This window comes from Deltaproteobacteria bacterium, assembly GCA_029858205.1.
Lineage (GTDB): Bacteria > Desulfobacterota > GWC2-55-46 > GWC2-55-46 > DRQE01 > JAOUFM01.
On the sequence record JAOUFM010000003.1, the window covers coordinates 173,014 to 277,523 of the forward strand.

The 104,510-nt window shown below is 50.5% G+C and carries 97 protein-coding genes, 1 tRNA gene, 1 pseudogene and 1 riboswitch (1 of these 100 running past the window's edge); of the genes and pseudogenes, 34 read left to right on the forward strand and 65 right to left on the reverse strand.

Annotated features, from left to right (window positions below; translation table 11 throughout):
* From OEV59_03590 to OEV59_03630, 9 genes are all read right to left on the reverse strand, one after another.
* Nucleotides 1-1,908: the 5' portion of a heavy metal translocating P-type ATPase gene (locus OEV59_03590; GenBank protein ID MDH4226823.1), read on the reverse strand. The gene continues 723 nt to the left of window position 1, outside the view; only the first 1,908 of its 2,631 coding nucleotides appear in the window; its start codon is at nt 1,906-1,908; its stop codon lies beyond the left edge, outside the window.
* Nucleotides 1,909-1,989: 81 nt separating this feature from the next.
* A complete protein-coding gene (locus OEV59_03595; protein ID MDH4226824.1) occupies nt 1,990-5,106 on the reverse strand; it encodes a CusA/CzcA family heavy metal efflux RND transporter in 3,117 nt (1,038 codons plus the stop codon).
* A 9-nt stretch (nt 5,107-5,115) separates the two neighbouring features.
* Nucleotides 5,116-6,450, reverse strand: coding sequence for an efflux RND transporter periplasmic adaptor subunit (locus OEV59_03600; protein ID MDH4226825.1), 1,335 nt, complete (start codon nt 6,448-6,450; stop codon nt 5,116-5,118).
* On the reverse strand, nt 6,437-7,687 hold the full coding sequence (locus OEV59_03605) for a TolC family protein (protein ID MDH4226826.1): 1,251 nt from the start codon (nt 7,685-7,687) through the stop codon (nt 6,437-6,439). The genes OEV59_03600 and OEV59_03605 overlap by 14 nt, the downstream gene beginning before the upstream one ends.
* 170 nt (nt 7,688-7,857) lie before the next feature.
* Nucleotides 7,858-8,775, reverse strand: coding sequence for a M56 family metallopeptidase (locus tag OEV59_03610; protein MDH4226827.1), 918 nt, complete (start codon nt 8,773-8,775; stop codon nt 7,858-7,860).
* On the reverse strand, nt 8,775-9,215 hold the full coding sequence (locus OEV59_03615) for a BlaI/MecI/CopY family transcriptional regulator (protein ID MDH4226828.1): 441 nt from the start codon (nt 9,213-9,215) through the stop codon (nt 8,775-8,777). The genes OEV59_03610 and OEV59_03615 overlap by 1 nt, the downstream gene beginning before the upstream one ends.
* Nucleotides 9,216-9,295: 80 nt before the next feature.
* Nucleotides 9,296-10,078 (reverse strand): SCO family protein, encoded by a 783-nt coding sequence (locus tag OEV59_03620; protein MDH4226829.1) that lies wholly within the window; start codon nt 10,076-10,078, stop codon nt 9,296-9,298.
* A 10-nt stretch (nt 10,079-10,088) separates the two neighbouring features.
* A complete protein-coding gene (locus OEV59_03625; GenBank protein ID MDH4226830.1) occupies nt 10,089-11,504 on the reverse strand; it encodes a cbb3-type cytochrome c oxidase subunit I in 1,416 nt (471 codons plus the stop codon).
* Between the two features lie 115 nt (nt 11,505-11,619).
* Nucleotides 11,620-12,468, reverse strand: coding sequence for a serine protease (locus tag OEV59_03630; GenBank protein ID MDH4226831.1), 849 nt, complete (start codon nt 12,466-12,468; stop codon nt 11,620-11,622).
* A gap of 121 nt (nt 12,469-12,589) precedes the next feature.
* Here OEV59_03630 and tadA point away from each other — a divergent pair, with 121 nt between their 5' ends.
* Nucleotides 12,590-13,123, forward strand: coding sequence for a tRNA adenosine(34) deaminase TadA (gene tadA, locus OEV59_03635; GenBank protein MDH4226832.1), 534 nt, complete (start codon nt 12,590-12,592; stop codon nt 13,121-13,123).
* A gap of 4 nt (nt 13,124-13,127) precedes the next feature.
* Nucleotides 13,128-14,579, forward strand: coding sequence for a phosphomannomutase/phosphoglucomutase (locus OEV59_03640; GenBank protein ID MDH4226833.1), 1,452 nt, complete (start codon nt 13,128-13,130; stop codon nt 14,577-14,579).
* Here OEV59_03640 and OEV59_03645 read toward each other — a convergent pair.
* From OEV59_03645 to OEV59_03655, 3 genes are all read right to left on the reverse strand, one after another.
* Nucleotides 14,569-15,198, reverse strand: coding sequence for a hypothetical protein (locus tag OEV59_03645; GenBank protein MDH4226834.1), 630 nt, complete (start codon nt 15,196-15,198; stop codon nt 14,569-14,571). The two genes, OEV59_03640 and OEV59_03645, sit on opposite strands and share 11 nt — an antisense overlap.
* 4 nt (nt 15,199-15,202) lie before the next feature.
* Entirely contained in the window at nt 15,203-16,924 is a 1,722-nt protein-coding gene (locus OEV59_03650) for a tetratricopeptide repeat protein (GenBank protein ID MDH4226835.1), read from the reverse strand.
* Nucleotides 16,925-17,098: 174 nt separating this feature from the next.
* Nucleotides 17,099-17,419 carry a hypothetical protein gene (locus tag OEV59_03655; protein MDH4226836.1) on the reverse strand — a complete coding sequence of 107 codons (321 nt, stop codon included), beginning with the start codon at nt 17,417-17,419 and terminating at the stop codon, nt 17,099-17,101.
* 136 nt (nt 17,420-17,555) lie between these two features.
* Between OEV59_03655 and trxA the strand changes: the two genes are divergently transcribed.
* From trxA to sixA, 7 genes are all read left to right on the forward strand, one after another.
* Nucleotides 17,556-17,882, forward strand: coding sequence for a thioredoxin (gene trxA, locus OEV59_03660; GenBank protein ID MDH4226837.1), 327 nt, complete (start codon nt 17,556-17,558; stop codon nt 17,880-17,882).
* Nucleotides 17,883-18,239: 357 nt separating this feature from the next.
* On the forward strand, nt 18,240-18,629 hold the full coding sequence (locus OEV59_03665) for a hypothetical protein (GenBank protein MDH4226838.1): 390 nt from the start codon (nt 18,240-18,242) through the stop codon (nt 18,627-18,629).
* Nucleotides 18,630-18,798: 169 nt separating this feature from the next.
* Complete coding sequence (locus OEV59_03670) at nt 18,799-20,505, forward strand: adenosylcobalamin-dependent ribonucleoside-diphosphate reductase (protein ID MDH4226839.1); 1,707 nt, start codon at nt 18,799-18,801, stop codon at nt 20,503-20,505.
* Nucleotides 20,506-20,577: 72 nt separating this feature from the next.
* Entirely contained in the window at nt 20,578-21,624 is a 1,047-nt protein-coding gene (locus OEV59_03675; protein MDH4226840.1) for a sodium:calcium antiporter, read from the forward strand.
* A 67-nt stretch (nt 21,625-21,691) separates the two neighbouring features.
* Nucleotides 21,692-22,351: a ribulose-phosphate 3-epimerase gene (gene rpe, locus OEV59_03680; GenBank protein ID MDH4226841.1), complete on the forward strand. Its 660-nt coding sequence runs from the start codon at nt 21,692-21,694 to the stop codon at nt 22,349-22,351.
* Nucleotides 22,352-22,388: 37 nt separating this feature from the next.
* Nucleotides 22,389-23,159 (forward strand): uridine phosphorylase, encoded by a 771-nt coding sequence (gene udp / locus OEV59_03685; GenBank protein MDH4226842.1) that lies wholly within the window; start codon nt 22,389-22,391, stop codon nt 23,157-23,159.
* A gap of 3 nt (nt 23,160-23,162) precedes the next feature.
* The gene (gene sixA, locus OEV59_03690) at nt 23,163-23,618 is read left to right on the forward strand and encodes a phosphohistidine phosphatase SixA (GenBank protein ID MDH4226843.1); all 456 of its coding nucleotides are present in this window, start codon (nt 23,163-23,165) and stop codon (nt 23,616-23,618) included.
* A 6-nt stretch (nt 23,619-23,624) separates the two neighbouring features.
* Here the strand turns inward: sixA and OEV59_03695 are convergent, their stop codons facing one another.
* The 30 genes from OEV59_03695 to OEV59_03840 form a co-directional block, all read right to left on the reverse strand.
* Complete coding sequence (locus OEV59_03695) at nt 23,625-25,049, reverse strand: mannose-1-phosphate guanylyltransferase/mannose-6-phosphate isomerase (protein ID MDH4226844.1); 1,425 nt, start codon at nt 25,047-25,049, stop codon at nt 23,625-23,627.
* A complete protein-coding gene (locus OEV59_03700; protein ID MDH4226845.1) occupies nt 25,046-26,500 on the reverse strand; it encodes a B12-binding domain-containing radical SAM protein in 1,455 nt (484 codons plus the stop codon). Before OEV59_03700 ends, OEV59_03695 begins: the two co-directional genes overlap by 4 nt.
* Nucleotides 26,501-26,549: 49 nt before the next feature.
* Complete coding sequence (locus OEV59_03705) at nt 26,550-27,569, reverse strand: glycosyltransferase (protein ID MDH4226846.1); 1,020 nt, start codon at nt 27,567-27,569, stop codon at nt 26,550-26,552.
* 26 nt (nt 27,570-27,595) lie between these two features.
* On the reverse strand, nt 27,596-28,546 hold the full coding sequence (locus OEV59_03710) for an NAD-dependent epimerase/dehydratase family protein (protein MDH4226847.1): 951 nt from the start codon (nt 28,544-28,546) through the stop codon (nt 27,596-27,598).
* Between the two features lie 22 nt (nt 28,547-28,568).
* Nucleotides 28,569-29,936, reverse strand: a complete 1,368-nt coding sequence (locus tag OEV59_03715) for a B12-binding domain-containing radical SAM protein (protein ID MDH4226848.1) — start codon at nt 29,934-29,936, stop codon at nt 28,569-28,571.
* Entirely contained in the window at nt 29,933-31,120 is a 1,188-nt protein-coding gene (locus OEV59_03720) for a glycosyltransferase family 4 protein (protein ID MDH4226849.1), read from the reverse strand. The genes OEV59_03715 and OEV59_03720 overlap by 4 nt, the downstream gene beginning before the upstream one ends.
* Nucleotides 31,117-32,883 (reverse strand): B12-binding domain-containing radical SAM protein, encoded by a 1,767-nt coding sequence (locus tag OEV59_03725; GenBank protein MDH4226850.1) that lies wholly within the window; start codon nt 32,881-32,883, stop codon nt 31,117-31,119. Before OEV59_03725 ends, OEV59_03720 begins: the two co-directional genes overlap by 4 nt.
* 67 nt (nt 32,884-32,950) lie before the next feature.
* Nucleotides 32,951-33,769, reverse strand: coding sequence for a glycosyltransferase (locus tag OEV59_03730; protein MDH4226851.1), 819 nt, complete (start codon nt 33,767-33,769; stop codon nt 32,951-32,953).
* A 102-nt stretch (nt 33,770-33,871) separates the two neighbouring features.
* Nucleotides 33,872-35,152, reverse strand: a complete 1,281-nt coding sequence (locus OEV59_03735) for a glycosyltransferase (GenBank protein MDH4226852.1) — start codon at nt 35,150-35,152, stop codon at nt 33,872-33,874.
* A 40-nt stretch (nt 35,153-35,192) separates the two neighbouring features.
* Nucleotides 35,193-35,942 (reverse strand): class I SAM-dependent methyltransferase, encoded by a 750-nt coding sequence (locus OEV59_03740; GenBank protein MDH4226853.1) that lies wholly within the window; start codon nt 35,940-35,942, stop codon nt 35,193-35,195.
* Nucleotides 35,939-37,063: a DegT/DnrJ/EryC1/StrS family aminotransferase gene (locus tag OEV59_03745; GenBank protein MDH4226854.1), complete on the reverse strand. Its 1,125-nt coding sequence runs from the start codon at nt 37,061-37,063 to the stop codon at nt 35,939-35,941. Before OEV59_03745 ends, OEV59_03740 begins: the two co-directional genes overlap by 4 nt.
* Nucleotides 37,060-37,467 (reverse strand): hypothetical protein, encoded by a 408-nt coding sequence (locus tag OEV59_03750; protein MDH4226855.1) that lies wholly within the window; start codon nt 37,465-37,467, stop codon nt 37,060-37,062. Before OEV59_03750 ends, OEV59_03745 begins: the two co-directional genes overlap by 4 nt.
* Nucleotides 37,457-38,278, reverse strand: coding sequence for a class I SAM-dependent methyltransferase (locus tag OEV59_03755; protein MDH4226856.1), 822 nt, complete (start codon nt 38,276-38,278; stop codon nt 37,457-37,459). Before OEV59_03755 ends, OEV59_03750 begins: the two co-directional genes overlap by 11 nt.
* 213 nt (nt 38,279-38,491) lie before the next feature.
* Entirely contained in the window at nt 38,492-39,739 is a 1,248-nt protein-coding gene (locus OEV59_03760; protein MDH4226857.1) for a glycosyltransferase family 4 protein, read from the reverse strand.
* A gap of 47 nt (nt 39,740-39,786) precedes the next feature.
* Entirely contained in the window at nt 39,787-40,686 is a 900-nt protein-coding gene (locus OEV59_03765; protein ID MDH4226858.1) for an FkbM family methyltransferase, read from the reverse strand.
* The gene (locus tag OEV59_03770) at nt 40,676-42,334 is read right to left on the reverse strand and encodes a hypothetical protein (GenBank protein ID MDH4226859.1); all 1,659 of its coding nucleotides are present in this window, start codon (nt 42,332-42,334) and stop codon (nt 40,676-40,678) included. The genes OEV59_03765 and OEV59_03770 overlap by 11 nt, the downstream gene beginning before the upstream one ends.
* A 57-nt stretch (nt 42,335-42,391) precedes the next feature.
* Nucleotides 42,392-43,111 (reverse strand): acylneuraminate cytidylyltransferase family protein, encoded by a 720-nt coding sequence (locus OEV59_03775; protein ID MDH4226860.1) that lies wholly within the window; start codon nt 43,109-43,111, stop codon nt 42,392-42,394.
* Complete coding sequence (locus OEV59_03780; GenBank protein ID MDH4226861.1) at nt 43,098-44,171, reverse strand: class I SAM-dependent methyltransferase; 1,074 nt, start codon at nt 44,169-44,171, stop codon at nt 43,098-43,100. Before OEV59_03780 ends, OEV59_03775 begins: the two co-directional genes overlap by 14 nt.
* Before the next feature lie 15 nt (nt 44,172-44,186).
* Entirely contained in the window at nt 44,187-44,987 is an 801-nt protein-coding gene (locus OEV59_03785) for an FkbM family methyltransferase (GenBank protein MDH4226862.1), read from the reverse strand.
* Nucleotides 44,988-45,002: 15 nt separating this feature from the next.
* Entirely contained in the window at nt 45,003-45,722 is a 720-nt protein-coding gene (locus OEV59_03790; GenBank protein ID MDH4226863.1) for a methyltransferase domain-containing protein, read from the reverse strand.
* A 106-nt stretch (nt 45,723-45,828) separates the two neighbouring features.
* Nucleotides 45,829-46,611, reverse strand: a complete 783-nt coding sequence (locus OEV59_03795; protein MDH4226864.1) for a hypothetical protein — start codon at nt 46,609-46,611, stop codon at nt 45,829-45,831.
* A 55-nt stretch (nt 46,612-46,666) separates the two neighbouring features.
* Complete coding sequence (gene neuC / locus OEV59_03800; protein ID MDH4226865.1) at nt 46,667-47,815, reverse strand: UDP-N-acetylglucosamine 2-epimerase; 1,149 nt, start codon at nt 47,813-47,815, stop codon at nt 46,667-46,669.
* Between the two features lie 27 nt (nt 47,816-47,842).
* Nucleotides 47,843-48,880, reverse strand: a complete 1,038-nt coding sequence (locus OEV59_03805; protein ID MDH4226866.1) for an N-acetylneuraminate synthase family protein — start codon at nt 48,878-48,880, stop codon at nt 47,843-47,845.
* Between the two features lie 12 nt (nt 48,881-48,892).
* The gene (locus tag OEV59_03810) at nt 48,893-50,179 is read right to left on the reverse strand and encodes an ABC transporter ATP-binding protein (GenBank protein ID MDH4226867.1); all 1,287 of its coding nucleotides are present in this window, start codon (nt 50,177-50,179) and stop codon (nt 48,893-48,895) included.
* A gap of 7 nt (nt 50,180-50,186) precedes the next feature.
* The gene (locus OEV59_03815; protein MDH4226868.1) at nt 50,187-51,011 is read right to left on the reverse strand and encodes an ABC transporter permease; all 825 of its coding nucleotides are present in this window, start codon (nt 51,009-51,011) and stop codon (nt 50,187-50,189) included.
* Between the two features lie 3 nt (nt 51,012-51,014).
* Complete coding sequence (locus OEV59_03820) at nt 51,015-51,953, reverse strand: GDP-L-fucose synthase (GenBank protein MDH4226869.1); 939 nt, start codon at nt 51,951-51,953, stop codon at nt 51,015-51,017.
* 3 nt (nt 51,954-51,956) lie between these two features.
* Complete coding sequence (gene gmd, locus OEV59_03825; protein ID MDH4226870.1) at nt 51,957-53,093, reverse strand: GDP-mannose 4,6-dehydratase; 1,137 nt, start codon at nt 53,091-53,093, stop codon at nt 51,957-51,959.
* A 1-nt stretch (nt 53,094) separates the two neighbouring features.
* Complete coding sequence (locus tag OEV59_03830; protein MDH4226871.1) at nt 53,095-53,796, reverse strand: FkbM family methyltransferase; 702 nt, start codon at nt 53,794-53,796, stop codon at nt 53,095-53,097.
* Nucleotides 53,797-53,813: 17 nt separating this feature from the next.
* Nucleotides 53,814-55,139 carry a nucleotide sugar dehydrogenase gene (locus OEV59_03835; GenBank protein ID MDH4226872.1) on the reverse strand — a complete coding sequence of 442 codons (1,326 nt, stop codon included), beginning with the start codon at nt 55,137-55,139 and terminating at the stop codon, nt 53,814-53,816.
* 36 nt (nt 55,140-55,175) lie between these two features.
* A complete protein-coding gene (locus OEV59_03840) occupies nt 55,176-55,763 on the reverse strand; it encodes a winged helix-turn-helix transcriptional regulator (protein ID MDH4226873.1) in 588 nt (195 codons plus the stop codon).
* A 261-nt stretch (nt 55,764-56,024) separates the two neighbouring features.
* Here OEV59_03840 and OEV59_03845 point away from each other — a divergent pair, with 261 nt between their 5' ends.
* From OEV59_03845 to OEV59_03865, 5 genes are read left to right on the forward strand one after another with little or no spacing between them, the layout of a single operon-like run.
* Complete coding sequence (locus tag OEV59_03845; protein MDH4226874.1) at nt 56,025-58,160, forward strand: AAA family ATPase; 2,136 nt, start codon at nt 56,025-56,027, stop codon at nt 58,158-58,160.
* 10 nt (nt 58,161-58,170) lie between these two features.
* Nucleotides 58,171-58,509, forward strand: a complete 339-nt coding sequence (locus tag OEV59_03850; protein MDH4226875.1) for a hypothetical protein — start codon at nt 58,171-58,173, stop codon at nt 58,507-58,509.
* Between the two features lie 2 nt (nt 58,510-58,511).
* On the forward strand, nt 58,512-58,697 hold the full coding sequence (locus tag OEV59_03855) for a hypothetical protein (GenBank protein MDH4226876.1): 186 nt from the start codon (nt 58,512-58,514) through the stop codon (nt 58,695-58,697).
* A gap of 4 nt (nt 58,698-58,701) precedes the next feature.
* On the forward strand, nt 58,702-59,286 hold the full coding sequence (locus OEV59_03860) for a radical SAM protein (protein MDH4226877.1): 585 nt from the start codon (nt 58,702-58,704) through the stop codon (nt 59,284-59,286).
* A gap of 13 nt (nt 59,287-59,299) precedes the next feature.
* Nucleotides 59,300-62,083 (forward strand): Hsp70 family protein, encoded by a 2,784-nt coding sequence (locus tag OEV59_03865; protein MDH4226878.1) that lies wholly within the window; start codon nt 59,300-59,302, stop codon nt 62,081-62,083.
* A 7-nt stretch (nt 62,084-62,090) separates the two neighbouring features.
* On the opposite strand, the gene rfaE2 is transcribed toward OEV59_03865, so the two are convergent.
* The 4 genes from rfaE2 to OEV59_03885 are packed head-to-tail and all read right to left on the reverse strand — an operon-like array spanning nt 62,091 to nt 66,073.
* Nucleotides 62,091-62,567, reverse strand: a complete 477-nt coding sequence (gene rfaE2, locus OEV59_03870) for a D-glycero-beta-D-manno-heptose 1-phosphate adenylyltransferase (GenBank protein ID MDH4226879.1) — start codon at nt 62,565-62,567, stop codon at nt 62,091-62,093.
* A 39-nt stretch (nt 62,568-62,606) separates the two neighbouring features.
* The gene (locus OEV59_03875) at nt 62,607-63,353 is read right to left on the reverse strand and encodes a ComF family protein (protein MDH4226880.1); all 747 of its coding nucleotides are present in this window, start codon (nt 63,351-63,353) and stop codon (nt 62,607-62,609) included.
* Nucleotides 63,350-64,948, reverse strand: a complete 1,599-nt coding sequence (locus OEV59_03880; GenBank protein MDH4226881.1) for a HAMP domain-containing histidine kinase — start codon at nt 64,946-64,948, stop codon at nt 63,350-63,352. The genes OEV59_03875 and OEV59_03880 overlap by 4 nt, the downstream gene beginning before the upstream one ends.
* 6 nt (nt 64,949-64,954) lie before the next feature.
* Nucleotides 64,955-66,073 (reverse strand): PAS domain-containing protein, encoded by a 1,119-nt coding sequence (locus tag OEV59_03885; GenBank protein MDH4226882.1) that lies wholly within the window; start codon nt 66,071-66,073, stop codon nt 64,955-64,957.
* 387 nt (nt 66,074-66,460) lie between these two features.
* Here OEV59_03885 and ftsY point away from each other — a divergent pair, with 387 nt between their 5' ends.
* The 3 genes from ftsY to OEV59_03900 are packed head-to-tail and all read left to right on the forward strand — an operon-like array spanning nt 66,461 to nt 68,289.
* On the forward strand, nt 66,461-67,348 hold the full coding sequence (gene ftsY, locus OEV59_03890) for a signal recognition particle-docking protein FtsY (protein MDH4226883.1): 888 nt from the start codon (nt 66,461-66,463) through the stop codon (nt 67,346-67,348).
* Between the two features lie 40 nt (nt 67,349-67,388).
* Complete coding sequence (locus tag OEV59_03895; protein ID MDH4226884.1) at nt 67,389-67,925, forward strand: nitroreductase family protein; 537 nt, start codon at nt 67,389-67,391, stop codon at nt 67,923-67,925.
* Nucleotides 67,906-68,289 (forward strand): PilZ domain-containing protein, encoded by a 384-nt coding sequence (locus OEV59_03900; GenBank protein MDH4226885.1) that lies wholly within the window; start codon nt 67,906-67,908, stop codon nt 68,287-68,289. Before OEV59_03895 ends, OEV59_03900 begins: the two co-directional genes overlap by 20 nt.
* A gap of 3 nt (nt 68,290-68,292) precedes the next feature.
* On the opposite strand, the gene cysS is transcribed toward OEV59_03900, so the two are convergent.
* The 6 genes from cysS to OEV59_03930 all read right to left on the reverse strand — a co-directional run bounded on the left by cysS (nt 68,293) and on the right by OEV59_03930 (nt 73,655).
* Complete coding sequence (cysS, locus tag OEV59_03905; GenBank protein MDH4226886.1) at nt 68,293-69,696, reverse strand: cysteine--tRNA ligase; 1,404 nt, start codon at nt 69,694-69,696, stop codon at nt 68,293-68,295.
* A gap of 20 nt (nt 69,697-69,716) precedes the next feature.
* Nucleotides 69,717-70,193, reverse strand: coding sequence for a 2-C-methyl-D-erythritol 2,4-cyclodiphosphate synthase (ispF, locus tag OEV59_03910; protein ID MDH4226887.1), 477 nt, complete (start codon nt 70,191-70,193; stop codon nt 69,717-69,719).
* Nucleotides 70,194-70,236: 43 nt separating this feature from the next.
* Nucleotides 70,237-71,031 carry a 2-C-methyl-D-erythritol 4-phosphate cytidylyltransferase gene (gene ispD / locus OEV59_03915; protein ID MDH4226888.1) on the reverse strand — a complete coding sequence of 265 codons (795 nt, stop codon included), beginning with the start codon at nt 71,029-71,031 and terminating at the stop codon, nt 70,237-70,239.
* A gap of 115 nt (nt 71,032-71,146) precedes the next feature.
* Nucleotides 71,147-71,662: a CarD family transcriptional regulator gene (locus OEV59_03920; protein ID MDH4226889.1), complete on the reverse strand. Its 516-nt coding sequence runs from the start codon at nt 71,660-71,662 to the stop codon at nt 71,147-71,149.
* A 187-nt stretch (nt 71,663-71,849) separates the two neighbouring features.
* Complete coding sequence (gene glnA, locus OEV59_03925; protein MDH4226890.1) at nt 71,850-73,262, reverse strand: type I glutamate--ammonia ligase; 1,413 nt, start codon at nt 73,260-73,262, stop codon at nt 71,850-71,852.
* A 54-nt stretch (nt 73,263-73,316) separates the two neighbouring features.
* Entirely contained in the window at nt 73,317-73,655 is a 339-nt protein-coding gene (locus tag OEV59_03930; GenBank protein MDH4226891.1) for a P-II family nitrogen regulator, read from the reverse strand.
* Between the two features lie 200 nt (nt 73,656-73,855).
* Between OEV59_03930 and OEV59_03935 the strand changes: the two genes are divergently transcribed.
* Nucleotides 73,856-74,362, forward strand: a complete 507-nt coding sequence (locus tag OEV59_03935) for an NYN domain-containing protein (GenBank protein ID MDH4226892.1) — start codon at nt 73,856-73,858, stop codon at nt 74,360-74,362.
* A gap of 12 nt (nt 74,363-74,374) precedes the next feature.
* Here OEV59_03935 and OEV59_03940 read toward each other — a convergent pair whose 3' ends face one another.
* The 3 genes from OEV59_03940 to OEV59_03950 all read right to left on the reverse strand — a co-directional run bounded on the left by OEV59_03940 (nt 74,375) and on the right by OEV59_03950 (nt 79,965).
* Nucleotides 74,375-76,096, reverse strand: coding sequence for a hypothetical protein (locus OEV59_03940; GenBank protein ID MDH4226893.1), 1,722 nt, complete (start codon nt 76,094-76,096; stop codon nt 74,375-74,377).
* 43 nt (nt 76,097-76,139) lie between these two features.
* Complete coding sequence (locus OEV59_03945) at nt 76,140-77,831, reverse strand: tetratricopeptide repeat protein (GenBank protein ID MDH4226894.1); 1,692 nt, start codon at nt 77,829-77,831, stop codon at nt 76,140-76,142.
* 367 nt (nt 77,832-78,198) lie between these two features.
* On the reverse strand, nt 78,199-79,965 hold the full coding sequence (locus OEV59_03950) for a tetratricopeptide repeat protein (GenBank protein MDH4226895.1): 1,767 nt from the start codon (nt 79,963-79,965) through the stop codon (nt 78,199-78,201).
* Between the two features lie 61 nt (nt 79,966-80,026).
* On the opposite strand from OEV59_03950, the gene OEV59_03955 reads away from it, so the two are divergent.
* A complete protein-coding gene (locus OEV59_03955) occupies nt 80,027-80,791 on the forward strand; it encodes a glycosyltransferase family 2 protein (GenBank protein ID MDH4226896.1) in 765 nt (254 codons plus the stop codon).
* Between the two features lie 51 nt (nt 80,792-80,842).
* Nucleotides 80,843-82,276 (forward strand): NFACT family protein, encoded by a 1,434-nt coding sequence (locus tag OEV59_03960; protein MDH4226897.1) that lies wholly within the window; start codon nt 80,843-80,845, stop codon nt 82,274-82,276.
* Here the strand turns inward: OEV59_03960 and OEV59_03965 are convergent.
* Both OEV59_03965 and OEV59_03970 read right to left on the reverse strand, forming a co-directional pair.
* Nucleotides 82,255-84,111 carry a DUF4105 domain-containing protein gene (locus OEV59_03965; GenBank protein MDH4226898.1) on the reverse strand — a complete coding sequence of 619 codons (1,857 nt, stop codon included), beginning with the start codon at nt 84,109-84,111 and terminating at the stop codon, nt 82,255-82,257. The genes OEV59_03960 and OEV59_03965 overlap by 22 nt on opposite strands.
* A gap of 97 nt (nt 84,112-84,208) precedes the next feature.
* Nucleotides 84,209-84,685: a DUF3015 domain-containing protein gene (locus OEV59_03970; protein ID MDH4226899.1), complete on the reverse strand. Its 477-nt coding sequence runs from the start codon at nt 84,683-84,685 to the stop codon at nt 84,209-84,211.
* A gap of 195 nt (nt 84,686-84,880) precedes the next feature.
* Between OEV59_03970 and OEV59_03975 the strand changes: the two genes are divergently transcribed.
* The 13 genes and pseudogenes from OEV59_03975 (at nt 84,881) to OEV59_04035 (ending at nt 96,800) form a co-directional block, all read left to right on the forward strand.
* Nucleotides 84,881-85,744, forward strand: coding sequence for a phosphatidylglycerol lysyltransferase domain-containing protein (locus OEV59_03975; GenBank protein ID MDH4226900.1), 864 nt, complete (start codon nt 84,881-84,883; stop codon nt 85,742-85,744).
* Nucleotides 85,741-86,652 (forward strand): TIGR01212 family radical SAM protein, encoded by a 912-nt coding sequence (locus tag OEV59_03980; protein MDH4226901.1) that lies wholly within the window; start codon nt 85,741-85,743, stop codon nt 86,650-86,652. The genes OEV59_03975 and OEV59_03980 overlap by 4 nt, the downstream gene beginning before the upstream one ends.
* A 37-nt stretch (nt 86,653-86,689) precedes the next feature.
* On the forward strand, nt 86,690-87,760 hold the full coding sequence (locus OEV59_03985; protein MDH4226902.1) for an aminopeptidase: 1,071 nt from the start codon (nt 86,690-86,692) through the stop codon (nt 87,758-87,760).
* 81 nt (nt 87,761-87,841) lie between these two features.
* Complete coding sequence (mtgA, locus tag OEV59_03990) at nt 87,842-88,852, forward strand: monofunctional biosynthetic peptidoglycan transglycosylase (GenBank protein ID MDH4226903.1); 1,011 nt, start codon at nt 87,842-87,844, stop codon at nt 88,850-88,852.
* 93 nt (nt 88,853-88,945) lie between these two features.
* Nucleotides 88,946-89,526, forward strand: a pseudogene (locus OEV59_03995) (D-sedoheptulose 7-phosphate isomerase).
* A gap of 3 nt (nt 89,527-89,529) precedes the next feature.
* The gene (locus tag OEV59_04000) at nt 89,530-90,480 is read left to right on the forward strand and encodes a deoxyhypusine synthase family protein (protein MDH4226904.1); all 951 of its coding nucleotides are present in this window, start codon (nt 89,530-89,532) and stop codon (nt 90,478-90,480) included.
* 19 nt (nt 90,481-90,499) lie between these two features.
* On the forward strand, nt 90,500-91,891 hold the full coding sequence (gene argH / locus OEV59_04005) for an argininosuccinate lyase (protein MDH4226905.1): 1,392 nt from the start codon (nt 90,500-90,502) through the stop codon (nt 91,889-91,891).
* Nucleotides 91,892-91,902: 11 nt separating this feature from the next.
* Entirely contained in the window at nt 91,903-92,073 is a 171-nt protein-coding gene (locus tag OEV59_04010; GenBank protein MDH4226906.1) for a hypothetical protein, read from the forward strand.
* Nucleotides 92,074-92,076: 3 nt separating this feature from the next.
* A complete protein-coding gene (gene lysA / locus OEV59_04015) occupies nt 92,077-93,366 on the forward strand; it encodes a diaminopimelate decarboxylase (protein MDH4226907.1) in 1,290 nt (429 codons plus the stop codon).
* 6 nt (nt 93,367-93,372) lie between these two features.
* Entirely contained in the window at nt 93,373-94,194 is an 822-nt protein-coding gene (gene dapF / locus OEV59_04020; GenBank protein MDH4226908.1) for a diaminopimelate epimerase, read from the forward strand.
* A 45-nt stretch (nt 94,195-94,239) separates the two neighbouring features.
* Nucleotides 94,240-95,127 carry a 4-hydroxy-tetrahydrodipicolinate synthase gene (gene dapA / locus OEV59_04025; GenBank protein MDH4226909.1) on the forward strand — a complete coding sequence of 296 codons (888 nt, stop codon included), beginning with the start codon at nt 94,240-94,242 and terminating at the stop codon, nt 95,125-95,127.
* A gap of 7 nt (nt 95,128-95,134) precedes the next feature.
* On the forward strand, nt 95,135-95,938 hold the full coding sequence (gene dapB, locus OEV59_04030) for a 4-hydroxy-tetrahydrodipicolinate reductase (protein MDH4226910.1): 804 nt from the start codon (nt 95,135-95,137) through the stop codon (nt 95,936-95,938).
* Between the two features lie 46 nt (nt 95,939-95,984).
* Entirely contained in the window at nt 95,985-96,800 is an 816-nt protein-coding gene (locus OEV59_04035; GenBank protein MDH4226911.1) for a DsbC family protein, read from the forward strand.
* Nucleotides 96,801-96,824: 24 nt separating this feature from the next.
* On the opposite strand, the gene OEV59_04040 is transcribed toward OEV59_04035, so the two are convergent.
* A tRNA-Thr gene (locus tag OEV59_04040) sits at nt 96,825-96,899 on the reverse strand.
* 69 nt (nt 96,900-96,968) lie between these two features.
* Between OEV59_04040 and OEV59_04045 the strand changes: the two genes are divergently transcribed.
* Nucleotides 96,969-98,399, forward strand: a complete 1,431-nt coding sequence (locus OEV59_04045; GenBank protein ID MDH4226912.1) for a diguanylate cyclase — start codon at nt 96,969-96,971, stop codon at nt 98,397-98,399.
* Here the strand turns inward: OEV59_04045 and thiC are convergent.
* The 7 genes from thiC to OEV59_04080 all read right to left on the reverse strand — a co-directional run bounded on the left by thiC (nt 98,396) and on the right by OEV59_04080 (nt 104,232).
* On the reverse strand, nt 98,396-99,679 hold the full coding sequence (gene thiC, locus OEV59_04050; GenBank protein ID MDH4226913.1) for a phosphomethylpyrimidine synthase ThiC: 1,284 nt from the start codon (nt 99,677-99,679) through the stop codon (nt 98,396-98,398). The two genes, OEV59_04045 and thiC, sit on opposite strands and share 4 nt — an antisense overlap.
* Nucleotides 99,680-99,693: 14 nt before the next feature.
* On the reverse strand, nt 99,694-100,317 hold the full coding sequence (gene thiE, locus OEV59_04055) for a thiamine phosphate synthase (GenBank protein MDH4226914.1): 624 nt from the start codon (nt 100,315-100,317) through the stop codon (nt 99,694-99,696).
* On the reverse strand, nt 100,307-101,089 hold the full coding sequence (lgt, locus tag OEV59_04060) for a prolipoprotein diacylglyceryl transferase (protein MDH4226915.1): 783 nt from the start codon (nt 101,087-101,089) through the stop codon (nt 100,307-100,309). Before lgt ends, thiE begins: the two co-directional genes overlap by 11 nt.
* A gap of 10 nt (nt 101,090-101,099) precedes the next feature.
* A complete protein-coding gene (locus tag OEV59_04065; protein ID MDH4226916.1) occupies nt 101,100-101,870 on the reverse strand; it encodes a thiazole synthase in 771 nt (256 codons plus the stop codon).
* A gap of 20 nt (nt 101,871-101,890) precedes the next feature.
* The gene (gene thiS, locus OEV59_04070) at nt 101,891-102,091 is read right to left on the reverse strand and encodes a sulfur carrier protein ThiS (protein MDH4226917.1); all 201 of its coding nucleotides are present in this window, start codon (nt 102,089-102,091) and stop codon (nt 101,891-101,893) included.
* A gap of 2 nt (nt 102,092-102,093) precedes the next feature.
* The gene (hydG, locus tag OEV59_04075; GenBank protein ID MDH4226918.1) at nt 102,094-103,455 is read right to left on the reverse strand and encodes a [FeFe] hydrogenase H-cluster radical SAM maturase HydG; all 1,362 of its coding nucleotides are present in this window, start codon (nt 103,453-103,455) and stop codon (nt 102,094-102,096) included.
* 78 nt (nt 103,456-103,533) lie between these two features.
* Nucleotides 103,534-103,640: riboswitch (TPP riboswitch) on the reverse strand.
* 49 nt (nt 103,641-103,689) lie between these two features.
* Nucleotides 103,690-104,232 carry a hypothetical protein gene (locus OEV59_04080; protein ID MDH4226919.1) on the reverse strand — a complete coding sequence of 181 codons (543 nt, stop codon included), beginning with the start codon at nt 104,230-104,232 and terminating at the stop codon, nt 103,690-103,692.
* Nucleotides 104,233-104,510 lie beyond the last annotated feature (278 nt).

The following is a 104,510-nucleotide window of genomic DNA, read 5'->3' on the forward strand; positions in this document are numbered from 1 at the left end:
TGCCTTTATACCAAGACCCGAGACAGCGGAGAAGTTCGTGGCCTCGGCAAGCTCTATGCCTCTCTCCCTGGCCATGGCCACTATCGCCTCTCCAAGCGGATGCTCGCTCACGCGCTCGGCAGAGGCCGCATAAAAGAGCGCGTCCTTTTCTTCAAACGGCGCAAAGGCGATTACCTCCTTCAGCTCCGGCCTGCCCTTTGTAAGGGTCCCTGTCTTGTCAAATACAACGGTCGTCACCTTGTGAGCATTCTCTAGCGCCTCGGCATCGCGGATGAGTATGCCAAGCTCCGCGCCTTTTCCGGTGCCGACCATTATGGACGTAGGGGTTGCGAGCCCGAGCGCGCACGGACAAGCGACTATCAAAACACTTACGAAATTAAGAAGCGCGAAGTTAAAGGCAGGCTCAGGGCCAAACACGAGCCATATGACGAATGTAACGGAAGCAACGGCAATAACCGCGGGCACGAAGTACGAGGCTATTTTATCGGCAAGCCGCGCTATAGGGGGCTTGCTCCCCTGCGCGTCCTCTACCATTCGCACTATTTGCATGAGCGCTGTGTCGCGGCCTACCTTCGTTGCCCTGAACCTGAAGGAACCTGTCTTGTTGACGGTTGAGCCTATGACAGCGTCCCCCGGGTTTTTCTCAATTGGCATGCTCTCGCCGCTTATCATGGATTCATCTACTGCGGAATAGCCGTCGACTACAACGCCGTCCGTGGGAATTTTTTCACCTGGCCTTACGATTATAATATCGCCAACGATAACGTCCTCTACTGCTATATCGGCCTCAACGCCGCCGCGCACAACGCGCGCTGTCTTTGCCCTCATGGCCATGAGCTTCTTTATGGCCTCGGAGGCAGAGCCCTTTGCCCTGGCTTCGAGAAGGCGGCCAAAGAGGATTAACACGATTATCGCGGCAGAGGTATCGAAGTACACGGCAGGCATGGCGCCGCCGACCGTAAAAAACGAAGGCACAAGCATTATTGCGATGCTGTAGAAGTACGCAGCCGAGGTGCCAACAGCCACGAGCGTATTCATATCGGTCGAATACCGGCGCGCAGAGGCTATGGCCCCTTTATAGAACTGCAGGCCGCACCAGAACTGCACAGGAGTCGCCAAAACAAACTGTATAAAGGCAGATAGCGACGACTGATGCCCCTTGCCAATAAACATCTCTATATTTGCGATCAAGAAAACAGGCACGGCAAGCGCTGCGCCGACAATAAGCTTTTTCCTTAAAACAGCATAAGCCTCTTTCCTTACGCGCTCCTCTCTCTCGAGCGCGTCCTCGCCTCTACTTTCCTTTTCAAAGGCAGCCTCATACCCTGCCGCCTTTACTGCAGCGGCCATATCGCCAAAAGCAACAAGCGAGGCAACATAATCAACAGAGGCCCTTTCAGTTGAGAAGTTCACCGAAGCCTCTATAACGCCGTCAAGGGACTTTAACGCCCGCTCTATCTTATCCACACACGAGGCGCAGCTTATGCCGGATACCGGGAATGTTATGTGCGATGCAGCGGCCCTGTACCCAAGCCCCTCTATTGCAGCAGCAATGCCCGAGACCTTTACCCGCGCCGGGTCGTACTCAACGCTTGCCTTTTCAGAGGCAAAATTTACAGAAGCCTTTAGAATGCCGTCTATTGAAAGAAGTTTTTTCTCTATCTTTGCCGCGCATCCGGCACAGCTCATGTTGCCAACAGGTATATCAACTGAAGATGCCACGGCCCTGCCGGGCACGGCCTTTTCATGAGACACCTCTTTTTCAGGGCTTATATAAGACTCCGGCGCGGCATCGAACTTCTTTTTGCAATTAGGATTGCAAAAATAGTACGTAACGCCAAGGTAAACGCTTTTACCTGCCGCGCTCTCTTCCTTAACTGTCATCTTGCAAACAGGATCAACGGGCATCTTTAAACCCCTCTTAAAAGGCTAATAAATCTTCTTCCTTATTATATTATAGCACCGATACGGGGAAGGCAATACCGGGCGCTATTTCCCCTTTGAGAGGCCGCGCTCTTTCCACGCGTGATAGACAACAGGTATGACGATAAGCGTAAGCGCGGCTGCGGTGAGCATGCCGCCGACCATGGGCGCGGCTATGCGCTTCATCACCTCGGAGCCTGTGCCGCCGCCAATCATTATGGGCAGCAGCGCGCCGATTATCGCGGCAACGGTCATTATCTTCGGCCTTACGCGCTTTGCCGCCCCTTCGATAACAGCCTCGGTAATATTCTCGGCTGCGGCTACGCCGCCACCTTCCATACGCCGCCTGTAGGCAATGTCAAGGTACACGAGCATAACAACCCCTGTCTCTGCCGCAACGCCTGCGAGCGCGATAAACCCGGCAGCGGAAGCAACACTCATATTATAACCGAGTATGTACATGAACCACACTCCTCCGACAAGGGCAAACGGCAATGTGAGCATGACTATCAACGGCTCGGCCAGATTACGAAAGTTCATGTACAGGAGAAACGCTATCACCGCTATCACAAACGGCATCACTAACATCAGCCTTGCCCGCGCTCTTTTCAAGTACTCATAGCGACCGCTCCACTCAAGCGAGTACCCGGCCGGAAGCTTAAGCTCGTTCTTAAGCTTCTCGCTTGCGGCAGCAACATAGCTTCCAAGCGCTGCCTTCGGGTACACGTATATCCACGCGTTAAGCCGCGCATCCTCGCTCTTTATCTCTGCAGCTCCCTTACGAAGCTTTATCACGGCAAGCTGCCCTATCGGGATATGCTCGCCGCCGGGGGTCGGCACGAGCACGGCAGAGAGCTTATCGATACTGTCTCTGTGCTCTCTACCGTAGCGCACGTTCACGGGATAGCGCTCCCTGCCCTCGACGGTCTCTGTGACATTCACTCCCCCGATTGCGGCCTCTATGGCATCCTCCACATCCCCGACGTTCAACCCGTACCTTGCCGCCGCCTTCCTGTCTATCTCGAAGTCGAGATAATTGCCGCCCGCGGCCCTCTCGGCAAACACCGCATCGGTCTCGTCCATTGACGACAGTATGCGCTCGGCCTCTAGAGAGAGCCGCTCAAGTTCTTTTATATCGGGCCCCGCTATCTTAACTCCGGCAGGAGAACGGATGCCGGTAGAGAGCATATCTATACGCGTCTGTATGGGCATGGTCATATCAACCTTGGAAATGCCCGGAAGCTTCAATGCCTCGCTAAGCTCGCGCCGTAGCTTTTCAGGCGTCATGTGGCTTCGCCATTCTTTTCTAGGCTTCACCTTTATAACGCTCTCTATCATCGAGAGCGGCGCAGGGTCGGTCGCTGTCTCGGCCCTGCCGGTCTTACCGAGCACGCTCTCTACCTCCGGAAACGCCATGATGATTTTATCGGTCGCATGGACTATTTCTTTTGCCTGCGCAATGGAGACGCCAGGCAGTAATGTCGGCATGTAGACAAGGTCTCCCTCGTCTATAACCGGCATGAACTCGCTATCCATCCTTACAAGGGGGATCACTGTAAGAAGCACTGCTATGGCAGCAGCGCCGAGCACGAGCTTCTTTTTTTGCAACGCAGCCCTTACAAGCGGCAGATAAAGCTCGATTAAACGCCTGTTCACCGGGTTCTTATCCTCGGGCGTTATCCTGCCTTTTATGAGATACCCCATGAGCACGGGCACGAGCGTTACGGCGATTATCGCGGATGCTGCCATGGCAAAGGTCTTTGTGTAGGCAAGGGGCTTAAAGAGGCGGCCCTCCTCTGCCTCGAGCGCGAAGATTGGAAGGAACGAGAATGTTATTATAAGAAGCGAAAAGAATAGCGCCGGGGCTACCTCCTTTGACGCAGCAGCCACTACGCGCCACCTGTCGCTGTCATCGTTTTTCTCAAGATGCTTATGCGCGTTCTCTATCATCACGATTGCAGCGTCTATCATCGCGCCTATGGCGATTGCGATGCCGCCAAGGCTCATTATGTTGGCATTTATGCCAAGCATGCTCATAACGAGTATGGAGGCGAGCATGCCAACGGGTATCGTAGCCACAGCAACAAGGGCGCTCCTTGCGTGAAAAAGGAACAGGGCGCAAAGAAGCGCGACAACTATGGATTCCTCGACAAGCCTTGTCTTTAACGTGGCAACCGCCCTGTCTATCAGGCCCGAGCGGTCGTATGCCTCGCGTATCTCAACGCCCTCTGGCAAGGACGCCTTTATCGACTCGAGCTTCTCCTTGACCTTTGCTATCACCTTACGCGCGTTCTCGCCGTGGCGCATGACGACAATTGCCGCAACCGTTTCTCCCTCGCCGTTATAGTCCACGACACCGCGCCTTTGTTCGGGGCCAAGCCTCACCTCGGCAATATCGCCAAGGGTTAGCGGCACTCCCTTGGACGCGCTTTTTACAACGACGTTTTTCAAATCCTCGATGCCCTTTATGTACCCGAGCCCCCTTACCATGAACTCGGTCCCTGCCATTTCAACGACGCGCGCGCCGACGTCGTTATTCGACCTCTTTATGGCCTCGTTTATCCCGTTTATGGTCACGCCGTAGGCACGAAGTTTCGCCGGGTCGAGCACCACCTGGTACTGCTTTACAAAACCTCCGACACTCGCCACCTCGGCTACTCCGTCAACGCTTTGCAGTTCGTAGCGTATGAACCAGTCCTGAAGGCTTCTTAGCTCGGATAAATCCCGCTTGCCGCTCTTGTCAACGAGCGCGTACTCGTATATCCAGCCGACCCCGGTCGCGTCCGGCCCAAGCGCTGCGCTAACGCCCTTCGGAAGCCGCCCGGCAATGGAATTCAAGTACTCGAGGACGCGGCTACGCGCCCAGTATATGTCAGTGCCGTCCTCGAATAGAACGTAGACGAACGAACCGCCGAAAAACGAATACCCTCTTACTGTCCTCGCTCCTGGAACGTTCAAGAGCGCGGTGGTAAGCGGGTACGTCACCTGGTCCTCGACAACCGCAGGGGCCTGGTTCGGATAATCGGCATACACGATGACCTGCGCATCCGACAGATCCGGTATTGCGTCTATGGGCATGCGAAAGGCAGCGACAATACCTGCCGCCACGATAAACAGGGCAATCAGCACTACACCTGCCCTGTTCCTTATGGAAAAATCTATGACGCGCTCTATGGGTGCCATAATAGCCTTTTAGTGGTGGTGCTCGTGCCCTGTTGCCGCTTTGCCCTTCTTATCTTCCCGCGCGGCATCGCCGCCGCCTGCGCCCGCCTTGCTCTCTTTTGCATTGCCAAGGTTCTTTATGGCCTCTCTCATGCTGCTCTCAGAATCTATAAGGAACTGCGCCGAGGTAACCACATCCTCGCCTTCCTTTACGCCGTCTGTTATCTCGTATATGCCCTCGCCCTCGACGCCAAGCGTGACGTTTCGCGGCTCGAACTTTCCACCACCGAGACTTACGATTACAACGCTTCTTTCCCCGGAGCGTATGACAGCCTCCGAGGGAACGGCAACGGCAGCGTGCTTTACCGTGGATTTAAAGGACACGGTCGCGTACATGTCCGGCTTCAAGAGGCCATCCTTATTATCGAGAACGAGACGGACCTTGTTGGTCCGCGTCTGGTCCTCGACAAACGGGTACACAAACGACACTGTGCCGTCAAACGTCTTACCGGGGTACGAGGCAACTGTTATGTCCGCCTTTTGCCCGGCCTTTATCCACGCGATGTCCTTTTCATATACATCGGCAATCACCCATACGACCGAAAGGTCGGCCAGTGTGTAGAGCTTTGTCCCGGGCTCTACATACATGCCCTCTGTAACGGGCTTATCAACGACTATGCCCGAGACCGGAGAATGTATGTGCAGGCTCTTGATTATCTCTCCTGTTTTTTCGAGCTCCTTTATCTGGTGAGCGGGAACATCATAGAGCTCGAGCCTTTTTCTGCTAAGAGCGACAAACGATTCCCTTCCGGCCTTTTCCATCTTCTTTCTGTTTTTTAGCGCCAGAAGATACTCCTCTTCGGCGCTGACAAGCGCCGGGCTGTAGATGGAAAGAAGCATGTCGTCCTTCTTTACATCGGCTCCGGTGGAGCTTACATAGAGCTTCTCTATCCAGCCGTCAACCTTCGCGTGCACCTGGTACACGCGCTTTTCGTCGAACTCGACCCTGCCAACGGTCTTTATATGCCTCGTTACTTCCGCGTGCCCGGCCTTTTCCGTCCTTACGCCAATTGTCTGCGTTGCCAGAGCGCCAATCGAAATGGCGCCGCCGGCCCCTACCGCTCCACCTGCCTCATCCTCGTAAACAGGAGTAAGGTCCATACCCATCGGCGATTTACCCGGCTTATCGGACTTAAAACTCGGGTCCATGGGATCGTGCCAGTAGAGTATCTTTCTCTTGGAAACGGCTTTTTCATCTGCCCCGATGCCTGAGTCGCTAAAGTACCTCGAGCCGTAGAACGCGAGAATGCCGCCGATAGCGAGCCCTGCAATTGCCGCGGCTATTATGGCCTTATTTTTTCCCATTGCTGCCTCCGTTTCCGTTTGAAGCCGTGCGCGGCAGATAATCCTTGCCAGTAATCCTCTCGAGCTCGGCAACGGCCTTAAGATAATCCGTAAGCGCTCTGTAATACGCGAGCCGAAACTCCAGAAGCAGCCCCTCGGCCTCAAGAAGCATGGAGAGCTTTTCCTTGCCGTTTTTGTACCTTGCCTCGGCAAGCTTGTGCGCGCGCTCTGCCTCGGGTATGAGCCTTGAATCGTATAATGCAACCACACGGGCCCGGCTCGTTATCTCGGCATAGAGAGTAAGCGCCTCGTTTACAGAGCCGCTTAGCGCGTCTCGCTCCATAATAAGCGCCTTGTCGACGCCAAGCCTTGCATCCTTTAGCGCTGCGCCTTTCTTGCCGAGCCAGAGCGGGATGCGAAGCCCCACCATATAGCCGAAGTTATTTTCGTCCTTCATTGCCGGATTGTCCGGCCGCATCATGGAATAAGTGGCGCCGAAAACGAAATCAGGCAGATAGGAATACTTTGCAAGGCTTACTTCGTACTCGCCCTTTGTCTTCTCAACAGAAGCCCTTTTTATATCGAGCGAGCCCGAGCGCGCATCGCTTAGGACCTCCTCGCGCGTCCTTTCGAATAGAGCGAACCCTATCTCTTCTGGCTCTGCCAAAGGCTCTGTTTCGTTCATGTTAAGGAGTTTTCTTATCCTGGCGATAGCCCCCTCGCGCATGCTCTCATACATTGCCGCGTCCGTGGACGCATCCGAATAAAGCCTCGATGCCCTAACGAGATCGTCCAATCCGGCGGTATTCAAGCCGTAATTGCTTTTTGTGACCGCGCCAAGATACTCAAGCACCGCCTCGTTCTCCCTCGTAACCTTAAGCGCTCTGTCGAAGAAATAATAATCGTAAAACGCCTTTTTGATGTCAGCTAACGCGTCCCGCTTTGCTGCCTCTGCCTGGAGCGAAGCTACAAGCGCGTCCTGGCCTGCTATCTTGCGCTTTGTTCCGAGCTTTCCCGGGAACGGCACGTCCTGGGTAAGCGATATCATGAATTCGTCTTCATCGCGTCTCGGCCTGTACTCGAAGGAAAGCATGGGGTCGTCGAGCGCGGACTCGACCTTTTGCCTTTTTTGCGCACGCTGTTCCTCTATGAGCGCGGCCTTGAGCTTTAAATTCCTTTTTCCTGCGGCCTCGATAAGCCCAGATAGCGTAAGCGCGTCTTCTGCTGCCGCAGGCCTTTGTTTGCCTTTATCGGCCAATGCAGGTAAAGAGAGCAGCAAAATACACGCCACCGCCGCTATGAGGTGTCTCATAGCTTCCATTAAAGCCCTTATATCAGATTTTGCAATACCCATGCCCTGTTTCATAACAAGCGCCTCGCATTACCTTGCCGATTCTACACCTTGTAGAATGCCCCGTCAAAAAAATATCAGCGTTTCTTCTCGCAGTGCTTTACGCAATCCTCGTCAACATCGTGATGGTGCCCGCCTTCGTGATTAGAATGTTTAAGGCAGTGCTCCGTTGTGCAGCTCTTTGTATCGGCTGTCGTAACCGTTGCGGAGAAGGTAAGCCCGGATGCCAGGAAGAACAACAATACAGCGCTAACTACAACGGCACGAAGCGGCGCTCTTTTACGTGCCTCATCGAGGCCAAGAAGCCTCTTTACCCTTGTCTCTACAGACGAGGCGCCGTCAAACCCTGCTCCCATTAAAACGAGGCCGTGATTAAGGGTAGCTGTTTTTACGAGCACCGAGGCAAGCGAGACAGGGTCCTCGGTCTTGTCTACAACGTACTTATCCGCTGCTTTCTCTGATGAATCCAGAAACATCCGCTCGATAAACGCGGCAAGCGGTAGATAATAGAACGCGTCTTTAAAAAAGGAGGCTGCAAGATACTTTAGCGGGTCTTTACTCCTTACGTGGTGTATCTCGTGAAGCACGACTTGCCTTAGCTCTTTTGATGTCAACGCCTCGACAAGTGAGCGGGTAACGTACACGCGCGGCTTGAAGAGCCCGGCAGTAAACGCTGCCTTCAGGTCCCCGGCGTCCAGAAGTGCCAGCGGGCCCTTTGAGCCCGAAACTCTCATGCCCCGAAGCGCGAGATGCGCGGACAAAACGCGGCGGATAAGATTAAATGCGGCATAAATAAGCCCGCTTGCGGCTGTTATGAGCGCTGTCCAGATAACAGCAAGGCCGATCACATCACCCCTCTCGGCGCAAAAGGAGGCAACACTCCTACACCAGTTAAGAAGCGCCTCGGTTGCCGCGGCAGCGGCCGGTATGCCCGAGAGCACGCCAAGCGTAACGATGACGGAAACAAGTATGGATATGTAGAACAAAGGGGCCATTACTTCCTGCCTTCCTTTATGCCGGCCTTCTTTTCCTCTATAAGCGCGGCAAGCTTATCAAGCTCGTTTGGATTTCTCGATGCGAGTATATCGACAAACGACGCAGCCGCAGAACTGCTCCAGAGCTCCATAACGCCCTTTATGACCTCTCTTGAGGCCCTGCCCTCGAACTCGTCCTTACCAAGCGCTGGGGTGAACACGTAAACGCTCTCGCCCTTGCTTTTTACGACAAGGCCTTTTTTCACAAGACGCTCGAGCACCGTGAGCACGGTCGTAAGGGCGGCATCCCTTGTGCGCCCTACCTCGTCCCTGACCTCTTTGCCGCTTAGCCCGGCCTTCGAGGCCCAAAGCGCGTTCATAACCGCCTCTTCGAGGCTTCCGAGCACGCCTCCGGGGCCGTTATCCGATGTTCTAAAGTTCCTGGCTATCTTTTTGACCATAACACCACCTATACCTATAATTTTATTCTACAAACAGTAGAATGTCAAGCAGCCGCGAAATTACCGCTATTATGCCCAAGTTATGATTTATCTGAAAAACGGCGGCGAATGAGGAACCAAGCAGCTGCCACAGGCAGGAGCAAAACGAAGCCAAGGGTAAAAACCCTTAAATAATCGATAGTTAGCCTTTTGTTGCCAATATCGTACTTGAAGATGATTAGCTTTATGCGGTCCACTACGCCCAATTCGCCGCCTGCCCTGGATATACCGAGTATCGAGTCGTTCACAGCGCCAATAATTTCCTCGGGCTTGAAGTTCACGCCATATAACTGGCGGATAATGACCCCGTTGCCATCTACCACGGTTATCATGTTTGTATGGACAAAGCCGTCGCCGGTCTTCTCGAAGTAAAATCCGCGGCTATCGCAAAACTTCTTTATCGTTTCCGCATTGGCCGTTGCAAAGCGCCAGTTCTCGCTGCCGCCGAAACTATCGGAATGTTCCTTCAACACCTTCGGCGTATCGTTTTCTGGGTCAAAGGACACTGTCAAAGCGGCAAACCTATCTCCAGGGGGCTCCATCTCCTCGAACGCGCGCTTAAGGGATTTAAGAATCGGCGGACATGTGTGCGGGCAGCTCGTGTACACATAACTAATGACAAGCGGCCTGCCTGCGCCGTAGTCCTTTACGGAAAAAGGCTTTGAATCCGAGTTCGTGAGAGTGGCGTCCGGCGGCTTGCTGCCGATTGCATTGTCGCCGGCAAGAGAGTCGGCGCCGTTATCAACCGCACGAAGCGGCAAGGCGTAAGCAAACAAAACAACCGCCGCGCATACCGAAAGGGATATATTTTTAAATGACGGCATAAGAAGGTTTTTATTTTGCAACAAAACCGTTTTCAGGCTGCCTTTTCTTAAGCAGCGCCCTTAGCGCTATCACTATGAACAGCACGCCGCCGACTATGGCCACAAAAGCACCGACACCGAAGAGCGCCATGCTTATGACCTTCGCGGCCTTATCGAGCCCCTGCGCCTCGCCAAATGTCTTTCTCGCAACCCCGTGCGCTCCGGCAATGAACATCGCCAGAACAAAAAGCCCCTGGCCTGCAAGATAGACATAGGGCTGCACCGAGGCAACCCTTCTTGCAACAGAGCCGGGCTTCAACTTATCGAAGAAATAGTAGGCAAGCCCCATGAAGGCAAGCGTAATGCCGCCTATCTCGCCGTGATAGTGCGCCGGTATCTTGGTGTTGTAGCCGTAGATGGTAAAGGCTATCAGGCCGCCCATGAGAAATAGCACCATCGAGAATACCGTTGCCGAGAACTCGGGCCTTGCCCACGGCATGTTTCTTATATTCGCCCAAAGGCCGCGGCCCGTGTCATTATAAAACGCCCTCAGCACGAGGATCGCGGCAACGAATGTCGAAGGCCCGAGCCCGAACTCCATAAGTGCGGTAAAAAAGCGTCTGTGTCCGTAGGAATCTATATCCGTAAATATGTATGCAAACGGCGTTGCCATGACAAATACGGTAAATAAGCCGAATATGAAACGACCCTTGTTAAAGACAACGGGCATCTTTCCGGTAAGCTTGTACGTTATATAGAACCAGACCGTTACCATTGCCGCTGTGTTCGTGAACTGAAGAATATGGCCGCCTCCCCAGAAGACCGTTTCAAGGTCGCGGCTGCCGCCCTCGCCCAGAACAAAATACGCGGAAACAAGGAAGCTTAAAAAAGCAAAGAACACGGCAAATATCGAGCTCGCGCTCCCGATACGCAAAAGCTTTAAATCGTCCTTTCTCGCAATGTCGTGGCGCGTCCTTATTATGGTAATATAGCTTTCTATGCCTGCCACGAGTATGCCGAGGCAGAGAATAACGAACCCTGCATAAAAAAGCTTATGGTCGAGTATCGGCACGTAGTTTACAAAACTCGGCTCGCCGAGCCCGAAAAACGCGCACACGGATATAAGCGCCGTCCCGATAGCCGCAAACGCAAAAGCTCCCCACGCAAGAAGCGGGGCCGCGACCGGGCGCTTCAAAAACCACGTGGCTATATAGACCCAGAAAGCGCCCTCAAAGGCAAAGAACCAGATTATGAAGGCAAGTATCACGTGCGCAACGAGCGAGACCTTCATATAATCGACGTTCGGAAAGAACTCATGCACCGTTGGCGTCCTTGCCGCTGCAACGAGGAATGCAAACCCTCCGGCAAGCACAAGCGCCAGTACGGCAAACACCAGCCATGCGGTAAAAAGCCTCGCCGAACCTTTATCCATATTCTCTTTGTCCATAGAAACCTCTCTCAAACAAATAGGCCGGATGGCGGCCAAAACATACACGCCGCACTCCGGCCAGCAATAAAAATTATATCAAGACAGGCTTAAAAGGCAACCTGTTTTCAAAAGGCTACTTTGTCCGAAACTCTACACCCCTGTCCTTCATAAAGGCGGTGATGATCTCCGGGTGCACGGCCCAGCCGACATCGAGAAAACGCTCGGCCTCGCCCGGCCTCTCTGCAGCGCCGAAACCAAGCGGCAGATGCGCGGTCCTGCTCTGTATGCCCCATACGCGGCCTTCGGTATCGAAGACCGGGCAGCCGCTATGGCCCCGAAGCCCGGGGCTCGATGTTTCGATGAACTTCGGCGTCATCTTCTCCTCTTTCTCGGTCTTGAAGACGATGTTACGCGTAAATATGCCGTCGAGCGGGAACGGCACAAGGTTCTGAAAATCGAGCGAGAACTTTCCTGTCTTATCGTCGAACTTCGCATCAAGCTCGGTAAAGGCGTACCCAAGGCGGCAAAGGCTCGTGCCGATTTTCATCTCCACCTTCGGGTCGGCAAAGACCGGGTACTCGGCGACGGTCGAGGCATCGAACGGGTCAAGTCTGCCAAGTATTATATCGGCCTGCGGGATGACGCCGATATCGGCTATCTGCTGGCCGTCGGTGCCGGGCCAGATGGAGGAGGATGTGACCCATTTAAGATTCGGCCTCATCTTCTTAAGCTCTTTTTGCGCAGCAGATGAAACGTCGGCCTTCAACTTCGCGGCCTTTGCGTGGTAGTCGTCCATGGCCTTCATATCCATCTTCTGGAGCGGTATAACCTCGAAAATATGCGCGGCGCTAAGAAACCAGCCGTCCTTGTTTATGACCATAAGAGTTCCGCCATCTGCCCTGACAGTGCCGTCGTAGAGCCTTCTACTTGCTATGACCGGGCGTATATACTTCAATGCCTTTTCAACAGCGCTACCGAACATTTTAAATACCTCCGCATGATTACTTCGCCAAATAAGCTAACATAATCCGCTTGAAATAACAAACCTTTATGCGCGGCGCTGCGGCCTTGACATGCGCCCCGAATTACTGTTAACTATAAAAATGCCAAAGAATAGGGCTTCGGCAAAATTCAGCGAAGAAGACCTCTTCTTCATGCAAGAGGCCGTGAAGGAGGCCTTGAAGGCCGAGAAAAAAGGCGACGTGCCAATCGGCGCCGTAATCGTAAAAGACGGCAGGATAATAGGCCGCGGTCATAATAGAAAGGAAGCTGCCGCTGACCCTACGGGCCACGCCGAAATAGCGGCAATCCAAAAAGCGGCGAAGAAACTCAAGGCATGGCGCCTTACCGGCTCCTCTATATATGTTACGCTCGAGCCGTGCTTGATGTGCATGGGCGCTCTTGTGCAGGCAAGGATAGAAAATCTCATATTCGCGTGCAGGGACCCGAAGGCCGGGGCCGCAGGGTCGTTATACGACGTGGCTGCAGATAAGCGCCTAAACCATAGGATAAACGTAAAAGAGAGCCTGCTTACGGAAGAAGCAAGCGTGATGTTAAAAAAATTCTTCTTAAAACTCAGGAAAAGAAACGAACGGAACCTGCTTGCCGCAAAAATAAAAAAACACGGCGGAGAATAGACCAATGACAATCGAGATAAAGGACAACATATTCCGCGAATACGACATCAGGGGCAAATACCCGGGAGAGCTCTCAAAGGACGTTGCCCGGTGCCTTGCCTCTGCATACGCAAAGCTTCTAAAGGAAAAATCGAAAAAAGACCCGCTTACCGTAACGATAGGCAGAGACGTCCGCACAAGCTCAACCGAGATAAAGGACGTGCTCGCAACAACACTCTCTAACGCCGGCATAAACGTCATAGACATCGGCGAGTGCCCGACCCCGCTCCAGTATTTTTCGCTATTCACGCTCGACGCCGATGGCGGCATAATGATAACCGGAAGCCACAACCCGCCGGAATATAACGGCTTCAAGATAAGTGTGGGCAAGGAGACCATCCACGGCAAGGAAATCCAGGCATTCAAGGAGATGGTAAAGGCAGCTGCAAAGGAGACGCCTGCCGCGGCTGCAACAAAGGGCAAGGTCTCGACCATAAACATCATAGAGAAATATACCGCGTTTCACGTGGAAAAATTCGGCCCTATACTTAAAAGTCTTGGACTTAAAAAACCTTTGAAGATAGTCGTTGATGCGGGGAACGGCACAGGCGGGCTCGTTGCGCCCAAATTACTCGAAAAGCTCGGCATAGAGGTAACATCCCTATTTTGCGAGCCTGACGGCACCTTCCCGAACCACCACCCTGATCCCACAGTGCCCGAAAACCTCGAGCACCTCATAACAGAGGTGAAAAAACAGGGCGCTGACTTCGGCATAGGCTACGACGGGGATTCCGACAGAATAGGCGTCGTGGATGAAAAAGGCGCGATAGTCTGGGGCGACCAGTTGATGATTATCTACGCAAAGGACATTCTAAAGACAACAAAGAACGCAACGATAGTCGGCGAGGTAAAGTGCTCGCAGGTCATGTACGACGAAATAAGGAAAAGCGGCGGCAATGCCGTAATGTGGAAGACAGGGCATTCTCTCATCAAGTCCAAGATGAAAGAACTCAAGGCCTCCATGGCAGGGGAGATGAGCGGCCACATATTCTTTGCGGACAGGTACTTCGGCTTCGATGACGCGGTTTACGCATCGTGCCGCATAGCCGAGATATTTGCCAAGCTCAAGGCCGAAAACCCTTCTGCCGTGTTCTCGGACCTCCTAAAGGGGCTTCCAAAGACATTCGTAACGCCAGAGTACAGGGTCGACTGCCCTGACTCGGAAAAGTTCGGCGTGATAGAGAAGATAAAAGCCGGACTGAAAAACGACCCGCCCAAAGACCTCTCCATACGCGAGATCATAGACATAGACGGCCTTAGAATTATCTTTGACAACGGATGGGCGCTAATGCGGGCAAGCAACACACAGCCCGTGCTCGTCTTGAGATACGAGGCAACGGACGAGGCGTCGATAGAAAAATTCAAGGGGTTCGTAAGGGCAAGGATAAAACAGGCCTGGAGCGGGTTTAAGGGTTAGAAGGGTCTGCAACAAGCTCGAAAGCGCCGTCATCGAGGTCGACATTTGGCTTCGCGCCTTTTACTACTATTTCAAAGGACTCTCCTCTGCTCTCAACGCGCATAGACCGCGGCAGCATAACGCAGCCCGTCTCTTCATAACCGCCAAGCGTCACGACAACCGAAAGCGGCCCTACCGCCTTTACGGCCTTTGCTATGCGCCCGTCTGCCGAACGTTCGAGCTGCCACGAATCCGAAAGAATGCCGCCAAAAGCTCCTCTATCATCAAAAAGAAACTCTACAACCTCGCGTGCGGTAAGAAGGGTTAATGGGTTTGAGCCGTTAGACTCATCGCAATCCCTGACGCTTCCTTCCGAATAATAGGCGCACCCCTTGTCGCTTGCCGCTATAATGGCAATACGCCTGTTCATTGCGCCGTAGACCTCGAAGCGCATGGCATCCGGGCGCCTGACATACATAACGGCCCTTGCCGCGTTTTCGGAATTTTCGTGTTTGATAAGAGCGGTTATTCTAAGCGTAGAGATAACGCCTGCAGCGGCGCAATCAGGCTTTATGGCAGGGGCCGATACGCACCCGGCAAGCAGGACAAAGAGCGCGGCAAGGCAAATCGCGCGAAGCACAGCCTTATTCCTTCTCTTTTTCTAATTCGCGTCTGACGTTACGAAGCTTTTCCTTTAATGCCTCGTTACCCGGCGACAGGCTTGCTGCGCGGCCGTAGGCCTCCTCGGCCTTTCTCTTGTTGGAACTTTTCAGATATACGTCGCCAAGATGCTCGGCAACGGTAGGGTCTTCCGGCAGATACTTCGTCGCCCTCTCGAGCTCCGCTACCGCCTTCTTCAATTCGCCCTTCTTGAAATACACCCAGCCGAGGCTGTCGAGTATGTCGCCGCTCTCGGGCTTTTCCGCCAGGGCGCGCTTTATGTAACTCTCGGCTTTATCGAGGTCCATGCCGCGCTCCGCAAGCGCGTAGCCGAGATAGTTCAACGCATTAACATGCCTCGGGTTTATGGCTATGACCGCGTTCATGTGCTTTAAAAAATTATCCCAGTTGCCGCTTTCGTCGTAGAGTTCTCCGAGAAGATAGTGCCTGTCGGCATCACCCGGGGCTTTCTTTACTTCCTCCTCGAGCACCTTTATGGCCGCATCCCTTTCGGCCCCGGCCTCGGTTTTCTTGTCAAGCGAGGCAAAGAGCTTGGCGGCGCGGCGCTTGGCCTCGACAAACCACTCATCATTCTTCTTTATCTTCGAAAACTCGACAGCGGCCTTTTCCGGCTTACCTGCCTTTTCACATACAGTTGCCAGATAAAACCTCAACCTCGAGTTATCGGCGTCTATCTTAAGGGCCCCCTCGAACTCGACGGCGGCCTCATCGTTCATGCCGAGCTTATCCATATAGATAAGCCCTTTCTTCGTATACGCATCAAGGGCCGAATGCGAAACCTTTTTAAGCTCTTCGTACTGCTCAAGGGCTTCCTCGTAACGTTTTTCTGCGACAAGCACCCTTGCAAGGAGCTTTCTAACCGAATACTCGTGCGGCGAAATCCCTATTGCCTTCGTATATATCTCTATGGCCTTTGCGTTATCGCCTTTATTCTCGTATAACCTCCCAAGCTCCACATGCGCCGACGGAAACTCGGGACCAAGCTCCACGGCCTTGTTTAGATGTTCGAGCGCATCGTTTAGGCGCCCCATCTCCGACTCCGCAAGCCCGAGATAATACAACCCCACGACCGAATCCGGCACTTCGCTTATCAGTTTTTTGTAAATCTCTATCGCCCTGTCGTGATCGTTGTTATTGACATATATATTGCCGAGTATCAGATACGGCCTCTGGTTCTTGGGGTCGAGTTTTATAACGGCCCCGAACTCGGCTATGCTTTCGTCGTATTTTTTATCCACCAGGTAAAGATCGCCAAGCATCAACCGTCCGCGCACATCCGACGGCGCAAGCTCCACGGCCTTCTTCGCCATAAGAAGGGCCCTGTCTATATCGCCATGTTTGTAATAAAGATACGCGAGTTCGGAGTGCACAAGGGCCGATGACTCGTCTATGGCAAGCACCTTTTTGTAATATTCTATGGCTCCCTTTATATCTCCGGAATCCTTTAGTTCCTGTGCTACGAGGAAATAATAATAGGTATCGCTCTCGTTTTTCTTCTCTACGACGACATCCTCTACGCGAGGCTTTCCGTCGACCTCTATGACCCCGCCCTGCTGTTTCCCGGGATGCTTGGCATTCATTGAAGGCCCGTGCGCGCACGCAGCAAGGGCGCCCGTGATAATCGCAACGAGCGGCAACAAGACAATGCGGCCGGCCTGATTACGCGCTATCTCAAAACTTGACATATTCATGGTTATTCACCTTATCCCGCGACACTCGGGACATTACTTTGGGTTGATATCCGCAAAAATACCGACAAAACGCCACAGATACGGCTTATCTTTTTATTTTAACATTTCGGAGAAACCTGAGTCAATGAACGGTTGCTTACGATGAAAACGGCGTAACGATGCGGGAAATCAAGACGCGTGCGGCTCATGCGCGGTCTTTTCTGCAGCCTTTGGCACGGCAGAGCCAAGAACTGCCTCTGCGCGGCTTATCACATCCTCGGAGATTACCATGCCCTCGCCCCTGCCCATATCAAGAAGTATCTCGGCAAGGGTCTCTGCCTTTTCCCTGGGGCTAAGGTGCTTATGAATAAGAATGCGCTTCAAACCCTTAAGCACAAAAGCGCCGCCATGGGTATTGACCTCCCCTTTTTTCAGGTCGTCGTACCCGACCTGTATGGAGAGCCCCTCGGCAGCCTGCTCAAGGAATATAAGCGTTTCTTCGTGCTTCACACATATATAATCTCAATAATCGCTTGGGCTTGTCAAGACAAAACAGGCAAAAGAACAAACCCTGCATATTGACAACCGGGCCGGCTTATTCTATATTAGATATAGCCGCATAACGTCTAAAAACCGGAGCCTTAAAATGTCGGAAAACGTGATTGAAGTAGCAGATTCCTCCTTTGACGCAATGATTCTCAAATCCGAACTGCCAGCTCTCCTTGATTTCTGGGCGCCGTGGTGCGGCCCCTGCAAGGCTATATCTCCAACGGTTGAGCAACTGGCCGCGGAATACAAAGGCAAGTTGCGGGTCGCCAAGATAAACGTCGACGACAACCCCGCCACACCAAGCAACTTCGGTGTACGCGGCATCCCTACACTAATACTCTTCAAGGGCGGCAAAGAAGTCGACCGCATCGTGGGCGCGGTATCGAAAAGCAACATGATAAGCCTGATTGGCAAAGCACTCTAATCTGCCTCCTTATCACACAGACCATCCATGGCAGCCGGATTGTCCTGCAAAGGACAATCCGGCGCATATAGCAATAACCGCAAAACATTCAAAACATTGGCCGCTAGATTCCAAAGACCTTGCAAATCATATCCATTACGCATTTTTTACAAGGCTTACAATTATTGTCAGGTTACTTTTGTCATTACCCTGCGGTTACAGTTTTAAAACTCCTTTAATAACAATAGGTTAGCTGCCGCCCCGATCTGGCATCCTTCTTGCTCTTATACTATGGCATAAGGCAATTGCCTTGGATAATTAACTAAACTTAATACAGAACAAAACACAAAATAGCACTTACACAGGAGGGTATATAAAATGAATACATTTAGAGCAAAGTTTTTGGCATCCGTAGCAGTACTGGCAGTGGCAGCGCTATTAACACTTGCGTATACAACCGCGACAAGCGCAGCACCGGCACCGCCGAAAGTTCCTAAAGTCGTTTATACGATAGACGGCGCAATAAACCTTACAAAGAACCTTGCGGCAAGGAACGAGATAACGAACCCCGGCGTGCTTAACGCAATACTTAAGCAACTCGACGGCGCAAAGGACAAGATAAAGGCAGGCGACAAGGCCGTTGCGGTAAACAAGCTCGAGGCAACCAAGAACTTCATTGGGGCCCAAGCGGATAAGCACATTACTCAAAACGGAGCAACAACACTCCTTAACTACCTTACGAACCTGATAAAGGTACTAAACGCATAAAAATAACCGACCCCTCCTGAAGGCCCGCGCCGATGCAGTTTTATTTGCGGCGCGGGCCTTTTCCTTTTCAAGTTCCGCCCCGTATCCATTGAAAAAATGCGCATATCCTGATAGAATCGATATAGTAGCCTCCTGACAAAATCCTTCCCATCAAAACAAGGGGACTTCGATGAAAGAAATTCTGACCCCGAACGCTCTAACGGTTCTCGGAAAAAGATACCTCAAAAAAGACAGCAGCGGCAACGCTGCCGAGGGCCCCGAAGACATGTTCAGACGTGTTGCCGCGAATATCGCAAGCGCAGAGTCCGCATACGGACATCCGTCGAAAAAAGCCGAGGAAGAATTCTACGAAATGATGACCTCTCTTGAATTCCTCCCCAACTCCCCAACCCTTATGAACGCCGGCAGAAAGCTCCAGCAACTCGCGGCATGCTTTGTGCTGCCAATCGAGGACTCGATAGAATCCATATTCAAGGCCGTAAGAGACACTGCCGTGATACACCAATCAGGAGGCGGCACCGGGTTTTCGTTCTCGAGACTAAGGCCCGCAAACGACACTGTTGAGTCCACCGGAGGCATGGCAAGCGGCCCCATATCCTTCATGCGCGTATTTAACACCGCAACCGAGGCAATAAAGCAGGGTGGCACAAGGCGCGGGGCCAACATGGGCGTACTTTCCGTGCACCACCCGGATATCCGCGCATTCATAACAGCGAAAGACGACCCAAAGGAGTTCGCCAACTTCAACCTCTCTGTTTCCATTACGGAAGAATTCATGCGCGCGCTGCGCTCCGGCGAACCTTACCCGCTTACCAACCCACACACAGGTAAAATTTCGGCAATGGCGGATGCAGCCGAGATGTTCTCGCTCATAGCAACTTCTGCATGGAAGGGCGGAGAGCCCGGCATCCTCTTTATCGACGCGATAAACACCGTAAACCCGACCCCGAGGCAGGGTGCCATGGAGGCGACAAACCCGTGCGGCGAGCAACCGCTCCTGCCATACGAGGCCTGCAACTTGGGCTCCATAAATCTTTCCCGCATGCTTAAAAAAAGCCCCGGCAGGGAATGGAGCATGGACTTCGACAAGCTTGCCAGAACAGTGCACACGGCTGTCCGCTTTCTGGACAATACTATAGACATGTGCAAATACCCGCTCCAGGAGATAGACAAAACGGTCAGGGGCAACCGTAAGATAGGGCTTGGAGTAATGGGCTTTGCCGACATGCTTATACGCCTTGGCATTCCCTACGGCAGCGAGGCCTCGCTATCTACAGCCGAGGAGGTCATGGGTTTTATCAATAAGACCGCAAAGAAGGCGAGCGCCTCTCTTGCAAAGGAGCGCGGCGCATACCCAAGCTGCGAGGCCGGGCACGGGGCAAGGAACGCGACTGTAACAACGATTGCGCCAACCGGCACGCTTTCCATAATAGCCGGGTGCTCCTCGGGCATAGAACCGCTTTATGCATTAAGCTACGATCGAAGGGCCCTTGGCAACATAACACTCCACGAAATGACGCCTCTTCTCGAGGAAGCGCTCTTTGACGAAGGATTTCTAAAGGAAGAAATACTAAAACACGTGCGCGAAGGCAAAGGCCTCGGCGAAAGACCCGATGTGCCGGAAAAAATAAAAAGGCTTTTTGTCACGGCAGAAGGGATATCCCCGGACGACCATGTACGCGTGCAGGCGGCATTCCAAAGACACACGGACAATGCCGTAAGCAAGACCGTAAACCTTTCTTCGGCATCAACCCCCGAGGACGTAATGCGCGTCTACCTTCTCGCATACGAACTCGGGTGCAAGGGCATTACCGTGTACCGGTCCAGATCAAGAACAGAGCAGGTGCTTAGCTGCAAGGATACTCCCTACTGCTAAAAGATACGTGTTGATTTTTTCGTAAAAACATCTATCATATAGCGAACAGAAAAACGGAGCCGGTAAAAACACATGTCCTTATCCCACGAAATACTGCTACTACTGTTTTACCTCGTCATCATAGTCGTGGCCTGCGAACTCTTCGCAAACGCAATCGAATCGCTCGGGGCAAAACTTAACTTCTCCGAGGGCGTCACGGGAAGCATATTCGCGGCAGTAGGCACGGCACTTCCGGAATCAATGGTGCCGGTAGTCGCAATCGTCGGCGCATGGACTTCGGGCAACTCGGAACTAAGCCAGCACGTTGCAGAAGAGGTCGGCGTCGGCGCCATACTTGGAGCGCCGTTCATGCTCTCGACCCTCGCCTTCTGCCTTGCCGGCGGGGCGACGTATTACTTCAGAAAGAAACGCAACACAAACTCCCTTAAACCCGAACCAACCGGATTCAGAAGGGATATCGAGTTTTTCCTCGTGGCCTTCACCCTTGCTTTTATCGTGGCCTTTTTGCCGCAAAGCCTGAAACTCGTAAGGCTCTTTGTGGCGATAATGCTCATCATCCTTTACTTCTACTATGTGCTCGAAACCGTAAAGGCCAGCGAAAAACTCGTTGCCTCGGGGCACGGGGTGGAAGAAAGTAACCCACTCTACATATCGCGCGTATTTAGCGACCATATGACGTTCGTGGTTATACAGCTTCTCGTAGCCGTGGGCTTCATTATTTTCGGCGCAAAAGGGTTCGTGCACGGTGTAGAGGGGCTCTCTAATATACTCGGCATACCCGTAATCGCCCTGTCGCTCATAATCGTGCCTATTGCCACCGAACTTCCCGAAAAGGTAAACAGCGTCATCTGGATACGCTCATCAAAGGACACGATGGCCGTCGGGAACCTTAGCGGCGCAATGGTCTTTCAGGGAAGCATGCTCCCGGCCCTTGGCATATTCCTTACGCCTTGGACAATGAACCTTACGGTCATGGCAAGCGGCTTACTTACCATTATCGCCGCTCTCTGGCTCTATTACTGCATACGCCGCGGCATAGAGATAAGAGCGCGCCACCTCGTGTTAAACGGCATCCTCTACATCATATTCGTCGGCATCGTGATATACGGCTACGCGTAGCGACAAAGACCGATTTATATTGAACGCTGCGCTAAATCCTGTTAAAAATATGTAGGGGGTTAATACCATGGCAAAGATTTCTCCGTCCATACTTTCGGCGGACTTTGGCGACCTTAAAAAGGAAGTCGCAGCGGTCGAGGCCGCTGGCGCAGACTATCTGCATGTAGACGTGATGGACGGCCACTTCGTCCCTAATATCACAATCGGCCCGTTTGTGGTCGAGGCGCTAAAGAAGATCACAAAGCTTCCCCTCGACGTGCACCTCATGATAGAAGACCCCGATAAATACATCCCCGCGTTTGCAAAGGCCGGCAGCTCCATACTTACAGTGCATGTGGAGGCGAGCACGCACCTTCACAGGACGATACAGCTCATAAAGGAGCTTGGCGTAAAGGCCGGCGTCACGCTAAACCCGTCCACTCCGGCAGAGTCAATCGGCGAAGTGATTGGCGACGTCGACCTTGTGCTCGTTATGAGCGTAAACCCTGGGTTTAGCGGCCAGGGGTTTATCGAAGCGAGCATTCCAAAGCTGCAAAAAATCAGAAAAATGCTCGATGCGGTTTCTTCCAGGGCAGAGCTTGAGATAGACGGCGGCATCAAGCCTTCAAACATAGCCAGGGTTGCGAAGGCCGGGGCGGATGTATTCGTTGCCGGAAGCGCGATATTCGGAAGTAGCGACTATAAAAAAACCATCGCCGAGATGCGAAGCGCAATAGCCGGCAAATAACGCGCCCGTACCGCGACCGGCAAAGCGCCTGCTTTCTATGCCAAAGGCCTACCACCTAAATATCGACAAAAAAGACATCAAAGGCTCTGTCACGGCCCTGTTGCCGGGAGACCCTGCACGCTGCCGTCTTATAGCCTCCGAAATAACAAAGCGTTACGGCGGCTCGGCGCGCCTGCTTGCCGAAAAGCGCGAGTTCACATCGTACCTCGTATGCGGCGGCAAAAAGACCGTACTCGTCACGTCCACGGGAATAGGCGGGCCGTCGGCATCCATCGCAATAGAGGAACTTGCAAGGCTCGGAATAAAAAACTTTCTTCGCGTGGGAACAACCGGCTCCATCCAAAAAAACATAAAGGCCGGCGACGCCGTAATCACTACCGCCTCGGTAAGGCTCGACGGCGCCTCGCTCCACTACGCACCGATAGAGTACCCTGCTGTTGCCGATTTCTCGATAGTCAACGCGCTTATCATGGGCGCGAAGGCCGCGAAGATAAAGTTTCACGCCGGCATAAGCGCGTCCTCGGACACCTTCTATCAGGGCGAAGAACGCCACGACCGTTTCAGAAAATACATTATACGCGCAATCAAGGGCTCGACCACCGAATGGAAGGCGCTTCACGTGCTGAACTTCGAAATGGAATCCGCCACGATACTTACCGTGGCCGCGTCCATGGGGCTCAAGGCAGGATGCGTCACAGGTGTGGTAAATAAAGGCGGGGAAGGCAACATCACGCCCGAAAAATTACGGCTCGGCGAGAGCGCGGCCGTAAAAACGGCCATTGCCGCGCTCGCTTATATGGAGGAATAACTCATGTTATTTTATTTCGTAAGACACGGGGAAGCCAACCTTATAGAAGAAGACTCGGAGCGCGGACTTTCGGCAAAAGGCATAAAAGAGGCAGAACTCATAGGAGCACGCCTAAAGGCAATGAAGGCGCGACCGCTGCGTATACTGCACAGCTCCAAAAAGCGCGCCATACAGACCGCGCAAATCATCTATAAGCACCTCACACCACCCGGAGGAATATATGAAACGCCAGGGCTAAACCCAAACGACGACATTGAAAAATGGGTTGCCAGACTGGCCGAGGAGACAACCAGCCTGATGCTCGTCGGGCACCTTCCGTTCCTTGCCGTTCTTGCCGCAGAGCTTACCGGTGAAAATCCCGATGACATGGCCTTCGAAACAGCAACTGCATTGTGCATTGACAGAACCGATCAGGAAGGGTTCAAGAAGAAATGGAAAATCACGCCTCGCGAGGGCTAATAACGGTTACCTGCGCTCAAAATCGTCATCGTAGCGCGTGATATCGTCCTCTCCGACGTAAGTACCGTTTTGAACCTCTATAATCTCTAACGATACATTTAAAGACGTATTTTCGAGCCTGTGCTTAACGCCAAGCGGAATAAACGTGCTCTCATTGGTTTTAACAGTTAAAACTTCCTTGCCCCTTGTGACCCTGGCCTCTCCTGCCACAACCACCCAGTGCTCGCTTCTTTTTGCGTGCGATTGGAGGCTAAGGCGCATCCCCGGCATTACGACTATCTTCTTTATCTTATAAAGGTCTCCCTCTTCGAGCACGGTATACGCGCCCCAAGGCCTCTCGACGGTAACATGGGTCTCGTGCTCGGCATGGCCCTTTTTCTTTAATATATCGACAACGTCCTTTACCTCCTGCGCCCTGTCCTTACGGCACACAAGGGTTGCGTCGGGGGTATCGACGAGTATAATATCGTCTAACCCTATGGTCGCAACAAGACGGTCCGAACCGATTATGAAAGAATTCTTACTGCCTATATCAACGACCGTGCCTTTTATGATGTTGCCGTCCTTGTCGGTATCGTATACATCCTCAAGCGACGACCACGAGCCTATATCAGACCACTCGAACGCAGCCTCGACCATCGAGACATTGGCGCTTTTCTCAAGCACGCCGTAATCTATGGAAATGGACTCCATGGAAGCGTACGCCTTTTCGATATCTTCGCCGTTCTTTATTGCCATGAGATTTTTATAGACCAAAGGCAGGTGCCTTCGCATTTCATCTAGAATAGCCGAGGCCTTCCACACGAATATGCCGCTATTCCAGAAGTAGCCGCCGTCCTTAAGATACTTTTTCGCCTTCTTCAAATCCGGTTTTTCAACGAATTTTTCAACACCTCTTACTTTTATCTTATCTATTTTGGACGCCTTTTTGCCGGACGTCTTTATATACCCGTACCCCGTCTCCGGGCTACCTGGCTTTATGCCAATAGTAACAAGCCTTCCGTCAAGCGCGACCTCGTATGCCGCTCTAAGTGTAGAGCAAAACCCGTCGTTATTACCTATAAGATGATCTGCCGGAAGAACGGCCATGACAGCCTCGGGATCTTTCTTTACGACCTCCACTGCCGCAAGCCCTATTGCAGGGGCCGTATTCCTGCCAAAAGGCTCAAGCACGAAGCCGGTAAGAAGCGGCTCCTTGTCGAACTTAAGATGCAGCCGCATAAGCTCTGCTTGCGCTGGGTTCGTTACAACAGCTATATGCTCAAGCGGCATGAGGTGCTTAAGCCTCTTTACCGTTGACATAAGGAGGCTCTCCTCGCCAGCAACCTTAAGAAGCTGCTTTGGAGTGGAAACACGGCTAAGGGGCCAGAACCTCGTGCCCACGCCGCCGGCAAGTATCATACCGTAAAAACCCTTGATAGATGTCTTCACTTTATAACCTTAAGCGCAGTCGATATCATATCCTTTAAATCCTTGAACGAGCGCACCCTGCCAATATAGTGCAACAAACGCCTGAAACTCAAGAGGTAAAAACTGCGATTGGCTTTTTTTACGAGCCTCTCGAGATCGTCTTTCGTAAGCCCCGGATACGAGACAAGGGCCTTTTCCGTTGGAGAAAGATTTTTCTCGAGGTCATGAATTTCAGGCTCCACCGCAAAACCCTCTTTAAGGGCTTTTTCCGAGAACTCAGTGCCGGGAAAAGGAGTAGCGATACTGAACATGCAGTAATTTACCGGAAGCTTGCTTACCTCTCTTATGGTCCGCTCAGCACTTTCGACAGTCTCAAATGCCGAGGCGCCAAACATTATATTGGGCTTGGGCTCGATACCATGCCTGTTTAAAAGCCGCACGGCCTTTTCAACACTCTCGACCTTCATGTCTTTCTTTATGTCATCGAGCACCTTCTGGTCAAGGGACTCAACGCCAAGGTCCACGTAACTGCACCCGGCCTCTTTAAGCGCTGCAACTGTCTCGTCATCGAGAATAAGGTCGCATCTTGCAAGCACGCCAAACGGAAGTCCGACCGTCTTTAATCCGGCGCATATTTCGAGAATACGCTTTTTGCCGCCGTATATAAAGAGATCGTCGATAACGGATACGGCCTTATAACCCTCGGCCTTGATAGCCGCAAACTCGCGCGCGATATTCTCAGGGGACCTCAAGCGCACCGGAGGCTTCTTGCCGTTATTGAATCTCTTCCACTCGAGCTCTCTGGCCCAGCTTATCGCGTTCGGCACGCAGTAATAACAGCGGAAACCGCACCCCCTGGAGGTAAGTATCAGTGTCACAGGCCTTGCCGGAAGCTTGGGATTAAAAAGGTCTATATCCTCTTTCGGAAGATACTTCCTTGCTGGAAAAGGAAGTGAGTCGAGGTCCTCTATTATGCCATACGTTTCGTTCTCTATAAATTCGCCGTTCTTAAAGTACGACAGCCCCTTTACCTTGTCGAGGCCGCCTTTTTCAAAGGCCTTTATCGTATCCCTTATGACATACTCTGCCTCGCCGCGCGCTACAAAACAATTTTCATCGAGCAGAAAATCTTGCGGCTTAAGAGTTGGATGCGGACCAAAAAATACAACCTTGCCTTTTTTGCGCGAAAGTATGAAGGCGGCGGCCTTCTTGTCAACGCTTTCTGCAAGGAGCACGGTATGCAATATAAAAACATCGCTATTCCCGGCATTGACAAAGGCCTCAAACTCCCCGCTTGAGGAATCGGCGCTGAAATCGCGTAGCACCACCTCGTGGCCTTCCTTTTCGAACACCGCTGCAAGGTAGAGCATTGGCAGTTCGGGCTGCTTATAATATGTAAATGTGCAGCCGTATACGCGCTCCGGCATTCTCGAAGGCGAAGCAGCCGGCGGTATCAGAAGACAAACTCTCACGGGATTCTTCTCTCCAATGCTTTATTATATCTCACTGTTTGGGTATCCCTTATTTCACATTCTTCATAACTGCACCGGACGGAACAAAGACCGCCTTTACCACCCATGCCGCAGCTGCCGCGCACCAGACGAAATTTCTCATCAAATGCACAAACGGCATGAACCATGCGGCCATGTCGCGTTGCTTGGCATAAACACCGAGAGCGAATATGGCCCTGTCCAGAAAAATGACCATAAACACGGCATACGCGGCAAGATAGAACCTGCCGTCGGAAAAAACAACTCCAAGAAGAACTATCAGTAAAAATAAGAACGTTAAAGGCACCTGCATTATCATCCTTAGCCCCGAGACACTGTCGCCCGAGACCTTGTCCGTGTGCTTCCTTACAAGCTGCATGCGCCCGTAGGCGGAACGGTACTGCTGCCGTGCATACCCGGCGATATCGGCCTTCCAGTAATGGTCGCATACGGCGTCTTTCCTGAAAACGAGCTTATAACCTGCCCTGCCCAGCCTGTAGCTCATATCGTTATCATAACCGTACTTGAAACGCGCGTCGAATAGGCCTACTTTATCGAGCGCTTCCCTTCTGTAGGCCGTATTCCCGGTACAAACCTGCGTCACATACTTTCCACGAATAGAGTCGTAGCGCGCCTCCACGTCATACCCCATCATCTTTGCCATAAGGGAAACGTTTCCCGGGGTTTTATAATAACCCTGAACAGCGCCGACCTCGGGATCAGAGAACTCCTCCACAACCTTTGAGAGCCAATCCTTCGAAAGAACGACATCGGCATCCACTGAAATAATGATATCGTGTGTCGCCGCCTTGAAACCGTTATTTGTGGCACTTACGGCTCCCTGGTTTTCCTGGTCAATGATCCTGAACCCGGGTTTACCAAGAAACTTTCTCGCGACTTCAGGAGAGTTGTCCCTGGAGCCGTCGTTTACGAGTATGACCTCAACATCGCCGCCGTAATCCTGCCCAAATATCGCCTCCAGTACGGCAGCAATAAGACTGCCACCGTTGTACATTGGAATTACAATACTTACAGGCTGCTGTTTTTTCATTTCTTCCATAATTGTTTCCGCAGAAATTATTTAAGTCGCCATTTAAGCGTGACAGCAACGCCATCTACCAGCGCGGTCGCAGCCTTCCATCCGATCTCTTTTTCAGCAGCCTTCACATCAAGACAACTTCGCCTAAGGTCGCCATCCCGCGCAGCGGCAAACCCGGGGTTCGCGAGCGCGGCGTCCAATCCGGCGCGCTTTCCCTTGACAGCTCCATACACCGTATCGTAAAGCTCGCGCGTGTGCGTGGCAATGCCTGTGCCGATGTTCAAAACCATACCGTTACCTTTTGTAAGCGCGGCAACATTTGCAGCGGCAACATCGGCAACATACACATAATCGCGCGTCATGCCTCTGAGTTCTTCCTTGAAACGACAGAGCATGGAAGGTTTTCCTTCGATAAGGTTGTTCATAAATATGGCGACAACCCCGGCCTCGCCGTGCGGAATCTGGCGCGGACCGTAAACATTTGCATACCTGAGTATCGTGTAACCAACCCCCCTATGCTTACCGTAAAAAGCCGTATACATCTCTCCCAGGGCCTTGGTTACCGCGTAAGGGGATACCGGCATTATCTTCGAAGCCTCCGAAGTCGGATACTCCTTTGCCTCGCCGTAGATAGCGCCGCCCGATGATATAAAAATGAACTTTTTTATAGATACGGCAGCAGCCGCATCAAGAATATTCAAAAGCCCTGTTACGTTTACGCTCGCGTCCAGGCACGGGTCTTTTACCGATTGCGGCACAGATATCTGTGCCGCATGATGATTAACAACATCCGGTCGCTCATCGGCGAATATCTTTTTAATATCCCCCGAGCGTATATCACACTCATAAAATATGGCGCGCGGATTTACGTTCTCCCGCTTACCGCTCGAAAGATCGTCTACCACAACGACATCGTGCCCAGCCGCGATATAGGCGTCTACGATATTTGACCCTATGAACCCGGCCCCGCCGGTCACGAGAATTTTCACAGCCCCATCCTTGCGTTTTCTCTCATGCAAACAACCTCGCAACTCTTTCTATGGCTGTTTTCACCGCAACCCTCGGAACATCCATGATATACGGGTGCCGCCAGATATTTTTCAGATTCCTTACCAGTCTCTGCCGCCTGAATTTGCGGTATATCAGCTGTATCTCGTCCCTGGAGAGCCTCTCGGAGACTATGATTGCGTCCTTATAATTTACTTCGAAGTTTATATTGAGCCTGTCCCAATCCATATCGTCCGAGACAAGTCCCTTTTTACGCGCAATATCCCAAAGCGGGGTTCCGGGAAAAGGCGTTATCACGTAGACATCCACGAGGCTAAGCGGGTTGTCGCGAATAAACGCATACGTCTCCATGATTTCATCAGCCGTTTCGTCCGGCGCGGCTATCACGAACGAAGCGTTTGCCGCTATGCCGCCTTCCGATAAAAGCCTGACCGATTCCCTGTTCTTTTCCACAGAGAACGCATTGCCCTTAAGATACTTAAGCGTCCTCTCGCACCCGGACTCAAGCCCCATGCCGACAGAGACGATATTCATTTCCTTTAATGCCGCTACAACTTCCTTTGTTATTTTCGTGGCAGACGACGAGCACGTGAACTTGACGCGGCCTGGTATATCGGTCTTCTTAAGAAGCGCGGCTATTTCATTTAACCGCTTTGTATTGGCAACAAAAAGGTCGTCGTAGAAGCTTACGAGCTTTACTCCGTACACGTCAACAAGCTCTCTTATCTCTTCTACCACGCGCTCTGCGGAGAAGAAACGAAGCTTATCCCAATAAACCGAGGAAGCGCAAAATACACATCTGTATGGACAGCCCCGCGATGTAAAAAGATAGGAATGATGCCCTATCTTCAAAAGATCCTTGGCAGCCATGGGAATGGAATCGGGGTCTGCTATTGGCTCTCTGTCCGGCGTGCGGCGAATCTCTTCGCCATCGTGGTAAACAATGCCTTTTATGCGAGAAAGCGCGTCCTTATTATCAAAGGAGCCTTCCTTCGAAAAAAACTCCATGAGCTCCACTATGGTAACTTCGCCCTCGCCAACACACCCAACGTCCATATCCTTCGAAAGCGTATGCGGGAGCGCGCTTATATGCACGCCCCCTGCCATGACAGAAATGCCCATGGCCTTTGCCTCTACGGCGTATTTCTTTGCGATATTATAGTTTTGCGAAACCGACCTTATGCCAACGACATCGGGCTTAAATTCCAAGAGCTCCTTCGTGACATTGCCGTTTATTATCCGTATCTCAAAGGCATCGCGGCCAAAGGCCTTTCTGAGAGCCCCGGCAAGGTACGCAAGCCCGAGGTCGGGGTAACGCCCCTCGACCTCGGAAAGCGGATTTATCGCGCTTATGAAAAGTATTTTTTTCATTGTCCCGCCTCGCAGTTTTTATAGCGCGTAATCGCCTGACGGTAAGCGTCTTCCGTATTCCTTATTACAACATCTTTAGCGAAATTATTTCTTATAAATTCAACGGAATTCCTGGAAATCATGTCGTACAAGTTCGCATCGTTCAACAATCTCAACACGGCATCGGCAAAACTCTCGGCAGTATCGGCAACTAGAATATCGTGTCCGTTTACGGCCCCAACCCCCTCGTTCCCGAAAGTAGTCGTCACAACCGGTATGCCATGCGCCATGGCCTCGAGATTTTTCACCATTATACCGCCGCCTATCAGTATGGGCGAAACAAAAACTGCGGCACGATTATAAAAACTGCTTACATCATCCACAAACCCTGTCACCTTAAATTCCCCATCCCGCTTCGCCCACTCCTCGAACTCCGCAGGCACACCTCCTCCAACCATATAAAAAACCGTATCCGGAGATTTTTTTCTTATTAGCGGCAATACATCGCAATAAAAATATCTCATGTACGAGACGTTCAATTCCCTGTGCATCGCCCCGACGAACAATAGCGTATGGGGCTCTCTATCCTTTCTCGGCACAGGCACTCTTACCGCGTCCACAGGCTGCCTGACAGCAACGACCGGTACGTCGGCAATGTCTTTCAAGGCCGACGCATCGGCATCGGAACGCGCCGTCAACAGATCGAATCTATTAGTCGTGTATGACTCGGCCCACTTGGAAAGCACAAACCACACATACCCCCGTAACTTCCGCCCCCAGCCGCGTGATGCAGCGAGCCTGCGTGCCGCCACAAGCGTGTTTACATCATGCGTATCGAGTACCATGGGCACGCCTACACCGCCGGTCTTATGAAGAAAAAAACCGAGATCTGTAAATGACACCACCACCACGTCAACTTCCAATTTTTTCAGAACGCTTCGCACCAGCTTCGCCAAAGAACGGTACGAAGCTATTATTCTAAAAACATTCCACAGCGTTCTTTCCTTAGGCGTTTCAAACCCGTACCCATATACGGCCTTGCAGTACTTTTCCAATTCCCTTACATCGTGGCCTTCGTGAGGCTCAACTCTACTAAAAAGATATATCTCGTTATTTACGACAAGCCCCCTGATTATATCTAGCATTATCTTCTTTCCGCCTGTCGCGGGGGCCGGAAGAAATGGCGTAACCATCGCTATCTTCATGCGACCGTGCGGCGCTCTTCTTTTGCGCCGATCTTCAAACCCACCCTTTCCCTGCTCTCAGCAAGTTTGGCGCGTTTTATCCTGTCATCCGATTCGCTTCTTATCGATTCCTCGTAATACGGTATGGCCTCGCCATACCCGCCAATGTGGTAATAATAATTGGCTATAACTTCATTACGATTTATCATCGTTGCGTGTGGATACGTGCACGGTATCTTGAGCCTATGCACCTCTGAGATAAACCGCTCGAACCTTTCAAGCCTTTTCAAATACGTATTCTTGCCGTCGACAGAATCCCAATACCATCCGCCCTTCGAAAGATCTATCCCAAACTTTTCCGGATACATATAGGCCTCTGTCCCCGGACATACCAGGAAAAACGCCGAACTCGGATTTACGGCAAATATGTACGGAGCGTTCCTGCGCAAAAACTCCACGTTCTCCTCTGCCTCGGCATCCGTCTCCCCCGGAAAGCCGAACATGAAGTTAAGACCCGCACCGACACCTGCCTTGTAGGAATCGCGCATCAGCCTGTCTATGTCGGCATCCCTCGAAAACACCTTGCCCATCCGCGCAAGCACTGTTTTAGAAGTCGACTCAAGGCCGTAGGCAAGCGTTACGCAGCCGGACTTTTTGAGCTTAACGAGCAAGTCGTATGTCATTTCCTTTCTCACGATGGCCTGCCCGCCCCAGAAAAAACGCGCACCGTCCTCCATGAGACGATTACACATGCGCTCGAGTTCGCGTATGTTGCCGTTGCATAAGCTATCGTGGAACTCTATGTACGTTACGTGCGGATACTTCGCTGTCTGATATTTTATTTCTTCGTATAGAGCGTCGCCGCTCCTGAACCTGTATTTTTTCCAGAAAGTACGCTCGTTACAGAATATACATCTGTTAACGCACCCCCTGCACGACTCGAGCGGCAACTTGAACGGCTCGCGGTACATAAAAAAATCGTAATCCGAAAAATCCGCAAAGGGCAAGGTATCGAGGTCTTTTATAAGTTCGCGCGGTGGCCCTTCCTTTATAATGCCGTTAATGCGCGCGGCGGCTCCGGCATACGCTCGCAGGCCGCGCCCCTCCCTGGCATCTTTTACTATCTCAAGAAGCGTGACCTCGCCTTCGCCCTCGACTACCACGTCGACACAATCATTTTCCTTCATCATTTCCATGCCGCCCATAAAAACACTCACCGCAGCACCGCCGAAAACAGTGACTATATCTTTTTTGCGCTTCTTAAGCTCCTTTGCCATATATATGCTCATGGCAAGCGAGCTCGTATAAACGCTAAACCCTGCGACCTTGACCCCGCTCTCGACGATGGCGTCGAGATAGGCATCGAGGATTGCCTTATTATCCCCGAGGAACATTTCGACTACTGCGGGATTGGTCCAAAAATAATCCACACTGTCTTTCCATCCGTCGGGATAGCGGTCTTTATTATCTCGGTACATAACGGCATTCACATCTACCGGCATGACACGCATACCGTTTACCCTTAAGTATGCCGTAAGCCTCGCTATCGCCAGCGGCGGCGTGTTCACTCCCCACCCCGGAGCCTGTATTATGGCTACGTCTGTCCCTTTATACTTCTCGGAACGGAGCATGATGAGGTAATCGCCATGTCCGCCCCTGTAAAGGAATGCCGTGACAAAGGGCCTAAGCATCTGCAAGAACCTACGCAGAAACGGAAACCTGGTAGCGATCCAGAGGGCTACGAGAACCACCTTGCCTGCTATAATACCTTTCGAATTCGCCATCTTTATATACTCTCCGACAAAACATCCGTCCGAAATATCTTACGGCGCGCATGAGGCAACGCGCAGGTCAAAACTTTCCATACAGTTTTCTAACCTTCAGAAGCAAACCAAAAAGTCCGAGCCTCTGCATAACAACGCTGAACATCATCGTAAGGTATCCATAGACAAAATCAACGGCGCAAACAAAAAAACCCACACCATTTTTTCTTTTGATAATATAATTCTCCCTTTGCGCCAGGCAAGCATGCTTGCTACTTAAGCCGCCTAGCCTGAAGACCGCGAACTCTTCATCGACGAAACGTGGCTTATATACCCTTACCGCCCTCATGAAAAAATCGTAATCCATCGCTATCTTATAATCCAGGGAAAAATCCCCAACCTCCTCATGTACCTCTTTTCTCACAAAAACCGCCTGATGCGGAATTATAAATCCTCTTAGCATCTTTCCCATATCAAAGGGCTTACCATAAACAAAAACCAGTTCGCCATTTTCCCGGTTTATCATGCGCATCTTCCCGTACAAAAGTTTTATATCTTCTTGACGAAAATAGCCTACAACTTTTTCTATCACTCTATCGTCAGCGTAATAATCATCGGAGTTAAGTACCGCTATTATATCGCCGGTTGCGAGCCTGAGTCCTTTATTAAAGGCATCGGATATACCCTTGTCGGGCTCTGACAAGACCTTTGCCGCCGGATCCATCTCACGTATAATGGAAAGTGTCTTGTCCCTCGACCCTCCGTCTATAAAAACATGCTCTATGTTCTTATAAGTCTGCCCTAACACGCTCTTGATGTTATCGGCGACAAACTCGGCGCTATTAAAGGTCGGCGTGATTATGGACACGCGTAAACTGCTTTTTGGCAACTCATTTACCACCTTCATCCCCCTAAAATGGAGCATCGAGGTCTTCGTTTTTTTAACAACTACGTTTCTCAAAAAACACTCTTGCCCTCAAATCGCCAGACCAACATACCGATATACTTATCACTTCACAAAACCGTCATAACCTTTTTCAAGCCTCCCGAACCCAGCCACAACCTTTTCGAAATGAGCCGAAAACTCATACCGCGCTTCATAACAACTAAAAGCGCGTTCCCTCCGGCTGTCATATTCCGCCAATATTTTTTCTATAGCCTCTTTCATCTGCTCCGGAGACTCTATACACTCTCCACATCCATACTTTTCTATCACTGTTCGTATGCTCGGATAATTATTTGTAATTACCGGCAATCCTGACTTAAGATAATGTGCCAGCTTTCCGGAAGCCGAGCCAATAAGCATAAAATTGCTACTCAGATTTCTGTAAAGCGCAATTCCTATGTCGGCGGAAGACAATAGTGCAGCCAAGTCTTTATACTGTACCGGAGTTTGTGAAATCTTTATATTTTCCCCTATGTTCTTCTCGATCTTTGCCATATACTCCTTATCTATCCCGCCGTTGCTATGTAAGACCAAAGTCCAATCGCTTGGCCACTGACGCGCCGCCCGGATTATTTCCTCACACAGGGCCCAATCAGCAATATATCCTGCATATAATATAATCTTATTGCCTTGTGGGATATTTAATTTCACCCTAAGCCAATCTGAGCGCTCGACATGCGGCGCGCCTATCGCCGAAACCGGAACAATATAAATGGATTCCTTCGCAATACCGCTTCTTTCGTACAATATCCTTGCCCTGTCCATATCCTGTATTATTGTAAATGCAGCGCCACGATTTAACTTTTTCTCTATATCTTCAAGAATCTTCAAATCAACGGTTTTTCTGTCATCGTCGAGCATCCCAAGCTCCATATTATAATATACATACGGAACGCCTTGTGTGTCGGCAAGCGCGCTTGCCATTGCCAATCCGGCCGGTTCAATACCAATAAAACAGAAATACGTATTGTTTTCGAGGATTTTTTGGGCCACATCAACAGCAACGGCGACATCAGCCAACAATATTTTTCTTACAACATATTCAAAAATCTTCGAGATAACACGTAAACCTTTGTAGGCCAGAATAAACGTCACCGCCCTGCGCCGTATCAGACCTGTCAGAGAAACTCCTCCTGAACCGCCCGCAATTTCGGCAGGTTTTACACCATCAAGGCAATAAACACGTATGCCTTCGTTTTCGCCACCATCATAGCCAGGTACCGACTTATAGGTGAAATAATCGACCAGGTACCCGGCTCGCACAAGTTCTCCGCCCATATTTATCAAGCTCGGAGAATTACCAAGTCCATAATTGTAAATACAAACCCCTATTTTCTTTTCCACTTTCCGCTCACCGCTTTGCCCGCTCATACAAAAAAACAGCCTACCCCGCCTTTGCCATTACCACTATATTCCAATCGTCTATGCCGACATGCTCCCCAAGCTTCATAAACGGCGCTATCTCCATGGTTTCGAAACCGGCCTTACTTAAAAAATACCGCAGTTCCTGCGGGAAAAAGAACCTCATCCTGTGGTTTTCCTTCACAGCAGGCTTTTTATCGCGCTCAAACGTATAACGCACCTCGACAACATGATTCTCTACATCCAACACCGGCTCTGCAATGCGCACAACCTTTTCGCCTGCCACGATAAACTCCTTTGAACGCGCCTCCGGGCGTACCGATAAAACCGCATGGCCATGCCAGACATCGAAAACAAACAGACCACCTCTGTCAAGATGCTGCCTGACACACTTGAGCATGGCCTCGACATCGTCATTGCTTGTCTGATACCCGGTAACAGCAAACATGGCTATGACAGCATCAAATTTCCTACCAACATCGAAGTTACGAACATCAGCCTTACCAAAATCAACGTGCACATTATTTTCTTTAGCTTTCTTCAGTGCAATATCGAGCATATCCTGCGACAAATCACGGCCTGCCACATCATAGCCACGCTTTGCCATAAGACACGCATGTCCGCCGGTCCCGCAGCCAAGATCAAGAACGGTTCGCACCGGCGCTTTAGAATAAGCACTAAATATCTTATCTAGAAAATCGCACTCAGCCTCATAATCCTTTTCCCTGTATAAGGCATCGTAAAAACCGGCATATTCGCCAAAAACCGTCATTTTACTTCCTTTCCACAAGCACGCATTAGCCTGTCACAAACAATATCGACCTTTTCATCCGTAAGCGTAAGCCCGGACGGCAGATAAAACCCCTGCCTGTAAGCCCGCTCTGTAACGGGATAACGCTCCCCTTCGAACAGTCCCATACCATGAAACACAGGCTGTTCATGTAGCCCCATGAAAAAGGGCCGCGTTCCAATATTTTCTTTTTTCAACTTGCCCATCACATCTTCCGCCAAAAGCCTTGTTGACTCATCAAGCTCTACCGCGTACATCCAGTACACGGACTTTGCCCATGGCTTCTCAACCTGAAAACGCACACCTGGAATCGCTGCCAGCCTCTCCCTATAATAAGCCCCGAGCCTCCGCTTTATAGCGATAAATTCCTCTATCCGTTCGGTCTGCGCAACACCTACGGCAGCCTGAAGGTTCGTCATTCTAAAATTGTATCCAAGCTCGGTATGATAAAATCTCTTCTCCGGGCGAAAACACAGGTTTCTGTAGCTCCTGGCCTTTTCGGCTATGCTAGCGTCATTGGTCACGACCATCCCGCCTTCTCCGGTTGTGACTATCTTATTGGCATAAAACGAAAATGCCGCCACATCGCCGATGCTTCCACATCTTTTCCCCTTATATTCAGCTCCATGCACCTCTGCGGCATCTTCTATAATAACCAACCCGTGTTTTTTCGCAAGCCCCGTAAGGGGATCCATGTCCACCGGATGGCCGTAAATATGCACCGGCATTATAGCCTTTGTCTTAGCCGTTATTTTGGCCTCTGTCTGCATAACATCCATACACCATGTATCAGGCTCTATATCAACCAGCACAGGTTTAGCCCCAAGCCTGATTGCTGCGATAGCACAAGATATAATGGTAAAGGACGGCATTATGACCTCGTCGCCCTCGCCAACGCCCGCGCCGTAAAGCGCGGCCTCGAGCGCGGCCGTGCCGTTACACACGGCAACGCCATGCTTTACGCCTACAAACGAAGCAAACATTTCCTCGAACTTCTTCACGAACGGCCCTTCCGAGGATATCCACCCCGTACGTATGCACTCCTCTAGATATTTAACTTCATTGCCGTCAAGAAGCGGCTCGTTTACCGGTATCATGCTCATTCCTTACCCTTAAACCGCGTTTTATCGTGCTCGCCGACATACGGCCCCTGCTTAACCTCTATCATCTCAGTCGGCTCAAGCATTGTAAAACCGTGGCCACCGGATGCAAGAAGTATGACATCTCCCGTTTCGAGCACTCTTTCACAAAGAAAAGTCCTGTCCTGCTCGTAAAAATCCACCCTGACCTTGCCGCTCTTTATAAAGAGGACCTCTTGCGTGTACTTCACTTCACGCGAGACCTCATTATGCACATGCGGCTCTATATGATAGCCTGCCGGCCGGTTCATGTACGCAAGCTGCTGGGAGAAATCGTCTGGCGTAAAGAACTCTATGCCGTCTTTACGGAAATCCGCGCGAAGTATCAACGCAACAAACCCGTCTTTCCCGGATATCTTATCTATCACTGTTCACTACCGCCTTTTTCTCAAAAACAGCTATCCAGTTCAAATAAATTTTCGAATCTACCAAACCCGCATTCCTCACACGGTATATCTTAACATCGAACGCCTTGGTATTCTTAACAAGCCTGTCAACGAATGCGGCAACATTATAAAACCGCGCAAATCCTATTCCGTAAAAATTATTCCGGTATATCAATTCAGCCCCGGCATCTATTTCCGGCAAAGGCTCCCTGAATGTCCTCACATCGCGCAAAATATGATACCGCTCGCTCATATAAAGCGGCAAAACAACAAGCTTGCCTCCTGGCTTAAGCATCCTTTCTGCCCTGCGCACAACATCCGTATCATGGCTGCCTTCGAACATCTCCAACGCGCAGTGCATTGTGGCGAGCTCAAAATAATTGTCCGGCACATCGATACTACCGGCATTCCCGCCGACTTCCGTCAGCCACCCGTGCCGCCTCATACCTTCAGAAAACTCCAAATCATTGCACCAAACATCACAGCCAAACTCTTCATGCACTATCGCCGGGAACGGCGAGCCGGCATTCGCTATATCCATAACGCGGCTCGTTTTATATAATTTCATAAAATCCGTGGAAATGTAATGTTCGAGGCTTTTTTCAACAAAACCATCCCCATATATGCCCCTGTACGAGGCATAATTGCTTTCGTGCCGCGTTATAAACCTCGCAAAGGCATCGACATCAACGCTATAGTCCACCGGAGGCAAACCAAACTTGACAAACTGCTCATGCACAGATTCAATATCGCTGGCAAGATCCCCGTCTATGGCTTGCTTTCCGGATTCCATAAAAATTTTGTAATTTTTCCTGGCGGCGACATAGTTACGGGCCTTTTTCAGAAAAAACACCAGGGCCCTTTTAAACTTTCCCCACAAACCGTTCTTATCAGCACGCGTGGTCACGATATCATCCGCTCTCCAGAATCAAGAAACCCTTTTCGAAAACACCCTGTCACCGCAAACCTGACACAAATCATACGCATCACAAGCCCTTTTACAACCTTATTCAAACCCGAGCCTTTCCAGAACCATCATCGCTTCTTCCCTGGCCCTGCCGATAGCATAATTATCATTCACCAACTTGTAACACTCTGCGCCTATGGCTGCGGCCTTAGCTTTATCAGTCAATAGTTCGATTGTAGCTGCCGCAAACTCCTCGGGCGTATCGGCAATCAGGATATCCTTGCCGTGCGTAACATTTAACCCTTCCGCCCCGAGCGTCGTTGAAACCACCGGCACCTTACAGGCCCCGGCCTCCAGAATCTTAAACCTTGTTCCGGATTCGAATTTCAGCGGCACAAGCGCGATATCGACGTTACACAAGTACGGCAGCACCGATTCTACACGTCCGGCAATCGTTATTCTTTCATCTTTAACATCAGCCAACGTCTCGCAAGAACCGTTGCCAAGAATATAAAAACGCACTTGCGGGATATCTTTCCAAACCAGCGGCATAACTTTTTCTATAGTCCAACGCGCGGCCTCTTCCATCGGACTGTTTTTCCCAAAACTGCCCGCCAAGTATACAGACGGCCTTTGTATACCGGGATTTTCATGACGTCCCGTATAATTAGCCATGTCTATGACATTCGAAAAAAGCATTACTTTATCTTTTCGCTCGGTAAGACCCTGATAATACTCTTTATCCACATCAGAGACCGCAGTTGTAATATCGGCCAGGTTGGTCCACTCCGCTTCTTCCTTCTCCTTCGCCCTGCCTGCAGTCTCGGTTTTTTCTCTCACGTCCTTATCCACATGATACGCCAGGCCCCTTAAAAGAAATCTGGACCACACGCTATCCGTATCCACAACGACCCTGTACGCCGAATTTTCCTTTATATACTTCATCAAAGGATACGATATGTTCCCAAACCCAAGCCAGATAACATCGGCCTGCACGGAATCGGCCGTACGCAGCAAATCGTCAAAATCCATCTTGCTTTCGTAATGCTGCAAAATATTTTTTCCCAATGCCTTGCGCCCAACAATATTTATCCCTCCAACAACTGTTCTGTGCAATTTGTGCCTCTTGCATGACGGAGCCATAAAAAACTTTTTACATAATTTTTCATAATATTCCACAGCCCTGTCCCCGCCCATGTTTTCAGGCGTGACCCTTGAATAAAGATACAGCTCCGAAATGGCATTAAGCGCCTTTACGGAGTTCTCTATCCTCAGATACGGCCCTCCGGTTGCTGGATACCTCAACTCCTGGGTCGTAAAAAGTATTGCCGGGTTTTTTTTATTCATTATACGCCTGCCCTTATCGCGACCATACACCGTATACTTCGGATCATTTAATACGCAAACAGCAAATAGGGGCGCGGCGGCTCAAAATAAGCGTACATGCCCCTGAACTCAATATGATAATCGCTTCTGAAAGAGCGTATTATGCGCGCGCACTCCCTGGCGTTCATATAATCGTGGTATATCGCGACGGCAAGTTTCGGCTTTAGCGATTCGATGGTATTTCGCGCTCCACGCAAGGCTTCCATTTCGTATCCTTCGATATCTATCTTTACTATACCCGGGCCTTCGACACCGTATTCCCTGACAAGATTATCTATCGTTGTAAGTTCCACCTTCTGCCAGGCATCTTTCGGCGAAGCCTCGGCGACATATGAACTGCAGTTGCTAACGGCATCTTGATTTATATAACAATGGCCCATACGGCTGCCAAGCGCTTTGGCGACCACTTTATACTTGGATTCCCTTGCCGCTTTCCCGAGGGTCAATCCCAGGGCCTCTTCCATGGCGGGAAACGGTTCAACAGCTATAAGCATCCCCGCAAAGTTCTTTCTTAAGGCAAAAAGAGAGTAGAATCCTTCGAACGCGCCGGCATCCATGACCCAGCAAGCAGCAGTCAAATCAAACTGCGGATGGTCGTAAGACGAGGGGTTTTCCCTCCAATCATCAAAGACCTCGTGGTATAGCCAGGGCAGGTCTCCGGTAGGAATGTTTTTCGGCCAATAAAATTCGATATCGCCAACTCCCAGCAAAAAATGGTTGTCGTCAGCGCCTACGACATTGACCGGCGGCAGCAGTGCCGCACGCTCCGAAACATAGAGGGCGACATCCTCTCCTGTAAAATCATAGCGCTCGGGCCTGAAATCCTTATACCGGCGCAGGGCCAGTTCGGCTTCCCATCTGCCACGACAACGTCTATACAGCCTCTGGAGGCCGTTTTTAATCTGCATACTTTTCCCAATCAAGGACATAATCAACGCTGCGCTTGTTTTCGGCCCATCTGGCAAAGCTTTCTATTTCTGGAGGGTACTCCTCGGCGCCAAGCCGTATCGGCCCCTCCGGCATGCAACAGAGCGAACCGAAAAGCCGAACCTCCTTGAAACCGCGCCGTATTACCGGTTTAAGCATGCTCAACCTGATCGGTTTCAAGGCAAAAATGGCGTAATAATAATACAGCGCCAACCTGATCTTTTCTTCAGTCATCGGCGGGATGTTATGCAGGTTCCTCAAAAGGTCTCTATACTCCTGTCTGCTTTGCGGATCGATTGTAAACCCCAGGCCCGCGTACCGTCCGCTTGCCGCGGTTATGACATTATTGCCAAAACACGGCAGCTCCATGCCAATACTGCCCCTGACGGTAATGCCGAAGTCGGAATGTCTGATCCACGAAAGCGGGTTAACGGGCGTGGAGGGATAAATCAGCTTCACGTGATCCGGCAGATCGCCAAACGCCTCCATCACTATCCGTGCCTCCTCATATTCGGCTTTGTCGCGGTATTCCCCGCGCCAGGCATTCGACGGGTGCAGCTTAAGCAGCCAGTTCACGTGCTTGTTCTCGATAGCCACGCCAACGGTATCTACCAGCCACTCCGCATAATTCGTATAAAGCTCCTTCTCGAAGAAATACAGTGTGTCGTAGAGAATGTGGCTAAATATCGTCGCAATGCGTTTTTGCGGCGAAAGACCGTACTTTTCCACCAGATGTTGCCTGCTTGCAAGTTCCGTATTCCGAAAATTGCGCTTTGACAAGTGCCATTTATCGGAATATCTCTCGGCAAAATTAGTTTCGACAAACTCCCTGACCGCTTCTATTTTTATGTCTTTATCGTTTACGATTCTCTCGAACGTTTCGCTCGTGACGGTATTGTGATGCATGCCGTCGTTTGCCTTATTTCTTCTCTGTATAAGAACTCTGTCGTCGATGACCGACAAATTCGTCTTTAGCACGTCCACGCCCTTATTGAGCATATAATAATAAAAAATGCCATGCTCGTCATGAAAGGCTTCGGAGGTTATGTACACATCGGGTATTTCCAGAAAATCTTGCGCATGATGGGCAAATTTCAGGTTTTGGCAAAGCAGCCTCCTTATGCCTTCTTTCTCAGCAGCGGAAGCGTAGTCGATATTTCCGCGCAGTTGATACCGTGAATACCCCGATAACGTTATCTTACCTACCGGAAGCCCTTTATAAGTGAATTCCAGCAACTCCTTCATGTCGCAAGAACCGAGAAGTTCATCCACCTTCTGCAACAATTCTGGCGGCAAATCCTTCTTGTCAAAAAAATCGTCGATAAACCAAAAATTCCTGCAGCCAAACAGCCTGTAATATTTATTTTGGATAACCGATGTTTTCCTCGTCAACACTATAGGACGGTAACCGTTCCTCAAAAGCGGTTGAATCAGAACGGACCACCTTGTTGCCCATATAATCTCGTGATCGTTTCCGTCGATCATTACCGTTTTTTGCGGCTCTTGGCAGGCCCCGGCATCCGCAGTACTCGTGCCGCGCACCAGTTTCGAAAACTCACGAAACTGTATCTCGTCGAATATCCGCTGCCTGCCTCTCCCAAATAGATGCAAAAGATGCGCTACGGCCATTGCTCCCTTACCTTTTCCCTTGGTCGTCATAAAAGCCGCACACGGCATCCGGTGGCGTCACGTAGCATATTCCTCTATCCTCACAATTCCTTTTGTCACAAGCGCTTCGATTAAATACAAATCCATCATGCCATCCAAGTTAACGCTTCTCTCCTTTGGCATGACAAAAGGAAGCGTATGCTCAGGCATGAAAGTACGTTCCCTGAGAAGAACGCCTGTATGGGTAATATAAAAGGCCCCGTTCAGGGCGTAAACCTCGGGCAAAGACTGCCTCGCAACCAGGGATTCCTTTCCGAGATAAGACTTAAGATACCCGCCATCTATCTTCTGTATCTTGTCCGGATGCGGGGAGTCGTGCCTCACGACACTTGCAACGGCATCGGCTTTACCGGTATTCTTTTCAAGAAGACCGCAGACCCCCTCCGCGTCGGCAAGGGTTCTAAGCGGGGACGTTGTCTGAAGAAGAAATATATACGCGTCATTTATACTCATCTCTTCCATCACATGCAACACAACATCGACGGTTCTTGCCGTATCCGTAGCGAGATGCGCTGGCCTAGGCGCCGGCATATTAACCCCGTATTTCTTCGCCAACTCATGCATTTCTGCATCATCTGTCGACACAACCACACTGTCCACATACCTGCATGCCTTCGCAAGCTTTATTGTTCTTTCAAGTAACGTATCATTTCCAAGGCGGTACAGGTTCTTTCGCGGGATCCCTTTGCTTCCCCCGCGAGCAGGAATAAGAGCATACACTGTTTTACCGTTTAACATTTTTAAATATCCCTATCATCCTGCTGCCGAGATTATGCCTGTATATATACTCCGGCGTTACAAAATCGAACAATCCGTCAGGGTCTCCATGGCCATGGTACGGGTACTCGCCTGACATATAGCTCTTTATGTTGTCTATTTCGGTAATTACCGTTTCAAACCGTACGCAATCAAATCCGTGGATTGCCATCAGATGTTTCAAGCTCTTCGGCGAAAAATGAGACAGATGCTTCCACGCAAACACGGGCGACATCTCCCGCATGAGCCTTGTTGCCAGCGATTCGACATTTGGAACAAGTATGAACAACAACCCGCCGTCTTTCAAAAGCCCCTTAACCGCCCTGATTATATTGTGAACATCATAAAGATGTTCGAGCACACTCCACATGGCCACGCAATCATACCCCGAACCGAGCCTCGAGGCGTCAAGGGCCTCGAATGTGGAATTTATGAACTGGACCCCTTTTGCATCGGCGTAGATATCGGCATACCTCTCGTTTACATCGACCCCCACGCAGCTCTTCCAGCCCCTTTCAAACGCAACCTCCAGAAACACTCCAGCGCCGCAACCTATGTCCATTATTTTTTCAATTGACGGAGGATCGAGCTGTTCTATAAGCTCAAGCCCGTAACTATATTTTATCCTGTCTATTTCCTTTTGAAGCGGTTGGGTATAGATGTCGGAGGCCGTTTTATCGTCGGCATATATCTTCATGGCCTCGTCAAACTTTACGCGCGGGTTCAAATACCTGTGCGTGCAATCGCAGCACCTATAGATATCGAGGGCAAAGCGCGTAAGAAATTTTTCCCTGTCCTTCGACGAACACGCCGGGCACGTATCCACATCTTCCCACACCCCACTGATACACTGATAGCGTTCGGCCCCGGTATCTACAACCACCTTCGCATGTTCTCTTATCAAATATCCGCTCGAAGGCCGCCCTTGCCCTGAACGGTTAGTCTCGGCATGGAACTTCTTAGCGCCAAACCGCAGATTACCATCGAACTCATTCTTGGCCTTTACACATTCCTCGAAATTCTTAATATCGATTTTCTTCATACCACCCTTTTGTTTTTAAATCGGCACGGCAAAAAGATGCACCCGCCTGTCTATCTCCGTCTTGCCATCATAGACTACCGGCTCCTCATTATCCGCCCATTGAATCCAAACCTTATATTCGGTTATATCGATAAAATCGAGAAGATCCTTTATCTTTGCATTATAATTCTGTAAGGCATCGGTATGCACTTCTATTACAAGTTTTGGTTTCCGCTTTAGGATTTCACCGGCCCCGCGCAGCACCTCAACCTCATACCCCTCCACGTCCACCTTCAATACGGTAGGCTTACAATCCAGATAATCGTCCAGACGCACAGAATCGACCACCAAACCCGTCCCGAAAGCGCTTTTCATAACAAAAGAATTGGACGTATTCCCGATCCGAAGCCGTCCCGTGACCACACCAACCGCCTTCTCCTCGACAAGTACATTTTTCAGACGATTAATTTCCATATTTTTGCGCAAAATACGCGCGTTATTCGGCAACGCTTCGAAGGTAACCACCTTGCCGCTCTCCCCGACCCAGTTCGACAACAATATAGTTGTGCATCCATGATGCCCACCACATTCAAGAACAACATCTCCCTTGCCAACGATATTATCCCGCACGAACCTCATTTCAATCCAGTCAGGATCGGTACAACCAACATCGTACCATTCTCGGCCGGACGTATCTCCTATCAGAAAATCAAAAGTAACGCCCTCGATAGTTTTTCTCTTGATGTATGGCCTGAAAAACAAAGCGCGCAATTCGCCGATTTTAGATAACATGCCCCAACACAGGCTTCTGAACCAATACAGAAGACTTTTTTTCATCTATACAATTCTCCTTTACTTTATAGCAAGGAACCCCTCGAAACAAACATATTTAAAAACCGTAATTACATCCACAAATCCGGCGCGCTTTAGCAAGTCGGCATTTCCCTGCGACGAAAACGGCTCCAGAACACCCTTTAAACTGCGCGCCTTGGACACTATTTCTTCGGCCGTATATCCCTGTCTGAGTTTATATTCATTATACAATCCGGTCATGATATCCTGAAACCGAGCATCATTGGCTCTGACCTTTTCAAACAGAATAAAGGCCCCTCCCCAATTGAGGTTTTCATATATGCGGTTAAATATGTCCTGCCTTACGCGCGGCTTTACAAACTGCAGTGTGTAGTAGGCCGTAAAGACATCGGCCTTCTCATAGTTATACTGGAATATATCGGCGGCCTCGAACTCGACATTTACAGCACTTGATTGTTTCTTCTTTTCCAGAGCCATCTTTATCATATCCGGCTCGATATCTATGCCTACGAACCTGGCCTCGGGCTTTGTGCTGTTATGCCGAGCGAGCTTCAGCGTCAACTCACCTGTCGATGTCCCGAGTTCATAGCATAAAGAATTTTTCCCGACAAAAAAATCGCTCAAATTACAGATCAACTCGTGCCCTTCGTTATAAAAGGGAACCGACCGCGAAACATGCTCATCGAAATTCTTGGCCACATCTCCTTTGAAGTTCCAGTTCGCATTGGCAGCCGTAAGACCGTCTCCGACACCGGACATATTATCTCTCCTCTCTGTCTTCTTTGATATTACACGCTCGCGCAACGGACCACAACAGCGCATTGTCTGCCGCCCTCGCGGTACAAAAACCCTTGCAACATGTTTTTCACTTAAAGAAATCCGAGCCCAGAATATTATATTTGCCGAGCCTTTCCTCCTGCAATTCAAAGGTTGTAATATCGCCCTTTTTGTCCCAGATAATTTCGTACTTTCTGGTAAAATTTCTCTCGAGAAACCGCGCGTTGTTCGTTCTGCCGTCAATTATTATAAAAGTGCCTGGCAGAAAAGTCGGCTCCATCAACAGCAAGTCCGCAGACATGACAGTACGCTCATCGCACTGAAAACTCAATCCGTTTACCTGCCCCTGCACGTCCTTGGGCGTCGGTCCGTCTAGATAAATAAAATCAGGCACTACATCGGGCAAATTTTTATAATAATGGCAAATTTGCCCGATGTGCGTTCCTATCACAACATCGCTTTGCTGCACATGAACCCTGTCGCGCAGGTCCTCCGGAATTTTGCCTTTCGTTTGCTCTATCCAATGCATGGACGCGTCGACCGAAAAGATTTTGAACATAAAACGATTTCGTACCTCGGGTTTGTCCGGCAAGGCATTCCATTCTATTTCGTTCTTCCTTAATGCATCGGCCATAACCATTGTCGAATATCCTATCCCGAACTCCAGCACAGTGAAACACTTGCGGCTCCTGACAAGTTTATGTAACCGGACCAGGTCCGCAACCTGTAGCGGGAAAGGAAGTATCCTCTTGCCGCTTACGGAATCATAGACATCTCTTTGCGCGTCGCCGCCCGCCTGGAAATCAATTAATCTATCCAGACCGTTTGCAACGATATATTCATTATCATCCATGTTTTTTCCCAAACTCATTATTTGCCTCTCGATTGCCGTATTTATCTAAGCCAACGGCGCACATCGGCTTGTATCACAAATATGCCAATCTTTTTTGGATATAAAGCACCACCTGTGATAATGCCGCAGCAATTTTCCCGCTGGCAGTACCGTCACCATACAGACTGCTGGGGGTAAATCCGCCCTTACCAAGCTGCTTTTTCACGGCCTCGAATATCAATGTGCGTTCAGGAGCAACAGGTAACACATTCTCCGCCACTTCGCGCCCGCCCTGCCTGTCCCCCACCAGCACGACCGGAGTTCCAAGAAAGGACGAATCCCGCACAAAACTGCTGCTATTACCGATGGCGCACGAAGCATTTGCAAGCACCTTAAGGTAATTTTCCGGAGTAAAATTTTTTATCAAACGAAGCCACTTTGCCTCGCGTTGCTCACGAAAAGCGCGAATAACCTTGCTCACATGATCGGAGCCGGCATCAATATTAGGCCACAACCATACCGTCGGCATCTTAATCTCGCCCAATGCCGTAATAAGTTGCAACGTTTCGTCCTTTTCCATCCCATACTCGGTGGTAACCGGATGGAAAACCACCAGCAGATATTTATCCGTAGCTGCTATTTCCCCGCCAACACCGCGCGCAAAGATATCGAACGGCAGCTCTTTATTAAGCTTTAATGCTATATCGCCGCTTGGACATCCGACAAAAAACACGGTTTCTGGCCTTTCACCCATACTTTTCAAATGCTCGGCAGCCTTGCGCGTGGACGGGAAATGAAAATGCGCGAGTTTCGTAATGGCATGCCTTGCGCTCTCGTCTATAGATCCGCTGACCTCTCCCCCCTGTATATGCGCAATGCAAATATTCATATATGACGCGGCCAGAGCGGCGGCTAACGCTTCATACCTGTCGCCGATAATGAGAACAATATCCGGACGAAGCCTCTGGAATTCGCTCGCGAATTCTATTACGGCAAAACCGAGCGACTTGGCCATCGTCAACGGCGTAGACCCTTCCAGTTCTATATATATTTCACTGCTTACATCAAAACCATCGGTTCTGACAATATTTACGGGAGCTCCAAACCGCTCCAAGACCATCGTTCCGGCACATACAACTTGCAGGGCCAGATCATCGTTACGTTTCACGGCCTCCATGACAGGCTTGAGCCTTCCATAATTGGCCCTATCAACCAAGATAACGGCAATTTTACGTTTATTCATATAATATCCGGCTCCACCTCGCTACACTCATTTCAAGTCTTTAAGACTTATGAATTCGTCGGCACAAACGCAACGCTTAAGTTTTTTTCCATAAAGCTTTTTCAGCATGCTTGCCGGTATGCCTATATTCGGCTTTTTAAGAATAAGATCTCCTTCTTCGAGAATTTTCCCTGCCGGAAGATCTGTTCTCGGCACGACACTTCTGCGAAATATTTCCCGTATCGTCTCAAGTTCTTTTGCCACAGAGTTTTTTTTAACTGGATTTAGCGCGGCTATTTCCAAAAATCTTACTCCCTTTGCCAATTGCGCCAACTCTTCCATGGTTACGGACGCTATCACGTCGGGGCCAAACATATGCCGCGACATCGTGACATGCACCTCGACAAACCTGGCGCCAAGCGCACAGGCGGCAAGCCCTGGGTAAATCGTCCCGGAATGGTCCGACAATCCGACCGGGCAACCAAACTGCCGGCTATACCCGGCAAGAACGTTAAGCCCGATTTTTTCCGGCGGAGTCGGGTACATCGTCGTCGCCTGGAATAAGGAAAAAACAGTTTTTTCCCTTTTTAAAAACGCGACAACTTTTTTTATTTCCCTGTCGGTGCTCATGCCGGTAGAGATCAAAACCGGTTTTCGCGTGGCAACTATCCGTTCCAACATTGCCTCATTACCCAATTCTCCGGACCCTATTTTCCACGCGGCAATACCTGCCTTTTGCAACAGATTTACGGCCTCTAACGAAAACGGCGAACTGAGAAAATGCAGTCCCTTGCTGCGCGCATACTTTGCCAAACCGCACCATTGCTCCGGCGTAAACTCCATCCTCTTCCAATAATCATATCTATTTCTGTCCTGCCTGCTAAACTTAACCCTAAACGGTTCATCCAACGTGCTTTCCGCATCGGCGATATGGGTTTGGAACTTAATGGCATCCACGCCGGCCTCTGCCACGACATCTACGAATGCATACGCCTGACCGAGGCTCCCGTCGTGCGTTTGCGCGACCTCGGCAATCAAAAAACACGCCTTGCAGCCTCTTTCGAAATACTTCCCGATATTTTGCATTTTCCGCACCACCTATACCACCTTTTGAGGCTGAGTCCAGACATAGGGCAATTTTACGGCACCAAGGCTATGGTATGACCAATTAACATTGGAATACCCCTTTGACGATGGCTCTATAGCGAAATCTAGCGCCGGCCTTATGCCGTCCTGCAAAGACGGCGCGTACATACTGAGCCAGGTAAAATATCTGCCGGGGCGCAAATAGTTCGGGGATATATCGAGCCCAAACTTGTACATTCCAGGCGCCATGACAGCCTCCATCACATCTGACAGAACCGCAAACACCTTTGCGTCCATCGAATCAAGTACCCCGAAATGTATTTCCAAAAGATCCAACTGTTGCCTCACTTCAACATAGATATCTATATGTATCGATTCTTCCTCTTCATACTGTGACCGCGCTTTGCCAATCTTATCCGAGCAAATGGCTTTTACAAAAACCGCCTTGGCGGTTTTGGGATTTACTTTATGCAAAGGTCTTTCCAAAAGCCTTAAATCATATACGCCATCCTCCCTCGCAGACAGGCCGCAGCCGGAAGGATCTTTAACATAATGTTCTATCACTTCATGCGTTACCCCGGACATAGTCACAACGCCTTTAGTAAGCTCTATGCATCTCGTCGTGAGAGATGCTACCGCGCTCATGTTATGGCTTACAAAAAGGACGGTCCGCCCCCCCTCTGCCACCTCACCCATCTTACCAAGACATTTCTTCTGAAATCCGGCATCACCGACGGCAAGAACTTCATCAACTACCAGTATCTCCGGCTCAAGATGCGCAGCAACTGCAAAGGCCAAACGCACATACATGCCGCTCGAATACCGTTTAACAGGCGTATCGAGAAACTTCTCTATCTCCGAGAACGCCACTATCTCGTCAAACTTGCTTTTTATCTCAGCCCTCGTCATTCCAAGAAGAGCGCCGTTTAAAAGTATATTTTCCCTTCCGGTAAGTTCCGGATGAAAACCCGTGCCGACCTCGAGAAGGCTCGCAACGCGCCCCTTCATCGTAATACGGCCGGACGTGGGCTCAGTTATCCTCGAAAGTATTTTCAAGAGCGTACTTTTACCTGCGCCGTTACGGCCTATAATACCTACAACCTCTCCTTCCTTTACGTTGAAGGAAACGTCCTTCAACGCCCAAACGATATTATCTTCTTCCTTTTTAGGAGCGCCAAAATTCTTGAACGGCGCAGTCAACGTCTGTACTATTTCATCGCGAAGGCTACCGTAAGCCATCCTTTCGCCGATCCTGTATTGTTTAGATATATTTCTTACTTCTATTATATTCTTAGACATACTCGTATCAGACCACGTCCGAGAAATAACGCTCTACGCGGCGGAAATAAAAAACACCGCTTACAAAAACCGCAAAACCGCATACGGCAGACACAGCCAGAGATGCCCAAGGAATATCCACATGACCCAGAACAGCAGCCCGGATTGCCTCTATGACACCGGACATCGGGTTTAGCATCAATATCATCTTATACTTTTCCGATAAAAGACCTGCCGGATAAATAACCGGGGTCACGAACATCCATATCTGCACGAAAAACGGTATTGCATACTGAATATCCCTGTACCTTACGTTTAGCGCCGAAAACCAAAGCCCGAACCCAACAGCATTCATCATGACGAAAGACATCAATATCGGCACAAGAAAAATTCCCAAACCAGGCTTTACGCCGTAATAAACCATTATCGCGCCAAACACGAGCGCCGAGATAAAGAAATCCAGAAACACGGACACGGCGGAACTCGCAGGCATGATGATTCGCGGAAAATATATTTTTGTTATAAGATTTTTTTCAGAAACGACACTGCTGGTAGATTGCGTAAGCACTGCAGCAAAGTACTGCCACGGTAAAAGACCGGCATACACGAAAACCGGGTACGGTACGCCCTCCGATGGCATCCCCGCGAACCTGCCGAAAATTACCGAAAAAACGACCATGGTCAGCACCGGCTGCAGCACGGCCCACACTATGCCGATAACAGCCTGCTTATACTTTACCTTTACATCCCTCCACGCAAGAAAATACAAAAGCTCCCTGTACTTCCATATCTCGCGAAGGTCGACCGGTATAAACCCTTTTCTGGGTTCTATGACAGTAACATTATCAGCCATAAATTACGCCTTATTGGACTTCCACCACTCTATAGTTTTCTTCAGCCCATCCTTGAAACCTATCTTTGCCTCAAACCCGAACTCTTTTTTTGCCCTCGAGGTATCGAGCATCCTTCTTGGCTGACCATCGGGCTTGGACGAATCCCAGACGATGTCTCCCTTAAAACCGGTAAGCCTCGCTATCAATTCAACCAGGTCCCTTATCGATATCTCGAAACCGGCCCCGAGATTCACAGGATCGCTTTTATCATATCTTTCGGCGGCAAGAAGTATGCCTTCGGCGCAATCCTCGACATACAAAAACTCTCTTGTAGGTTTTCCGGTTCCCCAAACAGTTATTTTCTTCTCTCCTCTATCGATTGCCTCTGTGCATTTTCTTATCAGCGCCGGTATCACATGCGACGAGTTCAAATCGAAATTATCGCGCGGGCCGTACAAATTAACCGGCAAAATGAATACCGAATTAAACCCGTACTGCTGCCTGTACGACTCGCTTTGCACAAGCAGGGCCTTCTTGGCCACGCCATACGGCGCATTTGTTTCTTCCGGATACCCGTTCCAGAGGTCTTCCTCCTTAAATGGCACTGGCGTGAACTTCGGGTACGCGCATATAGTGCCAAGCGCCAGAAATTTCTTCAGTCCGTATTTTCTGCCTTCCTCTATTAACTGAACTCCCATCATCAAATTGTCATAAAAAAACTTGCCTGGATTTTCCCTGTTGGCTCCGATGCCGCCAACACGCGCCGCAAGATGCAGCACTATATCGGGCCTTGCATACTTATATATGCGCTCGCAAGCCTCGTGCGTTACAAAATCGTAGTCCTTGCTCCTCGGAACGGTTACCTCACTACACCCGCGCTCCTTGAGCTTGTCGACCACAAAGGAGCCGAGAAACCCCGCGCCTCCGGTAACAACCACCCTTTTATCTTTCCAAAAACTCACTCGTTAACCTACCGTCAATTTACTATCTGTCCAGGCTATGCCTTTTTTGGCGAGTATCTTTCTGCCTTCACCCTTTGAATCGACACCTGCGGCCTCAAGGTCATAATCCACCATTATCTTGACCAGATCCTTGAATGTTATCTCAGGGGTCCACCCGAGTTCCTTTTTGGCCTTTCTTATGTCAGCCTTAAGCACATCGACCTCTGTAGGCCTTAAATAACGGGGATCGAGCTCTATGATTGCGTATCCCGGCTTTAGACCGTCGGCAATGCCTTTTTTAAGAGACTTTATTACTCCCTTTTCCTTAATGCCCTTGCCCTTCCATTCGATCTCTATTCCCGCATATTCGAATGCATGGTTCAAAAAGTCCCTTACCGACCTTGTATCGCCCGTGCCTATTACAAAATCCCCGGGCTTATCGTGCTGAAGGATGCGCCACTGGCATTCGACGTATTCGGGCGCAAACCCCCAGTCCCTTTTTGCGTCGAGGTTGCCAAGGTAAAGCTTTTTTTGCTTACCCGCGACTATCGCGGCAAGGGCGCGCGTGATTTTGCGCGTAACAAAAGTCTCGCCCCTTCTTGGAGATTCGTGGTTAAAAAGTATCCCGTTCGAGGCGAACATGCGGTAGCCTTCGCGGTAGTTTACGGTCATCCAGTACGAGTACACCTTTGCCGCGGCGTAAGGGCTCTGCGGCCGAAATACCGTTTTCTCGCTTTGCGGAGGAAGCGCGCTCCCAAACATTTCACTCGAAGACGCCTGATAAAAACGCGCAGGCACTCCGCTTCTCCTGACTGCCTCGAGAAGGCGTGTTGTGCCAAGTCCGGTGATGTCGCCTGTGTATTCGGGTATATCGAAACTCACGCGAACGTGGCTCTGGGCGCCGAGATGATAAATCTCGTTTGGCGCAATATTGTAAACCAGATTAACGAGCTGTCCCGAGTCCGAAAGGTCTCCGTAGTGAAGTAAAAGTTTTGTCCCCGGCAGGTGACGGTCCTTATATATATGATCTATCCTGTGGGTATTGAAGGTACTGGCGCGCCGTATTATGCCGTGCACCTCGTAGCCCTTGCTTAAGAGAAGTTCGGCAAGGTAGCTTCCGTCCTGCCCTGTTATTCCCGTTATAAGCGCGCGCTTTCCCATTCTATTCTCCCGGATTGTTTTTTATTATAGTAGGCCTCTCGGCCCAGCGTTTCTTATCGACAAAAACGGTGTTAACGAACGTATCGCCGCAGACGATATATCCATTACGCTCCATCACCTTGAATATTTCATCGTTCTTCCTGTTCTCGTTATAATAAACGGTCTCTATGCAAAACACCTCGGGTCTGTACTTCTTGAAATCGAAACTCTCGAGTATCTCGACCTCGAGGCCTTCGACGTCAATGGTTACAAGGTTCGGGCATTTATCGAAATATTTTTCGATTATCCCGTTTATGGGCACGACATTTATCTTCAACACCTTCGGCTCGCCGCTGCCAATACTCTTGTAACGCTCCATGGTTTCCCTGCTGCAGGTGCTAAGTGTTGTGCCGCCCGGTATAACGTAAAAATCAATGACCCCTGCCTTTGCCGCAACGCCGACATTAAGATTAACGTCCCTTCTTCTCTTAAAACCGAACTTGGCGAAAAGCTCCGGGTCTGGCTCCACGTTCACGCCCTTGCATCCGTTCTTGTAAAAATAGTACGTGTTACTGAACTTAACGGGGTCGTGCGCGCCGACATCAAGATAAGTGGGTTTACGTATCTTTAACGCCCTCAAGATGAAATCCGCAAGCACGTCCTCGCCTGCCTGGGCGTAAGATCTCTTATAATCTCTTTTGAATATATTCCTTATGAATTTCATCTCATTGAACTCCGGCCCTACGCCGGCACCACCTTTTTGCTTTTAAATTTCCTTGCCGCGCCTCTTGCATCCACCACTATCTTGCTGTTAACAGCTATCATCTTATAGTCGTAACACGTATGGTCCGTGGATATGACGACGCAATCGTATTTCTTTAACGCCGCGGGGGTAAGTTTCACGGACTTAAGTTCGATTGCATGGTGCCGCATCCTCGGCATCTTCGGCACATAGGGGTCGTTATAATCCACCTTTGCGCCAAGCCCCTTTAGCATTTCTATGATATGCACGGAAGGAGACTCCCTCATGTCATCCACATCTTTTTTATACGCCGCTCCGAGCACAAGGATACGCGAGCCTTTGACGGACTTGCCTTCCTTGTTTAGCGCTGTACCGACCTTCCCAATGACATAAGAAGGCATGGAGGTGTTTATCTCCCCGGCAAGCTCTATAAAGCGCGTTGCGAACTCGTACTCCTTCGCCTTCCACGTAAGGTAAAACGGGTCTATGGGAATGCAATGCCCGCCAAGGCCCGGGCCCGGATAAAAGGCCTGGAACCCGAAGGGCTTGGTCTTCGAGGCATCGATGACCTCCCATATGTCAATGCCCATCTTATCGGTAAGCATCTTAAGCTCGTTTACAAGCGCTATATTGACGCAGCGATATATATTCTCGAGAAGCTTTGTCATCTCTGCCGCGCGCGTGGTAGAGACCTCTACCACCTTATCTATAATCTGCGAGTACAACAGACTGCCCGCTGCCAGACAATCCTTTGTAACACCGCCAACCACCTTGGGAATCGTCTTTGTCGAAAAATCCTTTCTCCCCGGATCTTCCCTTTCGGGCGAGAATACAAGGAAGTAATCTTTGCCGACACGAAGCCCTGTTTTTTCGAATTCCGTAAGAAGTATTTCGTCGGTTGTTCCGGGATAAGTAGTGGACTCAAGAGAAACAAGCTGGCCTATTCTAAGGCGCTCCACTATCTCCTTTGTCGTACCGACAACATAGCTCATATCCGGCTCGCGCATCTTACCCAGCGGCGTAGGCACGCATATGATGACCGCATCCGGCTCCTTAAGCCTGTTCATGTCAGCGGTCGCGGCAAACTTCTTTCCCTTGACATGTTTTGCGATATCCCCTGCGGCTATGTGCTTTATGTAAGACCTTCCGGCATTGAGCGCCTTTACTTTGGACGAGTCAACATCGAACCCGAGCACCCTGAAGCCTTCGTCGCAGAACCTGAGTACCAGCGGCAACCCGACATAACCAAGCCCGATAACGCCTATGAGCGCGCTTCGTTTTTCTATTTTTTCAAGCAGTTTTTCTTTTACGATATTTTTCGCCATAGCACCTCATTTAAAGCCGTTTCTCAGGATTTTTTCTCAAACCTGTCCTTTTTTGCTGATGTCTATGATCCGTGCCTGAACAACCCCTGCCTCTATCAATGCCTTCGAAAGTTCCGCGCTTCTATAAAACGAAGTTATTACTATGGCCTCGGCTGCGCCGTCCCTGAGCTTTTCAATACCGACAACCGGCATATCGAAAAACTTTTCGGTTCTTTCGATATCCGAAATGCAGACAAGCTCCAACCCGGCCTCCTTTAAAGACAGATACGCTATCTCGGCAACCTCATCTACGCCGCAGAAAGCGACTCTGCTTATGCCAAGCTCCTTCAACCTTGCAAACAGTTCAGCGAAATCCGTCCTCGCAACCCTGTAGAGGTTGGTAAAATTCCTCAGATGTTCGTAGGTGAGACGGGTCTTTTCAAGAAAACCATTTGGCGTAAGATAATATTTGTAGCGCTTTGCGGGAATACCGGAGACTGTTATGTAACCTTTTGAAATGAGATTCTTTATGTAGGAATTTATGAGTCCCAGCGCAATACCGAGGTTTTTGCTTATTTCACGCTGGGTTAGGTCGCCGTTTCGCGATATCTCGTCAAGCACGAGAAGCGAACGGTACCCATCCATATGGCCGTTTTTATCCTCGCTGTTCATACTATGAACATACCATTTAATCAGGCATTTTGTCAAGTAAAACGCGTTCATGCAATGAACTGGCCGCGCGCAAAAAATTAGTAATTTACATTTGCCGGGGTTTTATTGTATGGTATATTACTTAAAATTCCCCGTGCTGTTTTATTAAAAAATATTCCAACTTCGCTATCTGAAAAGTAAATTTGGCCATGCCAGTCTTTTTATGCTACAATAAAAGATACGGGTATATCCAACATGAATGCCAGAGATTTTGAAAAAGAGATAAAAATCCACATCGAAGCGCGCTACCCCATTTTGTGGCTCGTATCGTTCGAAGAGCGCCGGGTCGAGCGCATCGTCGAAAACCTCTGCAATACCAACGGGTTCAAGTTCTGGACATGGTCCGTGTCAAAAGGGCTCTACGGTAGCGACAAAAAAAAGAAAGAGCCCGTTGGCAGGGAAAAAATCCTTACCTCCATTGAGGAAAAGATAGTAAAGAACGAGGAAATCAATAACTTCTTCCTTTTAAAGGACATTGCCGGGTATTTCCAATCCCACGAGTTCCTAAGAAAGTTTCGCGACATCCCGGGCACCATCGAGGACTATCGCTCGCTTAACACCGTCTGCATCCTCTCGCCAACACTTAGCGAGATTCCGCCGGAGCTCGAAGAAGACATCGTGGTAATCGAGCTTAGCCTGCCCGAGTACGACGAAATCGAGGAGATGGTAAACACGAACTTTTCCAAATACATCCCCGCGTCGTGGCATTCGTCTACGAGGTCGGTTCTCTACAAATCGCTACAGGGCCTTTCTCTAGATAACATCAAAAGGGTCGTAAGAAAGGCAATCAGCCTGAATAGAGGCGTGCTGAACGAAGAATGCATCAAGTACATACAGGACGAGAAGCAGCAAATCATAAAAAAGCAGCAGATACTCGATTACTACCCCTACAGGGAAACTATCGACCACATCGGCGGCCTCGATGAAATAAAAAAATGGTTCGTCGAGAGAGAGCATGTCTTCCGTTTAAGCAAGGGCAAAATCGAAACTCTCGGCCTTGACGTTCCAAAAGGCCTCATGCTAATTGGCGTTCCGGGCTCCGGGAAAAGCCTCTGCTGCAAGGCCCTTGCCGGCATCTGGAACCTTCCGCTTCTAAGAATGGACGTAGGCCGTCTCTTTGGCTCGACAGTCGGAGAGTCCGAGAAAAATATTCGTAAGGCCATACAGCTTGCAGAGGCGGTAAGCCCCTGCATAATGTGGATCGACGAGATAGACAAGGCATTCGGCGGAATATCCGGTTTCCAGGGGGATTCGGGCACGCAGCTAAGGGTGTTTGGCACCTTCATCACATGGCTGCAGGAAAAGGACAAACCCGTCTTTGTCATAGCAACTGCCAACGACCCGAAAAACCTTCCTCCCGAGCTATGGAGAAAAGGCCGCTACGACGAAGTGTTCTTCGTCGATCTTCCAAGCGCCGAGGAAAGAGACGAAATATTCAAGATACACCTCGAAAGAAGAGGACAAAAACCGTCGAACTTCCGCTTAAAGGAACTCTCGCAGAACTCGCAGGGCTACACGGGCGCCGAGATAGAGCAGGCCATAAAGGACGCGGTCGTTGCCACATTCAACACTCTGCACGAGGGAAAAGAAGCAAAAGAGGCCGACGCAATAATAGACGGCACCTTAACCCTCTCACTCGACACGGCAACGCTTCTCGAAGCGATACGGCACATAACGCCGCTCTCGGTTCTGAAAAAAGAGGAGATCGAGGCGCTTCGCGAATGGAGCCAGCAAAGGGCGCGGCCCGCATCGAAGTCTCTCTTCATGCAGCGCGCAGAGATGCTCTCTGACGCGGAAAAGCGCACTATCGCCATACACGAGGCCGGACATATAATAATGATGTGGCATCACTTCAATGGCACGCCGGTCTTCGTGAGCATAGATAACTACAAGGACACCTCTGCATTCACCGGCAAGAGCGAAAGCCTCGTAAACACACTTACCAAGCGCGACCTGGAAAAGGAAATCGGCGTGATGCTTGGCGGCATGGTGGCCGAAGACGAGGTCGGCGGAGCGGACTCGAAAACTGTTGGCGCCTCGCACGACCTTAGCGACGCAACGGCCAAGGCAAGAAGAATGGTCGTGGAATACGGCTTTGGCGACATAATGAAGAACACGAGCCTTGTAGAGCTCCAGGAATACGCCATGATGTCCGGGAAAGACATTCTCGAGGACATACAGAAGATAATCCACGGCGCAAAGGAAGAGACCGAGTCCGTCATTTCGAAGAACAAAGCGCTTCTCGAAAAGCTCGCGGACAAGCTCGTGGCGGAGATACTCGTAAACGGCGAGGGATTAAGGAATTTCCTTACGCAGCACAATCTGGAATAAGGGCCCCGCTATGTCGTTTTTCACAAAGCTCAACACCGAACTCAAAAACAAACAGTACGTGCTCGCTGCCATAGCCGCCCTTAAGCAGACAGGCGAGATAAAGAACTACGCCATAAACGAAAAGAAGGAAAGCGTCGAAATAAACCGCGCCGGCGACATTATACAGGTAGTAAAAACAAAGACCGGCGAGTACGAACTGCAGGGAGACGCAAGAGTGGTAAGCGCCTTCTCGAGCAGGCTAAAGCAGCTCTACGCGTACGAGGCAATCAAAGACAACATGCCGCTGGACTTCGAGATAGCCGAAGAGATAGAAACCGCCGGAGAGATCCGCATCGTGCTTAAAGGCTAAATATGGGTAAAGAGATAAAAATAAAGATAACACCCGACGGCAAGGTCGAGATAGATTCGACCGTGTTCAAGGACTGTAAAGAGGTGGCCGAACACCTATCGAAGGTCATAGGAAAGGTCGAGGTCTTCACCATAAAAGAAGAACACGAGCGCGAAGAAAAACTTCGCATAAAAAAAGGCGACAAATAAGCACATGGCATCGTCGATATTCATAGACACGCACGCGATAATCGAGAGGTCGCGTGTAAACGGCCCAGGACAGAGGCTGGTGGTCTTTTTCCAGGGCTGTCACAGGAACTGTCCTGGCTGCTTCAATCCGGCAACGCACTCAATCGGCACTGGCGTCAAATACGGCATACGGGAGATATTCGCGCGTTTCCTCTCTAAAAACGTAAGCGGCTTAACTGTTAGCGGAGGTGAGCCGTTTCTGCAAAGCGCGGCGCTCTGTGAACTGCTTAAAACCGCAAAACGCGAACACGGCCTTACGACCGCCGTGTACACGGGATTCACGATAGAGGAAATACGTTCATCAACGGAGCTTAGCCCTGCGCTCGAGCACATAGACGTGCTCATAGACGGGGCGTTCGACGAAAACAACACAGAAAGGACAACTCTTGCAAGAGGTTCCACAAACCAGCGCCTTCACTTTCTCTCCGGCGTTTATTCGATAGATGATTTTATTTTGCCAGGCAAAGCGGAGATAATAATCAACAAGGACGGTTCGGTGGTAGAGACCGGATTTTCGAAGCCGGCGGGAATAAACTCCATCCTCTTGTAAAACGACCCACACCATGACGATAGAGAACTTCTTCAGGGACAATTCCGGCATAGCGCGCACAAGCGCAGTTGAGCAGCGCGACGCGGCGCTAAAATACCTGCGCTCGCTGCCAGAGTCTAGCGACAGGGCCGAGGACTTCAAATCGGCGTACGCGTACATACGAAACATCAGCGACGCCGAAGAAATGCGAAACGCACTCATCGAGCTTGCCATCACGATGCCAAAGCACGGCCCGTGCATGGACCTGTTTAAAGAAGTGTTCCCCGGCGCCATCAACTCCACAGACGCCATACCCGAGCCCATACACCGCAAATCAACGCTTACGCGCCTTGTAGACTGCGTGCCCGACAAACCGGAGTACGCCGAGGCATACGCGCGCGTCGTGGAAAAATACATCGAGGCCGCAGACAAGATAGACGACCGCTTTGCGCGGCGCTACGCGCTTGCGGAAATTGCATCGAGACTCAAACACAGGGACGAATACGAAGCCCTCATGCTCCATGCCATGAAGGTGAGCCTCGGGTTTGCCGGCCTTCCGGGCTTTAGGCAATACTCGCTTCCCGAGATAGCAAGGGAACTTCCGAAAAGCTGCGACGTGGAGGTCTACAGAAACCACACATTCCTCGGGCTTGCGTTCTCGCTGCCGCACAGGGGCGAGTTCCTCGAACTCTTCAAAAAGGCCCTGACCACGGCCATCGAGTCAACGGAGCACATCGTTGAGCCGTATTACAAGAAATACGCCCTTCTCTTCATGGCCAACAGGCTGCCCGAGACAGCAGAGTTTTTACCGCTAAGAAAGAGCGCTTTCAGGGCCGCCCTTGCCTCGGTCGACACGCTCGCCGACAGCTTCGCCAGGCAGTACGGATATAACGAATTCCTAAAGGACGTGCCAAAGACGCGCGAATTCTCCGACATACTGCTCGATACGGTCGAGAAGAGCCTTCCGTTCTTTTCTCTAAGAAGCCAGATGTCGGACTACGAGCCCATAGAGATACTCGACCGGATACTGATCGTCGCGGACAAAAAAATATCGGATTCGAAGAAAAAACATTACACCCGCTTCCATTACGCCGATTTTTTCCTGAAACAGCTGAACCTGATAGCCGATAACTTAAACGATGTGCGCCTTCTGGAAATTCTAAGGCCCTACACGCACGTATGGGTAAGGCCAAAAACTTTCAGGGACTCGATACGCAAGGTGTTCGACAAGGTCTCGTCCTTAAAAGGCAGATACCACGGCGCCGAAGTAGAGCGTCCACTTTATGTCAGCGAGGCATGCCTCGGCATAGACAAACGAAGCCGCACGGCATCCGTTATGGCGGATACGCGCGAAGGCTACGCGCTCTCGATAGACCTTGGCGCCACCAATACCGTTGTAATGCTTAAAAAACCCGGGGCATTCCCGGAATTCGTCAACATAGAAGGATTATCCGAAACCATCGGAAGCGTTGCCTTCATAAGCACGGCAGTAGACAAGAACAACGACTTGATAGGCGCTGCGGCGCCGGCCCAGTCGCGCTCGAACAACATAAAAAAACTGTTCATGGAAGGCGACGAAGAGGGGCGCGAGCTCATCGAGAAGTTTTTCCGCATCCTGTACTCCAGAATAAAGGAATCTGTCGAGGTGCCCGGGTTTTTCAAGAAACTTTCCGGCAGGATTTTCGATACCGTTTCCGTGACAGTGCCGGTCGGGTATACGGATTACAGCGGCGAACTTACCAGAATCATCGAAAAATACGCGGGCAGCGCGCGCATAAAGCTCGTGGAAGAGCCGCTTGCTGCGGCGATAGGCTATAACGTGGCGGAGAAAAAGGAAAAATTCGTCCTTGTTCTCGACTTTGGCGGCTGCACGCTCGACCCGATGCTTTTAAGGCTCTCTACCGACATGACACACGTCATAGCAAAGCCCGACAGATCCAAGATGCTTGGCGGGCGCGACATAGACCGCTGGGTGGCCGAGTACGTGAACGAAAAGCATAACCTTAGGACCAACCCTTCGGGGCACGAGGCCCTGACTGCGGCAGAGGCGCTGAAAATAGAACTTAGCGCCAAAAACTCGGCGAAGTTCGTGTTTGGCGGCCGCGATATCGCGGAACTTACGCGCATAGAGTTCGAGGAGCTTCTCTCGCGCAGAGGGTTCTACAGCGACATAGACAGGGAACTTTCGAACGTGCTAAAAAAGGCTTCGAAGCTCGGCGTTTATAAATCCATGATAGAGGCCGTCATCATAACCGGGGGCTCTTCGCAGATACCGTCGTTCAAGGAAAAGATATCTCACTACTTCCACAACCTGGCCGTGCAAAACGCGATATACGACCACAGCCCGCTGTCGTCGGTCGCAAGGGGCGCGGCCCTCTACGGCACGGCCTCGGTGCTGGACCGCCACCTGGCCATGGCGTACGCAATAAAGCACATTGCAAGGGAAGAGGAAAAACAGTTTGCCTACGAAATCGTACTCGAAAAGGGCGAATCGCTTCCGTTCAAAAAGACCTTGCGCTTTACTCCTGCCATGACGCTCGGTGGACAGAAGGAAATATTTCTCGAACTCTTCGAGGTGCCCGATTCCCTTATCGTACGGCGCTGGATATCCGAGGGCGGCATGGAGTTCATAAAGCAAATACTTAAGCACACGCCCGACGAACTCGATCTGAGGGCTTTCAAGACCGTCACGCTTTCATTCGACGCTCCTATAGAAGGAAGCACAGACATCACATTTATAGTGGAAGAGAACGGACGATTGAAGGTGCGCTACGAAAAAGACGGCCGCGAACTTGCAACCGACATACACCTTCAGTAAAACGCGCCTATGCGTGGGATTTAAGGATTTTCTCTACGATGTTCGTGGTGGAGAGCCCTTTTACGAGCCGTATCCTGGCAACGCGCCCGCCGTTTGCCATAACAACGTCCTCGCCGACTATCTGCCCTTTTTTCCAATCAGCGCCCTTTACAAGGATATCCGGCTTTACCGCGGTTATGAGCTTAATGGGTGTTGAATCGCCAAAGAGCACGACATAATCGACAAATCCGAGCGCCGAGAGCACCTCTGCGCGCTCTTTCTCCGGAACTATGGGGCGTTTGTGGCCTTTGATGCCCCTTACGGAAGAATCGCTGTTTAGACCGATAACGAGCACATCGCCAAGCGATGCCGCCTTTTTAAGATACCTCACATGCCCGGCATGCAGGATATCGAAACAGCCGTTCGTGAAAACAACCTTTTTCCTCTTCGCCTTTTGCCTTTTCAGGCATGTAAGCAGTTTTTTAAGCCCTACGATCTCTCCCACGCCTCGCACCGCGCAATGTTCGACATTCGTATAACGATATCACAGTTTGACTGCCATGGCAAACGTGGCAACATAGACCGCTGCCCCGGCCCTGGCAAGCACCTTTGAGCACTCGGCTATGGTCGCTCCGGTGGTACACACGTCGTCGATGAGAAGAACGCGCCTGTTCTTTACCGCGCCCTTGTCCCTGAGCGCAAAGGCGTCTTTCACGTTCGCACTCCGCTCGTTGTGCTCGAGCTCGACCTGCGGCCTGGTGTGCCTGATCCTTTCGAGATTGTCGTAAGAAAGGCGTGCGCCAAGCCTTTTCGAAACCTCGCGCGCTATAAGAAGCGACTGGTTAAAACCGCGCTCCCTTAGCCGTTTTAAATGAAGCGGCACGGGCATGACCGTATCGAAGCCGCCTTCGCCAAGACCTTTCGCAGCCAGAGACACCCACTTGGCCATCGGCCGCGCAAGCTCGGTCTTTTTATTGTACTTTAAATCGCGCACCGCCTCCGCAACATTGCCATCGTAGAAAAACGCACTGCGCATCGCCTCGAACCAGCGCTTTTCCGTAAGACATTCGCCGCAGCTACCCGGCGTTTCTATCGCTCCGGCAAAAGGCCTGCCGCATTTTACGCAGTGCGCAGCATCGGATATCTTCCTGATACTATCGAGACAGGCATTGCAAAGCCAGCTGTCCGAAGCTGTCTTGCCGCAAAAGCGGCAGAGGTTCGGGAAAAACACGTCCAGAAAAGGCAGCGCAAAAGTTTTCGCCCTTTTTCCAAGCTCCGTTGCCGTTATCATGCCAGGCCCCCTTTGGGCGCTGCAGGCAGCTTGACCGTGAACACCGAACCCTTGCCAGGCTTGCTATCTACGAAGATATTGCCGCCGTGCTCCCTGACTATGCCCCTGCTAACGCTAAGGCCAAGGCCGGTGCCTACCCCAGGCTCTTTTGTCGTAAAGAACGGCTCGAAAAGCCTTGCCACCGTTCTCTCATCCATTCCCGTGCCCGTATCGCTGACACTTAATATGACATGACGTGAGTCAGGGCCGTCCTCGCACTCCGTTGCAAGCACAATCTCTCCGCCGCCAGGCATGGCGTCCCGCGCGTTGGCAACGAGATTTACGATTACCTGCTCGAGCCTGGTAGAATCGCCGATAACAGGCGGCAGCGTTCCTTTTTCAAACCTGACCTCTACACCGCTTTTCTTTAGTATCTCGCCAACGACTATGAACGCATCGTCGATAACGGCATTTAAGTCCACCTGTTTGTACACGGGATTATCCTGACGCATGAACACGCGAAGATGCCCGACTACATTTTCCATCTTTCTTGCCGCAGAGTCTATTACTTTTAATTTTTCGAACACATCGGCGTCCATGCCTTCCTTTTTAAGAAGGTGCTGGGTAAGCCCGCTTACCACCGTAAGCGGCTGCCTTAGCTCGTGCGCGAGCACGGCAGACATCTCGCCAAGGGCCCTAAGCTTCGAGACCTGCGTCAGATGGTCCTGTGCCTGCTTGAGTTCGTTGTACGCGGCCTTCAAGTCCTTTTCTCCGTCATCGAGGATCTTTACCATGCCAACAAGGCTGTCGACCACTTCCTCGTGCCTGCGCTCTCTTTGCTCAAGCTCCCTTTTTACCGCGCGCACCTCGCTACGTAACTCTTCGACCTTGCCCGTCTCCGTAAACACAATGACAAAACCGTCCCTTATGGTATCGAGTTTCATGGCAGCGGCCCGGATGCGTTTTTTTACTCCGCCGATTCTGGCTTCAACGGTCATCGGGGAAGAACCAAGCACATCCATATCAACATCGCCCAAGACCTGCGCTATGTTTGGCCCCTTGGCCCCGGCATAAACGAGACCAAATGTATCCAGAAACGTCTTGCCTGCATACAGAATGTTCCCCTTCGAATCAACGGCACAGACAAAAAAATCGCTCACAGACAAGGCCTTGCTTACTATCTCCACCTCTGCCTCCACGAGACCAACGGCCCTGCCAAGCATCGATACAAGCCCATCGTCTTTTCCGTGCTTTTTTGCCACTCCCGACATTTCAAGCCTGCTCCACTTCAATTCCAGCAAACTGCTTCTTTTAACGACCGCCGCTGCCCCGACAAACAACGTATCCAATATAGCCACTATCTTCTTCCAGAAAATAACGGAAAATACGATACCGACCGCCAGGCCTACCAGGACAGAAAACCCAAAACTGACATATTGCGCCTGCTCCAGTATCTTTTCAGGCTCGACGGCGCCAAGTATATTCGAACTATCCACATCCTCGACATAAAAAAGAAAAACAACCCTGGCGCCAAGGGCAATCAGCACAACGCCAAGCATTGCCGCCAGAATCGAAAGCGAAAGTTTTTTTCTTACATCCAAGAATTCTTTATGCATTTATATTTACGTCTCTTCCCGAAAATCGTCCTTAACGCCCCGCTCTCGAAGCGTTTGGCTGCCGAATGTTCCGGCCTCCTGTTTATGCATTTCCCTTTTTACGGCAAGTATGGCCAGGTCCTCGAGATTCTTTATTGCCGCCTTCAGTTTTTGCTCGCTTTCCTCGGCCCTGACCCTTGCCTCTACGGCCTCGTCCATAAGACGCTTTTTTTCGCTCACATCTCTGGCAACAAGCAGCGCAGACTCGATTTTTCCGCCCGATGCAAGCGGCACTGCGGTTATATCCCATATACCGTCTTTGCTGCCGCCAAACTCCCTTGGTTCCTGCGGCCTTCCGTCGAACACAGCGGCCAGGAACGCTTTATAATCCAAGTCCGCTGACTTATCCATGAAATCGCCAAAGCGCGCGCCAAGGAGCCCGCTGCCGCTTTTCTTTAAAAGCCTCATCGCCCCGTGGTTCGCGTACTTTATCCTGCCGGCCCGGTCAAGTTCTACAACGCAGTCGGGCAATGACTCGAGTATCTCAATATAATGCGCTATGGAGTCCTTCAGCATAGCAACTGCCGCGTTATAATATGCCGCGATATCGGCCAACTCGACAGTTCCTTTTTCGTCAAGTTGATAATTATAATTACCTTTGGCAAGGCACTCCATGCCAAGAACCGTGTTTTCAAGCGGCTCGACAACGATTCTACGATTAATAAGATACATTATCAAAAAACACACAACGAAGAATACGGCAAAGGCCGCTGTCATGGTCTTCATTCGCATGACATTTGCCGCATAATGCGCGGACATAAGCCGCACATTATCGTCTATCTGGTTTATCAGGCCCGGAATCAATACATCGAGGATCTCCGTCCGCTTACTTCTGCTGACTTTCTTATCTTTAAACTCCTTTAATGCGGTCTTTACGTTCCCCCAGCCCGCCTCAGTTGCATTAAGGCTTTTTATTATTTCCTCATTCTCGGCAAAACCCGATGTTCCATACCTGGCATCTCCGTGCTTGAGGCCATAGAGAACGCTGTCTACCTGCCCGATGTTTTCATCCAGCGCATGGGAAATTCTATCAAATTCAGCCTCCGAAGCATTCACAGACCTTAAAACAAGATTCTGTATAGACACTACGAAAAACCTCTGACGCCCCACAAGGTTTATTTCCCCATGGCTGCCGTGGAGCGTATTAACCGTATTGACCATTAACGCAAAAAATATAATGGCAATAAGCAACAACACTCCTATGAATGATTTTGCCAGATTGGCGGATTTCATAGGCCCTATAAAATCAATTTTTATGTATAAATCGGTTTGGTTTTTAAGGAAACGTTTAGCTGCGCTACTTACTGTATAATTATACCAAATATTATTATTATATCAAGCCGTAATTCCGGCTCAGGTATATCAATTAACGTTCCTGCGTAAGCTCATAAAAAACTTTCATTTAAATTGCCGCTATGTTATCCTTTTATTCTTAAAGTATAGCGTAAAACTTACGCGCCAAATCGGACAACCATGGTTTTCGACAGCATAAAAGCAGGACTCTTAAAAACCCGTAACGCGATAGTCGGCGGAATATCCTCGGCCCTTGGCATGGCGCCGACAGCAGAGACACTTGAGAAGCTCGAGGAATCGCTTCTTACCGCAGACATAGGGGTCGAAACTTCCACGGAAATAATCGAAGCAATCAAGACGGGCAGCGGCAAAGAGCCGGACGCCCTTGCCGGAGTAATCCGCTCGAAGATTTTCGACATAATGAGGACGGTTGAGGCGCCGCTCTCCGTGGCCCCCCAGACTCCTTTTGTAATAATGGTGCTCGGCGTAAACGGGGTTGGCAAGACAACCACCATCGGAAAGCTTGCAACGTATTTTTCCGCCAAAGGTAAAAACGTGCTCATTGGCGCTGGCGACACCTTTCGCGCAGCGGCCATAGAACAACTAGACGTCTGGTGCAAACGTGCGAACTGCCAGGTCGTAAAGCACTCGCACGGCGCAGACCCTGCGGCGGTTGCCTACGACACCATACGCTCGGCAATATCCAAAAAGGCCGATGTCGTAATCCTCGACACAGCCGGAAGGCTGCATACGAAAACCAACCTCATGGAAGAACTAAAAAAAATAAAGCGCGTCATGGAAAAGGAACTCCCCGGCGCGCCACACGAAAGGCTTCTCGTGCTCGACGCCTCGACCGGCCAGAACGCCCTTAACCAGGCGCGCCTCTTTAACGAGGCCGTCGGGGTGACCGGCATAATAGTGACAAAACTCGACGGCACGGCAAAGGGCGGCATAATCGTGCCAATGGCCAGGGAGCTGAAAATTCCCATCCGTTTCATCGGGGTTGGAGAGAGCGCCGAAGACTTAAAGGAATTCAACGCAAAGGATTTCGCTGACGCCATAGTGTAGCGGGCACATTACAGCAAACCGCCTAACCAAGAGAGAGCTCATGGATAAGAACACCGAAATATTCTACGCAATCTCCAAAAAACGCAAAAGCATCCGCGCGTTCAAACCCGACAGCATAAGCGACGAAATAACCTCGCGCCTTCTTGAAGAACTTAGAAACTCGGAAAGCGCGGCAAACCGGCAGCCCTGGCACTTTATCGTGCTAAAAGGCGAGGACAAGAAACGCTTTGACCACGTGTTTACAAAAGACGGCTTTAAGACAGCGCCGCTTTGCATCGTTGGCTGCGCAGAGCCAAAGCAGGCCTGGGTAAGGAAATCCGACAACGCCAACTACGCGGAAATCGACGTGACCATAGCACTTACGAGAATGATAAGCGCCGCAACTGCAGAAGGCATCGGAAGCTGCTGGATAGCGGCATTCGACCCGATTGAAGTAAGAAAAACCCTTTCTTTACCCGACGCCGTAGTACCCGTCGGCATCATAGCCCTTGGATACCCCGAGACCGAACTCAAAGTGGAAGAAAAACCGCGCAAACCTCTAAAGGAGATACTCCACCATGGGAAATGGCAAGGATAACAAGAACGGCGACTACGTACTGCTAAGGCCCGACCGAAGGCGCGACACGCGTAAGCCGATACTCGTGCTTCGCGTAACAGAGGCACGCTCTAACGTCTTCTTTGGTTACGCAAAAAACATCAGCAGAGGCGGGCTCTTTATTTCGACCGTAAACCCAAGAAAGGTCGGTGAAGAATTCAAGATAGCCTTCGATTCCCCTGTGGACGGCAAGCAAATAATCTGCAACAGTGCGGTCGCATGGATAAGGAACTATTCACCGGAGACAAAGCTCGAGGCAGGCATGGGCATGAGGTTCCTTGATCTAAACGAAGAGGAAAGAAAAACAATCGATGAATGGGTAAAGCTCAAGCCGAAAAAAAGATAAGCCCTAGTTTTTGACTGTCCATACAGTGCCCGAGGCTGTATCCTCGAGCATAATGCCCTTTTCCTTCAACTCGGCGCGTATCGCGTCTGCCCGCTTAAAGTCCTTGTTCTTTTTCGCCTCAAGCCTTTCGTTTATAAGACGCTCTATCTCTTCCTTTGGAAGAGCTGCCATGGCCTTTAACTCGCCAAAGTAAGCAGCCGGGGTTTTGTCGAAGGTGCCAAGTATCTTCCCTGCCTCCTTTATTATGCCGAGCGAAGCGGCAATTGCCATTACGTCTTTTTTACCGGAATCAAGCGCTCTATTTATATCAGCGATTTCCTTAAACACCTCGCCCACAACTGCAGCGGTGTTAAAATCGTCGTCCATGGCCCCGGTTATCGCGCTTATATTCTTTTTGTCCGGGATATTCTTCACTGCCTCCGGGCACTCTGTCTCGACGCGCTCGAGCGTTTTATAGAACCTCGAGGCCTTTGCCTCGGCCTCAACAAGCGAATCTGCCGAGTACTCTATCGGAGAGCGGTAGTGGCTGGAGAGAAGAAAGAGCCTGACACTTTCAGCGGTATTTCTCTTTAGCACTTCCTTTATGGTAAGAATATTACCAAGCGACTTGCTCATCTTCTCTGACTCGATATTCACAAACCCATTATGCATCCAGTATCTGGCAAATGTCTTGCCGATTGCGGCCTCGCTCTGCGCGACCTCGTTTTCGTGGTGCGGGAACACAAGGTCCTTACCGCCGCCGTGGATGTCTATTGTTTCGCCAAGGTGCTCAAGGCACATGGCAGAGCACTCTATGTGCCACCCCGGACGGCCTTCGCCCCACGGGCTCTTCCACTTCGGTTCATTTGGCTTCGATGCCTTCCAGAGCGCAAAATCGAGCGGGTCGTTCTTGCGCTCGTTAACGTCTACTCTCGCGCCTGCCTCGAGGTCCTCGATGTTCTTACCCGAAAGTTTTCCGTACTCCTTGAACTTTCTTACCGAATAATAAACATCGCCGTCCATCACGTAGGCAAAGCCCTTTTCAACAAGCCGCTCTATGACCTCGATGATTTTCTCTATTGTCTCGGTTGCCTTGGGCCTGATGCTTGGAAGCTCCACGCCAAGAGATGCCATGTCCTCGTCGTAGGCCTTTATGAACTCGGCGGCGACATCCTCGGATGTCCTGCCCTCTTTATTGGCACGGTTTATTATCTTGTCGTCGATGTCAGTATAATTCTTTGCGAACTTTACTTCATAGCCGGCATACTTTAGATACCTGTACACGGCATCGAAGCTCACAGCGCTTCTTGCGTGTCCAATGTGGCTTAGGTCGTATACGGTAGGGCCGCAGACATACATGAGCACGCGGTTGCCCGAGACCTTGAACTCTTCTTTTGCGCCTGTCTTTGTGTTGAAAATTTTAAGCATCTATCTGCCGCTATCCCTTCTTAAGCATTATCAACGAGCAAAACAACTGCATAGGCCTTTATGCCAAGCTTCGAGCCCGTAAACCCGAGGCCTTCCTCTGTCTTGCCCTTTACGTTCACCATCTCCGCGCTGCAGCCAACCGCCTTTGCAATTGTCTCGCGTATCCTGTCAATGTAAGGCAAAAGCTTCGGCTCCTCGCATACGACGGTGGAATCGATATTATGTACCTTAAGCTTCTTTTTCTTTATCTCGGCTATGGTCTTTTCAAGAAGCACGAGGCTGGATATGTCTTTATACGTGTTGTCGGTTGGAGGAAAATGGCGGCCTATGTCGCCAAGCCCGGCAGCCCCGAGTATCGCGTCGATTACCGCATGAAGAAGAACATCGGCATCGGAATGCCCGTCAGGGCCATAGGCGCACTCTATCCTCACGCCTCCGAGCACAAACGGCCTGCCTTCCTTATATCTATGTACGTCGTAACCGAATCCTATGCGCATAGATTCTCCAAGGTCTTAAAGATACAGTATCAGGGCGCGCTCTTCAAGGGTTTTCTCTTAGCTTTTCCCTGCCCTTCAAAAGCTCTTTGGCAACGAATTTTTTGGCCTCCATGAGCTCTTCGACAACGGTTATGTCAACGGGTGTTGTGCCATTCAAAAGCCCTTCGGCAACGGCTATGTCGACTGGCGTTGTGACCTTGATGTTCTCCGGCAGCCCCTCGACAACCGTTACGGCAATGCTTAGCCGCTCGACAAGCGAGCTTTCGTCCGTGCCGATGTAATTGTCTTTTAGGGCCGCGTCAAATGCCTTTTTTAAAACATCTACGGCAAAGCCCTGCGGCGTTTGCACGGAAATGAGCTTATCTCTATCTATGGTAGCCTTCACCCGGCCATCTGATACTTCCTTTATCGTGTCCTTCGGTTTTATGCCCGGAATGGCTGCCTTGTGTTTTATCACCGCTGCTATCACCTCGTCTATAAGCTTTACAGTAACAAGCGGCCTTGCAGCGTCGTGCACAAGGACAATATCAAAGGAATCCTTTATAACCTCGAAGCCATTTCTTACCGAATCTTGCCGCTCCTTGCCGCCCTCGACCACCTTCAAAACTTTTTTAAAGCCAAACTTCGTAATGACTTCTTCCACGCACATCTCAACGTCTCCGGGAGGAACAACGACCACGACTGCGTCGACAAACGACGAGTCCTCGAATGGTCTAAGCGTGTGCGCGAGCATTGGACGCCCGTTAAGCTCAAGAAACGCCTTTTTCCTGGAACCGAGCCGTTTACCAAACCCTGCAGACGGAATTACGGCAGCGGCCCTTGGCCTTTGTGAGTTCATTTTCCCAATCATATCCATATAAGATTTATACGGCAAAACCTGACAAAAAACAAGCTGCCCGGCATCTTACGCCGCCGGGCAGCTTTCCATTCCCAGAAACTTTTATAAAACCCTCTCAGGCCCTTTTGACCTTGAATATGATATCGAGCTCCTTCTCAACGTTCTCTTCCTTCTTCTTCTTTGCAACCGATATTTCCTTTACAAGAAGGTTTCTCGCGGTATCGAGCATCTTTCTCTCGCCAAAGGAAAGCTCCTTGCCGTTCTTAAGATTGCTTAAATCCCTTAGAACGCTCGCCACTTCCATAGCGCATCCGGTCTTTAGCTTCTCGGTATAATCTCTATACCTTCTGTTCCACGTCTGGCCGTCTTGAGAAGCCGACTTCTTCTGCTTAAGCACAGAGTAGACCTTCGGGACCATACTCTTCTTCATTACTTTTCTAAGTCCCACGTTATCGGCATTGGTGGTCGGCACCATGATGGTCGCATCAGAGCCGAGAACCTTAAGCACATAGAACGACGAGTCCTTACCGAGTATCTTTCGTTTCTCTATCCCCTCAACAACAGCCACCCCGTGCGCCGGATATACCATTAATTCTCCGGCCTTAAACGTATCGATACTCACTTTCGCCATAATTTTAGGACCTCTCTTGGTATTTAGGTATTTATAGGCAAACGACGAGCTAATAGACTATATCATGAATATTGCTGTTGGTCAAGGATTTTTAATGTACACTTAATCTAAGTGATACTTTTAAAGCACAAAACCCCGGCAGAAATTCTGCCGGGGTTTTGCAAAATATACCTTTATTATCGGTATGTTAGCAGTCGAAATACAGGAGGAACTCGTGCGGTGTAGGCCTTAATCTGACCTCTTTAAGCTCCTTTTCGGTCTTGTACTCTATCCAGGTATCTATGACGTCCTGGGTAAAGACATCACCCTTCAAAAGGAACTCATGGTCATCCTTCAGGGCATTTAGCGCCTCGTCAAGGGAGCCTGCTGCCGACGGTATCTTCTTAAGCTCCTCAGGGGAGAGCCCGTAGATGTTCTTATCGAGCGCCTCACCCGGATCTATCTTGTTCTTAATGCCGTCAAGACCAGCCATGAGCATGGCGCTCATCGCAAGGTATCCGTTGCAGGCCGGGTCAGGGAACCTTACTTCGATCCTCTTTGCCTTTGGAGAAGGCGAATACATCGGTATCCTTATGGAGGCCGAACGGTTGCGGCTCGAGTACGCGAGGTTTATCGGCGCCTCGTAGCCTGGAACGAGCCTCTTATAGGAATTGGTCGTCGGGTTGCAGATGGCATTAAGGGCCTTAGCGTGCTTAAGGATACCGCCGATATAATACATGGCGAGCTCGCTCATGCCGCCGTACTTATTGCCGGCGAAAAGGGGCTTACCGCCCTTCCATATGGACTGGTGAACGTGCATGCCGCTGCCATTGTCACCGTAAAGGGGCTTTGGCATGAAGGTAACGGTCTTGTTCCACCTTCTTGCGACGTTCTTTATTATGTACTTGAACCACTGAAGCTTATCGCCCATGTTAAGGAGCGAATCGAAACGCATATCAATCTCCGCCTGCCCTGCTGTTGCGACCTCGTGATGCTGCCTCTCGACCTTTATCCCGACCTGCTCCATGATAAGGCACATCTCGTTACGAAGATCGTTTTGCGTGTCAGTCGGCGCAACCGGGAAGTACCCTTCCTTATGACGGGTCTTATAGCCGAGGTTCGGGCACTCTTCTCTTCCGGTGTTCCACACAGCCTCTTCCGAATCTATATAGAAGAAACCCTGGTGCGGGGTGCTGCTATAGCGGATATCGTCGAATATGAAGAACTCGGGCTCAGGGCCGAAGTACGCGACATCGCCTATGCCCGTGCTCTTGAGATATGCCTCTGCCTTGATCGCGATGTTCCTCGGGTCCCTTGAATACGCCTCCTTGGTTATCGGGTCAACGACATTGCATATGAGACTAAGTGTCGGCACCTCGGAGAAAGGCTCCATGACCGCTGTCCTTGCGTCCGGGATTACGAGCATGTCGCTTGCATGAATAGGCTGCCAGCCTCTTATGCTGGAGCCGTCAAAACCGAGCCCCTCTTCAAACACGTCTTCGGTCAACTCGTCTATCGGGCATACGAAGTGCTGCCATATGCCGATAAAGTCGAGGAATTTAAAATCCACCATCCGTGCCTTGTTGTCCTGCGCAAATTTTAGTGCGTCTTTCGGTTTCATCTTCTTATTGCTCCTTCTCTTGTTTTTTGAAAATCCCTGCTGTTTTATAAAAACCTAAACCGCGTCCTCGCCCTTTTCGCCGGTCCTTATCCTAACCACCTCATCAACGGGCAGCACAAAGACCTTACCGTCGCCGATCCTGCCGGTCTTTGCCGCGTTCACTATCGTATCAACGACCTTTGCGACCACATCGTCCTTAACAACGATTTCCATCTTTATCTTCGGCAGAAAATCCACCACGTACTCGGCGCCGCGGTAAAGCTCGGTGTGCCCCTTCTGGCGGCCAAACCCCTTAACCTCGCTAACGGTAATGCCCTGTATGCCGATTTCGCTAAGCGCTTCCTTTACCTCGTCGAGCTTAAAAGGTTTTATAATTGCCTCGATCTTCTTCATAAGGAACCTCCATAAAAACCGTCCGTAACTTCTATATTATATTGCAAGCACCGTGCCTAAATCTAACAGCTTGATTTTATTGGATTTTATCCCGACAAGCCCGCAGCGCCTGCCTAAAAAATAGGCATTATTCGGGATATCTGTGTCAAATTTAATCAGGGTTGTTGATTAATGGTGCATACTTCTGCTAATCTTTTTATATGTCCATGCGCATTATGATAGACGGATACAACCTTATAGCGACGATGTTCCCGGACGCTCTCTCCGGCGACCTCGAGGCAAAGAGAGAACAGCTCTCAGCCTCGCTCTCTGCCTACAAAAAGCTTCGCGGCGTAAAGATAACCATCGTGTTCGACGCCCAGGGAAGCGGCAGGCTTACGGAAGGAAGCTTTAACATAAAAGGCGTGTCGACCGTATTTACCGCCAAAGAAACGGCAGACGACTATCTTAAAAAAGCCAGCGTGGAATTCGGAGGCGGCCTGACGATAATAACATCGGACAACGACGTTGCCGGCTTTGCGGAAAAAAATGGAGCTGTGGCAATATCTTCGGAAGAGTTCGCACGGATACTGGAAAACGCCCTTTACTACGAAATAAAGGGCGTAACCGAAGAGGATGAGGAAGATAGTTGCGGAAATAAAAAAGGCCCGTCAAAGAGGCCTTCCAAAAAAGACCGGGCGCATAGCGCCCGCCTGAAAAAACTCTGACAAAAGACTATCTTACTTATCGGGCCCTATAGTCTGAAGTTTCAACGGTGCTGCTGCTTTTTCTATCTCGGCTGCCGGCAAACGCTCGCCCTTTTGTACTCTATCTCCGAGCGTACTATAATACTTCACCTTTTCCGGCAACTCTTTTATCACATACAACAATGCAAGACATCTATACGCCCAGGGGTCTTTCGTATCATTTAACAATACCGCTGTTTTAAAATCGATTTCCGCCTTTTCCATATCCCCTTTTTTATTTCTTCTTTGAAAAGCATTGCCTCGCATAACATAGTGATTCCATGCTTTAGGGTTCGCCTTTATGCCTTCATTGTAGTCTATGATTGCTTCATCAAGCCTGTTTATACGGAAAAAATAATACCCCCGCTTAATACGGCTAAGGACTATCGCATCGGCATTTCCTTTGCCGACGTAGGAAAGCTCATGTGTCCAAAATGAGTAATCGTCTCTCCAAATATTTATCTGGGACGAAGTCTTCATGGTAAGCAAAATCACGATAGCAGCCGCAATGGCTATCGCCCCGGCCTTTACAACGCGCATTTCTCTGTAACCGTAAAACGCCGCGAGCGCCGCGCCCACAAGCAGAAATAACGACAAGGATGGCAGATACATATACCTATCGGCCGCCACCTGCCCGCCGACCTGAACAATACCGATAACAGGCAACAGCGTTATAACGTAAAAAGCCCACGCGGCGAGAAAATATGGCCGCTTTTTACAATACATAACACCAATCGCAGTTATAAACCCAAAAAAGGATATTGCCAACAAGGTTTTTCCTGACCACAGAGATATATCTACGCTGTGCGGATAAAACGGCATAAGAACGTTCGGAAAAACGGTTTTTTCAAGGTAAAACACATAGGTCTGAAACATATGCGCCGCCCTGACAGACATCGGTTTGACCTCTAACGGCGCTATTGCACTCTTTTGGGCCATTATGGTCGTAAGCGACACGGCAAGACTTAGCATTATAAACGGCACTTTGTTTACCGCTTCACTTATAAGATTCTTGAAACTATTTAGCCTCCCTAACGGATAGAAATCCAGTATAAGCAAAGTCACCGGTATGGAAACCGCCATCGGCTTGCTCATCATAGACAACACACAAAAAAACAGAGAATACGCATAAGCCCCGCCCCTGCTTGCCGATTCACCCGTTTTATAGCGAATATAAAACAACAGACAAAGAACATAAAACACCGCACAAAGCACATCCTTGCGCTCCGATACCCAGGCAACACTTTCCACATGCAACGGGTGTATGCCAAACAACATCGCGCAAACAAATGCGGCAAAAAATAGCCTGAACCTATCTGTCTCTTTGTTCAACACAACGGATAACAGCTTATACCCGAACCAGAACACAAGCCCTGTGGCAATGGCATGCAAAGCTATATTCGTAAGATGATAGCCCATGGGATCCAAACCCCAGATCATATAATCGAACTTATATGACAAATTAGTAAGCGGGTGCCAATTACCGGGATGCATAGAGGTAAATGCGGCGAAAATAAAATCCCACCCGTTTTGGGAAAGTAGTGGATTGTTTAAGACATAATCATTGTCGTCCCAGTCTACAAAACCAAAGGTGATGGCTTTCAAATATACAACAAAGGTAAACAATCCGATTGCCAGCGATATTGCCGGAACAAACCATTTTTTAGCAGCACTGTCGGAATTACCTGATTTTTCAAATATACTATTATTTTTCATTTTTCAAACTGCTCCAACACAACGATTTTTTTAACTTGCCGGTTTACTTACTACTTCTTGCGACCTTAACCGGATATGCCGCTTTTTCGATATCTTCAAAAGCAAGTTTCTCACCCTTCCTGATTTTTTCCCCAAGAGATCTATAATAATCCGCTTTTTTCAGCATCCCCGAAGCCGTATATAACTTCCCGAGCTTAAAAAAAGCATCAAAATGCACGCCCCTGTCAAGCGCCAGCATCGTCTTGTAATCTACAGCAGCCTTTTCGAAATCACCTTTGGCCACATAAGCATCGCCTCTCAACATATAATCTCCCGGAATTAATGCCGTCGGGCTCAAACCTGCATCGTAGGCCGCAATTGCCGCTTCATATTGCCCTCGCAAATAAAAATAACCTCCGATTTTTATAAGCGCAAGCTGCTTCATGTCCGCCGCTACAGCGAATTTATACTGGTGCATCCACATTGCACCGTCATCGCGCCATACCTCTATCTGCGCCGACGCCTGCACGCTCAAAAGAACCGTAATAAAAACAGCACCGACTACGGCAGATATTTTGACTATCATTTTGCGCCCGCCGCCAAGCAATACTCCAAGCACGCCTCCGGCAAGCAAAAACAAACCAATCGACGGAATATACATGTACCTGTCCGCTGCTATCTGCCCCCCGACCTGCACCAATCCTATCACCGGCAAAAGCGTCAAAACATAGTACGCCCACGCGGCACCGATATACGGTCTTTTTTTCATCCACAAAACACACGCTGCGGTTACGGCCAGGAGCACAAGAAAAGACACTACCGTTTCCGACGAAAAGTACTTGAACTCCGCAGTTTGCTGATAAAACGGAAGGAGCGGCTCGGGATAAAACAACTTCTTGAGATAAAAAACCCAGCTTTGTATCGCATTGGCAATGCGCGTCTCGCCGGTCTTGTATTCAAGCGGCACAATGGCGGTACTTTGCGCCAAAACGGTTATAACCGACATAATCGCGCTAAGCGCGAGAAATGGGGCCTTTCTCACGGTTTCTCTGACCAGGCTCTTAAACGTATCGATTGTTCTGAGCGGATAAAAATCCAAAATCAACAAAACCACCGGCAGCGTCACGGCCATGGCCTTGCTCATAAGAGCCAGCGTAAATGCGCTCAATGACAAGGCATAAAACCACGCGGCGCGGTTCCCCTGCGCTCCTTTGTGCTCAAGATAGAATATAACGCTTAAAACAAAGAATATCGCCGAAAGTTGATCCTTTCGTTCGGATATCCAAGCAACGCTCTCTACATGCTGAGGATGAACGCCAAACAGCACTGCGCAAAAAACCGCTCCAACAAGCCTTCTACCGTCGTTCTCGGCACCTGAAAATACTATGCCCAAAACCTTATACCCGCAAATCAACACCAGCATGGTTGCCAGTGAGTGCAGCATAATATTCGTTAGGTGATACCCCATGGGGTCCAGGCCCCATATTGCATAATCGAACTTATAAGACAGCATCGTAAGCGGATGCCAGTTATCCATATAAAACCGCGTAAACACGGTTTGCGTGAATTCCCACCAATCTTTTTTCAGCAAAGAATTACGGACAACATAGAAATTGTCGTCCCAATTCACAAAATCGAAGGTAATTGCCTTTAGATACAGCATGAACGTAAAAAGCCCTACGGCAAATGCCGCACCCGACACAACGTACTTTCTCGTGTCGTACCCGTTTTTATTGTTTTCATAAATTCCAAACATTGGCTTATCTATCTTTTTAATTTTTTAGCCACACACTTCCATAAACATCAGCGCCGCCACTGCAACTGCGCCAGGTTTGTACCTCTTCGTACTCCAATCTCCACGCGTGCTACACGCTTAATCAAACCGCCATACGACCGGCCGTTACTTCGTTCGTTTAGCCTATCATGGGAAAATCATACGCTCGGGGGAACAGCCGCCGGATCACCAGACGCTTTTTTGTAAATAACAGCGGCCTTTTTATCGTTAAGCTTCGAACCAACAACGCTTAAATTGCAATACGGTTCCTTGTACTTCGTGACGAGCTATGGTGCCTTCTTAAAACCACCGCGCACATCGACATGACATACGATTTATACCCAAAAACTCACAGCCCCTCGCCTTTGGACGCTGCCTTCACTTCTATCTGCACCGGACTTACCGACACCCAGAACTCCTTATCAGAAAGAACCTCGCCTCGTGAAAGACGCATATTAAGACTCTCGTAATATCGCGCCTTTTTGTCATTACCTGCGCCTCGAAATAACAATGCAAGATATTCATACCCGAATGCAGCCCAGGCCTTGTTAAGCGCTACGGCTACCTTATAATCCAAAATAGCCTTGTCAATTTCACCCTTTTTTTCGTATACAGGGGCTCTGACAGCATATAATATCCAGTTCTCCGGATTGGCATTTATCGCCATCGTCAGATCGGCAATCGCTTCATCGACCCTTCCTATGGAAAACAAATGCATGGCACGTTTCGCAAGCGGCAAAGGGAACACTTTGCCATCGAAATGCTCTATCTGGTGTGTCCAAAGCGTATAAGAATCCTTCCATATCGATATCTGAAAAGATGTTTTAATCGTCATAAGAACCAATAGAGCCGCTACTGTGACCGCGATACCGGCTTTCACCGGTTTTGCATGAGGCAATAAGAACAATAGCGCTGCCATACCGGCGCCTGCAATCAAAAACAGACCTATGGATGGTATGTACATATACCTGTCGGCAGCGGCCTGCCCTCCGACCTGCAATATGCCTATTACAGGAAGAAGCGTCAAAACATAACTTGCCCAGACGGCAGCTACGTACGGTCGGCGGCGCAACCAGACGATACTGATGGCCGTTATGCCCAGAGCGACTACAGCCGAAACAATAACAGATACGGAAAAAAACGAAATATTTGGCGTGGGAGCATAATACGGCAACAAGACATCCGGAATAAGAGCTTTCCTGAGATAAAAAACATAGGCAGACAACGCATGCGCCAAACGCATGGACAACGGCTTGGATTCCAGGGTCAGCATCCCGTGTTTTTGTATCAATATGGTAACAACAGAAACTGCCGCACTAAAAACAAAGAACGGGATCTTATTTATGATTTCGGCGACCAATGTTTTTAACGACGAAATTCTCATCAATGGATAAAAATCAAGGATAAGAAGAACAACGGGTAGCGTTACGGCCATTGGCTTACTTAACAACGCAAGAACAAAAGCGAAAAGGGAAAGCACATAAAAAGTCTTTTTTCTCACCTCATCGACATGACGATACCTAAGATATAAAACCATGCTCGCCACAAAAAATAATGCCGAGAGAATATCCTTACGCTCGGATACCCACGCCACACTTTCAACATGTAGCGGATGTACTCCAAAAAGAATGGCCGCTATCGATGCGGCCGCTATCACGGCCCTCCGTCTATTATCTCCTTTGAAAACAACAAGAAAAATCCTGTAACCGAAGACAAACACCAAGCCCGTGGCAACCGTATGCAGTATCACATTGGTCAAATGATACCCCATGGGATCGTCACCCCAAAAAATGTAATCGATCTTATACGACATCATCGTCAACGGATGCCAGTTACTGGCAAAGGTATAAATAAAAACATCGTTTAGGAAATTCCATCCGGTTTTCTCAAACAGGACATTCCCGAGAATATACTGATTATCGTCCCAGTTGACAAAACCAAAGGTAATGGCCTTGAGGTAAACAATGAAGGTAACAAACGCGCAAAGCAGGCAAGCTACATACGCCGCCGACCTCGCATCGAGCATTCTTCCTACGATTCCTGTGCGCGCCGTGTCGACGCTTTTTCCCATTAAATTATCATTTTGCATTTTCATCCAAGCAGCAAGAAGTTCCATCGTTTGACTAAACCATGTTATTATGACATAATTCGAAGACTAAATACATGCTAAAACTCCAATGCTCCGTGAACAAAAAATAGCCGTTGTGCTTCCGGCATACAAGGCCGAAAAAACCCTCGAGGCAACGTACAGGGAAATCCCTCTCGACATCGTCGACGAGGTAATCCTCGTCGATGACGGCAGCGCGGACAAAACCGTGGCTGTCGCAAAAACTCTCGGCATAAGGCACGTCATTGTCCATGAAAAAAACATGGGCTACGGCGCAAACCAGAAAACCTGCTACAAGGCCGCCCTTTCCCTCGGCGCCGACATAGTGGTCATGGTGCACCCGGACTACCAGTACACGCCAAAACTCATCACCGCAATGGCCGCCATGATAGTGTCCGGACACTACGACGTGGTGCTGGGATCTAGGATTCTCGGCAAAAGCGCCATCAAAGGCGGCATGCCGGTCTACAAGTACATCGCCAACCGGTTTCTTACGTTTACAGAGAACCTGCTGCTTGGACTGAAACTGTCGGAATACCACACCGGGTACAGGGCTTTTTCAAAGGACGTACTCCTTAAACTCCCGCTCACCGAGAATTCGAACGATTTCGTCTTCGACAACGAAATGCTGGCGCAGGCGGCCTTTTTCAACTTTCGCATCGGCGAGATAAGCTGCCCCACAAAATACTTCGACGAGGCATCGTCCATAAGTTTTTCAAGAAGCGTTATCTACGGCCTCGGCGTACTTTCGACATCCTTCAAGTTCTTTTTAAACCGCATCGGCGTAAAGCAATTCCCTATCTTTTCCGAAAACGGCCGCAGACTTTTATCTTAGCCGCCGGTGTTTTAGTTTGCCGCCTTGCCCGGCCTCTGCTACAATCGTTAAATGACGCCGCTCCTTCTCTCTAAAATAATCGAAGAACTATGGCCACAACTCGACGGCTCACTTGTAAGTTCCGTGCACCAGCCCGACGACAAGACCGTGCTGCTAAGGCTCATGACGCGGCGCGGCCAGAGGACGCTACTTGTATCCACGCATCCTCTTTTTTCGCGCCTTAATCTATTTACGGAAAAGCGCGAGAACCCGGCAACCCCGCCGCGCTTTTGCGCGCTTCTTAGGAGCAGGATAGAAGGACTAAGAATCACGGAAATACGCCAAAAACCAGACGAACGCATAGCCAAAATCGCTCTCGGCGACAATGCCTTCACGCTCGTAATGGAGCTTACCGGGAAATCCTCGAACATCATTTTACTCGACAATAAAGGGGTTATTGTCGATGCGCTAAGAATCTTCGCGCCGGAGACGTCGGTGCGAGCTGTAATGCCAGGAATAACTCTTGCCGCTCTTCCCAAACAAGAGATATTAAAAGAGTCCGCACCGAAAATCGAACCAGCGGACAACGAAACATGGAACGAAGCAGTTGAAAAATATTTTTCCGCAGCCGAGGAAAAGGAGAGATTTTTAACGCTCAAAAAAAAGCTTCTTGGCGCGATATCGGGCGCGGCAAAGCACGCAAAGCGAAAGCTCGAAAACAGGCTTAACGACAAAACTGCCGCCAACAAAGACCTGCTATCCTCCAAAACAGGCGACATAATATCGGCCAACCTTCATAAACTCAAAAAAGGCATGCACGAGGCTTTGCTTGCCGATATATATTCGGATACTAATAACGAAGTCTTGGTAAAGCTCGACCCGACGCTCTCTGCCTCGGAAAACGCGGCCAAATACTATAAACGCGCCAAAAAAGCCGCAACCGCGCTAAAACTTCTTGAAAGGAGCATCCCGGAGGTCGAGGCTGAGATTCTAAAACTTGAAAATCTTACCAAAGAATGCGCGGCAATAAACACCGAAAAAGACGCTCTGACGCTGGAGAAAAAGCTCATCGCCGCCGGATACATGAAAAAGGAAGAAACTCCTGGCGTAAGGAAGAAAGAGGCCTCGCTGCCCATACGCCAGGAAAAGACCTCGGACGGTTTTACACTTCTTATAGGAAAGAGCTCGAAAGGAAACGACCTGCTTATAAAGGAATACGCATCTGACGAAGACCTATGGTTTCACGCAAAAGGGATTGCCGGAGCGCACGTTGTTCTGAAATCAAAGGGGCGCGCAAAGCCTCCGAGTGAAAAAGCCATCCACGAAGCAGCCGTAACCGCGGCCTCCTCCTCTAAGGCATCTGCGTCGACAAAGCTCGAGGTAATATGCGCAAGCGTAAGGCACGTAAAGAAGCCCAAGGGCGCAAAGCCCGGAATGGTTACTGTAACCGAATACAAAACCCTTATAGTAAAACCGGACAGGGCTCAGATAAAATCGAAGAAATAACGCCAGGTAAGCGCGGCATCGGTTGAGTAGATGCCGAAGGTGCGCTCCCTTTTTACTTCCAGCATAAGAGAATTGTTTTGCGAAAGCTTGACGCTTTGCAAGAGCGCGGCCTCGTAGGTCTTATGCGTATCGCCAAAGGCAAAGCTCGTTGCCCGCACATATAGATGCGCCGAGTACCTGCCCGCCGGGCTTAAAAGAAACCCGAGGGTCGCTCCGCCGCCAAGGGCATAACTATCTTCGAGCCTGCCGCTGATATCGAACATGCCGTCAACTGTAACATACGGCCTAAGGGCGCCGAAACCGGCCACATACCCTGCCCCGGCAGAGGTCCTGTACACCAGGTGGTCGTCCTTGTCCGGGAATATCCGTTGAACAAACCCGGTCCTAACCTTCCAGGAAAGCGGCTTAAAGAATATGTCGCGCGGGGTTAACGAAAGAATATTTAAAAAGTCGAAGTACTCGAGCTCCCCGTTATTTCTCTCCGGATAATGCCTGGCGCCGAGGCTGAAAAACTCTATCTGTGAGCCGTCTATGAAGCCTTCCTTTGGGTCAAGGAGGTTATGGTACGCTGGACGAAGCCTTATCTCCTCGTAAAAACGGCCGGAATCAGTGCCAATGCCAAGCGAGAAACTTTTTGAACGGTGCCCTGCCTCGGGCCCGGCAGGCGTTGGCACCGAATACACGTTCTCGCTTTTTTCGGCAATCGTTCCGCGCGCCTTGAGGATAGCGAGAAAACGCCTCTGAAACTCGCCCTTTTCCATCTTTTCCTTTGTATAACGGTACTGCGAATATTCCGCCGCAAGGTCGAGTATTTCTATCTTCTCGGTTGCCGGGATGCCAGACGACAGCACGCTTTCCGGCTCTATCTCTTTTTTCGCCACGGCAATGGCCGTTTTGGAACCGCTGCGGCCAACAAGCGAAGCGACATGACGTATTTTGGAGGATCTCGACGGACGGTACTCGACCTCCTTTATTATGCCGGAATCGCGTATTTTTCTTAGCGTATCAACCGGAATAACGGAGAATCCGAAACCGTCTGTAAGCCTAAGCTCCGGCCTCGCGGCCTCCATAGCGAACATAATGGTGTATGAACAGTTCTCGTCGAAGAAATAATAATATGTATACAGGTCCTTCATCTCCCAGAGATGATACACCATCATCCTCACCTCGGCCTCCGTGAGATCGAGTTTATATTCCCACATGTCGCGCTGGTCCATGTCGTTATACTCCTGCACCTTCGTATAATACGGCAGGATGGAATAAAAGCCCTGATAATAACCGAAGACGCCTTTAAAGGCGTAGATAAGGCCGTTTGTGTCGGTCGGGAGCGCGGCATAATTGGCCGCAAAGGACACGAGCTTACTTTCCTTATCCGAATCTATTCTCAAAAATGTATGGCCAAACATCGAAGCCGGCGCGTTTATATGAGCGGCCGAAAACACCAGGGCCGCGCTCTTGGGATTTATATTGCGCATGGCCTCGTTGAACATGGCGCAGTTTATCGCAGGCAGTTTCGATACATCGATGGAAAGTTCTTTTATAAGCCACTCGTGTCTGGCAACGAATCGACACCTCGGGTTTGTTTTCTCATCGGTCGAGGCGTCGAAAAGCGCGTCTATGGTTGCGTTAAGCTCTACCTCCGGGTTTCTCTTGCCTCCGAGGGCAAGAAAAAAGAACGGGTCGTCAACAAGGCTCTCCACGCCGCCGCGCACGGGCTTATAGTGCAAAAGGACTTCCCATGTCCTGCTCTGGGCAAGCTTTTTCTCCGAAGCCGCCTTTTTAAGCTCTGCTGCGTATGGATTTTCGTCTGAAAAACAAACGGAAGGAAATATCAAAACAGCCAGAATAAGGCAAAAAAAGAGGGATACGCGCCGTGAAAATATCGCGTATCCCCTGAGAAGATGCTTCAATGGTATCTGTTCCGTGCCTTAATTAGCCCTTGGTAACCGCAACGATGTTGTCGATTACGTCGGCAGCTTCAACGTTCTCGGAGGTGTAGATGTTCGAGAAGTTGGACTGAAGTGTTGCGAAGAACTCGCCTCTCTCTGCGGTCGGTACGTTCATAAGCTCCGCGAGTGTGGAAAGGCTCTCGCCCGAACCCATTGCGATGTCGGAAGCGAGGTTGTCCATGTTCGAGGCAACGAAGGTGTTGACCTCATTGGAGGCTATCTTGTCAGCCTTTTTGCAGTTCGAGGTGCCGGAGGTGATGCCAAAGGTGCCGTTGCCGCAGGTGCCGTTAAGAAGCGTCATCGCGAGCTGGGCAAGGAGTGAATCGTTATTCTGGATAAGGACCGCTCCGAGACCGCAACCCGTGTTGGACTGCGCTGCTGCATTTGCTGCCTTTGCGTCACTTGCCGACATACCGAATACAACTGCTGCTGCCGCTGCTGCTACCAAATACTTTTTCATGTGCCAAACCTCCTTAGATAGATTGTTTTGTGACATGAAACCAACTGGTTAATTATAACTCTATGGGTTTTATTGTCAAGACGATAAATGAAAATTCTCGATTTCTTTTATATTACGGAACGTTAGGAACGGGTACACGGCCTTTGGCCGTGGAAAATACCGCCCCTTGATGCTATACTATAATGACCGACCATAATGACAACCATCAAAAAATACCCGGATTCCTCGGAACTGACCGTTCAAATGAAGGATACGTTGAAAAGCCGCCTGGCAAGCCTAAGGGACGGCGTGTCCGAGCACTCGTTTGCGAACCTATACCTTTTCAGAAAGATCCATAACTATAAAATAAGCGCCCTTGAAGGCGACAACCTCATAATAACAGGCTCTGACCTCGGCAAAAAGTTCTTCATGCTGCCCTTCGAGCTGCCGGATAAAGGCACACTCGATAAGCTCTTCGAGAAGCACTTATCCATGAAATGCGTTTCAGAGGAAAAGGCAACGCGCCTAAGCCTGCTCGGCTACGCTATAAAAGAAGACCGCGACAATTTCGACTACCTTTATAAGAGGGACGAGATGGCCTCGCTTGCCGGCAAGAAATACTATAAGAAGAAAAACCGGGTAAAAAAGTTCCTTTCCGAGCACTCGCCCGAGTGCCTGCCGCTAACCAATGACCGCATAAAGGACGCCCTCTCGGTGCTTGAGCTCTGGAAGGGCGAAAAGGACACTCTCGGGGACTACGAGGCGGCAAAAGAAGGTCTCCTTCTTATGGAGGAACTATCCCTTTGCGGCGCGGTCTATTATATAAACAACAAGGCAGCAGCCTATACGCTTGGCGAAGAACTTCACGCTGGCGACACATTCGTCGTACACTTTGAAAAAGCAGCGCACAAGTACACGGGGATTTTTCAGTACGTTGCCCGGAGCTTTGCTTCACTTCTTCCGGAAAAATACGTCTACATAAACAGGGAGCAGGACCTGGGGCTTGAGGGGCTAAGACAGGCAAAGGAGAGCCTGAAGCCGGCTGCGTTCATAAAAAAATACCGGGTATTTGCCAAATGAAAAGTACCGAGCGGTATTACTCGCTGTCGTCGTATCTGAAAGAGACCTACGGCGCGGCACTAAGAAAGGTCTCCATAGACGCGGGTTTTACCTGCCCAACGCGCGACGGAACGATTACTACGGGCGGCTGCGCGTACTGCAATGCCGACACGCTAAGGTTCGAGGATAACTCGCAAAAACTCGCCATAACCGAACAAATCAATAACGGAATAGCAAGGCTTGGGGAAAAAACAGCGCCCGGGGTCATTGCCTACTTTCAGGTAAACACCAATACATACAAAGACGCCGACACACTTAAAAAACTTTACCTCGAAGCTGCAACACATCCAAAGGTGCGCATCGTGGCTGTATCCACCAGGCCCGATTGTCTTGAAGACAGCGCTCTCGATATATTGGAAGACATCCGCAAAACAAAGCCCGTATGGCTGGAGATGGGGCTCCAGAGCTCAAACGACGCAACCCTCAAGGCCATAAACCGCGGCCATACGCAAAAAGATTTCGATGACGCGCTAAAAAAGGCCGTAAAAAGGAACCTCGATGTCTGCGGCCATGTAATATTGGGCCTTCCTGGCGAGGACAAAGAGACCATGCTCAAATCAGTAAGGTTTCTTGCTCGTCGCGGCATCTGGGGCATAAAGTTGCATCAATTGGACATTGTAAAAGATACGCTGTTTGCAGCGAAGTACGAGTGCGGCAGAATCAAAACTCTTTCCCTTGATGAATACGCCGAAATAGTGGTAGAATCCCTTGAACTGCTCCCTGCGTCAACGGTAATACACAGGCTTTCCGGGGACACTAAAAAAGAGCTCCTCGTTTCGCCGCTATGGGGGCTTGAAAAACTAAAGGTCAAAAATAAAATCGAAAAGCTGCTTACGGAAAAAAACACGCGGCAAGGGGCGAAATACTAGCCCTGATATAAAACGAATACAGAGGAGACCACACAAAATGACCGACCCAAAGATAAAAAAGCTCGCATCCATACTCGTTAACCACTCGGTTACAGCGAAAAAAGGCGATGTCGTGCAGATAAACGCCGGAACAGAGCTTGCAAAGCCGCTTGCGCTCGAGGTATATAAAGAAGCGCTCAAAGCCGGCGCGCATCCTTTTATAAATGTCGGGTTCGAAGAAGCAAACAAAATATTCTACGACATGGCCACAAAAGACCAGCTCCAAAACTTCCCAAAAATAAAGATGTTCGAGGCAGAGAACATAGATTGCGTCATAAGCATCGCTGCGCCGTACAACAAAAAGTCCATGTCAACGGTCAACCCGGCAAAGGTGGGAGAGAGAAGTAAGATTATCAGAAAAATCCGCGACACCATTATAAATAAAAAGCGCTGGGTCATAACGAACTTCCCCACACACGCCCTTGCGCAGGAAGCGGACATGACGCTGCCTGATTACGAGGAATTCCTTTATAAGGCCACCAACATCGACTGGAACAAAGCAAAGGTCATGGGCAATAAAATCAAGCGCGTGCTCGACAAAGGCAACACCGTGCGAATAGTCGGCAAGGATACGGACCTTACGCTAAACATCAAGGGCAGGCGGAGCATCCCCTGCTTTGGCGAGAGGAACATGCCGGACGGCGAGACCTTCATGTCGCCAATCGAGGACTCGGCAGAGGGTAAAATCTACTACGAGATGCCTGCCATATACCAGGGCAGAGAGGTCACCGGCATACGCCTTACCTTCAGGAAAGGCAAGGTCGTGGAGGCCAGAGCCGATAAGAACGAGGCATTCCTAAACGCCATGCTCGACACAGACAAGGGCGGCAGATATCTTGGCGAGCTCGGCATAGGCTTTAACTACGGCATACAGAAGTTCACGAAAGACATCCTTTTCGACGAAAAGATCGGCGGCACCGTGCACCTTGCGGTCGGCAAATCCTACGAAGAGGTCGGCGGCAAGAACGTCTCTGCCATACACTGGGACATGATAAAGGATTTACGCCAGGGCGGGGCCATATACATAGACGGCAAGGCCATACAGAAAAACGGCAAGTTCCTCATATAAGCCACACCCTTCATGTCCGTTCGCGCCGCAATATCACGCAAAATAAACATTATATATGACGCGCTCCCTGCCCCTGTAAAAATGGGTTGGGCGCGCGCGCGTGTACATATAACGCTTAAGCGCGTTATTATAATCACCGCGATACTCGTGGTTGCAGGCGGCATTTCATTTGCCCTCTGGACGCGAAAGGCGCCGGACGTTAGTAAACTCAAAAAACAAAGCCCCGGCATAACGCTAAAGCTCAAGACAGCAGATGGCAAGGAGCGGCTCTTCGACGTCGGGACAAAGAACCCGTCGTGGACACCAATAGACAACGTGCCGCAAAACCTCATAACCGCCATAATTCAGAGCGAGGACATTTCGTTTTACTCGCACCACGGCTTCGATTTTTCCGAGATATGGGACGCGATAAAGACCGATATAGAGGAAATGAGTTATGTAAGGGGCGCATCGACCATTTCCATGCAACTCGTGAAAAACCTCTATCTTACGAGAGAAAAATCAATGGGAAGAAAGATAAAAGAGGCCTACCTCGTCGTAAAGATGGAAAAGGCTATTTCCAAAAAGCGCATCATGGAGCTTTACTTGAACATCGTCGAATGGGGCCCCGGGGTTTACGGCGTAAAGGAGGCTTCGGCCTACTACTTCGGCAAAACACCCTCGGAACTGACGCTCGACGAAGCAGCGGTGCTCGCCGTGATACTGCCAAACCCGGTCTACTATAACCCGTACAAGCGGCCCAAGTATGCAGAGAAAAAGAAAGTACAAATACTGGAGCGCATGCTAAAACGCGGTCACATAACCGAAGAGGCATTCAAAACAGCGCTCGAGGCCCCGCTTGCCTTAAAGAACGTCGCAAAGGGCGCGGCAGAGGCCGAGGCATGGGAAAAGGGATTTCCGGATGAAGAAGACACCGAAGAAACACCCGGCACGCCGGCAAAGACTGGTGACGCTACCGCGCCTTCGAAAGAGGAATCTTTAGAAAACCCGGCAGACGCAGGAACAGCCGAAGACCAGAAACCGCAAACAGACAACGACACAGGCAAGGCAACCGAAGGTACAGCTCCGGCACAGGCTCCGGCCGCAAATTAAGACACCTTGCCGCCTGGAATTCCCTGTCTTTTTTAAACAGTTATCCCCTTGACATAAAACGCGCTAAAAGGCTATCATCTCATATACTATATTATGGAAGAACTGACACTTAAAATATTCAGGGAAAGCATTAAGGCAAAAGAAAAATTCCTTATCAAGGCGAACGTTGCGCGACTGGTAAAGTGCGCCGAGCTCATTGCCGCGGCATTCACCTCCGGAGGTAAGCTCATCGTCGCGGGAAACGGCGGAAGCGCAGCGGATGCACAGCACATAGCAGCCGAGTTCGTGAACCGCTTCCTGATAGAAAGGCCGCCTCTGCCTGCGCTGGCATTAACGACAGACTCGTCGATACTTACGTCAATTGGCAATGACTACGACTTCTCGCTTGTATTTGCCAAACAGGTCAAGGCCCTTGGCAAAGAAGGCGACGTCTGCTTGCCATATCAACAAGCGGCAATTCCCAAAACGTCATAAAGGCCATGGACGAGGCAAAAAAGATAGGCATAACGACCATCGCGCTGACAGGCAAGGACGGCGGCAAGATGGCCAAGAAAGCGGACATAGTATTAAACGTGCCGACTGACTCGACACCAAGGGTGCAGGAAACACACCTTGTTATACTGCACACGCTCTGCGAGCTCGTGGACACTATACTGTTCAACAAGAAAAACTGAGCCATGAAATTCAAGCCGCTGGACCTTAAAAAAATACGCACCTATTCGGTGAAAAAGAGACGCAGCAAAGTCTCTTTATCGAAAAAGGCGGCGATATATAAAGGAGGCTGTTCTTTTAAAGAGTTTCTCTGCACGCTGCCAGGAATACTCGCTGCAAGCGATTTAAAGGCAGTTGTCGCTGCAATGGCCAGGGCGCACAGGGATAAACGCACCATCGCCCTTGGCATGGGCGCGCACGTGATAAAGACCGGGCTTAGCCCGCTTATAATCGAGCTCATGGAGCGCGGCATAGTAAATGCCGTTGCAACAAATGGCGCGTGCATAATACACGACTTCGAGCTTGCGTACCTCGGCCAAACTTCGGAAGATGTGGACAAAGAACTACGAAGCGGCATGTTCGGCATGGCCAGGGAAACAGGCGAGCTTTTAAACAACGCCATAGGCAGGGGCGTAAAAAAAGGCTACGGCCTCGGTAAAGCGGTTGGCGAGTTCATTTTGAACTCGAAGTTCCCGAATAAGGATGTTAGCATATTCGCCGCTGCCGAACGGCTGAATGTGCCTATAACCGTGCACGTTGCGCTCGGCACAGACATCATACACGCGCACCCGAGCATGAACGGCAGCCTTACCGGAGAAGGCTCGATGCGCGACTTTAAGATATTTTCATCGGTCGTGCAGGCATTGTCAAAAGGAGTATTTCTAAATATCGGCTCTGCCGTGCTTATACCGGAGGTTTTTTTAAAGGCACTCACGCTTTCGAGAAACATCGGGGGCGGAGAAAAGGCAGTGAAGGATTTTACGACCGTTGACATGGACTTTGTCAGGCACTACAGGCCCATGATGAACGTTGTGAAACGCCCTACCGCCGGAAGCGGCAAGGGGTACGCTCTCATCGGGCATCATGAAATAATGTTGCCGCTTTTATTCGCGGCTCTCATCGAAGAACTGGCATAGACAAAAAGGTTTTCTAAAGATGGCTACGAAAAATAAAAAACTCTGGGCAGGACGCTTCAAGGCCGCGACCGATAAGATTGCGGAAGAGCTGAACGCGTCCATCGCCTTCGACAAGCGCCTCTTTCGTCAAGACATACGCGGCTCGATTGCGCACGCCATGACGCTAAAAAAGGCCCGCGTGCTTACGGCAAAGGAGGCCTCGCGCATAATCACGGGGCTAAAGGCCGTTGAGGCTGAAATCGCATCGGGTAAATTCAAACCTGGCGCGGAATACGAAGACATACACATGGCAGTTGAGGCGCGGCTTACGCAGAAAATAGGCCCGCTTGGCGGAAAGCTCCATACCGGGCGTTCGAGAAACGACCAGGTAGCACTCGATATACGCATGTATCTCAAGGACGAGATAGCAGAGATACAGAAACTTCTTACTTCGCTAAAGCAGGCGACATACGAGGTTGCGCTAAAGAACGCGGACACGGTCATGCCCGGGTACACGCACCTTCAAAGAGCGCAGCCCGTGCTTCTTGCTCACCACATGCTCGCGTACTATGAAATGTTTACCCGCGACTCGGAGCGTCTCCTGGACGTATTCAAACGCGCCGACTCGATGCCGCTTGGCTCCGGAGCGCTTGCCGGAAGCCCGTACAAGCTCGACCGCTTCTACACAGCGCGGCTTCTTAAGTTCTCGCGCGTAACGGAAAACAGCATGGACGCTGTCGGGGACCGCGACTTCATAATAGAGTTCCTTGCAGCCGCTTCTATTATAATGATGCACCTTTCGCGCCTCTCCGAGGAGCTTATCATCTGGGCCTCGAATGAGTTCAGCTTTATCGAGCTATCGGATGAGTACTCTACCGGCTCATCCATCATGCCGCAAAAGAAGAACCCGGACATGGCAGAGCTCGCGCGCGGAAAGACAGGGCGCGTATACGGCTCGCTTATCTCGGTGCTTACGACGATGAAGGCGCTTCCGCTTGCATATAATAAAGACATGCAGGAGGATAAAGAACCTCTATTCGACGCAATCGACACGCTAAAGGCCGTGCTCGCGGTCTTTACTCCTATGATAAAGAAGATGCGCGTAAACAAAGCGGCCATGCGTAAGGCTACTGCTGCGGGGTTTTTGACCGCAACTGACGCGGCAGACTATCTTGTCAAACGGGGGCTGCCCTTTAGAAACGCGCATGAGGTAGCAGGAAAGATAGTCGCGTACTGCATAGAAAAAGACAAAACTCTCGAAGACCTTACAATGGATGAGTGGAAAAAGTTTTCTCCCCTCTTCTCTGCGTCTATAAAAGACGCGGTAAAGGCCGAGAGCTCGCTTACTTCGCGCGTTATTTATGGCGGGACAGGCTACAATGCGGTTAAAAAACGCCTTACGGAAGTAAAAAAGAAGCTGAAGAAGGGCTGAGACCGCGGTTTATGAAAAAGGCCGTAAAGGGATTTTTATTTTCTTTTGTCTGCGCCGTGGCGACAGCGGCTTTTTTCCTAACCGCATCCGGGTGCGGCAAGAAGACCGCGCCAAAACCGCCAATTGAAAATAACGCTGCAGAAACACCGGCAACTACCACCAACGATAACGGAGGAAAATAACAGATGCACCACTTCGAATACAAAGGACAAAAACTTCATGCCGAAGGCGTTGCGCTAGATAAAATTGCAACAAAGACAGGCACGCCCGTGTTCGTCTACAGCCTTAAAACGCTAAGGCGCCACATAAACGCATTTTCCGAGGCCTTCAGCTCCGCGCCCCACATTATATGCTACTCGGTCAAGGCAAACTCCAATATCGCTATCCTCAAGACCTTTGCAAGAGAAGGAAGCGGCTTTGACATCGTATCCGCGGGAGAGCTCTACAGGGTCGTAAAGGCCGGAGGAGATTCGAAGAAGGTCGTGTTTTCGGGTGTAGGCAAAAAGGTTGATGAGATAGAATTCGCAATCAAGAAAAATATTCTCATGTTCAACGCCGAGAGCCCCGAAGAGCTCGCTGCCATAAACGCCGTTGCAAAGCGCCTTAAAAAAAAGGTTGCCGTGGCGATAAGGATAAATCCGGACGTGAACCCGAAAACGCACCCCTACATTTCAACCGGTCTAAAGAAAAACAAGTTCGGCATAGAGACCGAGGAGGCGATAAAGCAGTACGCCTACGCAAAGAGCAATTACAAGAACCTCGACATGGCGGGTGTTGACTGCCATATAGGCTCGCAGATAACGGAGCTTACGCCCTTTGGCGACGCGCTCGAAAAAGTAAAGGACGTCATCAACCGCCTTAGAAAGACGGGCACGAACATACGCTACCTGGACATGGGCGGCGGGCTCGGCATAACCTATAAGGATGAGGCAGCCCCTCACCCGTCGAACTACGGCACGGAAATACTTAAACGTACCGCAGGCCTTGGCGTTACTCTTATATTCGAGCCCGGAAGAAATATCGTCGGCAACGCCGGAGTGCTTGTAACGCGCGTCGTGTACACAAAACAGGGCTCCCTTAAGAAATTCGTCATCTCCGACGCCGCGATGAACGACCTGCCGCGCCCGAGCCTCTACGGCTCGTACCACGCGATAAAGCCCGTTGACTTAAGAAAGAGCGCTCCTGACGAGGTCGTAGACGTCGTAGGCCCAATCTGCGAGAGCGGCGACTTCTTTGCCCACGACAGAGAAATATCAAAGGTAACAAGTGGCGAGCTCCTTGCCCTTATGAGCGCCGGGGCGTACTGTTTCTCGATGTCTAGTAACTATAACTCGCGCCCGAGGGCAGCGGAAGTAATCGTGGATGGCAAAGACTTTCACGTGATAAGAAAACGCGAAACCCTCGAAGACATTGTGCGAAACGAAGTAATACCTGCAAAGCTATTCAAGGGCGCAAAGGCAAGGAAAGGAAAATAACGCATCATGACGCTAAGATTCACAAAGATGCACGGCCTGGGTAACGACTTCATCGTGCTGGACTTGAGAAAAAAAGATTTAAAGAGCCTGCCCGCTCTCATGAAAAAGCTCGGGCACAGGAACTTCGGCATTGGCTTTGACCAGGCGCTCGTGCTTAAAAACTCGAAAAAAGCCGACTTTAGGATGGACATCTATAACAGCGACGGCAGCCGTGTTGAGATGTGCGGAAATGGCATCAGGTGCCTCGCAAACTACATATGGGAAACAGGGCTTAGCAAAAAGCCGGTTCTCGAAATAGAAACCCTTGCCGGCATTATCAGGCCAAGGAAGGCAGGAAAGCTCGTTACCGTTGACATGGGAGAGCCAATACTCGAAGGCAAACTCATACCGACAACCGCCTCCGGCCATATAAAGAAAAGGCCGCTTAAGGCGCTGGACAGGACATTTTCAATTACATGCGTATCAATGGGCAACCCGCACTGCGTAATACCGGTAAAGGACGTCGACTCATATCCGGTTACAAAGTACGGCCCGTTCCTCGAAACAAACAAGTTCTTCCCAAAACGTACGAATGTAGAATTTATAGAAATAACAAACCCCGCTCGCATAAAGATGCGCGTATGGGAAAGGGGCGCTGGCGAGACCATGGCCTGCGGCACAGGGGCGTGCGGCGCGGCAGTTGCGGCGAACCTCCTGGGGCTCGCAAAGCGGCGTGTCACAATGGAGCTAAAGGGCGGAAATCTGAACATACACTGGAACGAAAAAGACAACCGCGTGTACATGACAGGGCCTGCCGTAAAGGTGTTCGACGGCACGCTGGAACTTTAACGGATTTAAAGGTATAATTACCGGATACAAAAGGAGTGGCCTGAAATGTTCAAAGGATGCTTCACGGCAATAGTAACGCCGTTTAAAAACAACCGCGTTGACACCGACGCGCTCACTAACTTCATTCGCTTTCAGATAAAAAGCGGCATAGCAGGCATCGTTCCATGCGGCTCAACGGGCGAGGCTGCGACACTAACCTATGAAGAACACTACCGCGTCATCAACATCTCGCTCGAGGCTGCGAACGCAAAGATCCCGGTAATCGCCGGCACAGGCTCGAACTCGACAGCCGAGACCATAACACTTACAAAATACGCAGAAAGGGCCGGAGCGGACGCAGCGCTTCTCTCTACCCCCTACTATAACAAGCCAACGCAGCGCGGTCTCTATGAACACTACAAGGCGGTAGCAGAAGCGGTCACCATACCGCTTATCCTTTATAACGTGCCCGGAAGGACCGGGGTAAACATGCTTCCGGAGACGGTTGCGAGGCTTTCGGAACTTAAAAACATCGTCGGCATAAAAGAGGCCACCGGAAACCTCGAGCAGATAAGCAACGTAATCGAGTTCTCGAAAAAGGACTTTATCGTGCTCTCCGGCGACGACGCAACGACTCTGCCGCTTCTCTCAATTGGCGGGCACGGCACGATATCGGTCACATCGAATGTCGCGCCAGGGGACATGGTCGCGCTTTGTAGCCTGTTTTGCAGGGGCAAGATGGCGGAGGCAAGAAAGCTGCACTATAAGCTTCAGCAGCTAAACCGCGTGATGTTCATCGAAACAAACCCCGTGCCCGTAAAAACAGCGCTTGCGCTTATGGGCTTGATGGGCCCGGAACTAAGGCTTCCGCTCGTGGGGCTCGAAGACGGGAATCTTAAGAAACTAAAGGCCGCTCTAAAGGCCTACGGGCTTTTGAAAGGCCGCGCGAGGTAATATAGAAATGGTAAAAATAGCGATAACCGGCGCTGCCGGAAGAATGGGCAAGGCCCTTGTAGCCGCAGTAACGCAAAACAACAGCGCAAAACTCGCGGGCGCGCTCGAAAAAGAAGGGCACGCTGCCGTTGGTAAAGACAGCGGCGAAGCAGCCGGAATAGAGGCAACGGGCGTAAAGATAACCGATTCGCCGGAAAAGGCGTTCAAGGACGCTGACATTATAATAGACTTTAGCGCTCCTGAGCCGACGCTACGCCACCTGGAAATTGTATCGAGCCTCAAAAAAGGCATCGTAATCGGCACTACCGGGTTTTCACGCCATCACAAGGAGAAAATAGGCGAGGCTGCTGCTGCTACGCGCATCGTGCTCTCCCCGAACATGAGTATCGGCGTAAACGTGCTCTTTAAGCTCGTTGCCGATTCCGCGCGCGTGCTCGGGCTTGACTACGACATCGAGATAGTCGAGAGCCACCACCGCCACAAGGTGGACGCGCCCTCGGGCACGGCGATGCGTCTTGCCGAGGTCGCTGCCGAAGCGCTAAAGAGAAACCTGGAAGAAGTTGCGGTCTACGGAAGAAAAGGCATCATAGGAGAAAGGAAACCCGAAGAGATAGGGATTCAAACGGTTCGCGGCGGCGACATAGTCGGAGACCATACGGTCATGTTCGCCGGAACCGGAGAGAGAATAGAACTAATCCACAGGGCGCACACAAGGTCAACGTTCGCCTCCGGAGCCGTACGCGCTGCCATCTGGCTAAACAACAAGGCAAACGGACTCTACGACATGCAGGATGTGCTGGGACTCAAGTAAAGAAACCTGTCTTAAAAATCGCTAACACCATAAGGAGGTTATTACCGTGCTTAAAAGAATTCTTTTTGCGTTTACCCTGACCCTGATGCTCACAGCTTATTCTTCCCTGGCCCACGCCCTGACAACCGGCGCTCCGGATGTCGCCGAATGCGGCGCGTGCCACAAACTCAACATCGACGAGGCGGCAAGCCTCCTGGCCGTAGAAAAATTCAACGCCAAGGTCGTATCGGTAAAACCGGCGCAGATACTCGGGCTCTGGGAAGTAACCCTTGAACAGACCAATCCCCAGGACGCCTCGGTGCGCACAGTCACCGCGTATATGGACTTCGGCAAGAAGATGTTAGTGGAAGCGAGAATGACGCCGCTTTCCTCGCTCGGCGGCAACGTCAAGATAGATATATCGAAGATTCCCTCAAAGGACGCCCTTATACTCGGCAACCCAAAGGCCAAGCACAAGGTCTTTATATTTACGGACCCGGACTGCCCGTATTGCAGAAAATTCCACGCCGAGGCCGTAAAAATAGCAAAGGATTTCAAGGACATAGCCTTTTACATAGTTCTCTTCCCGCTTGACATACACCCGGGGGCGTACGACAAGGCCCTGGCCATAAACTGCGAGAAATCGGTAAAGCTCCTCGAAGACGCTTTTGAGGGCAAGACGCTCGAGGCGGCAAAATGCGATTCGAAAAAGACGATAGACGCGAATTTGGCGGCCGGCAAGAACCTCGGCATCAGCGGCACTCCTGCCATCGTGTTCCCGGACGGCACGCTTAATTCCGGAACGCTGCCTTACGACGCGTTCATAAAGATGTTCGACCGGTTGATGAAGACGAAGTATTCGGAAAAACTCGAAAAGAAGTAGGCCCGATAGACGGTTTCCCGTAAATGGAGCCGGCGGGGAGAATCGAACTCCCGACCTACTGATTACGAATCAGTTGCTCTGCCCCTGAGCTACGCCGGCGATGCACGACAATGTAATATAGTAAAGTAAGGCCGTCCTTTTGTCAAGACCGGGGACGCCTTTTATACCATGGAAACCTCGAGAGAACGAAAAGTCCTCATTGTCGACGACGACCCTCTGATAGTGGAAATGTCGGCGGCCCTGCTTGCTTCGGAGGGGCACTCGACGCGTCAGGCAAGGACCGGCCTCGAGGCATGCGAAACTGTGCGCTCCTGGCACCCGGACGTCATTCTCCTCGACATCTCTCTTCCGATAATGAACGGCATAGAGGCATGCATGCGCATACGCGAGATGCAGCTCCCGCACAGACCTTCCATCATAATGATATCGTCCATTTCCGACAAAGCCATCATCGCGGACACGCTTTTAAAAGGCGCCGACGACTTTATAACCAAGCCGTTCATAAAGATCGAGCTCTCTGCCAGGGTGGCTGCGCAGATCCGCCTCGTTGACATGTACAAGAGTCTCGATGCCGACAGAAGAAACCTCAAGGCCGTACTCGAGGTAACGAACTCGATTGGCAGTTCGCTAAACACCGCGTCGGTTTTAAGCACGATAGTCGGCAGGGTTGCGGAAATAACAAGCGCGATACGCTGCTCCATCGTGCTTATCTCGACTAACAACGACGGTTACGTGCTTGCCTCTCACGAAAACCCGGAATTGAGGGACTTAAAGATAGACCTTTCGAAGTATCCCGAGATACAGCAGGTCATGAAGACTAAAAAGCCTCTTGCGCTAAACGACATCGCGCTGGATCCGATAATGTCGGGGGTCCAACCGCTTGTTTCCGACCTAAAGGGAATGAGCGTTCTCGTGCTTCCCATAATAACCAACGAGGAAGTGCTCGGCACGCTGTTTTTGAGGGCCAGGCGTCTTACCGAAGGATTCTCGTCCGAAGAGATAAGCATCTGCCAGATAATCGCAAACGCCTCGTACAACGCCATAAGGAACGCCAGGCTCTTCGAGACCGTCGTAACGGAGCGGGAAATACTCAGGGAAATCTCAATTACAGACCAGCTGACAGGTCTATACAACCACAATTTTTTCTTCGGCAGGCTCGAAGAAGAATTCGACCGCGCCGTGCGCTACGAGAATAACCTTTCGCTTTTAATGATAGACATCGACAACTTTAAGGGCATAAACGACCGCTACGGCCACCTTGTCGGCGATAAAGTGCTCTCCGGAATGTCGGAATTGATAAAAAAATGCGTGAGAAAAAGCGACCTCGTTGCCAGGTACGGTGGCGAAGAGTTCTCGGTAATACTGCCGCAAACTCCGCTCGACGGCGCATTGACAGAGGCCGATAAGATACGCGCCTCCATTGCAGAACACAGCTACGGCGGCGTGATAAACGAAAAAGTAACGGTAAGCATCGGTGTGGCAGCCTTGCCGCACAAGACAATCGTTGAACCCGTTGACCTCGTTAACATCGCGGACAGGGCCCTATACAGGGCAAAAGGTTCGGGAAAGAACCGCGTACTGACCGAACAGACGAACTAACGCTTTACCGGACCGTTTATCTTTATGGCGCAGAGGCTGCCGCACATAGAACAGACCTCCGTATCCGCAGGTGCGGCATTCGACCGCACGTAACGCGCTCTTTCGGGGTCCACGGAAAGCCTTATCTGTGTTTCCCAATCGAGCGCCTTTCTTGCCTTGCTAAGCGCAATATCCTTTTCTATCGCTCCCCTGACGCCCTTTGCAACGTCCCCGGCATGCGCTGCTATTCTCGAAGCTATCACGCCCTGTCTTACGTCCTCGACACCCGGGAGCCCGAGGTGTTCGCTCGGAGTAACATAGCAGAGGAAATCGACTCCTTTACTCGCCGCTATGGCGCCGCCTATGGCGCTCGTTATATGGTCGTAACCGGGCGCGATGTCAGTAACAAGCGGCCCAAGCACGTAAAACGGCGCTCCGTTACAAAGCTTCTTTTGCAAGAGCACGTTGGCCTCTATCTGATCTATGGGCATGTGCCCCGGACCTTCTATCATCACCTGCACGCCGGAATCAAAGGCCTCTTTTGCGAGTTCGCCAAGGGTCATCAGTTCCTCGATTTGCGCCCTATCGGTTGCGTCAACAAGGGCCCCTGGCCTAAGACCGTCGCCAAGGCTTAAAACCATTTCGTACTTACGCGCGATTTTTACAAGACGCGGAAAATCTTCGTAAAGCGGGTTCTCTTTCTTATTGTAACGCATCCACTCTGCCGTGAGCGCGCCGCCCCTTGACACTATGCCCATCACGCGCCCCTGCTTATTAAGTCTCTCCACAGAGCGCATCGTAAGCCCCGAGTGCACGGTTATAAAATCAACACCATCCTCGGCATGCTTTTCTATTCCATCGAAGAATTCCTCTTTCTCTATCTCTACAAACGATTTTCCTTTTTTAGCCGAATCCATGGCAGCCTGGTATACAGGAACGGTGCCAACCGGTATCGTGGAGGCAGCCATCACGGCCTTTCTTATGGCGTCGATATCTCCGCCTGTAGATAAATCCATCACAGCGTCGGCACCGGCGTCTATCGCTGCCTTTAGCTTTTCAAGCTCCATGGCAACGTCCATCCTGTCCTGCGAAGTGCCGATGTTGGCGTTTATCTTTGTCCTCAATCCTTTTCCAATGGCAAGCGGCTCGATTGCCTTACGCCTTTTCGAGTTGAGCGTGATTACCGCGGTGCCGTCTGCTATGCGGGCCCGCAATGTTTCCGCATCAACTCCTTCTTTTTTAGCGGTTATCTTTATTTCTTCGGTAATATTACCGCTTTTTGCAGCCTCGATGAGCGTCATCTCTTCTTCTCCTGTTAAGCGTTTAAGGCACCAAGCAATTGCTTAGCGCTTTTTTCCGGGTCTTTGCTCGATGCTATGGCGGATATCACCGCAACTCCGCTTGCCCCGGCGTTTATTACTTCACCTATGTTATTTTCCTTTATCCCGCCTATAGCAATAAGCGGTATCCTGATAACAGCCGCAGTTTTTTTCACTGGCTCAAGCCCTATGGGGCTTCCGTACGCGGCCTTACTCTCCGTAAAATACACCGGCCCAAGCGTTACGAAATCCGCTCCGTCCGCCTCCGCCTTTAAAGCACCTTCGACACTGTGCGCGGACGCGCCTATCAAAAAACCCTTCGGACAAATCCTTCTTGCGTCCGTAACAGGCATGCCTGCCTCGCCAAGGTGCGCTCCCTTCGCGCCAGAAGCAAGTGCAACGTCGATTCTATCGTTTACAAAAACCTTTGCCCCATACTTGGCGGCAATCGCTTTTACTTTAACGGCAAGCTCGAATAACCTTGCCCCGTCAAGCCCCTTTTCCCTTATCTGCACGGCCCGGACGCCGGCTAACACTGCTTTTTCAACAACTCCGAGCGTATCAAAGCCTTTATCAGCCATTCCGTTGGTTATGAAATAAAGCTTTCGCTCAGGCCGCATCCCGTTTCCAGAGCCGCTTCCAGAATATTACCGCCACTACCGCCAGTATCAGCGCAATGCTAACTATCTGCGCTGCCTTCAAAGGCCCGAGCATCAGGCTGTCGGCCCTGAATGTTTCGACAAAAAGACGTCCTGCCGAATAAAGCGCGATGTAGAGCGCGAATACGAAGCCGTCTTTTCTTAAATTGTTCTGCTTTCTTATCTTCAGCCACAAAAACAGAAATATCGAAAAATTTATAAGAAGCTCATAAAGCATCACCGGATGAAGCGGTATGCCCGGATACTCGTCTCCCGCGATACTGCCGGCGGGGAACACCACGCCCCATGGAAGCGTTGTCGGCATGCCGTGCGCATCCCCGTTCATGAAGTTCCCGAACCGTCCGAACGCCTGCCCGAGTATTCCTGCCGGAGCAACGCAGTCGGCCATGGACCAGAACTTAACCTGTTTCCTCTTTAAAAAAAGATACCCGCCAAGAAGCCCGCCAATTATGCCGCCGTGTATCGCAAGCCCGCCGTGCCACACGGCAGGGATTTCCTTCAGATACTTCGAATAGAACTCCCAGTTGAACGCGACATAATATATGCGCGCAACAATTACACCTCCGGCCACCATCCAGACAACGAAGTTCATCACGTCATCGGGCGTTAGCTTTATCTCCTTACGCTTGACCTCGGACAATATGAGCCTGCTTCCGACCAGTATGGCTATGACATACATCAGGCCGTAGAAGCGTATCTCTATGGAGCCAAGACTTACAAGTACCGGATGCACTGCGTTTCTCCTATTCTATAAGCCCGCCAAGCGGGCTCGATGCCGTTGCGTAAAGCTTTCTCGGTATCCTGCCCGCTTTATATGCCAGCCTTCCTGCCTCAACGGCAAAACGCATGGCTTTAGCCATGGCTACCGGGTCCTTTGCTCCGGCTATGCCCGTGTTCATCAAAACGCCGTCACACCCGAGCTCCAACGCTATGGCAGCGTCGGAAGCAGTGCCAACACCTGCATCCACGATAACCGGCACCTTAATGGTCTCGAGTATTATTCTTATATTATACGGGTTCCGTATGCCAAGACCGCTGCCAATGGGCGCGGCAAGCGGCATCACTGCGGCGCAGCCGATATCTTCCAACTTCTTCGCCATGATAGGATCGTCGTTGGTATAGGGCAGCACGGTAAAACCTTCCTTAACGAGCTTTCTTGCGGCAACGAGCAGTTCCTCATTATCAGGGAAAAGCGTTTTCTCGCTTCCTATGACCTCTAACTTCACGAGCTCTGTTTCAAGCGCCTCTCTGGCGAGCATGGAGGTGCGAATGGCGTCGTCTGCGGTGTAGCAGGCGGCGGTATTCGGGAGTATCGTATATTTCTTTCTGTCTATGTGCGTAAGAAAGGATTCCTCCTTACCGGTGATATCAACGCGGCGCACGGCAACGGTCACGACCTCTGCGCCGGATTCTTCGAGCGCCTTTTTCATTATCTCGTTTGTCGGGTACTTGCCGCTGCCGACCATCAGGCGCGACGTAAATTCGTATTTTCCTACTTTAAAAGTATCTTTCATCATATCCTCCGCTCTGCTTTTTATCCTCCGCCTACCATCTTCACTATCTCGACCTTATCGCCGTCGTTTAGGATTACGGCCGCGTGCGTCCTCTTTGGCACTATCTCCCTGTTAATTTCAACGGCTATGGCATCGGCGCCTATGGAAAATCTTTTAAGCAACCCCTCGACTGTCAGACCGCTCTCTATCGTCTCCTCTTTGCCGTTTAATTTTATCTTCATCGCTAAAAATGAATGTCTCTTTCGCCTTTTTCAAGCTTCTCGATTTTTTCCAGAACAGCCTTCTTTAGCGTCTCGTCCTTTATACTATTAACAGCCTTGTCTATGGCGCCGCTAAAAAGCCCGCTAAGCCCGTTTAAGGGATGCTCCAACGCGTATTCCTTCAATGTCAGTATCGCGTTCGCGTTGCAAAACTTCTCCATCTCTCCCGCCCTGGTGGTCTCGCCAAAGGCGTGCCCCACCCTGCCCGAGCGGTAGCACATGGTGCAGAGGCTGGGCATTGCGCCGCGCCTGATTACCGCTTCCATAACCTCGAGGAGCGGCCGCTTGTCGTTAGTTGAAAATTGCTCTATGACCTTTTCCGCTCCTCCGTAGCCGCCCGGGTCTGTTCTCGACGCCGCGCTAAACTGCGAAGCTCCGGCGCTTATGAGCTCGTTTCTTAAAGCAGACGGCTCGCGCGTGGATATTACGACTCCGGCTGTCGGCACGGCAAGCCTGTACACCGCAGTTATCTTTCTAAGTTCAAAGTCGCTTACCGCATATTTTTTCACATGCTCGTTATCAAGGGCCGAGCCCTCTGCGGGCCTTAGCCTCGGCACGGATATGGTATGCGCGTGCGCTCCGTGCCTTTCGAAAAGAAGGCGCGAATGCTCTATCACCGCAAGCGCGTCGAAACGCGCGTCATAGAGCCCAAGAAGCGCGCCTATGCCGACGTCCTCGAACCCGGCCGCCATGGCCCTGTCCATGGCGCCAAGCCTGAAGGCGTAGTCTTTTTTCCTGCCGCTTGGGTGCATCTTGGCGTAGGTCTCCGGATGATACGTTTCCTGGAACGACTGATACACGCCAACGCCGGCCTTTTTAAGAACTCTGAATTCTTCGGTTGTCATGGGTGCGGCGTTCACGTGGACTATCCTTATTCCCGTGTGCGCGTATATCTCGCGCACTGTATCGGCAAGTTTCTCCACGTCTGCCGTTCTATCCTCGCCCGCGACAAGCAGCACCCTCTTAAACCCCATCTTCTCAAGCGTCGTTGCCTCCGCTACCGCCTCTTTGGGCGTAAGCGCTTTTCTGCCAAGCTCCGAGTTCTTCGCGTTAAAGCCGCAGTACGCGCAACCGTTTGTGCAGAAGTTCGTGACATACAGAGGCGCAAAGAAAACTATCCTCGTGCCAAAGACCTTTTCCTTTACCTTAAGCGCGTAAGCGCAAAGCATATCCAGCGCAGCGGCGTCTTCTATCTTTAGAAGCGAGGCCAATGCCTCGGTTGACAGGCTCTCGAGCTTAAGCGCGCGTTCGAGCATGGCCTCAAGCCTTGCGGCATCCGGAGCGCTTGCAAAGCAAAGCGCTTCTTCTATTTTTTTCACATCCACCACTTTATATATACCCCTAAACAAAAAGGCCGTCCCTCGTCGGAGGGGTCGGCCTTTTAAGCTAACAGCTTGATTTATATGGCATTTTGGCCGCTTTCCTACGCCGGTATTATCCGGTTCAGGTACGAAGGGTAATCCTTTGTTCGGATTTCTCAGCCCCCTACAGGGCACCCCCAGCGTTATTTTATGGTAATACTATACCAGTGAATCGCCGCTTAGTCAACAGGCAGCCGATTAACACGTCGGGCACGAATTACACCCGCCCCCCGGCTCACCGCCAGGCGCAAGGTTAAGTCCGCAGTCCGGGCATTCGGTCAATCCTCCTGCATGCGCGCCGCAGGCAGGGCAAAGCCCAAGCTTTACCTTTTCATCGGCCTCGCCAAGCTCCGGATAATACACTGCCCAGTGCTCGGCAACGACCCTTTTTGCCTCATCGCACGCTGCCTTATCGACAAATAATGTGTACTTCGTGTCAGGGTAGCCGCCTTGCTGCCTTATGAGATTTGCGTCGTTATTCACGACAGCAACTTTATACGCAATGTTCGCGTGCTCGAGCACGACGCAAAGCTCCTTGATTATCTCTATCGGCGAGGTCTCGAAATCGACCATCTCGACATTCTCGCCTGTAGTTCCGCGAAATTCCGTGACTATAACGCGCTCGATTGTTTCCTCGTTATTTTCCTCATGCCCCGGGAACACGAGAGGAACATCGCACACGTTGCATTTTTCTACGTGCGCATAGAACTCGGCATGGCACTTTGGACATATCTTATGCATAAGGCGACTCTCCGTACCAATATTATAGCGAAGCTTTCGGGAATGGCAACCCAAAAAAACAAAGGGGGCTTTCCCTGAGGAAAGCCCCCTGCATTACCGTTAAAACAGCTGCCCCGGCTTCAGGGCCTGCTGCTTAGAAGCTTATATCCAGACCAAGTGTTCCGAAGAACTCCTTTTCGTCGCCGTGGCCAAGGTTCGCCATCTCCGCGTCAACGGTAAAGTTCGTTCTATCGCCGAGGCTATAGCGCACGTACACGCCGCCGTAGCCGCCGCTTATC

Coding starts and splice junctions, on each gene's coding strand:
- OEV59_03595 (MDH4226824.1), bottom strand. CDS start 5,106: ATGGCACCCATAGAGCGCGTCATAGATTTTTCCATAAGGAACAGGGCA.
- OEV59_03600 (MDH4226825.1), bottom strand. CDS start 6,450: ATGGGAAAAAATAAGGCCATAATAGCCGCGGCAATTGCAGGGCTCGCT.
- OEV59_03610 (MDH4226827.1), bottom strand. CDS start 8,775: ATGGCCCCTTTGTTCTACATATCCATACTTGTTTCCGTCATCGTTACG.
- OEV59_03615 (MDH4226828.1), bottom strand. CDS start 9,215: ATGGTCAAAAAGATAGCCAGGAACTTTAGAACATCGGATAACGGCCCC.
- OEV59_03620 (MDH4226829.1), bottom strand. CDS start 10,078: ATGCCGTCATTTAAAAATATATCCCTTTCGGTATGCGCGGCGGTTGTT.
- OEV59_03625 (MDH4226830.1), bottom strand. CDS start 11,504: ATGGACAAAGAGAATATGGATAAAGGTTCGGCGAGGCTTTTTACCGCA.
- OEV59_03630 (MDH4226831.1), bottom strand. CDS start 12,468: ATGTTCGGTAGCGCTGTTGAAAAGGCATTGAAGTATATACGCCCGGTC.
- tadA (MDH4226832.1), top strand. CDS start 12,590: ATGCCAAAGAATAGGGCTTCGGCAAAATTCAGCGAAGAAGACCTCTTC.
- OEV59_03640 (MDH4226833.1), top strand. CDS start 13,128: ATGACAATCGAGATAAAGGACAACATATTCCGCGAATACGACATCAGG.
- OEV59_03650 (MDH4226835.1), bottom strand. CDS start 16,924: ATGTCAAGTTTTGAGATAGCGCGTAATCAGGCCGGCCGCATTGTCTTG.
- trxA (MDH4226837.1), top strand. CDS start 17,556: ATGTCGGAAAACGTGATTGAAGTAGCAGATTCCTCCTTTGACGCAATG.
- OEV59_03665 (MDH4226838.1), top strand. CDS start 18,240: ATGAATACATTTAGAGCAAAGTTTTTGGCATCCGTAGCAGTACTGGCA.
- OEV59_03670 (MDH4226839.1), top strand. CDS start 18,799: ATGAAAGAAATTCTGACCCCGAACGCTCTAACGGTTCTCGGAAAAAGA.
- OEV59_03675 (MDH4226840.1), top strand. CDS start 20,578: ATGTCCTTATCCCACGAAATACTGCTACTACTGTTTTACCTCGTCATC.
- rpe (MDH4226841.1), top strand. CDS start 21,692: ATGGCAAAGATTTCTCCGTCCATACTTTCGGCGGACTTTGGCGACCTT.
- udp (MDH4226842.1), top strand. CDS start 22,389: ATGCCAAAGGCCTACCACCTAAATATCGACAAAAAAGACATCAAAGGC.
- sixA (MDH4226843.1), top strand. CDS start 23,163: ATGTTATTTTATTTCGTAAGACACGGGGAAGCCAACCTTATAGAAGAA.
- OEV59_03705 (MDH4226846.1), bottom strand. CDS start 27,569: ATGAAAAAACAGCAGCCTGTAAGTATTGTAATTCCAATGTACAACGGT.
- OEV59_03715 (MDH4226848.1), bottom strand. CDS start 29,936: ATGAAAAAAATACTTTTCATAAGCGCGATAAATCCGCTTTCCGAGGTC.
- OEV59_03720 (MDH4226849.1), bottom strand. CDS start 31,120: ATGAAGATAGCGATGGTTACGCCATTTCTTCCGGCCCCCGCGACAGGC.
- OEV59_03725 (MDH4226850.1), bottom strand. CDS start 32,883: ATGGCGAATTCGAAAGGTATTATAGCAGGCAAGGTGGTTCTCGTAGCC.
- OEV59_03730 (MDH4226851.1), bottom strand. CDS start 33,769: ATGAAGGTGGTAAATGAGTTGCCAAAAAGCAGTTTACGCGTGTCCATA.
- OEV59_03740 (MDH4226853.1), bottom strand. CDS start 35,942: ATGACGGTTTTTGGCGAATATGCCGGTTTTTACGATGCCTTATACAGG.
- OEV59_03745 (MDH4226854.1), bottom strand. CDS start 37,063: ATGAGCATGATACCGGTAAACGAGCCGCTTCTTGACGGCAATGAAGTT.
- OEV59_03755 (MDH4226856.1), bottom strand. CDS start 38,278: ATGGAATCCGGAAAGCAAGCCATAGACGGGGATCTTGCCAGCGATATT.
- OEV59_03760 (MDH4226857.1), bottom strand. CDS start 39,739: ATGAATAAAAAAAACCCGGCAATACTTTTTACGACCCAGGAGTTGAGG.
- OEV59_03765 (MDH4226858.1), bottom strand. CDS start 40,686: ATGCAGATTAAAAACGGCCTCCAGAGGCTGTATAGACGTTGTCGTGGC.
- OEV59_03770 (MDH4226859.1), bottom strand. CDS start 42,334: ATGGCCGTAGCGCATCTTTTGCATCTATTTGGGAGAGGCAGGCAGCGG.
- OEV59_03775 (MDH4226860.1), bottom strand. CDS start 43,111: ATGTTAAACGGTAAAACAGTGTATGCTCTTATTCCTGCTCGCGGGGGA.
- OEV59_03780 (MDH4226861.1), bottom strand. CDS start 44,171: ATGAAGAAAATCGATATTAAGAATTTCGAGGAATGTGTAAAGGCCAAG.
- OEV59_03785 (MDH4226862.1), bottom strand. CDS start 44,987: ATGAAAAAAAGTCTTCTGTATTGGTTCAGAAGCCTGTGTTGGGGCATG.
- OEV59_03790 (MDH4226863.1), bottom strand. CDS start 45,722: ATGTCCGGTGTCGGAGACGGTCTTACGGCTGCCAATGCGAACTGGAAC.
- OEV59_03795 (MDH4226864.1), bottom strand. CDS start 46,611: ATGAGTTTGGGAAAAAACATGGATGATAATGAATATATCGTTGCAAAC.
- neuC (MDH4226865.1), bottom strand. CDS start 47,815: ATGAATAAACGTAAAATTGCCGTTATCTTGGTTGATAGGGCCAATTAT.
- OEV59_03805 (MDH4226866.1), bottom strand. CDS start 48,880: ATGCAAAATATCGGGAAGTATTTCGAAAGAGGCTGCAAGGCGTGTTTT.
- OEV59_03810 (MDH4226867.1), bottom strand. CDS start 50,179: ATGTCTAAGAATATAATAGAAGTAAGAAATATATCTAAACAATACAGG.
- OEV59_03815 (MDH4226868.1), bottom strand. CDS start 51,011: ATGGCTGATAATGTTACTGTCATAGAACCCAGAAAAGGGTTTATACCG.
- gmd (MDH4226870.1), bottom strand. CDS start 53,093: ATGGGAAAGCGCGCGCTTATAACGGGAATAACAGGGCAGGACGGAAGC.
- OEV59_03830 (MDH4226871.1), bottom strand. CDS start 53,796: ATGAAATTCATAAGGAATATATTCAAAAGAGATTATAAGAGATCTTAC.
- OEV59_03835 (MDH4226872.1), bottom strand. CDS start 55,139: ATGGCGAAAAATATCGTAAAAGAAAAACTGCTTGAAAAAATAGAAAAA.
- OEV59_03840 (MDH4226873.1), bottom strand. CDS start 55,763: ATGGATGGGTACCGTTCGCTTCTCGTGCTTGACGAGATATCGCGAAAC.
- OEV59_03845 (MDH4226874.1), top strand. CDS start 56,025: ATGAATGCCAGAGATTTTGAAAAAGAGATAAAAATCCACATCGAAGCG.
- OEV59_03850 (MDH4226875.1), top strand. CDS start 58,171: ATGTCGTTTTTCACAAAGCTCAACACCGAACTCAAAAACAAACAGTAC.
- OEV59_03855 (MDH4226876.1), top strand. CDS start 58,512: ATGGGTAAAGAGATAAAAATAAAGATAACACCCGACGGCAAGGTCGAG.
- OEV59_03860 (MDH4226877.1), top strand. CDS start 58,702: ATGGCATCGTCGATATTCATAGACACGCACGCGATAATCGAGAGGTCG.
- OEV59_03865 (MDH4226878.1), top strand. CDS start 59,300: ATGACGATAGAGAACTTCTTCAGGGACAATTCCGGCATAGCGCGCACA.
- OEV59_03875 (MDH4226880.1), bottom strand. CDS start 63,353: ATGATAACGGCAACGGAGCTTGGAAAAAGGGCGAAAACTTTTGCGCTG.
- OEV59_03880 (MDH4226881.1), bottom strand. CDS start 64,948: ATGCATAAAGAATTCTTGGATGTAAGAAAAAAACTTTCGCTTTCGATT.
- ftsY (MDH4226883.1), top strand. CDS start 66,461: ATGGTTTTCGACAGCATAAAAGCAGGACTCTTAAAAACCCGTAACGCG.
- OEV59_03895 (MDH4226884.1), top strand. CDS start 67,389: ATGGATAAGAACACCGAAATATTCTACGCAATCTCCAAAAAACGCAAA.
- OEV59_03900 (MDH4226885.1), top strand. CDS start 67,906: ATGGGAAATGGCAAGGATAACAAGAACGGCGACTACGTACTGCTAAGG.
- cysS (MDH4226886.1), bottom strand. CDS start 69,696: ATGCTTAAAATTTTCAACACAAAGACAGGCGCAAAAGAAGAGTTCAAG.
- ispF (MDH4226887.1), bottom strand. CDS start 70,193: ATGCGCATAGGATTCGGTTACGACGTACATAGATATAAGGAAGGCAGG.
- ispD (MDH4226888.1), bottom strand. CDS start 71,031: ATGAACTCACAAAGGCCAAGGGCCGCTGCCGTAATTCCGTCTGCAGGG.
- OEV59_03920 (MDH4226889.1), bottom strand. CDS start 71,662: ATGGCGAAAGTGAGTATCGATACGTTTAAGGCCGGAGAATTAATGGTA.
- glnA (MDH4226890.1), bottom strand. CDS start 73,262: ATGAAACCGAAAGACGCACTAAAATTTGCGCAGGACAACAAGGCACGG.
- OEV59_03930 (MDH4226891.1), bottom strand. CDS start 73,655: ATGAAGAAGATCGAGGCAATTATAAAACCTTTTAAGCTCGACGAGGTA.
- OEV59_03935 (MDH4226892.1), top strand. CDS start 73,856: ATGTCCATGCGCATTATGATAGACGGATACAACCTTATAGCGACGATG.
- OEV59_03940 (MDH4226893.1), bottom strand. CDS start 76,096: ATGAAAAATAATAGTATATTTGAAAAATCAGGTAATTCCGACAGTGCT.
- OEV59_03945 (MDH4226894.1), bottom strand. CDS start 77,831: ATGTTTGGAATTTATGAAAACAATAAAAACGGGTACGACACGAGAAAG.
- OEV59_03950 (MDH4226895.1), bottom strand. CDS start 79,965: ATGGAACTTCTTGCTGCTTGGATGAAAATGCAAAATGATAATTTAATG.
- OEV59_03955 (MDH4226896.1), top strand. CDS start 80,027: ATGCTCCGTGAACAAAAAATAGCCGTTGTGCTTCCGGCATACAAGGCC.
- OEV59_03960 (MDH4226897.1), top strand. CDS start 80,843: ATGACGCCGCTCCTTCTCTCTAAAATAATCGAAGAACTATGGCCACAA.
- OEV59_03970 (MDH4226899.1), bottom strand. CDS start 84,685: ATGAAAAAGTATTTGGTAGCAGCAGCGGCAGCAGCAGTTGTATTCGGT.
- OEV59_03975 (MDH4226900.1), top strand. CDS start 84,881: ATGACAACCATCAAAAAATACCCGGATTCCTCGGAACTGACCGTTCAA.
- OEV59_03980 (MDH4226901.1), top strand. CDS start 85,741: ATGAAAAGTACCGAGCGGTATTACTCGCTGTCGTCGTATCTGAAAGAG.
- OEV59_03985 (MDH4226902.1), top strand. CDS start 86,690: ATGACCGACCCAAAGATAAAAAAGCTCGCATCCATACTCGTTAACCAC.
- mtgA (MDH4226903.1), top strand. CDS start 87,842: ATGGGTTGGGCGCGCGCGCGTGTACATATAACGCTTAAGCGCGTTATT.
- OEV59_04000 (MDH4226904.1), top strand. CDS start 89,530: ATGAAATTCAAGCCGCTGGACCTTAAAAAAATACGCACCTATTCGGTG.
- argH (MDH4226905.1), top strand. CDS start 90,500: ATGGCTACGAAAAATAAAAAACTCTGGGCAGGACGCTTCAAGGCCGCG.
- OEV59_04010 (MDH4226906.1), top strand. CDS start 91,903: ATGAAAAAGGCCGTAAAGGGATTTTTATTTTCTTTTGTCTGCGCCGTG.
- lysA (MDH4226907.1), top strand. CDS start 92,077: ATGCACCACTTCGAATACAAAGGACAAAAACTTCATGCCGAAGGCGTT.
- dapF (MDH4226908.1), top strand. CDS start 93,373: ATGACGCTAAGATTCACAAAGATGCACGGCCTGGGTAACGACTTCATC.
- dapA (MDH4226909.1), top strand. CDS start 94,240: ATGTTCAAAGGATGCTTCACGGCAATAGTAACGCCGTTTAAAAACAAC.
- dapB (MDH4226910.1), top strand. CDS start 95,135: ATGGTAAAAATAGCGATAACCGGCGCTGCCGGAAGAATGGGCAAGGCC.
- OEV59_04045 (MDH4226912.1), top strand. CDS start 96,969: ATGGAAACCTCGAGAGAACGAAAAGTCCTCATTGTCGACGACGACCCT.
- thiC (MDH4226913.1), bottom strand. CDS start 99,679: ATGACGCTCATCGAGGCTGCAAAAAGCGGTAATATTACCGAAGAAATA.
- thiE (MDH4226914.1), bottom strand. CDS start 100,317: ATGCGGCCTGAGCGAAAGCTTTATTTCATAACCAACGGAATGGCTGAT.
- OEV59_04065 (MDH4226916.1), bottom strand. CDS start 101,870: ATGAAAGATACTTTTAAAGTAGGAAAATACGAATTTACGTCGCGCCTG.
- thiS (MDH4226917.1), bottom strand. CDS start 102,091: ATGAAGATAAAATTAAACGGCAAAGAGGAGACGATAGAGAGCGGTCTG.
- OEV59_04080 (MDH4226919.1), bottom strand. CDS start 104,232: ATGCATAAGATATGTCCAAAGTGCCATGCCGAGTTCTATGCGCACGTA.